Source organism: Pseudomonas sp. GM41(2012) (assembly GCF_000282315.2).
Taxonomy (GTDB): Bacteria; Pseudomonadota; Gammaproteobacteria; order Pseudomonadales; family Pseudomonadaceae; genus Aquipseudomonas.
In genome coordinates, this window is record NZ_AKJN02000007.1 from 1,151,365 (window position 1) to 1,264,906 (window position 113,542).

Below are 113,542 nucleotides of genomic sequence, written 5' to 3' on the forward strand. Positions count from 1 at the left end.
CCAGAAGTGCCCAGTGTTCAGCGAGGGCGCGCAAGACGCGCTTGGGTTCGATCATCGGAATGGCCGGCTGGTTGGCGATTAAAAGTCGCGATTGTACTGCATCACGCCCGTTGCGATTCACTCTCGGGACGGACAGTTGGCTTTCTATCGATCAAGCGTGGGCGATCTTGAGCGAAGGGCGGTAGAATCACCGCACTTTAGTTATCCACAAGTGGCCGACCTTTGCTTATCGAGTCCCGTCGTCGCGCTTATTTGACCGCCATGCAGGTGGTCAACTGGCTGCCGCGCACCGAATTGCCCTTTGCTGCGCCCTCGCGCCCTGAGTTGCTGGAGATGCCCGAGCCGTTGGTCGTCGCGCCGGTTGCTCCGGTTGCGCCCGTGCCTGTGGCTGATTCGCCCGTGGAACCGCTGGTCAAACCGGCCGAACGGGTGAAAATCGAGGTACCACGGCCATCGTTGGCCAGCACGCGCACGAATGCCAAGGTTGAAGAAGAGGCCGCTCCGGTTGTGGCCAGGGCGCCTGTCGTGCCGCCACCGCGTTTCGCCCTGCAATTGCTGCGGGCCGGGCGTTGCCTGCTGCTGGTGGAGTTACCCACAGGCGAATCGTTCCAGACCCGCGACCCTGCCTATCTGTTGCTCAAAGATATGCTGCGCGCCGCCGGTCTGCCGGACAGCCCGCAGATCGTCGGCGAGCCGGTGCGTTGGCCGCTGTTGTCTCGGGGCACCATGGATCAAGGCCCGGAAGCGGCTCGCGACTTCGTGCAAGGTTTTCTCTCGGCCCGGCTGGAAGACGCACCGTGCGTCTGCGTGTGGCTGATCGGCCTGCCGGCGGTGCGTTTCGCCGGTGAGGCGAACGCCGAATCCTTCAACCGTGAACTCCAGGTCGAAGGCCTGGGCTCGGTCTGGGCCCTGCCGGGTCTGGAATTATTAATGGAAGAGCCACAGCGTAAGGCTGATGTCTGGCAAGCCATGCGTCGGCTGATGGCGCGCTGGAAAGAATCGAATGAGTGACGCTGTATCGTTCCGCCCGATGACCGAGGCGGACCTGGACGCTGTACTGAAAATCGAATACGCGGCTTACAGCCATCCCTGGACTCGCGGGATTTTTCTCGATGGGCTGGGTAAATATCAGATATGGCTGATGTTTGAAGGCCAGCAGCAGGTCGGTCACGGGGTGGTGCAGATCATCCTTGATGAAGCGCATCTGCTGAACATCACCGTCAAACCGGAAAACCAGGGCCGTGGCCTGGGTTTGACGTTGCTGGAGCATTTGATGTCCCGGGCGTATGACGCCAAGGCGCGGGAGTGTTTTCTGGAAGTGCGCGACAGCAACCGTGGCGCGTTCAAGTTGTATGAGCGTTATGGGTTTAACGAGATCGGTCGGCGGCGCGATTATTACCCGGCAGTGGGTGGGCGTGAAGATGCCGTTGTAATGGCCTGCACCCTCGTCGACTGAGCCTTAAAAGCATCGCGGGCAAGCCATGCTCCTACAGGTTTGGTGCCAAACACAGAATGTGTGATCGACATGAATCCTGTAGGAGCATGCGGTGCGGCGATCCGACTTGCCCGCGATGGCGTACTGTCAGGCGCCACAGATCAACGATTACCGTCCATCGGATCCCGCCGCGCCAGTTCCTCTTCATCCAGCCCATTCCCCCCGCCAATATCGTCTTCATCGACAATGCTCAAATCCCAATCGGCCTGGCCACCTTCACCCGCTTCGTGAGCGTCCCGTGCGCCGTCTTCACGGATCAGGGTTTCCGGGCTCATGTCGTCGTCGGTGGGCTCATGGTCATCGGTCGAGGCCCCGGTCATGCCGGCTTCACGTACGCGTTCGCGAGGCATCAGGCGTTCACGCTCTGATTGCGTCAGCTCGTCGCCGATTTTGGCACTGGGTTCTTCCTCGTCGAAATCCAGCTCATGCATCGAACCCATGCGGTCTTCGTTGTCATCGATGGGCTCGGGTTGCACCGCATCGTACGGACGTCGTGATTCAGTCATGGTAATTCCTCATACTGTAGGCCTTACTACGGTGGACCCCCTGGGCTGCTGAGAATTCCTCCGGCATGGAAAACCGGGTATCTGCATCTGGTGCGTGACCCCGACAGAGGGTTGTCTGTCATAGAAGCGCATCATTCTCGAGGCTTCATTGCATGAACGAATTACAAGATCTGATTGATAACAACGAGCGCTGGGCTGACGCGATCACCAAAGAAGATCCTGATTTCTTCGCCAAGCTGGCCCGTCAGCAAACCCCGGAATACCTGTGGATCGGTTGCTCCGACGCCCGGGTGCCGGCGAACGAGATCGTCGGCATGCTGCCCGGCGATCTGTTTGTACACCGCAATGTGGCCAACGTAGTGCTGCACACCGACCTCAACTGCCTGTCGGTGATTCAGTACGCGGTCGACGTGCTGAAGGTCAAACACATCCTCGTTACCGGCCACTATGGCTGCGGCGGCGTGCGCGCCTCAATGCAGGACCGTCAGCTGGGCCTGATCGACGGCTGGCTGCGCTCGATTCGCGATCTCTATTATGAAAAACGCGAAGAGCTCGCCAAATTGCCCACTGAAGAAGAGCGGGTCGACCGTCTCTGCGAATACAACGTGATCCAGCAAGTGGCCAACGTCGGGCACACCAGCATTGTGCAAAACGCCTGGCACCGCGGGCAAAGCCTGTCGGTTCACGGCTGCATCTATGGCATCAAGGACGGTCGCTGGAAAAGCCTGAACGCCACCATCAGCGGTTTCGAGCAATTGCCGCCGCAATACCGTCTGCGTCCGGTCGAGGCGTTGTAACGCCCTTCAGCATAGACTTCGCCGGCGCCAGTGTTGCAGAAACAACTGGCCGTCGGCGTTCGGCGGTTCATCGTAGCCGGTGATCCAGCCACGGCAGTCGAACGAGCCACACTGGCAGGCGAACTGACGCATGAGTTTGTCTTCGGTGGTGGCGTAGTCCATCGTCAGTCGATCGCCTTTTTTGATGTCCTTCAGCGCCCACAACCACAGCTCGCTCATGTCGAGAAATACGTTTGGGTCGCAGGAGTGTCGCAGCAGCCCGCAGAAGCGCGGGTCGTAGACATGAATGTCACGGGCCAGTTGCCGGGTATGCCGACAGCGATAAGGCAGCAGGTGCCCCGACGCCCGACAAATTCGGCTGATGCGTGGAAAGTCCCGGAGTACTGCGACGGCTGCCGCGGATCCGTGGCTGTTGTCGATAATCTCGAAGTCGGCCCTGGAGGGGAATCCAAGGCGAACGGGCAGCTCCGCAAATGGATAAATCCCATCGGGAGGTTGTGCAAGCGTCTCGTGCGGGGCGTGGGTTTTCATAACGATCCTTGTTGGCTTGGGTGCTGCGACCTCCATCAGCTAACGATCCTGTCAGCTCTGCAACACATGGGTGCGATTCAAGCCTCTCGCAAATGAAACGGCGGGTCTACTGTCAGTTATGACAGTAGACCCGCCGTTCATCGTTTTACAGGGGCGAGGCAGGGATCGCAGTCGCGGGTAACGGGGCTTTCAGCTGTTTGAGCTGAGATTTGATCGGTGCCGTCGCGCACTTGGCCACGGCGTTTTCGGGTGTCAGGTTGCGAATCGAGGTGTAGAACAGCTCGCAGGTTTTTTCTGCCTGGGCCACTTGCCAGTTTTGGGTGCAACTTCTCAGTTCAATGTCGGGATTAGTGTCCGGTTGGCGGCCCATGGCGGCCTGCCAGCACGCGGCACTCAAATCCTGCCCCATGACTTTAAGGCCAGCCGCGTCGGCCTTGGCCTGGGCATCTTTGCCGGTATAGCTTTCCGGGTCGGCGGCATACCAAATGTAGCTTGGGTGGTTGGAACCCAGCACTGGCACTTTCACCCCGTCGCTCGGACTGATGCTGACCAGGCTCAGTACGTTCACGGTCGGCCCGTATTGCTGCTTGATCCAGTTACGCACCGGCGCGCCAAAGGCGACCATCGGCAACGCCGCACCGCTGGCGTTCTGGCTGAGTTGCTTGACCATCGTGGTCTGGTAGTCCTTGAAGTAGTCGTAGACGCCTTCCAGATCCTTGCCCGCGCTGGACGGCGCGGCAATCGGTGCAATGTCGATGATGGTCTGGTAGCCCGGCGTCTGAGCGGCAGGAATGCCGTTGACAGTCAGCAGCGTAGCCCAGCGATCGGTGGTGGCGGATCGCAGGTAATCCTGAGCCTGGGTCAACGAATAGTCAGGTGGGAAGTGCAGCAGTTCAACGCTTTTGCGGTTTTCCAGAGCCATGCCCAGTGGCAGGAACAGATACCAGCTGTAAGCCCACTTGCCATCGGCATTCAGCTTGCTGGCGCCGGTATAGGCCAGATCACCGGCATCGAGCAACGCCGCCAACGGTTTTTCATAGCCATGGGGCACGCCGCTGATTTCGGCGTAGAGCTGATTGTTATCGGTTTTGACCAGCACTTTCGCGGTGCTGTAACCATCGCGCTGCACGCTTTGAGTCAGGTAATGCTCGACTGTTTGCTCCAGCGTCCAGTTGCGAAAGCAGATCACGTTGCAGTTGTTGGGGTAAGCGAACAGGCGGGTGACGCGTTCTGTACTGCCCAGCTTCAGGTCGACATCGGCATGGGCGGCGGCGCTCAGGGTGAGGGCCGCGAGGGTGAATCCTGCGAGTTTGAACATGCTCAGATCCTTTTCAGCGTGGTCCCGTTAATTGGGGTACGCGCCATACTGGATCAGCGGCGTTACACAGAACAGTGGTTGCGTGTAGTTTTTTTGCGTAGAGCCTGCGGTATGGATGCCAGGAACTCTCGGTTATGGAGCCCGGCCCGGGCTTGATGTCTATGGGCCGGACGGAGGTTGAAGCGTTACAACAGCTTTAGTGCCAGATGAGTACCGGCGCGCAAGTACTCGACCTGTGCAAATACGGCATCCTTGACGATGGCCTCTCCTGTATCGGTCAGTTTGGCTTTTTTGGCATCAATGATGGACGTTTGCGTTAATTGCATGACTACGTCCATCGCTTTTTGAAGGGCGGTCAAATTGTTGTGCTGGCCGAACTCGCGGACGACAGCGTCCATACGACGATCTGCATCATCACGCAGCTTTTTGTATTCAACGACTGAAACCCTACCGTCCTGGTAAATCTCGTTGATCATCTCTTCCAGCGTTTTCGATATTAAAGACATGTGTTTTTTCATCCTTGGTCAGTGCTGTCTTGCTTTGAAAAGTGTGTGAGCCGTCGGAGTTTACTCAGCGATTTATAGGTTGGAGATAAGAACTCTCCGGGTTTTATGTCAGGCGCAATCGAGCCTGTTTGTAGGATAAATCCAGGCCTTTGTTTCATGCTCAAGCAGGGTGAACTGATTGCACCTGCCCGCAGCAGGTGCAATCACTGACGTGTTACGGCATGACCGGTGCCGTATACATCAGCGTCGTCCCTAACGCCCACAGCAGAAACAGCACCAGCGGCGTGTGCACCAGCAGTTGCACGAACGAAAACCCGATCAAGTCCCGCGCCTTCAACCCGAGCACACCCAGCAGCGGCAGCATGTAGAACGGGTTGATCAGGTTCGGCAGGGCTTCGGCGGCGTTGTAGATCTGCACGGCCCAGCCCAGGTGGTAGTTCAGGTCGGTGGCCACTTGCATGACGTACGGCGCTTCGATGATCCATTTGCCCCCGCCGGACGGGATGAAGAAACCGAGGATCGCCGAGTACACGCCCATCAGCAGCGCGTAGGTGTCATGGGACGCGATTTGTACGAAAAAGGTCGAGATGTGGTGAGCCAGCGTCTGAGCGTCAGTCCCTTTGACGGTAGTCATCAGCGCGGCGATCGAGCCGTACAGCGGGAACTGAATCAGTACGCCCGTGGTGGTCGGTACCGCGCGGGACACAGCGTCAAGGAAGCTGCGCGGGCGCCAGTGCAGCAGGGCACCGAGCATGATGAACAGGAAGTTGTAGGTGTTCAGCCCGGAAATCGCACTGATCGCCGGTTTGGTCGAGAACTCGTGGAACAGCCATCCGGCCGCCAGCAGCACCAGCAAAATCGTCAGCAGCGGGCTGTGCTCCAGCCATTCGCCGGGTCGGGTGCGCGGTTGCAACGGCGGCAGGTTAAAGCTCGGATCGATGCCGCAGGCTTTGGCATCACGTGCCGAGTTCGGGCCGGGTGCGGTGGCGTAGGCAATGACCAGCGAGATCACGATCAGCGCCAGCAACATCACCCCGGACTGCCAGAGAAAGATCGTTTGCGTGAAAGGAATCACCCCGGTGATCGACAGAATCGACGGCGGCAGGCTGGCCGGGTTGGCCTGCAATTGCGCAGCGGACGAGGAAAGGCCCAAGGCCCATACCGCGCCGAGACCCAGATAGGCGGCAGCACCGGCAGCGCGGTAATCCATTTTCAGATCGGTACGGCGGGCGAGGGCGCGCACCAGCAAACCGCCAAACACCAGCGACAGCCCCCAGTTCAGCAGCGAAGCGACCATGGAGATCAACGCAACCCAGGCCACGGCCGAGCGGCCGTTTTTCGGGATTCGCGCCAGCCGGTCGATCAGTTTCACCGCCGGCGGAGAGCTGGCAACCACATAACCGCCGATCACCACGAAAGCCATCTGCATGGTGAACGGGATCAGGCTCCAGAAGCCGTCACCGAAGGCCATGGCGGCGTCAGTGGGTTTGGCGCCCATGAACAGGGTGGCCACGGCGACGATAATCACCGCCAGTGCGGCAAACACCCAGGAGTCAGGGAACCAGCGTTCGGCAAAACTTGAGCAGCGCAGGGCAAAGCGGGCGGAGCGGGTATCTTCGATATCAGCGGCCACGGGTGTACCTCGAATTTTTATGTTTGTTGTGGTCTTTGGGGCCACGAAGGCCTGTCTAGACAGGTGCCAACAGTAAAACAATCGGTTCTATTTTGTGACCAAGTTTTACGCGTCTAGGACTTTGGTCTAACGGGTTGTCCGTTGGCGCGTTTGCGTAGACCATGGGCGCCTTGGTTTTTTGCCTATGCCAGAGTTCTTTTCATGACTGCCAACACCCACTCGCCTCCGGCGCCGTTCACCCGCTCGGATTACAAGACCCTCGGCCTTGCGGCCCTTGGCGGCGCGCTGGAAATCTACGATTTCATCATTTTCGTATTTTTCGCCCTGACCCTCAGCCAGCTGTTCTTCCCACCGGAAATGCCTGAGTGGCTGCGACTGCTGCAAAGCTTCGGGATCTTCGCTACCGGTTATCTGGCGCGGCCGTTGGGCGGGATTCTGATGGCGCATTTCGCCGACCGACTGGGCCGCAAGAAGGTCTTCAGCCTCAGCATCCTGATGATGGCGCTGCCGTGCCTGCTGATCGGCATCATGCCGACCTACGCGCAGATCGGGTATTTCGCACCGCTGCTGCTGTTGGCCCTGCGAATTCTCCAGGGCGCGGCGGTGGGCGGCGAAGTGCCGAGTGCCTGGGTGTTCGTCGCCGAGCATGCACCGGTCGGGCATCGCGGTTATGCCCTGGGTTTCCTGCAGGCCGGGCTGACGTTTGGTTACCTGATAGGTGCACTGACGGCGACGTTTCTGGCACAGGCGTTCACTCCGGCAGAAATCCTTGATTACGCCTGGCGTTACCCGTTCCTGCTGGGCGGTGTGTTCGGCGTAATTGGCGTCTGGCTACGCCGCTGGCTCAGCGAAACCCCGGTGTTCATGGCCATGCAGGCCCAACGTGATGCGGCCGTCGAACTGCCGCTGCGCACGGTCTTGCGTGAACACCGTCTGGCCATGCTGCCGGCGATGATCCTCACCTGCGTACTGACCTCGGCGGTGGTGGTGTTCGTGGTGATCACCCCGACCATGATGCAGAAAACCTTCGGTATGACCGCCAGTCACACCTTCGGCCTGAGTGCCTTGGGCATTGTTTTTCTGAATATCGGCTGCGTTCTCGCCGGGCTGCTGGTCGACCGCATTGGCGCCTGGCGCACGGTGATGCTCTATAGCCTGCTGCTGCCATTGGGCATCGGCGTGCTCTATACCTGCCTGATCATCGGTGGCAGCTGGATCGGTCTGGCGTACGCGGTGGCCGGTCTCTGTTGCGGGGTGGTCGGTGCGGTGCCGTCGGTGATGGTCAGCCTGTTCCCGGCGCGGATTCGTGTCTCGGGGATTTCCTTCACCTACAACATTGCCTACGCCGTCTGGGCGAGTATCACACCGTTGTTGCTGATCGGTCTGATGCCGTGGAGCCCATGGGTCTGTGTGATCTTCAGCGCGGTGATGGGGGCAGTGGGTGTGAGTTGTGCCGCGTATTTTGGAGCGCGGCTGCCTAATATCGGGAGCCGCAGCGTGGCTTCAAGCCAGGGCAAATCGTTGAAAGACTGCGTTAATCCGTAACAGGCATCCATATCCCGCGTAGCGGGGGAGCGGAAAAAAGAATGGGCACGCCAACCAGGTTGGGTGCCCATTTTTTTATGGGGTGGCGGATTAGATGACGCGGCTTTGTTGCTTGGCAAAAATCGCCGCTATCTCGGGTTCATCCAGATGATCCAGCATTCGCTCCACCAACAAATGCACCCCGTCAGCCATGCGACTGAGTGCCAAGGCGACAGAGCGGCGGGAACCGTCCACATCGTCGGCGAGGTTGGCGGCGATGGCGCTGATGGACAGCAAATCTTCCGAGGCATTGGCGAGAAGGGTTTCAGGGTTGATACCCGGGCAGACGCTGAAGAGCTGGCCGTTACGTTTTGGTGGTTTCTTTTCGGTGGGTGGGAAGTGATGGTCGAGGGCGCGTTCGGCGGCTTCGTGGAGCTTGTTGGAGTCGAGTGATTCGTAGGGCGATGCCGGATCGGTTTCCGGCGGATTTGGTGTGACCTTGAACATTGGCTCAATCCTCATATGAGTGAGGCCACGACCCGTTCGCGACTAAACGTAGGGGTGGCGGCTGTGCACAGGTTAGTCGACCGATGAGCCAAGAAATCGGCGCGCCGAAGCGCCCTGCGCACAGCCACCATCAAGTACAGGCAAGAGATACCTGAATGATAGAGACACCGTGCGTCTTGACATCGGCGGGCGACTAAACCCGACCACTGATAGGCAGTGGCAGGGAAACGATAGAGGCCAAGGCTAAGGCGCACAAGCCGGCAGATTCTGGCGTAGCCGTAGGCAACGACGCAAGGAGTTGTAGCTTGCAGGAAGTAACCATGCGCCGTTTTAAACAAGCGCCGTCGCGCGGTGTTGTTGGCAGGAAACGATATTTGACAACATTCGGCTTAACGGATGCGTCCTACGCTAAATATCGATTCGTCTGACTGCGCCAATTCGTAGATCCACGCAAAGTCCCGTGTCTTTAAAAGACACAGGGATATGTGGATGCACAGCGCTGCCAACCACGTCATTTTCAGACGCGCCGCTGATTTTTCCTGCGACATTCAGGTACTCAATCAGCCCACGCGCATCACCCCAACGCTCCCTACACCATCGCTGCAATCCCCCGGCGAGCGCATCGCGCTGGCCGCTGACCTGGCCCCGCACTGGGCCAGCCAACGGGGGCGTCCATGACCCACCCTGCGAACCTCGCCGCAGCGGCGGCCTCCAAATCCCCCATCGGCTCTCTGGGTGCCTGCCCTCTGCGGCAAACTCATGTGCAGTTGTTGCCCTTGCGTTACGGGCTGGTGGAAAAGCCCCTCGATCCGAGTGCCGAACTGAAGCTGCCGTATGCCCTGACGACCCGCCCGCTGGGCATTCGCCTGCTGCGCGATGGCTGGTTGTACGTCATCGACAGCGTGACCGGCCACCTGCATGAATACCAAGTGCTCAACGGATTGATCAGCGCCTTGTTGCACAAGGGCGCCAAGCTCGATGGCGATCAGCGCACGCCCATCGAAGAGCGTCCGGCACTGGTGTTTTCAAGACGCAGCACCTTGCATGTGAGCTTCGCCGAAGTGCAGTGGACGGCGGCCAAATGCACGCAAGTGCTCGACAGCCGAGCCGAGCGTGACCACTTCATGCAGGCCGTCGACCTCGGCCCGGTGCATTGCCAAACCGGTGGCGAACACCTGCTGACGGTCGCGCAAGGCAAACAGTGGCTGGCAGAGATTGCGACGGTTCCGGCCCGGCAGGCACAAGTCGCAAAAGACCGCGCCGACCTGGAAGCGGCGTCGCCACTGGACGCCGTTCTGATGCCGACGTTGCACGTCAGCGATGCCCCCGCGCACGAACGTGAACCCTATCTGTGGGAGCAGCCGCGGCGCTTTCGCGAGGCGCACATCGGCGAGTTGCTCGGACGGGTGCGCCCGGCTTATCAGGACGACACGTTGTTCCTCGTGGTGCACGACGACCTCGGCGTGTTGCGCGATCTGGCTGACTATCAAGACACCGTGGTCGGCTGGGTCGACGACTGGAGCAATGCCGATAACAACGAACGTAATTATTTGCTGGCTTGCTATATCGAATCTTTGAGCCTGCTCAGTCCCGCGGATACCGGCAATCTGGCCGACGCCAGCGACGATCCGCGAGTCCAGGCGCTTTTTGGCGATCTGGAACAATTGCCCGAACCGGATCGCGAGCACACCCGCAAAGCCTTGCTGGATTACCTGAACAAGGGCGGCAAGGTCGAGTCGCCGGACGCTCCCGTGCCCCCGGCACTGGAGCAGGCGCGTAAAGAAGCGCATGCCGAAGCGTTCAAATTCGCCAAGTACCAGGGCGCTACCCCCGACTTCACCGCCCACAGCCGCGCCAGTGACGAGGCCGACCGGCGTTACTACACGCGCCAACATTTCAAGGTCGCCCCCGACGATTTCGTCGAACGTCACCTCGATACCTTGATCAAACTCGGCCAAGAGCAAAACCAACGCATCGTCGATGTGCTCGAAGGTTCCTATTTCAGTGGCAAACGCGGGGTCAACGATTTCATCGATCGGCCGGCCATGGACAGCGCACTGTTTCAGCACCGCGACGACCTTGGCCGCTGGAACCGCTTGCTCGAACGCATCACCGCTGACCGCACGATGCTGGTGGGTGCCGGTCGCTTCCATCGCTCGGCCTGGTATTACGACGCGCAGAATCAACAGCAACTCCACCAGGCCTTCACCGCCGAATACGCCTGCCTCAAGGACATCTGCCGCAGTGACCACGCGAGCGAAGTTCTGCTCGGTTATCTGGAAAAACACCCGGAACTGACCCGGCCGCTGTTCTACACCTTGCCCCTGCGTCTGCAGCCAGAACGGGCCGCGCAATACGCCACGTTGTTCAACGCCGGCATGGGGGTGTTCAACAACCTGCCGCACTGGTTGGGCGAGTTACAGAAAATCGAACAGCCGCACCTGCCGGCGCTCGACGATCTGCCCGAGCACACCCGCGCCGTTGCGGACGCGGCCCAGCACAGCCTCAGCCCGGCGCTGAACCTGGGCCTGAGCCGGGCGTTGGAAGGGTTCGACCTGGCGGGAGAGAAAATCCCCGACCTCCACGAACTGTTCCGACGCCTGCCCAAAGCCTTGTCGCCACGGATCCTCGATGCGGCGAAAACCACCGGGGTGACCTTTACTGTTGCCAGCCCGGCGGAACACGCGGCGCTGCAAACCAACCTCAAGGAACTGCTCAAGGAGCGCGATTACCTGAAAACCCTGACTCGTGAACGTAGCCAGATTACCCACAACAAAAACCGGGCAGGGCATAAAACGCCGAGGGCGGTGGAATTGCAGGGCGAGATCGTGCGGGTGCGCGGGCAGTTGACGCAACTGGAAGGCCGGTTGGCCGGGGCGCTGAGCCCGATTGCCGAACTGCCGGATCAGTCGGCGCGCCTGTACGGCGCGACGCCGGCTCGCGCGGGGGTGACGCTGGTGTTTCCACCGGCGCAGCAGTTGGAGGTGCGGAGTTTGTTGAAGGACATTCGGCTGGGGGTTGGCTCGGTGCCGAATGCGAAGTTGATTCGGAGCGAGGGAATGGGGTTGTTGGTGTTTTTGGTGCAGGGGGTGAATTTGGTTTCGGTCATAAGGGAAACGTTTAACCAATCACGAGACAAGCGTAAGTTGGAGCCGTTGATTGGTGCGAGTTTTGCGACGGGGGCGGCAGGATTCACCGCGGCGCAAAGTCTGGCTGATACGGCGTTGAAGGCGCGTAGCGCTGTGCTCGTTGCGGGTCTTCAGCACCATGCTTTGCAAAATGTGCATGTGCAAATGGGCAAGATGCATGTTGGTTTGGGTGGCTTTACCTACGTTTTAGGTTTTGCGTCTTCAATGGTCAGCCTTATCAACCACCACCAGAATTGGCAACAGGCGACGCGGAGCGGGAATGCTGCTGCACAGAATAGTGCAGCGCTCGCGACAGCGGGGGCGGCCGGCATGACGACCGTCAATGCCTATGGCTTTGGTCACACCTTACACGCGGGTTCCACCGTACTGATGGCAAAAAACACTGCCGCAAGAACCGCCGCCTGGGCTGCCGCGGGTACCCGTCTCTCCACCGTGTTCTTCCGCTTCAACCTGGCTGGCGCCCTGTTCACCGTGCTGGAACTGGGTGGCACTTGGCTGTACAACCGCTACAACCTCAGCGCCCACGATAAGTGGCTGAAAACTACGCCCTGGAGCCTGGATGCGGATGAACGCGGTGACCATACCCTGGATGAGTATCAAAGCTATCTGGCCTATTTGCTTCATGCTCCATATGTCCAACTCGGTCCGAACAAGCATGACACCTGGCTGAAAGACCTGCTGTTAAAGGCCAAGCCCAAAGACATCCATCTGGTGCTGCCAGGGCTCAAGCTCAATGATTTTCAGCCGCCCCTGAGCGGTCAACCGGCTCATCGCTTGGGGATCGGCGCCCAGCGTCTTTCCGTGCCGCTCCACAGTCGTGGAGTTCCGCGCGAGCGCAAGGACGTCATCAGTGAGGAAGTCGCGAACAGCCTGCGCATCGTGCAAACAGGACCCGACCGGCTGGTGTTATGCCTGCAATATCCAGTAGATCCCGACGCCGAATTCACCCCAGCGTCCGAAACACTGGAATTGGCGGTCTGTATCCAGACCTTGAACGCCAAGGGCGCGTGGGTTTCTCGCATTCGGGTCATTCGCCTGAACCCTCGGACCGAAAGCCATTTCCCTGCACTACCTTCTAACTCCGTTACCGAGCATCCGCCGCTGTTGCTGGTTGAAACCCATTTGCTGGAGTTGGCCGACCATGCCCACCAACCTTGATATCCCGATGCCCGCGCCGCAGCTTGAGCAATCCCGCAAAGCCGGCGACGTCGAACCATTTGCCAGTGGGAAGATTACCTACCTTGCACCGTTGCCACTGCCGACAGCGCTGCCGCCGCATGGCCCTCACATAGGGGAGTTAAATGAGGTGTACATGGACTTCGGACTGGGATCACCGCAAGTCTTTATGTGGCAAATGACTCTAGGCTTACCATTCAGTGGAGCCTTCATGATCACGTTCCTAATCCCGCCAGCAATTGGCTGCATGGGGCTTATGTTCGGATATGACTTCGCATACACATGGGAATTTGTCGTTGATTTATTCTTCGCCATCTATGGATATGCCTTGGTTACCGGATTTTCCATGCTGGCAATCGGCCTCGGCGTCTGGCACCACAACCACAACAAACGCGCTGCTATCATCCCAACCCGCTTCAACCGCCAACGCCGCGAAGTCTGCTTCATGCCCGAAGACGCCACCGAACCCGTGTTCGTCCCTTGGGAATCCCTCTCCGCCTGGATCATCGAAGCCCAAGGCGCCACCCAATACGGCATCCACCGCCAATACGGCATGGGCATCGGTTTCCAGCACGGCGAGACTCTGACCAGCGTCGAATTTCCCTGCTTCGGCCTGCCCATCGCTATCAGCCATTGGGAAGCGATTCGCGGCTACATGGAATACGAAATCCACGACCTCAAATCCATCCAGGACCCGCAAGATCTGCAAGGCCCGAACGACCCGCCTCACGAAGGCCTGCACACCTTCCACAACGCCCGCGCACGCATGCACCAGCAAATCCGCGACGGCCAACGTGGTCGAGTGTCCGGGTTCTTCTGGTACCTGTACCACGTGATGACCCTGTGGACGATTCCCAATCGCCTGACCGAATGGGAAGTCCGCCGCCTCCAGAAGCTGGCCCCGCAGGCCATGCCTGAAGCGATGCGGCAATGGTCCGAGCCGTTGCCGAAGGAACAATGGGTGAAGCCCAGTGAAGAGCTGCTGCGCCTTAGCGCACAGGTCCGCGCCCTGCACAAACGTCAACCGCGACGCCCGATCACCGAAATTTTTGCCGTGGTACAGCGCGCGAATCCGACCGACAAACGTCGCGCATGAGCTGTTACAGCCGTAAACCCTGCTCGACTATCAGGAAAAACACCCGGAATTGATCCAGAGTGGCAAAGCGACTCATCGCCTGGGGATCGGCGCCCACCGTCTTTCCGTGCCACTCCACAATCGTGGAGTACCGCGCGAGCGCAAGGACGTCATCAGTGAGGAAGTCGCAAACAGCCTGCGCATCGTGCAAACAGGACCTGACCGGCTGGTGATATGCCTGCAATTTCCCGTGGAACCTGATGCCGAATTTACCCCAGCGTCTGAAACGTTGGAGCTGGCAGTCTGTATCCAGAGCTTGAACGCCAAGGGCGCGTGGGTTTCTCGCATTCGGGTCATTCGCCTGAACCCTCGGGGTGACGGCCGCTTTCCGGCGTTAGCCCCTCAATCCGTTACCGAGCATCCACCGTTGTTGCTGGTTGAGGCCCATTTGCTGGAGTTGGCTGACCATGCCCAACAAGATTGATATCCCGATGCCCGCGCCACAACTTGAGCAATCCCGAAGTGCCGGAGACGTTGAACCGTTTCCAAGTGGGAAAATCACTTATCTCGCGCCGTTGCCACTACCGACAGCGCTGCCACCGCACGGTCCGCATATCGGGGATCTGAATGAGGTGTTCATGGACTTTGGCTTGGGTTCACCGCAGGTGTTTTCATGGCAGGTCGTATTAGGATTACCGTTCAGTGGTACCTTCATGATCGCCTTCCTCTTTCCGCTAATTGGCGGCTTCCTTGGACTCGTACTTGGATATAGCTGGGAAGATACTAGAGATTCCATCGAAGGGATCTTCCATGCGTCCTACGGACTAGCCCTGATAACCGGCTTCTCTGCTCTAGCCATCCTCTTCTTCACTTGGCTCCACTATCACAACAAACGCGCCGCTATCATTCCCACCCGCTTCAACCGCCAACGCCGCGAAGTCTGCTTCATGCCCGAAGACACCACCGAACCTGTCTTCGTCCCTTGGGAATCTTTATCCGCCTGGGTCATCGAAGCCCAAGGCGCCACCCAATACGGCATCCACCGCCAATACGGCATGGGCATCGGTTTCCAGCACGGCGAGACTCTGACCAGCGTCGAATTTCCCTGCTTCGGTCTTTCCCTGGCCATCAGCCATTGGGAAGCCATCGCGGCTACATGGAATACGAAATCCACGACCTCAAATCCATCCAAGCCCCGCAAGACCTGCAAGGCCCCGACGATCCGCCCCACGAAGGCCTGCACACCTTCCACAACGCCCGCGCACGCATGCATCAGCAAATCCGCGACGGCCAACGTGGTCGAGTGTCCGGCTTCTTCTGGTACCTCTACCACGTCATGACCCTGTGGACGATTCCCAACCACCTGACCGAATGGGAAGTCCGCCGCCTCCAGAAAATGGCCCCGCAGGCCATGCCTGAAGTGATGCGCCAATGGTCCGCGCCGTTGCCAAAGGAACAATGGGCCAAACCAAGTGAAGAGCTGCTGCGCCTCAGCGCACAGGTTCGCGCCCTGCATAAACGCCAACCTCGCCGACCGATTACCGAGATCTTTGCTGAAGTGCAGCGCTTGAATTCCGGTGGCAAACATTCCGTATGAGTATTTCCCCCATGAACTCAGGGCGTGTTCAGGACCGGACTGGCGACAAGACGCGCATCAACATGCCTAACTATTTTTGTAGGACAACCCTGAAACACTCTTCAGAAAATATCCCCAAGGCCGATGGTTAGGCTGCATACCGCTTTCTATCCCTGTCCATCGGTGTATCCCATGTTCAATAAACGCTTGAAGCAGGAGCTGTCGGCTCTTCGCGAAGAACTCTCCAGCCTCCAGCAAGTGAAGGAAAGTCTGGAAAGCGAGATGCTAGTCCTGACCCTCGATGCCGATGGGCGGATTCAATCGATCAACCAGAACTTCATGGGTGAGATGCTCTACAAAAGCAGCGACCTGATAGAGCGACACATCGAAGACATCGTCCCGACCCATGTGAAGTCGGACGAATTCCACCAGCGCTTCAAGGCCGCACTGACCCGTGGCGAGCACTTTGCCGGCACGGTGCGCTTGTTGCGTGGCAATGGTCAGGAAGCCTGGCTGCGCTCGATCGTGCAGCCGGTTCGGTCTGCGGACGGCCGGATCAAACACTTCTCGATTTACTCCAGTGACCTGACCCGCACCATCGAGGCGTCTCGTGAGCATGAGAACCTGATCGGCGCGCTTGTGCGCTCCACGGCAGTGATCGAGTTCGACCTCAATGGCAATGTTTTGGCAGCCAACGACCGGTTCCTCAGCGGCATGGGTTACAGCCTGGCGCAAATCAAGGGCAAACATCACCGCACCTTCTGCGAACCCGAAGAAGCCAACAGCGCCGGGTATCAGGATTTCTGGCGCCGCTTGAATGCAGGCGAGTTCGTCGCCGGGCGCTTCAAACGCATCGACAGCCACGGTCGTGTGGTCTGGCTGGAGGCTTCCTACAACCCGGTGGTCGATGCCAACAACAAGCTCTACAAAGTGGTGAAGTTCGCCACGGTGATTACCGATCAAGTCAATCAGGAGCAAGCCGTCGCCGAAGCGGCCAACATTGCCTACAGCACCTCGCAGCAAACCGACAGCAGCGCGCAGCGCGGTAACGCGGTGGTGACTCAGGCGGTCAATGTGATGCGTAACCTGGCCACGCACATGCAGACCGCCGGCGAAGGCATCGAAGCGCTGAACGAGCAGTCGCTGGTGATCGGCACGATCGTCAAAACCATCAGCGGGATTGCCGAACAGACCAACCTGCTGGCGCTCAACGCAGCCATCGAAGCGGCTCGGGCCGGGGAACAGGGGCGTGGTTTCGCGGTGGTGGCGGATGAGGTCCGGCAATTGGCTTCGCGCACCAGCCAGGCAACCGATGAGATTGTCGGCGTGGTGCGGCAGAACCAGGACATGGCGCGCAACGCCGTGGCGCTGATGACCGAGGGCAAACTCCAGGCTGAACAGGGGCTGGCGCTGGCGGCAGAGGCGGGGACGGTGATTGTCGAGATTCAGGACGGTGCACAGAAAGTGGTGAACGCAGTCGGGCAGTTTGCCAATCAGTTGGCGACTTGATGCCTGCCATCGCGGCGTAAATCGCTACAATCGGCGTTTTCCCCAGGAGCAGCCATCATGAGCGTTTCTCACCGCCGTCCGGTTCCCTTGGCCAAGGCGTATCGTCTGCTCAATCACGGCCCGACCGTGCTGGTCAGCGCGGCTCATGACGGCCAGCGCAACATCATGGCGGCGGCCTGGGCCATGCCGCTGGATTTCGAGCCGCCGAAAATTGCCGTGGTGCTGGACAAGTCCACCTGGACACGGCAATTGCTGGAGGCTTCGGGCACGTTTGTGTTGAATGTTCCCTGCGCCGCCCAGGCCGATATCGTCCAGACCGTGGGTTCGACGTCCGGCCTGGAATTGACCCGGGACCAAGGCCGGGACAAGTTCCAGGTCTATGGTTTGCCGACGTTCAGCGCTGAATTGATCGATGCGCCGATGCTCGAAGGCTGCGTTGCCTGGCTGGAATGCCGACTGCTGCCGGAGCCAAGCAATCACCAGCAGTACGATCTGTTCCTGGCCGAAGTGATTGCCGCTCAGGCAGACGAGCGGGTGTTCAGTGACGGTCGCTGGCACTTCGAAGGGCAAGACGCGTTGCGCACCTTGCACCATGTGGCGGGCGGACATTTCCTGAAAATCGGCGATCCAGTGGACGGCAAAACCTTGCAGCCGTAAGCCGCCGGCCTTTCACACCCAGACGTCATTCTGTGCAGTACGCTCGCCACCTTCGTTACCCGTGTTCAGCACACCCTTGGGCTCGATCAGCAGGAGTTTCACCTCCTGCTCGGCGAACGGTTTGTGCTCGACACCTTTTGACACCACATACATTTCGCCGGCGTTCACCAGCACGTGGCCATCGCGAAAGTCGATACGCAGTTGTCCTTCAAGGACGATGAAGGTTTCGTCGGTATCAGGGTGATCGTGCCAAATGAAATCCCCCAGCAGCTTCACCACCTTGAACTGGTAGTCGTTCATTTCGGCGATGACCCTGGGCGTCCAGTACGGGCCGATCCTGGCGATTTTTTCAGCGAAATTCAGGCTTTCGTAAGCTTTCATGAAGCAGCTCTCATGGTTGATCGTAGATCCACGATAGCCGGCGCATCGGTGTGCTTCTTGAACGATTGTGCGTGGCTCAACGGCGGTGCATTTTCATCCAGCGGGCCGGCGACAAGCCGTAGGTTTTGCTGAACTGCCGGGTCATGTGGCTTTGATCGGTGAAGCCGGCGATCAGCGCGGCGCTGACCAGTGACTGGCCCTGGATCAGCAGCGAGCGGACCAGGTCGAGGCGGCGCATGGTCAGGTATCGATAAGGGCTGGTGCCGAACAACAGGCGAAAATCCCGCGACAGACTCCAGCGATCGCGACCGCTGTGTTGCGCCAGTTCTTCCAGCGTCACGGTGCGATCCAGCGCGCTGTGGATGAACTCCCGAGCGCGTTCGGCGGCCACGTAGTCGAAGCTCTGGCGGGTGGCAGGTACGCCGGAAACGCTGTTCAAGGCTTGGGCCAGATCGAACAGCGCATCCTGCTCTTCCAGAGGCTCGAGGGGACAATCGAGGCTTCGCAGCAGCACGGCGGTGGTGGCGAACAAACGTGGATCGGCTGACAGGCCGGTCTTGATAAACGGCAACGGCTGCCCGCCGAGCATCTGCTGGATCAGCGCCGGTTCGATGTACATCATTCGGTACTGGAACCCGGTCTCGGTGCCGGCTTCGCCATCGTGAACTTCGTCCGGATGCAGCACCATGGTCCCGCCCGGCAGACTGTGGCGCCAGCCACCGCGGTACTGAAAACTCTGCACACCGGCCAGGGTATGGCCGATGGCGTAGGTGTCGTGGCGGTGAAGGTCGTAGCCGTGGCCTGCAAAAAACGCCTCGAAACGTTGAAGCCCGCCAACGTCGGGCGCGCGGTGGAACCAGTCGATAGCGGGCGTTTGCTTGGCCATGGAGGTGTTGCCTTGAACTCGATGCTGAACACGTTACCCCACTCACGAACCGCCTGTCTGCTGCCGATCGAATCTCCCAGCTGGTAGAAAATCCCCGACTAATGTTGCAAGGTGTTGCATATTTTCTAAGCCAAGAAGGCGCCCCACATCATGGAAATATCCCACCTGAGCTACGTCGCTCCGTTGTTGTCATTGGCGCTGTTGTGGACGGTTGCGGTGGTGACGCCGGGGCCGAACTTCTTCAACACCGCGCAATTGGCTGCCAGTTGCTCCCGGCGCCACGGGGTCGTCGCCGCACTCGGCGTGGCCACGGGCACGGTGCTTTGGGGGTTGGCGGGTGGCCTGGGCATCAAATCGCTGTTCAGCGCTGCGCCGACGCTCTACCTGAGCTTCAAGATTGCCGGCGGTTGTTACCTGATCTATCTGGGTTTGAAGCAGTTCAAGCGCAAACCACCGAGTGTGCCGGGCGATAACGGCTCGCTGAATGTCGCCGGTCGCACGCTGCTATCGGCTTATGGCCGGGGCTTTGTGGGCAACATGACCAACCCCAAGGCCGCGCTGTTCGTCGCAACGATTTTCGCCACGGCCATGCCGGCCTCGCCGCCACCGATGTTGCTGGCGCTGGCCGTGCTGACCATGGCGACCTTGTCATTCAGTTGGTATTGCAGCGTGGCGCTGCTGTTTGCCAGCCGTCGGGTCGCGGGTGCTTATGATCGTTCGCGTAAATGGCTGGATCGCTTCGCCGGCAGTTGCTATCTGTTGTTCGGCGCGCATCTGGTGGCCAATCGTTGAGGAGTTCTGAATGAGCAAGCTGCGGGTAGGCATTATTTTTGGCGGCCGTTCGGCTGAACACGAAGTGTCGCTGCAATCGGCGAAAAACATCGTCGATGCGCTGGATCGTTCGCGCTTTGAGCCGGTGCTGATCGGTATCGATAAACAAGGCCACTGGCATCTGAACGACCCTTCGAACTTCCTGCTCAACCAGGAAAACCCGGCGCTGATCGCCCTTAACCAATCCAACCGCGAACTGGCCGTCGTGCCGGGCAAGGCCAGTCAGCAATTGGTCGAAACCTCCAGTCAGGAAATGCTAGGGCACGTCGATGTGATCTTCCCGATCGTCCACGGCACCCTGGGCGAAGACGGTTGCCTGCAAGGCTTGCTGCGCATGGCCGATCTGCCGTTTGTCGGCTCCGATGTACTCGGTTCGGCCGTTTGCATGGACAAGGACATCAGCAAACGCCTGCTGCGTGACGCCGGGTTGGCGGTCACGCCGTTCGTCACCCTGACCCGCGCCACCGCAGCGCGCACCGGGTTCGCCGAGGTGCAAGGCAAACTCGGCTTGCCGCTGTTCGTCAAACCGGCGAACCAAGGATCTTCCGTGGGCGTCAGCAAGGTGAATGACGAAGCCGAGTACGCGGCAGCAGTGGCGCTGGCCCTGGGTTTCGATGAGAAAGTCCTGGTCGAGTCCGCCGTCCGTGGCCGCGAGATTGAATGCGCGGTGCTCGGCAACGAAGACGCCATCGCCAGCGGTTGCGGCGAGATCGTGGTGCGCAGCGGGTTCTATTCCTACGACAGCAAATACATCGACGCTCAAGCGGCGGAAGTGGTGGTGCCGGCAAACATCAGCCTCGAGGCCAGTGAACGCATCCGTGCCCTGGCCGTCGAGGCATTCCAGGTGTTGGGCTGTTCCGGGCTGGCGCGGGTCGACGTGTTCCTGACCGACAGCGGCGAAGTGCTGATCAATGAGATCAACTCGTTGCCCGGCTTCACCCGCATCAGCATGTACCCCAAGTTATGGCAGGCCGCCGGTATGACGTACAGCGAGTTGGTCAGCCGTTTGATCGACCTGGCGCTGGAGAAGCATCAGGCGCGACAGGCGCTGAAGATCTCTCGCTAGGCTGAATCCGGCGCGCAGTGAACTTTGAAGTCGTCATCCAGTTCGACGGCAACGATCACGGCGTCTCATATCATTTTGGGTATGTCGGCCTGATTCGTCTGCCGACGCAGATCAAGCCTGCTTTATCGGCTTGATCAGGCTCTGTGCGGGTATCCCGAATAAATCGTGAAGTTTCCAGATCATCGGAAGCGTCAACGCACGTTTGCCATTGAGCACTTCATACACCCGGTTTGTGCGGCCAATGGCGGGTGCAAGGTCAGCCGCAGACAGGCCGGACTGCTCCATACGAAACTTGATTGCATCGATCGGATTGGGCAAGTCCACCGGAAACTGCTTCGATTCATAGGCTTCGATCAGCGTGATCATAATGTCGAAGTAATCACCCTCAAGGGTGCCAGGCTCTGGTTCGTTGTCGAACAGCGCTGACACGTTCTTGAGGGCTGCACGACAGTCCTCGTCGGTGTGAATGGCGCGGATGTTCATGGGTTACTCCATCTCGACGGTATCAGCGTCGATTGCGTCGTACTGTTTGTGAGTGCCGACTTTATCCAAAAAACAGTCACTTGCGGGTAGGAAAAGGCTGCGTGAAGTGGCCGATCAGGATTTATCAGGTGTAAAAAAGGGCCTACCTCCCGGTAAGCCCTTGCTCATTCCCGCGTAAGACTCAATCCCCCAACGCTGCCCCCTCGCGCCGCGGATCAGCCCCACCCGCCAACGACGTTTTCCCTTGCGCATCCTTCACCCGAACAATCGCCTGGGTCCCGCTGGTCATGTCGATCTCGCTCACGCTGTGCCCTTTGTCTTTCAGCGCCTGAATCAGCGCCGGGCTGAACTGCCCCTGTTCCAGTTCGGTCGGGCCGTTGCGGCTGCCGAAGTTGGGCAGGCTGATGGCGGTTTGTGGGTCGAGGTTCCAGTCGAGCAGGCCGATGGTGGATTTGGCGACGTATTCGATGATCTGCGAGCCGCCGGGGGAGCCGATGGTGGCGAGGAATTCGCCGCTCTGGCGGTCGAAAATCAGGGTCGGAGCCATGGACGAGCGTGGGCGTTTGCCGGGTTCGACGCGATTGGCAACCTTCTGGCCATTCTCTTCGGGGATGAACGAGAAGTCGGTCATCTGGTTGTTCAGCAGGAAACCCTGAACCATCAGGTGCGAGCCAAACGCGGATTCCACGGTGGTGGTCATGGATACGGCGCCGCCTTCGTCATCCACCGCCACCACTTGCGAGGTGGATATGCGCAGCGGCGAACGGTCCGGTGCGTAGGCGACCTGAATGCCCGGCGGGGTGCCGGGTTTGGCGGTGCCCATGCTGCGATCGCCGATCAGGGCCGCGCGGTCGGCCAGATACGCAGGGTCCACCAGACCTTTGACGGGGACGGGCACGAAGTCTGCGTCGGCCACGTACTGCGCGCGGTCGGCGTAGGCCAGGCGCTCGGCCTCGGAGATCAGGTGCACGGCTTCAGGCGTCGGTTCGATGCCCGCAGGTTTGTTTGTCTTGACCGGTTTGAGCGGCGCCAGGGCAAAACGCGGGTCACGTGTTTCCAACGCCTGCAAGGTGCCGAGAATCTGCGCCACGGCGATCCCGCCTGACGACGGTGGCGGCATGCCGCAGACCTGCCAGCGTTTGTAGTCGGTGCACAGCGGCGCGCGTTCCTTGGCGCTGTAGCCGTTGAGGTCGTTCAGCGACAGGCTGCCAGGGTTGGCGTGGCCCTGAACCTTGGCGACGATCTCCTGTGCGACGGGGCCTTTGTACAACGCATCCGGTCCTTCCTTGGCGATGCGTTTGAACACCGCGGCCAGCGCCGGGTTTTTCAGCGTAGTGCCTGCGGCTTTCGGGCTGCCATCGGCATTCAGGAAGTAGGCGACCATGTCCGGCGAGCGTCGAATGGACGAGTCCGAGGCGATCAACTGGTGAAGGCGTGGCGAGATGGCGAAGCCTTGTTCCGCGAGTTTGATCGCCGGTTCGAACAGCCGCGCCCACGGCAGATGACCGTGTTTCTGATGGGCCAACTCGAGTGCCCGCAACACGCCCGGTGTCCCGACTGAACGACCGCCAATCTGCGCCTGGGGGAACGGCATCGGTTTACCGTCGGCTTGCAGGAATAGCTTCTCGGTGGCGCCGGCCGGAGCGGTTTCGCGACCGTCATAAGTGCGCACAGCCTTGCCATCCCACAGCACGATCAACGCGCCACCGCCAATGCCCGAGGATTGCGGCTCGACCAGGGTCAGCACGGCCTGCATCGCGATCGCGGCATCGATTGCCGAACCACCCTGGCGCAACATCTCCCGCCCGGCCTCGGCCGCCAGCGGATTGGCCGCGGCAGCCATGTGTTTTGAAGCATATTGGGTCTGCAGGTCGGCGCGATAACCTGACGCGACTTCTGGCGCGACAGGCAACGTCGAAGTGGTCGGGGCGCTACAGGCTGCGAGGGTTAAAGCAGCGGCGATCAGCGAAAAGGCTGACAGGCGATAGTGGCTCAAGTGGAAGGTTGAGAACACGTGGGGGCACTCCGTCCGTGGGAAAGATCAGGGGACTTTATCGGCCGAAAGGAAGTGACGCAAACCAGCCCCTACAGCAAAGATGCTTTTGCCCTTCATGAGTCCGCGGATTTTCTGTAGGGTCGAGGGCAACAGACTGGCCAGAAGATCAACAAGAGGCAGACATGCAGACCGAGTTCCCCACCCAGCCAAGTTACCGCACCCAGCGTGATCAATTCCTGGCCGTCGCGACCGCGGCCGGTGCGACGCTGACCGAGTACCCGCATCCACTCAAAGGGCCGTTCGGTGAGCCGTTGAGCACCGATGTGGCCGTGCTGGGTGATCCGCGCGCGAAGCGTTTGCTGATTGCGCTGAGTGGCACTCATGGCGTCGAAGGCTTCTATGGTTCGGGGTGTCAGATCAAGTGGTTGCAGGCGTTGGGCAAGCGTTCGCTGCCGGCCGATGTCGCGGTGGTGATGATCCACCTGATCAATCCGTGGGGCACTGCGTGGCTGCGTCGGGTCAACGAAGACAACATCGACCTGAACCGCAATCACCTGAACTTCGACCATGCATTGCCAGATAATCAGGCCTACGCAGCGCTGCATGAAATCTATGCCTGCACGCAGTTGCAGGGCCCGGAACGTGATCGCGCCGATGCCTTGCTCGATGAACAAATCGCCGAACACGGCTGGCCCGCGGTGATGTCGATTGTCGAGGGTGGCCAGCACCGTCATCCCGATGGTTTGTTCTACGGCGGACTGGCGCCGAGCTGGTCGAACCGCACGTTGCACCAAATCATTCAAAAGCATGTTTCCCATGCCGAAGTGGCCATGTGTTTCGACTTGCACACCGGGGCAGGGGAGTACGGTCATCCGATGTTGCTGACCATTACCGAGTCGGCGTATCCAGCGCTTGCGGATGCGCAGGCGATTTATGGTCCCTGGCTCTATACCTTGCACACAGGCGCCGACACGCTGAGCGAAACCGGCGTTGCTGCCACTGCTACCGGCTACACCTCGCAGGCGTTGATCAATGCGTTGCCGCACGTGCGGTTGATGCCGTTTGTGATCGAGTGCGGGACGTATCCCGGCGCCGACGTTCATCGTCATCTGCGCGATGATCACTGGCTGCATCTGCATGGCAATCCGAGTGATGCAGTGGGGCGCGGGATCAAACTGAATCTGGTGGAGCAGTTCTATCCCGCCGACAGCGACTGGCAGGCGATGGTCTGGCTGCGCACCTGGCAGATTTGGGAGCGGGCGTTGTCAGCATTGCCGGCGATCCGTTCCTGACGTGGTTTGCGGGGACGTGGCCTCTCGTTGCCCGAACTCATGCGGTTCAAATCTTCCTGCAACCGCAGCATGCTTTCTTCGCCGACGCGGATGAAGCCGCTGCGGGGCTGATCCAGGTCGAGGGTGATGGTGAAGACCATGGCAATCAGGATCGCGAAGATGGCCGTCGAGCCGTGCCGTCGACGGTGGCCCAGGCCATAGCTGTAAGCGATGAAACCCAACGCACCGATGGCCACGACGAACAGCAGATTGATGACGGTTGCCGGGACATGATCGTCCTGCTCAGCGCGGCGCTTTTCATTGACGTTGTAGACGTCGGTCAACGACTGGATCACCAGGTTCATGGCGGCTGTCGCTTCGCCCTGAGCCTCGGCGGCTGCAGCCAGATTCCATAACTGGTCCTCGATCATCCGGGACGATTCGCTGGCGGCCTCCAACAGTTTCTCGTCCGTGCCGGCGCGCATGAATTCAATCCGTGCCGAGACATAGTCCTTGAGCATCGTCGACATCTTCCCGCGCAGATCAGACGGCAGCAATTTCGCTCGCAGATAGGTCGAGCCGATCACCGTGACTTCATCTTGAATCAGTGTTTTGCGCGCTTCGAAACGTGAGGTGGCCATGGCGAAGTTGAAACCCAGCAACAACGCGAGAAGGCCGAGGAGGGCGGTCTGCAAAACGGTGAGGTGGGAGCGGGTCGAATCATTGCTGTGGGTTCGGTGATGACGGCCGAGACGAAAAGCGAGTTCCAGCACCACGCAGAAGATGGCGACCACGATGAAAAACAGAATGATCTCGTCCAGGCCCCATTGCATAGGGTGGTCCCTCTGCGTTCAAGCTTTGGCATTAACTGTAGGAGAGAACCGCGAAGAGTGGGCATTAACCGCCCTGTGGGCCGGGAGCACTTTTCTCGAGGCATAAAAAAACGGCCTACCTTTCGGTAAGCCGTTTTTAGTACTTGGTGGCTACACAGGGACTTGAACCCCGGACCCCAGCATTATGAATGCTATGCTCTAACCAACTGAGCTATGTAGCCAAGTGGCGCGCATTATTGGCTTGGAACAGAGATGTGTCAAGCGTAAATCTAAAATATTTCTCTACGCTTTCAACCGCTTATCCGCCTGGCCCGAAAAAACGGGCCAGGGGAGGGCATTAACTGAGCTGAAATCTCCCGGTATTGGCACTCAAGGCCTTACTGCCCTGGCTCAAGGTGTCCGCTGCCAGGTTCACCGCTCGCGCGCCTTCGAGCAAGCGTACCGCGGCCTGATCGACTTGCTGGATATTGCCGCTAACCTCGTCGGCGGTGGTCGCTTGCTCGTCGACCGCTGTGGCGATCTGCGCCAGGGTGTCGGTGACGCTCTGCACGGCACTGGCAATTTCCCCCAGGCGCTCGCCGAGGCCAGTGACGGCCTGGGCGTCGGACTGGGCCTGGCCGCAAGCGGCTTCCATCAGGCTCACCGCTTCGTTTACGGTGCTGCGCAGGCTGTCGACAGTGCCGGCAATCTGCGCGGTGGAGGACTGGGTGCGTTGTGACAGACTACGCACTTCATCGGCCACCACCGCAAAGCCACGGCCTTGCTCACCTGCGCGAGCGGCCTCGATGGCGGCGTTAAGTGCCAACAAGTTCGTCTGCTCGGCAACGCCGCGAATGGTATCCACCACCAACTGAATCTGCTGTCCTTGCTCACTGACCCGGCCCAGTGCCGCAGCGGTGTCGTTCAAGCGCTGATTGAGTTGCTGAATACTCGCCGTCGTGCGCTGGCTGTCACGGCTGCTGTCGGCGGCGATGCGCTGGGTGTGCTGAGCGCTGCCGGAGGCCTGTTCGCAACTCTGGGCGACCCCTTGAGAGGTCGCGGCCAATTGCGTGGCTGCCGCGGCGATCTGGCTGATCTGCAACTGCTGAGCTTCGACTTCCCCAAGGGCACCGCTGGAGTGATGGTTGAGGGTGCGCACCGCGTTGCTCAGCTGCAAGGTTTCATGATCGACCCCCAGCAGGCTGTTGCGCAGTTGCACCACCGCGACGTTGAGGGCGGTGCTGATGGCGGCCAGTTCATCGCGGCCTTCTACCGGTACTTGCAGGCTCAGATTGCCGTCGCGCAACGCTTCGGCCAGCAGGGTAATGCCGCTGGCGCTACGACGGATCGAGGCCTGCAAGCAGATGAACAGGTACAGCGCGGCCAGCAGCAGGCAGCCAAAAATGCTCGCTACCAGGATGAACTGGCGGATGGCAGAACCGTGGTAATAGTCCAGACGCTGATCCAGTGACACCAACGACTGTTGACGCAACGAAGCGAGGTCGGCGAGCAGGGTGTCGAGGCTGCGTTCGAACTCTTCCGGCTTGAGCTTGATGCTGCCGCCGAACACGCCGTCATCGAGGACTTTCAACTCGGCGTCCAGGTGCTTGAGGCTGTCATGGTATTGCCCGGCCCAGGCTTGCAACGCGCTGGGCAGTCGCGCTTCCAGCAGGCTTGCGGTTTTGACCAACTGCTCCCGGGCATCGCCGATGCGGCTGCGCAAGTCGCGCAATTGCAGACGACTTTGCAGGGTGAACTGCCCGGACACCACCGACGCCTGGCCGACGCTGGCGAGACGGCCGACTCGTTCAATCAGGTCTGGCGCGTGTTGCGTGGAGATCTGGGTCAGTAGATAGGTTTCCAGCCACGGCGCCAGCGTCAGGCGATTATCCATGGCGATCTGCTCGCGCAAGGCTTGCAGGGCACTCAAGGCATTGGTGAAACGATCGTAACCGTCCGGCCACCAACCGACGCTGCTCAGGCTTTTCGAGTCCAGGCCGTTGAGGGCGGTTTGCAGGGCTTGATAACGGGCCAGGGTTTCGCCCTCGGCGCCTTCGGTTTGCAGTGCGTTGCCGAGGTCCGTGGTGGCTTGGGCGACGGCTGGCTGAACCGTATCGAAAGCCGCCATCGCCGCGATCGTCGCGGGTGTCGGCTGGCGATTGGTTTCCGTGGCGCGCCAGCGAGCCGCGCGGTCACGCTGAGCGGCGAGCAGGTTATCCAGAGCATCCAGAGCGAGCAGTTGCCGAACCCCGGCACGTTCGCCGGAGATCAGGTTCAGTTTGTCGCGATAGTCCTGACCGATCATCCACAGGCTGCCCGTCAACGGCAGGATAAACAGTAGAAACAACAGCTGAAATTTGCGTGCGAAGCCAAAACGCCCCAGCAACCCGATCCCCGGTGATAAAAAAGCCTGCATGCCCCAAAACTCCTCTGGACACCACGCACCATCGGCGTGCGTCGCAACCGTTGCGGTCGCGACCTGTGCCCTTCTAAAAGGCCTCGAAAGTTCACCCTCGTCAGCTCTGTAGGCCGGCTCTGTAGCGAAACTTCCCATTCTCGGTCCCCTTTGTAAGGGGCCGCGTTGAAGCGGATTACCAAGGCAAGATTCAGACCATGGCGTTGCGCTATCATCTTTTCAGCGATGAAAATCAAGGTCGTTAGCAGGCTAAGGGGATGGCGCTGCTGCACTGAAAAATGGCACATTGACGCACCTGCCCGTGTGCACCCATCCGTTGTACGGAAACTCTTATGGCTATCAGCAATGTCCAGACCGGCGCGCAGCCGGCATCCGCGACTTCACAAAGCAGCCCTTTGGTCATGCGCATCATCGGCGCCGTGGCGCTGGCGCATTTGATCAACGACTTGATCCAGTCGGTGCTGCCGTCGATCTATCCGATGCTCAAGGCCAACTATGGCCTGACGTTCACCCAGGTTGGCCTGATCACTTTGACGTTCCAGCTGACGGCTTCGCTGTTGCAGCCGTGGGTTGGTTACTACACCGATCGGCACCCCAAACCCTGGCTGCTACCGGCCGGGACGGTCTGCACGTTGATCGGTATTTTGATGATGTCGGTGGTCGGCACCTTCCCGTTGATTTTGCTGGCTGCAGGGTTGATCGGTATCGGCTCCTCGACCTTTCACCCGGAAGCTTCTCGCGTGGCGCGACTGGCTTCGGGCGGGCGATTTGGCCTGGCGCAATCGACCTTTCAGGTGGGTGGTAATGCCGGTTCGGCCTTCGGTCCGTTGCTCGCCGCCGCGATCATCATTCCGTTCGGTCAGGGCCATGTGGCCTGGTTCGGACTGTTCGCGGTGTTTGCGCTGTTCGTGCTTTATCGGATCAGCCGCTGGTACGCCAATCACTTGAGCCTGTTCAAACTCAAGCAAGGCCAGGCGGCGACGCATGGCTTGTCGAAGAACCGTGTGATCAGTGCACTGGTGGTACTTGGGTTGCTGGTGTTTTCCAAGTATTTCTACATGTCCAGCCTCACCAGTTACTTCACCTTTTACCTGATCGAGAAATTCGACCTGTCGGTGGCGAGTTCACAGTTGCACCTGTTCCTGTTTCTCGGAGCGGTAGCGGCGGGGACCTTCTTCGGTGGGCCGATCGGCGACAAGATCGGGCGTAAGGCCGTGATCTGGTTCTCGATCCTCGGCGTAGCGCCGTTCACCCTGATCCTGCCTCACGTGGACCTGTTCTGGACCAGCATTCTCAGCGTCGTGATCGGCTTCATCCTGGCGTCAGCATTCTCGGCAATCGTGGTGTATGCGCAAGAACTGGTGCCGGGCAATGTCGGGATGATTGCCGGGGTGTTCTTCGGATTGATGTTCGGCTTTGGCGGGATTGGTGCCGCATTGCTCGGGCATTTGGCCGACATACACGGCATCGAATACGTGTACTTGCTGTGTTCGTTCCTGCCGTTGTTTGGCGTGCTGGCGATCTTCCTGCCAAGAACCAGAAAAGCCTGATAGCTCACCGCCCTGTAGGAGCAAAGCTTGCTCGCGATGGCCATTACGCGATTTACCAGAAGTACCGCGTATCGTTCATCGCGAGCAAGCTTTGCTCCTACAGGCTCAGGCACTGCTGTTGCGGAAGCTGCCAGGTGTGATGCCGACTACTTTTTTGAAGGCTCGGGTCATGTGGCTTTGATCGAAGAAGCCGCAAGTGAATGACGCTTCTGCGAGACTGGACCCGGTGCGCAGCAGTTTTTGGACCTGGGCGATTCTTTTCTGGATTTGAAAGCTGTGGGGGGAGACGCCAACGCTTTTTTTGAACACCCGGATCAGATAAAGAGGGTCAAGGTTCACCAGTTGCGCCAGTTCTTCCAGAGACAGATGTTTGTCGAACTCGTCTTCGAGCTTCCTCTTGATCTTTTGCACTGCGTGCTGCTCAGCCGCATTGACTGGTTCGATGGGCGCTCCGCTACGCTCGAAGAGCTGCGTCACCAGATCCAGCAGGATAGTTTCCCGTTCAAGGCTGGAGGGGGATTTTTCAATGATTTGATGTTGATGCAAAAAGGTCCGGGCGAAGTCGGGGGCCTGGCTCAGAGCTGTTTGAAAAAGATGAATATGATCGTCTGAAAAACGCCCTTGAAACACCATCCGATTGACCCATTCGGGGTCGATATAGAGCATTCGATACATCCAGCCCTCATCATGGCCAGGCAAGCCGTCGTGGATCTCCCCGGGAGTAATGGTGACCACACTGCCAGCGACCCCCATGTAGTAACTGCCGCGATAAAAAAGTTTTTCAACACCGCTACTTATAACGCCGACAGCGTACCGGTCATGTGAATGTCGGCCGAAAGATTGAGTGCTGTAACGCGCAGATAGCAACTCACAGTCGCCTTCGGGTATACGCCAGAATTGAACAAAGTCCTTGTCTTTTTGAGGGGCTTTGTGACGGCGACTCTCGTCCATGAATTGTCCAGTTTTGTGCAATACGTATGAAAAAAAGGTCGCTAAATTTAGCACCTATTTCATAACACAAGCGAGGGGATGCGATGTCTACAAAATTGGTAGTTGGGGATTTTAATAAGTCTTCGTGGTCATTTCGTGCGTGGCTGGTTCTTGTGACAGCGGATGTAGCATTTGAAACCCTTCAGATCAAACTGGAACAAAGCGACACCCGCCAGCGCATTCTGGAGCACTCGCCTTCCGGCAAGGTACCGGCGCTGCTGCTTGAAGATGTCGTCATCAACGACAGCCTGGCCATCAGCGAATACATTGCCGGCACATACCCCGCCGCTAACCTCTGGCCCCTGGATTCACGGATCAAGGCCCTGGCACGAGCTGCTGCGGCAGAGATGCACTCCGGTTTCACTCACCTTCGCACGCAGATGTCGTTTGGCCTGAACACCGGTGACATCCCGGAAAGCCTGACCGCCGAGACCCGAGAGGAAATCAAGCGGGTATTCGCTATCTGGAACCAACTCCGTGAGGTGAGCGGTTCAACACAGTTCCTCTGCGGTGACTTCGGCATTGTTGATGCGATGTTTGTTCCGGTGGTGTTCCGCTTCCGTCGTTATGGTGTTGCCATTCCTGCGCAACTACAGGGCTATGTCGAAAACATCCTGGGTTATGCACCGGTACAACAATGGTTGAAGTTGGCCGCGCAAGAAGTTTAAAGCGTTGTGTTGCTGATAACTATTAAAGCCAATTAAGAGTTAGTTGCTTTTTTGCTTTGTCGAGCCTGGTGAGCCCGCGCAATCCTCGTACTTTGGTCTTTATCAATGAGGTTTCTCATGTCGACTAATAACAATCGGGCAATCATTGAATTGACCATCGGTGGACTGATGCTCAGTCTGTCTGCTCTGGCCGTCGCTTTCGCCCATATCGGCGCGGGTGGCGCGGGGTTCTATCGGATGGTGTTCGCCTCGATCCTGTTCTTCCTGCTGCTCAAGGTGCGCAAAACACCGGTGCTGCTTAAAAGCGCCAAGGCGCAGCTGTACACCGCGTTGGCCGGGGTGTTTTTGGCCATCGACCTGGTGCTCTGGCACCAGAGCATCTATATCGTCGGACCGGGCATCGGGTCGATCCTGACCAACTGTCAGGTGTTCTTCATGACCCTGCTGGGGTTGTACCTGTTGAAGGAAAAACCTTCGGTCTACTTCCTGGTATCCATTACCTTGGCATTTGTTGGGCTCTATCTGTTGTTGCTACCCGAGATGACCAGTGCGGTAGGGATCAAGGGCGTGGTGTATGGCGTGCTGTCGGGGCTGGCATATGCCATCTGTGTGTACTTCCTGAAGATCAATACCCAGTTGCCGGACGGCGGGGGTGACAAGATCGCACAGATGCTCAATTTGAGTCTTTGGGCTGCACTGGTTCTGCTGGCATACGCGCTGGCAACTGGGGAAAGCTTGGCCATCGTGGATGGGCAAACCTTGCTGATGCTGATCATATACGGGGTATTGGTGCAGTTTGTCGGCTGGTTGCTGGTCAATCGTTCGATCGGAGCCATCAGCTTGGGGTTGGCCGGTCTGATCCTGTTACTGGAACCGGTGATCACGTATTTCATTGATGTCACCTTTCTCGGCAAGGTCAGCTCCACGCTGCAGATTTGCGGTGCGCTGGTGACTATCTTTGCGGTTTACATCGGCTCAATCAAACCGCCGGAAAAAGCGCACCCTTTACCGGAAGCGACCTGACAGAAGGTGTATCGCGGCGGTATCACGCACAGGTCCGCAAGGTCTGCGTCCAGTCGAGGAAGATGGTGATCCCAAGATGCAAAAATCCCCGTATCAGCGAGTGATTACGGGGATTTTCAGTCTATCGAGTTCCGTGTAAATCCACGGTCACCGTTACACGTTGAAGCGGAAGTGCATCACGTCGCCGTCTTTAACGATGTAGTCCTTGCCTTCCAGACGCCATTTACCAGCTTCTTTGGTGCCGGCTTCGCCCTTGTACTGGATGAAGTCGTCGTAGGCGATGACTTCGGCGCGGATGAAGCCTTTCTCGAAGTCGGTGTGGATCACGCCAGCGGCTTGCGGTGCGGTGGCACCCACGCGGACGGTCCAGGCGCGGACTTCTTCGACACCGGCGGTGAAGTAGGTCTGCAGGTGCAGCATTTCGTAGCCAGCGCGGATTACGCGGTTCAGGCCAGGTTCTTCGAGGCCCAGGGCTTCGAGGAACATGTCTTTCTCTTCACCGTCTTCCAGCTCGGCGATTTCGGCTTCGATCTTGTTGCAGACCGGAACCACCATGGCACCTTCTTCTTCGGCGATGGCTTTAACGATGTCCAGCAGCGGGTTGTTCTCGAAACCGTCTTCAGCGACGTTGGCGATGTACATGACCGGTTTGGTGGTCAGCAGGTGGAAGCCACGAATCACCGCTTTGTCGTCGGCGCCCATGGTCTTCATCAGCGTACGAGCAGGCTTGCCGAGGGTGAAGTGAGCGATCAATTGCTCCAGCAGGCCTTTCTGGACCACGGCGTCCTTGTCGCCACCCTTGGCGTTGCGGGCGACTTTCTGCAGTTGCTTCTCGCAGCTGTCGAGGTCGGCAAAGATCAGTTCCAGGTCGATGATTTCGATGTCGCGTTTCGGGTCGACGCTGTTGGAGACGTGAATCACGTTCTCGTCTTCGAAGCAGCGGACTACGTGCGCGATGGCATCGGTTTCACGGATGTTGGCGAGGAACTTGTTGCCCAGGCCTTCACCTTTCGAGGCGCCGGCAACCAGGCCTGCGATGTCGACGAATTCCATGGTGGTCGGCAGGATGCGCTTTGGATTGACGATGGCCGCCAGGGCTTCCAGACGTGGATCCGGCATCGGCACGATACCGGTGTTCGGCTCGATGGTGCAGAAGGGGAAGTTCTCGGCCGCGATCCCGGATTTGGTCAGGGCGTTGAATAGGGTGGACTTGCCGACGTTAGGCAGGCCGACGATGCCGCAATTGAATCCCATGGTGTTTTCCCCGAGGAGTGAGTCAGGCCTTCTGGCTGTGCAGGTTTTTCATCGCGCGGTTCCATTCACCGGCGAGGATATCCGGCAGCACGCCGAGGGCAAAGTCGATGCTGGCATCGAGTTTTTCCTGTTCGGCGCGTGGCGCACGACCCAGGACGAAATTTGAAACCATACTGGCAACGCCCGGGTGGCCAATGCCAAGCCGCAAGCGGTGAAAGGTATTCTGATTGCCCAGCTGCGCGATGATGTCGCGCAACCCGTTGTGACCGCCATGGCCGCCGCCCTGTTTGAGCTTGGCAACGCCAGGTGGCAGGTCGAGTTCGTCATGCGCCACCAGGATTTCTTCAGGCGTAATGCGGAAGAAGCCGGCAAGTGCCGCGACGGCCTGGCCGCTGCGGTTCATGTAGGTGGTGGGAATCAGCAGACGAACATCCTGACCTTGATGCGAATAGCGCCCGGTCAGGCCGAAATACTTGCGATCCGCCACAAGGTTTACGCCTTGTGCGTTCGCGATGCGCTCAACAAAAAGGGCCCCTGCGTTATGCCGGGTCTGTTCGTATTCAGCGCCTGGATTTCCCAGGCCAACGATCAGTTTGATGGCAGTCACGATAGGGGCCCTTCCTTGGAGTGGTGGATAACATCGCCGCGACAGGTGTGTGCGGCGAAAGTGGACGACAAGTGCTCATTTACCATTATGTAAACTCCGCGTTCTCGCCCGCTTTCTCGCTACGCTCTAGTCCGCGATGTTTCCGGTCACTCCGGCGAACAGAGTGAAATTACTCTGCTGCGCCTTCTTCAGTAGCTTCTGGAGCAACACGTGGAGCGTGAACGTTGGCAACAGCCTTGTCATCACCGTGTGCCAGAGCAACAAACTCAACGCCTTTAGGGGCTTTGAGGTCGGACAGGTGAATGATCGAGCCAACTTCGGCGTTAGCCAGGTCAACTTCGATGAATTCAGGCAGGTCTTTCGGCAGGCAGGTCACTTCGATTTCCGAAACAACGTGCGAAATTTCGCCGCCTTTCTTGGTCGGAGCTTCTTCACCAACAAAGTGTACAGGCACGATAGCGGTCAGTTTCTGGCCAGCTACAACGCGTACGAAGTCAGCGTGCAACACGTGGCCTTTGGCCGGGTGACGCTGCAGAGCTTTGATGATTACGTTTTGCTTGGTGCCGCCAACGTTCAGCTCGATGATGTGGCTGTAAGCCGCTTCGTTTTCGAGCAGTTTGGCAACTTCTTTAGCCAGCATGCTGATGGATTCAGGGGCTTTTTCGCCACCGTAAACTACAGCTGGTACCAGGCTTGCGAGACGACGCAGGCGGCGGCTCGCACCTTTCCCCAGGTCGGAACGCACTTCAGCATTCAGAGTAAATTCGTTCATGTTGTATCTCCAAAATAACCACATTCGCCCCAGCGTTTGCGACCAGCGCTAAAGGCGATATGGGCAAAAAAGCCCCGCCCCGACAGGAATGCCGGGGCGGGGCGCTTTTCGTCAACGAGATAGTCGAGAAGGGCAGGGCCCTTAACGGAACATCGCGCTGATCGATTCTTCGTTGCTGATGCGGCGAACCGCTTCGGCAACTACCGGCGCGATATCCAGTTGACGGATACGCGAGCAGGCTTGAGCAGCAGCGGACAACGGGATGGTGTTAGTCACCACCAGTTCGTCCAGCATTGAGTTTTCGATGTTTTCGATCGCCCGACCGGACAGCACAGGGTGTGTGCAGTAGGCGAAAACCTTGGCAGCGCCATGCTCTTTCAGGGCCTTGGCCGCGTGGCACAGAGTGCCGGCGGTATCGACCATGTCATCGACCAGAATACAGGTACGCCCTTCGACATCACCGATGATATGCATCACTTCAGAGTGATTGGCTTTCTCACGGCGTTTGTCGATGATCCCGAGATCCACGCCCAGGGATTTGGCAACAGCACGTGCACGCACGACGCCGCCAATGTCCGGGGACACGATCATCAGGTTTTCGAAGCGCTGATCTTCAATGTCATCCACCAATACCGGGGAGCCGTAGATGTTATCTACCGGAATATCGAAGAAACCCTGGATTTGGTCAGCATGCAGATCAACCGTGAGAACACGGTCGATGCCGACTACGGTAAGCATGTCAGCAACGACTTTCGCGCTGATAGCCACACGTGCGGAACGCGGACGGCGATCCTGACGGGCATAACCAAAGTAAGGAATAACAGCAGTGATACGAGTAGCCGAGGAGCGGCGGAAGGCATCAGCCATCACTACCAGTTCCATCAGGTTATCGTTAGTCGGAGCGCAAGTCGGCTGAATAATGAAGACATCTTTACCGCGGACGTTTTCATTGATCTCGGCAGTAATTTCGCCGTCGGAGAACTTACCGACAGAGATGTCACCGAGAGGGATATGCAGCTGACGTACAACACGCCGAGCCAGATCGGGGTTAGCGTTCCCCGTAAAGACCATCATCTTGGACACGCGCAGTACCTAGAGGCTGAGGGTAACCTGGATGAGTATAGAAAATGGCAGGGGCGGCTGGATTCGAACCAACGCATGGCAGGATCAAAACCTGCTGCCTTACCGCTTGGCGACGCCCCTGTATCTGTTGCAACGAGTACCCAGTACTCGATTCCTTTTAGAGCAGACTTTGCAGCTTGCGATGCAACATCGAAACGTTGCTTCCCTTTGCTACAAACCCTGTAAGGGTCTCTGTAAGAAGGGCCGAGACTTTATCAGCTTCAGCTTTGCTTGGGAAGCCCCCAAACACACAACTTCCAGTTCCGGTGAGTTTTGCTTCGGTAAATTTACCTAACAAATCCAATGCGTTACGTACATCTGGGTAACGCCTTGCTACCACCGGTAAGCAGTCATTTCGACTGTTTCCCTTGGGAACGGGGCGCACTTTAATGGGAGAAGAGTTACGTGTCAACAACGGATCTGAAAAAATTTCTGCTGTACTTACAGAGACTTGCGGCACAAGCACGAGATACCACGGTTCTTCGGGGTCTACAGGGGTCAGTTTCTCCCCCACGCCTTCTGCAAAAGCCGCGTGCCCACGCACGAAAACCGGGACGTCGGCGCCAAGCGTCAGGCCTAGAACGGCCAGTCGATCCTCATCCCAACCCAGTTGCCAGAGATGATTGAGGCCGAGCAAAGTCGTCGCAGCATTTGAACTGCCACCACCGATGCCACCGCCCATGGGCAGAATTTTTTCGATCCAGATGTCGATACCGAGCGAACAACCGGATTGCTCCTGAAGTTTTTTTGCTGCTCGAACAATCAGATTGCTGTCGTGAGGAACGCCATCGAATTCGGTGTGCAGTCGAATCACACCGTCATCACGAACGGCGAACGTGATTTCATCGCCGTAATCGAGAAACTGAAAAATAGTCTGCAACTCGTGATAACCGTCTTCACGGCGACCGAGGATGTGCAGCATCAGATTGAGTTTGGCCGGAGAGGGCAGCGTCAAGCGCGGAGCGGTCATGTTCACTGCCCCAATTTGCGAGGTTGCCATTCCTTGATCACCAGCGTGACGTCAAGGTCGGTGCCGTGCAGTTTGATCCGCTCGGGCAGCCAAAAGCCGTTTTGCTCGGCATAGCTGAGGTATTCGACCTGCCAGCCATCCTGCTCAAGATTGGCCAGGCGGCTGTCGGCATCCAGCGTCAGACGGCTTTTGCTGTTCGGAGCCGGGAGCCCGCGAACCCACCAGGCCAGATTGGACACCGGTAACTTCCAGCCCAGTTGTTCTTCGACCAATACTTCAGGCGTCGGCGCTTCATAGCGGCCCTGGTTGGCGACTTCCAGCGAGACTTTGCCCGGGCGGCCGGTCAGGCGTGCTGCCCCGCGACCCAGGGGGCCGGAGAGGCGAATGTCGTAGTAATCCTGTCGCTGCAGCCAGAACAACGTGCCGCTGCCCGAGTCTTTCGGGGCGCGAATGCCGATCTTGCCGTTGATCTGCCAGCCGTCGAGGCTGGTCAGTTGCTGTTTGTACTCGCGCCATTGGGCCGGGTTGCCTTTGCCCTGGACCGATTCGCGGGCGCCGAAGCCCGCACAACCGGCGAGCAGGGCGATGAAACTGAAAACAATGAGGTGGCGCAAAAACATAATCTTAAAGAGTCTCTGATCCGGTCAGGCGCTTGATGGTGCCGCGCAGGATGGGGCTGTCGGGCTGTTCCTTGAGGAACTTGCTCCAGATTTGTCTGGCTTCCCGTTGCTTGCCATTGGCCCACAGGACTTCGCCCAGGTGCGCGGCGACTTCTTGATCGGGGAAGCGCTCCAGCGCCTGACGCAGCAGGCGTTCGGCTTCGTCGAAATTGCCCATGCGGAAGTTCACCCAGCCGAGGCTGTCGAGTACCGCCGGGTCTTCCGGATTGATCTTGTGTGCCTGTTCGATCAAGGCCTTGGCTTCGGCGTAGCGCGTCGTACGGTCGGACAGGGTGTAACCGAGGGCGTTCAACGCCATCGCGTTGTCCGGGTCGCGCTTGATGATCAGGCGCAGGTCTTTTTCCATCTGCGCCAGGTCATTGCGTTTTTCCGCTTGCATGGCGCGGGTGTACAGCAGATTCAGATCGTCCGGGTATTGCTGCAAGGCTTGCTTCAATACATTCCAGGCCTTGTCGGGCTGTTTATTGGCGGACAAGGTTTCGGCTTCGATCAAATACAACTGAATCGCGTAATCGGGCTGCTCATCGCGCTCCGCAGCCAGGCGGCTTTGGGCTTCGGCGGTCTTGCCGTTATTCATCAGGATATCGGCCTGACGCAATTGCGCCGGCAGGTAATCGTTGCCCGGGCCGACCTGGGCGTACTCGATCAGCGCTCCTTGAGGGTCATTGCGCTCTTCAGCGATACGACCGAGGTTCAAGTGCGCCGAATCGACATGGCTTTCCCGGGCAATCAGGTCTTCCAGATAGCCCTTGGCCTCATTCCAGGCCTTGGCTTCCAGGCAGACCAACGCCAGGGAGTAACGCAGTTCGTCGTCTTCAGGGTACTGCTGAACCAGGCTCGAGAACTCGGCTTTGGCGTCGTCCATGCGGTCCTGTTCAACCAGCATGCGCGCATAAGTCAGGCGCAGGCGTTTGTCGTCCGGGTATTTCTTGATGCTTTTTTGCAGCAGCGGCAAGGCTTCATCGCCACGACTGAGGGTCTGCAGCAGGCGTGCGCGCAGCAGAATCGGTGCTATTTCGCCTTCGTCCGGAGGATTGTCTTCCAGCAGGCCCAGCGCACCCTTGGCGTCACCGTCCTGTTGCAGAAGCAACGCTTTGCCGAAAATCAGCTGACTGTTGTTCGGATGGCGCTGCAATAAACGGTCAAAACTTTTCATCAAGCCGTTGCGCGTGTCCTGGTCGGTATCGGCCGCAGACAGGGCGAGGAAGTCGAAATGCGTGTCGCCCTTGCCCTGCAGGACTTTCTCCATATAGGCCATGGAGTCGTCATAACGCCCGGCACGAGCCAGTTGCACGGCAGCGGCCCGTTGCGCCTCGAGGTCTTGCGGCGCGTTTTTCGCCCAGATCAACGCGGTGTCCAGGGCAGCCTGATCGGCGCCCAGGTACTCGGCGATACGGAATGCACGCTCGGAGACGCCCGGATCCTGAGTGTTGATCGCCTGGGTCACGTAGTTGTCCAGGGCAATGTCGAAACGATTGCGCTGGCCAGCCAGTTCGGCGCTCAACAGACTGAAGATGGTTTCTTCACTGAATGAGCTGTAAACCTTGGGCTTTTCAGGGGCCGGAGTGCTGTCTTCGACCGGCGGCGTACCGTCCGACGAAACGGGTGCCAAGGCCTGGCAGCCGCTGAGGAAGACAAAAGCGAGGAGCAACGCGGAAGATCTATTCATATAGGAAGAGGACGACTAACCTGCGGTCGGATCATCATGACACAAGCCTTCGGCCAAACATAACCGAGTCTCAATTGGCGCCTTTATAGAGGCAGGTCATTGGGACAATCGTAGGAGCTGCCGCAGGCTGCGATCTTTTGATCTTGCCTGTGCGGCACCTTTGAAACCTGAAAAGATCGCAGCCTTCGGCGGCTCCTACAGGGGCGATAGATATCGAATAGTTGTTCTGGCTCTGTCGAAGTAGGACAATTGCCGGCTTCACGTCACCATCAGCGACCTTGAATGGCCTTCCTTGCACTCGGTATTAACCACAAGACTGCTTCAGTAGACGTCCGCGAGCGCGTGGCCTTTACCCCTGAGCAGCTGGTGGAGGCTTTGCAGCAGCTCTGCCGACTCACCGACAGCCGCGAAGCTGCGATCCTCTCCACCTGCAATCGCAGTGAACTCTATATAGAACAGGATCACCTTTCGGCGGACGTCATCCTGCGCTGGCTGGCCGATTATCACCATTTGAGCCTCGAAGAGCTGCGCGCGAGCGCTTATGTGCACGAAGATGATGCGGCAGTTCGTCACATGATGCGGGTGGCATCCGGGCTCGATTCGCTGGTGTTGGGCGAACCGCAGATTCTCGGCCAGATGAAATCGGCCTACGCCGTGGCCCGCGAGGCCGGCACCATCGGTCCGTTGCTCGGGCGGCTGTTCCAGGCCACGTTCAATGCGGCCAAACAGGTGCGCACCGACACCGCTATCGGCGAGAACCCGGTATCCGTGGCGTTTGCCGCGGTCAGTCTGGCAAAACAGATTTTCAGCGACTTGCAACGCAGCCAGGCCTTGCTGATCGGTGCCGGCGAGACCATCACCCTGGTCGCCCGCCACCTGCACGAATTGGGTGTGAAACGCATCGTCGTCGCCAACCGCACCCTGGAGCGCGCGAGCATTCTGGCCGAGCAGTTCGGCGCCCACGCGGTGTTGCTCTCGGACATCCCGGCGGAACTGGTGCGCAGCGACATCGTTATCAGCTCCACCGCCAGCCAGTTGCCGATCCTGGGCAAGGGCGCGGTGGAAAGCGCCTTGAAACTGCGCAAGCACAAGCCGATCTTCATGGTAGACATCGCCGTCCCCCGGGATATCGAGCCGGAAGTCGGCGAACTGGACGACGTTTACCTGTATAGCGTCGACGATCTCCACGAAGTGGTCGCCGAGAACCTCAAGAGTCGCCAGGGCGCAGCCCAGGCGGCGGAAGAGATGGTCTCGGTGGGTGCCGAAGATTTCATGGTTCGCCTGCGTGAACTGGCGGCGGTGGATGTGCTCAAGGCCTATCGCCAACAAAGCGAGCGCCTGCGCGACGAAGAATTACAGAAGGCTCAGCGCATGCTGGCCAACGGCAGCAGCGCCGAAGACGTGCTGGTGCAGCTGGCGCGGGGCCTGACCAACAAACTCTTGCACGCACCGAGCGTGCAGTTGAAAAAGCTCTCTGCCGAAGGCCGCCTCGATGCGCTGGCCATGGCCCAGGAACTCTTTGCCCTGAATGAGGGCTCATCGGATAGCTTTTCGGATAAAAAACCGCAATGAAAGCGTCACTGCTCAATAAGCTGGACATCCTCCAGGACCGTTTCGAGGAATTGACCGCCTTGCTTGGCGACGGCGAAGTCATTTCCGATCAGGCCAAATTCCGCACCTATTCCAAGGAATACGCGGAAGTCGAACCGATTGTCGAAACCTATAAACAGTTGCTCAAGGTACAAAGCGATCTCGAGGGCGCTCAGGCGCTGCTCAAGGACAGCGACCCGGACATGCGTGAAATGGCCGTGGAAGAAGTCCGCGAAGCCAAAGAGCAACTGATCGACATCGAAGCCAGCCTGCAACGCATGCTGCTGCCCAAGGATCCGAACGATGGGCGCAACGTGTTCCTCGAAATCCGCGCTGGCACCGGCGGTGACGAGGCGGCGATTTTCTCCGGCGACCTGTTCCGCATGTATTCGCGTTACGCCGAGCGTCGCGGCTGGCGGGTGGAAATCCTCTCGGAGAACATCGGTGAACACGGCGGCTTTAAAGAAGTCATCGCTCGCGTCGAAGGCGACAACGTCTACGGCAAGCTGAAATTCGAATCCGGTGCCCACCGCGTACAACGGGTTCCCGCTACCGAATCCCAGGGTCGCATCCACACCTCGGCCTGCACCGTAGCCGTGTTGCCCGAGCCGGACGAGCAGGAAGCAATCGAGATCAACCCCTCGGATTTGCGCATCGATACCTACAAATCCTCCGGTGCCGGTGGTCAGCACGTTAACAAAACGGACTCGGCGATCCGCATCACGCACTTACCGTCCGGTATTGTCGTCGAGTGCCAGGAAGAGCGTTCCCAGCACAAGAACCGCGCCCGGGCGATGTCCTGGCTGTCGGCCAAGCTCAATGATCAGCAGACCAGCGCCGCCGCGAACGCTATCGCCAGCGAGCGTAAGTTGCTGGTCGGTTCGGGCGATCGCTCGGAGCGGATCCGCACGTACAACTTTGCCCAGGGGCGGGTCACCGACCACCGGGTCAACCTGACGCTGTATTCCCTCGACGAAATCCTCGCGGGTGGCGTCGATGCGGTGATCGAGCCGTTGCTGGCCGAATACCAGGCCGACCAATTGGCAGCGATAGGTGAGTAAATGACGATCATTGCCAGTTTGTTGCGCGCCGCCGACCTGCCAGATTCGCCCTCCGCGCGCCTGGATGCGGAATTGTTGCTGGCCGCTGCGTTGGGCAAGTCCCGCAGTTTTTTGCACACCTGGCCCGAGCGTATCGTTCCAAGCGAAGCGGCGCTTAAATTTGCCGAGTATTTGCAGCGCCGTCGTGGCGGTGAGCCAGTGGCTTACATCCTCGGTCAGCAAGGTTTCTGGAAGCTTGATCTGGAAGTGGCGCCGCACACGCTGATCCCGCGCCCGGACACCGAGCTGTTAGTGGAAGCGGCGCTTGAACTCCTGCCAGCCACACCTGCCAAGGTCCTCGACCTCGGCACCGGCAGCGGCGCCATTGCATTGGCCCTGGCCAGCGAGCGTCCAGCCTGGAAGGTGACCGCCGTGGATCGCGTGCTCGAAGCCGTGGCCCTGGCCGAGCGCAATCGCCAGCGCTTGCATCTGAACAACGCCACCGTGCTGAGCAGTCATTGGTTCAGTGCGCTGGAAGGTCAGCGTTTTCAGCTGATCATCAGCAACCCGCCTTACATTGCCTCCGCCGATCCGCATCTGGTGGAAGGCGATGTGCGCTTCGAACCGGCCAGTGCCCTGGTGGCCGGCGTCGATGGGCTCGACGATCTGCGTCTGATCGTCGCCCAGGCGCCGGATTATCTGGAAGCGGGCGGTTGGCTGATGCTTGAACACGGTTACGATCAAGCTACTGCGGTACGCGATTTGCTGCTGACCCGCGGCTTTGAAGAAGTCCACAGCCGCACCGATCTGGGCGGTCACGAACGTATCAGCCTGGGGCGCCTGCCGTGCTGAATGATCAGGAATTATTGCGCTACAGTCGACAGATTCTGTTGCAACACGTCGACATCGACGGCCAGTTGCGACTGAAAGAAAGCCGCGTGTTGATCGTCGGCCTCGGCGGCCTCGGCTCGCCGGTTGCGCTGTATCTGGCTGCCGCCGGCGTTGGCGAGTTGCATTTGGCGGACTTCGACACTGTCGACCTGACCAACCTGCAACGCCAGATCGTTCACGACACCGACAGCGTCGGCCTGAGTAAAGTCGATTCGGCGATTCGCCGACTGACTGCAATCAACCCCGAAATTCAGTTGATCGCCCATCGCACCGCGCTGGACGAAGATTCCCTGGCCGCCGCCGTGGCTGCTGTGGATCTGGTGTTGGACTGTTCCGACAATTTCTCCACCCGCGAAGCGGTCAACGCTGCGTGTGTCGCCGCCGGCAAACCTCTGGTGAGCGGCGCAGCGATTCGGCTGGAAGGGCAGTTGTCGGTGTTTGACCCGCGTCGTCCTGAAAGCCCGTGCTACCACTGTTTATATGGTCACGGCAGCGAAGCCGAACTGACCTGCAGCGAAGCTGGCGTCGTAGGGCCATTGGTTGGCCTGGTGGGCAGCCTCCAGGCGCTGGAAGCCATGAAGTTGCTGGTGGGTTTCGGCGAGCCGCTGGTGGGGCGCCTGTTGTTGATCGATGCCTTGGGCTCGCGCTTTCGCGAATTGCGGGTCAAGCGAGATCCGGGCTGCAGCGTTTGTGGTTCGAAGCATGCGTGAAGCGCCGATTGGCGTGTTCGACTCCGGCGTCGGTGGGCTTTCGGTGCTGGCCGAGATCCAGCGTTTGCTGCCCAACGAATCACTGTTGTATGTCGCCGATTGCGGGAATATTCCCTACGGCGAGAAAACCCCGGAATTCATCCGTCATCGCTGCAGCGTGATGGCCGGTTTTTTTCAGCAGCAGGGCGCCAAGGCCTTGGTGCTGGCCTGCAACACGGCGACGGTCGCTGGCGTTGCCGACTTGCGACGCGATTATCCCGAGTGGCCCATCGTCGGCATGGAGCCGGCGGTCAAACCGGCCGCTGCCGCCACCCGCAGCGGTGTGGTCGGTGTGCTCGCCACCACCGGCACCTTGCAGAGTGCCAAGTTCGCCGCGTTGCTCGACCGTTTCGCCACCGATGTGCGAGTCATCACCCAGCCGTGCCCCGGCCTGGTGGAGCTGATTGAAAACGGCGATCTGCACAGCGAGGCATTGCGCCAGTTGCTGGCCAGGTATGTCGAACCGCTGCTCGGTGCCGGGTGCGACACGATAATTCTTGGCTGCACGCATTATCCCTTCCTAAAGCCGTTGCTTAAGCAGATGATCCCCGATGACATCAGCTTGATTGATACCGGTGCCGCTGTAGCACGGCAACTTCAGCGATTGTTGGCCGAGCGGGAATTGCTCGCCGAGGAGCCTGCACGTGCTGCGCAGTTCTGGACGAGTGCCGATCCGGAGCATTTCAGAAATATCTTGCCAATACTGTGGAATACCGCTGGTGTTGTGCGAAGCTTCAAGGAGTAAACAAAACTCGGGGCAAACGAGTAATTGGGGTGAGCTTCTAATTAATCGTCGACTTCTATAGCGTCAAGCAACAAAAAAACCATACGAAATCGTTCGGAAAAGGATGTTTCTAATGAAGCGACTATCCTGCTTGGCCGCGATTGCGGCCGCACTGATGGGGCACAGTTTTACCGCACAGGCGGCAGGCGTGGAGTTCGCGGTCGGCCAGACTAGCGACTCGACCATGACCTATCGACTGGGCATGCAATTCGATTGGGACAAGAGCTGGTTGCAGAGTGATATCGGTCGTGTGACCGGTTACTGGAGCGGTGCCTACACCTATTGGGAAGGCGACACGACCTCCAGCAACCACAGCCTGTCGTTCTCGCCTGTGTTTGTTTACGAGTTTGCCGGTCAAAACGTCAAGCCGTACCTGGAGGCCGGGATTGGCGTGGCGTTGTTCTCTCATAGCGAACTTGAAAACAACAACCTCGGTGGTGCTTTTCAGTTCGAAGACCGATTCGGCTTTGGTCTGCGCTTTGCGGGCGGACATGAAGTCGGGATTCGTGCGACGCACTACTCCAATGCCGGTCTTAACAGTTACAACGACGGCGTAGAAAGCTACTCGCTGCACTACACGATGCCGCTCTAAGCCTTGGCGCTTTTAATGTGGGAGCGATCCATGTGGCGAGGGGATTTATCCCCGTTCGACTGCGAAGCAGTCGTAAACGCGGTTTAACTTTGAAATGCCGGGGCTGCTCTGCAGCCCAACGGGGATAAATCCCCTCGCCACACAGGCTCGCTCCCACATTTGATTTTGGTGCCTGCTTGTTCACCGATACGCCGTGGTAATCCCTTGGCGTTCGTCGATGCATTCTGGTGCGCCCATCTCGAACTCCCGGCAGATCAACGGGCGTTTTTCATAGATGGTGCACATCATCGTGTTGCGATCCAGCGCGGCGCACCAGCCGTCATCCAGACGCAGCATGACCTCCCCACCCCAGTCATCGGTATCGATAAAACGTTCGGGCACGCCCGTGTCCGTGATCAGCATGACTTCGAGCTGACAGCAGCAAGCTGCGCAGGTCGAGCAGGTGACCGCAGGCTCGGCGATTTGCGTATGGGGAATGGTTTTCATGGCGCCCAGTGTAAGGCAGTGAGCCGGTGCTGTGTGAAAGGCCTGACGGACGCTTGGTTGCCGGGTTCGAACAGGGTGATCTTATGGCTGCGATTCAGCAGCCAGGTGCGATCAGCCTTGAGATGCGGGTGATTTCACGGCTGGTCCTTGATCGGCGGATTGCTGCGCACCATGCGTTTGCCGATTGCCAGTTTTCCTCGGTTGGGTATTGTCGACAATGGCCAGAGGTCGGCCATGAACAACGCCGGAAAGGCTATCTCCAGCGGACGATTCTTGAGTTCAGCGAAGATGTAGCGTGCAGACTTGTCCGGCGGCCAGTTGAGTGGCATGGGGACGTTTTGCGCCGTCAGCGGCGTCTCGACAAACCCCGGGCTGACCACGGTGACTTCGATGCCTTCCGGCGCAAGATCAATTCGCGACGATTCAAACAGGTAACGCAGCCCGGGCTTTGAGGCACCATGCGCCTCGGACCGTGGCAGCGGCAGGTAGGTAACCGAGCTGGCGACGCCCACCAGATACGGCGCGGTGCCTGCGCGCAAAAGCGGCAGGGCAGCCTGGATGCAATAGCTGCTGGCAAGCAGGTTGGTGCGCACTACGTGCTCGACGATCGACGAATCGAACTGCTGAACGTCGACGTATTCGCAAGTGCCGGCGTTGAGAATAACTGTGTCCAGAGCTCCCCACGCCTCGGCGATCTGTTCGCCGATTTCTCGCACGGTCTGGCTGTTGGTCAGGTCACCGGCCACCACCAGCACTTGCCCCGGATAACGCTGGGACAAGACTTTGAGTGGCGCCACCAAGCGAGCGCTCACCGCGAGGTGAGCACCGGTTTTCAGTATTTCTTCGGCTAGCGAGGCGCCAATGCCGTTGCTGGCACCTGTCAGCCAGTAGCGCCGTGGAGGTGTAAAACTCATCCCATTCTCCTTTTCAGTCAGGCAATCGCCCGGCGTGTTCTTTTGATGGCAGATTCTTGAACGCGGCCAGCGCCCGTTGGCGAGAGCTGCTCAGATTGACGATCGGCGACGGATAATCCGCCACGCCGAACAGGCCGCTAAGGTTCGCCGGGTTGTGCACATCCTTCTTGTTCAGCCCGGCCAGTTCTGGCAGCCAGTGCTTGATGAACAGCCCCTCGCTGTCGAATTTCTCCGACTGGCTCAGCGGGTTGAAAATCCGGAAGTAGGGCGCTGAATCGGTGCCCGTGGACGAACTCCACTGCCAGCCACCGTTGTTCGCCGCCAGGTCGCCATCGATCAGATGACGCATGAAAAAACGCTCGCCTTCACGCCAGTCAATCAGCAGGTTCTTGGTCAGGAACATCGCCACCACCATGCGCAGACGGTTGTGCATCCAGCCGGTTTCAAGCAATTGGCGCATGGCCGCGTCGATAATCGGCAGGCCGGTACGGGCCTCTTGCCAGGCCAGGAGTTCATCCGGGGCATCGCGCCAGGCGAGGGTTTCGGTTTCCGGTCGGAAGGCGCGATGACGCGAGACTCGTGGGTAGCCCACCAGAATGTGTTTGTAGAATTCACGCCACAGCAATTCGTTGATCCAGGTGACGGTACCGACCTTGCCACTTTCGAACTCGCCCTGATTGCTTTGCAGCGCGGCGTGCAGACACTGACGGGGGGAAATCACCCCGGCGGCGAGATAGGCCGACAGCTGACTGGTGCCGGGTTTTGCCGGGAAATCGCGTTCGCTTTTGTAGTCGTCAATCTGGGCGTCGGCAAAGGTGTCGAGGCGACGGTGGGCTTCGGCTTCACCGGCAGGCCATAGACGGCGCAAACTGTCGCTCGGCGTTGCGAAGCCTTCAACATTTGATGGGATCTTGTCGCTGCTGATCGCCAGCGGCGCCTGCGCGGCGGGTGCTGCGACCCGCTTCGGTAACGACCCGCGCAGGCGGTCGTAACACACCTTGCGGAACTGGCTGAAAACCTGAAAGTAAGTGCCCGTTTTGGTCAGTACGGTGCCCGGTTTTAACAGCAGTTGATCAAGGTAGCTAAAAAAGTCGATGCAATTGGCTTTCAGTGTTTCGGCCACGGCTGCGTCACGACGGCTTTCATGAATGCCGTACTCCTCGTTGACGTGCACCACGCCAATCTTCAACTGTTGGCAAAGATCGAGCAGCACCCTGGGTGCCTCATCCCAGCGAGATGCCTTGCGGATCAACAAGGGAATGTTCAGCTCATCCAGCGCGCCGCGTAACTCGCTCAGGTTGCGCAGCCAGAAATCCACTTTGCACGGCGCGTCATCGTGCTCCAGCCATTGCTCCGGGCTCAGCAGATACACCGCCACAGTCGGGCCGCGGGCTGCGGCGGCCGAGAGGGCGGTGTTGTCCTGTAGGCGCAAGTCGCTGCGCAGCCAGATCAATTGCACAGAGGAGTCCGCACGATTCATTAAAAATTCGCCATTAAATGAGCCCACGCTGAACCAGGCCCTGATGAGCGGCTAACGGATCTTCAGCCAGGAACAAATCAGTAATCTTGAACGTTCGTGCGGACAACTCGGTGTGGTGGATGCATACCGTTGGTCCGGCAATCATTTTTGGGCAACTGACACCATTCAAAAGTTTCGGCAGCTGCGAAAGATTCATCGCCTTGCTGGAATACAGCAGTACGCCGCGGGCTTGCAGATGATCGACCGCCAGCGCGAGTTCGCCAGCGGGGAGCGGCCAGTCAAACACTTCCACCGGGCAATCGGCGCTGCTGATCAACCAGGCGGTCAGCCACAGGTGAGGTTCCAGTGGCAGGTCCGAGTGATTGATCAACAACAGTGGCGCGGTGCGTAACTGACGGTTGTTATGGTAGATGCGTGCGCCAAATTTGCTGCGTAACCAGGAATAAAAAAACACTTGCTCCATCTGCGCGCCGAACTGGCCTTGCCAGCGTTGCTCCAGTTCAGCCAGCAATGGCATCAGCAGTTGTGCGCACAAGGTCCGTGGTGGATACAGCGCCATGGCCTGATTGACAGTGTCATCAACGGTGCGTTCGTTCAGTTGAGTGACCGCTTGCAGCAGCGTATGGCGCAGCACTTGCCAATCGCTTTCGACGGATTCGGTAAAGGCCTGCGGGGTGTCGAGCAGTGGCTTGACCTGGCTGACGGCCACGCCACGGTTGAGCCAGGTGAGGATCGTCAGGATGCGTTGAACGTGTTCGGCAGAGAACAGTCGATGACCCTTTGGCGTGCGTTGCGGCATGATCAGGCCATAACGCCGTTCCCAGGCTCGCAGGGTGACGGCGTTGACACCGGTCTGCCGCGCGACCTCACGGATCGGCAGCCAGCCGTCGTCGAGGGCTTTCTTGAAGTCGGCGCCGAGGTCTTCGCTGGCGCTGGTGTCGAGTGGGCTTTTCATTGGATTGGCATTAGATCGCGTTTCGCAGGCTGAGATTTTCCGGATGCGGTTGCAGGTAAACCTGTTGTGCAATGTAGGGATCCGGGTGTTGACGGAAGTAGTGTTTGAGCAGCGTCAACGGCACCACCAACGGCACGATGCCGTGGCGGTACTGACCGATGACGTGTTGCACTTCCTGTTTGTCTTCAGGGCTGATGGCCTGTTTGAGATAGCCACTGATGTGTTGCAGGACGTTGGTGTGGGTGCGGCGGGTGGCGCATTTCTTCAAGGCTGCCATCAGCTCGCTGAAGTAGCGTGGGCCGAGTTCGTTCGGGTCGGTCTGGCCCATGTTGCCCAGCAGGTTACCCAGGGTTTTGTAGTGCACCGGGTTGTGGGCCATCAGCAGGTATTTGTAGCGCGAGTGAAAGTCCGTGAGGCCACGGCGAGTCAGGCCGTCGCGCAGCAACTGCTGCCAGGCACTGTAGGCGAACACGCGGGTGAGGAAGTTTTCTCGCAGCACCGGGTCGTTGAGTCGGCCGTCTTCTTCCACCGGCAAATCCGGATGCCGCGCGCAGAACGCCTGGGCGTAGATACCACGGCCACCACCGTCCACCGGCACACTGTTGGCGTGGTAGACCTTGACCCGATCCAGGCCGCATGACGGGGATTTCTGCATGAAGATGTAGCCGCAGATGTCGCCCAGTTCCGCGGCCATTTTCTGACCGTACTCGGCGAGCGGCCGGGTGACATTGAGTGTTGTGTTAACGGTACCGATAGCTTCTGGATGTTGTGGATCGCCCACCAGACGGATTGGTTCACGGGGAATGCCGAGACCGATGGCGACTTCCGGACAGACCGGGACAAAATCGAAATAGTCCGTGAGGGTGCGACTGCACAGCCGCGACGCCTTGTGCCCACCGTTGAAACGCACTTCTGCGCCCATCAGGCAGGCGCTGATGGCGATCTTCGGTTTCACGGTGACGTGGGGCATCGGAGCACCTCGAATCTAAACCTGTACAGACTGTTCGGTCTGTACAACATAACTTCATCATAGATTCAAAGGTGTACAAGTCAAATTCTTTGTATAGGTTTTACCGTCGGCCTCCTACCAGATCGATGCGGTTCACTGCAGATGCGCGTGCAAGCGGCGGGCGGCTTCCTGGCCGCTGAGCCAGGCGCCTTCGACACGACCGGACAAGCACCAGTCGCCACACACATAAAGGCCCAGATCGGCATCGGCCAGGGCTCCCCATTCATGGCTGCTGGCGGGTCGAGCGTAGAGCCAGCGGTGGGCGAGGCTGAAGGTCGGGGCGGGCATGGCGTCGTGCAGCAATTCGGCAAATGCGCCGTGCAATTGCTCGATCACCGCTTCCTTGGACAGGTCGATATGTTGCCGGCTCCAGGCACTGGTTGCATGCAGCACCCATGTATCGAGGGTGTTATCGCGCCCGGGTTTGCTGCGGTTGCGAGCCAGCCAGTCGAGTGGACTGTCCTGTACGAAACAGCCTTCCATGGGCGTATCCAGCGGTGTCTCGAACGCCAGCGCGACAGCCCAGGTCGGGTCCATTTTCACCCCGGCGGCGGCACCGGCGAGTTTCGGTGCGGTGGCCAGCAGTGCAGTCGCCTGAGGCGCCGGCGTGGCGATGATCACATGACTGAACGGGCCGTGGGTGAAGCCTTCGGCGTCCTGCAGATGCCAGTGCTCCTCGCCGCGATAGACCTCGGTAATGCGGCAGGCGAAATGCACTTCCAGGTCGCCGAGCAGGCCGCGGGTGATGGCGCTCATGCGCGGCGTGCCGACCCAGCGAGTCTGTTCGTCCGGCGACAGGCTGAGCTGGCCGCCATGGTAGGTGTAGAGCTGCGGCATCCATTCAGCGACCCAGCCGTTGCCTTGCCAGCGCTGGACTTCCGTGACGAAGCGGCGATCGCGGGCGGTGAAATATTGCGCGCCCATGTCCAGAGCCCCCGCATCGCTGCGCTTGCTTGACATGCGTCCGCCACTGCCGCGGCTTTTATCGAAAAGTTGAACGACGTGCCCGACCTCTGTCAGGGCCTGGGCGGCGGAGAGCCCGGCGATGCCGGTGCCGATGATTGCGATAGGTACAGTCATAGGGGCCTCGTTTACCTTTCTGTACAGACTACGCCGTGGTTGAAACCTGTACAATATTGTTTTTTGGTATAACTTTTAGCGTTCTCGTTCTGACAGCTTGGCCTATTGTTAAACACAGAGCCTGCCCGATACCAAAGATCCCTGCTTATAAAAATAGACTAGTGATCAAGGTAAAACGCCACGCGAGGAAGAAGTCATGCACATATTGCTGACCGGCGGTACTGGTTTGATAGGACGTCAGCTCTGCCGACACTGGTTGAGTCAGGGACATCGTTTGACTGTCTTGAGCCGCACACCTGAAAAGGTCGCGAAAATTTGCGGTGCGCAGGTGCGGGGAATCGCACTGTTCGAGGACCTTAGACAAGAAACGGTTGATGCCATTATCAATCTGGCGGGCGCACCGATTGCCGACCGGCCATGGACGTCCAAGCGCAAGGCGCTGCTCTGGAGTAGCCGGATCACGCTGACCGAAACGATGCTGGCCTGGCTCGAAAGCCGCGCGCAGAAACCGCAGGTATTGATTTCGGGCTCTGCTATTGGCTGGTATGGCGACGGCGGGGAACGCGAATTGACCGAGAAATCTCCACCGGTCATCGATGATTTCGCCAGCCAGTTGTGCATTGCCTGGGAAGAAACAGCCCAGCGCGCCGAGGCGTTGGGCATTCGCGTGATTCTCATCCGCACCGGGCTGGTGTTGTCGGCCGAGGGCGGCTTTTTGTCGCGGCTGTTGCTGCCGTTCAAAGTGGGACTGGGCGGGCCTATCGGCAGTGGCCGGCAGTGGATGCCGTGGATCCATATCAACGATCAAATCGCCCTGATTGATTTTCTTCTGCATCAGGAAGACACCAGTGGTCCTTATAATGCCTGCGCGCCCAAGCCGGTGCGCAACCGCGAGTTCGCCAATACGTTAGGCAGCGTGCTGCACCGCCCGACGTTCATGCCCATGCCGGCCCTGGCGTTGAAGGTGTGTCTGGGCGAGTTGTCATTGCTGTTGCTGGGTGGCCAGAAGGCCGTACCGGCTCGCTTGCTGGAAGCGGGTTTCACTTTCCAGTTCACTGATTTGCGCGCGGCTCTGGACGACCTTTCCAACCGCCTTTGAAATAGGACGTTGCATGACCGATCACGCATTGCTTCTGGTCAATCTGGGCTCACCGGCTTCCACCTCGGTGGCGGATGTGCGCAGTTACCTCAATCAATTTCTGATGGACCCGTATGTGATCGACCTGCCATGGCCGGTGCGACGCTTGCTGGTGTCGCTGATCCTGTTCAAGCGCCCGGAACAGTCGGCCCACGCCTACGCCTCGATCTGGTGGGAGGAGGGCTCGCCGTTGGTGGTGCTCAGCCGTCGCCTGCAACAGGCCATGACTGCCCAGTGGCGTCACGGGCCGGTGGAACTGGCGATGCGTTACGGTGAGCCGTCGATTGAGTCGGCGCTGGTGCGACTGGCGGCCCAGGGTCACAAGCGGGTCACACTCGCACCGCTCTATCCACAGTTCGCCGACAGCACCGTGACCACGGTGATCGAGGAGGCCAAGCGGGTGGTGCGCGAAAAGCAGCTGGATGTGCAGTTTTCGATTCTCCAGCCGTTCTACGATCAACCGGAATACCTTGATGCACTGGTGGCCAGCGCCAAGCCGCATTTGCAGCAGGATTACGATCACCTGCTGTTAAGCTTTCACGGATTGCCGGAGCGGCATCTGAAGAAGCTCAATCCCGGCCACAGTTTTGAGGGGGGCGGCGATTGCTGCGCGGGTGCCCCCCCGGAAGTGGTCGCGACCTGTTATCGCGGGCAATGCCTGCGTACGGCGGCAGAGTTTGCCAAACGCGTGGGATTGCCGGACGGCAAGTGGTCGGTGTCGTTTCAGTCGCGTCTGGGGCGGGCCAAATGGATCGAACCCTACACCGAAGCGCGCCTTGATGAGTTGGCGGGAATGGGCGTGAAGAAAGTGCTGGTGATGTGCCCGGCGTTCGTTGCCGATTGCATCGAGACGCTGGAAGAGATCGGGGATCGCGGCAAGGAGTTGTTCCGCGAGGCGGGGGGAGAGGAGTTGGTGCTGGTGCCGTGTCTTAACGACGATCCGCAGTGGGCGCGGGCGTTGAGCACCTTGTGTGAACGAGCGCCGTTGGCGTTGTAAGCCCAAAAGCTTCGCGGGCAAGCCTCGCTCCTACAGGATGTCATCGTTCCATAGATCGACACAAAACCTGTAGGAGCGAGGCTTGCCCGCGATAGCAATCTCAAGATCGGCTTACAGCAGTGACTCATTCGCCTTCTTGTGCTTCCAGCTGTCATTACCCGGCAGCAACAGGTTCAGCGCAATCGCCGTCACCGCGCACAGCGCGATGCCTTTGAGGCCGAAGTCGTCCGGCCCTGTGCCGGTGCCGACCAGTACGCCGCCAATCCCGAACACCAGGGTCACCGAGACAATCACCAGATTGCGTGCTTCGCCCAGATCGATCTTGTGGCGAATCAGGGTGTTCATGCCCACCGCCGCAATCGAACCGAACAACAGGCACAGAATCCCGCCCATCACCGGCACCGGAATGCTTTGCAGCAGCGCGCCGAACTTGCCGATGAACGCCAGGCTGATGGCGAATATCGCCGCCCAGGTCATGATCTTCGGGTTGTAGTTCTTGGTCAGCATCACCGCGCCAGTCACTTCGGCATAGGTGGTGTTGGGTGGACCGCCAAACAGGCCGGCTGCGGTGGTGGCAATGCCATCGCCGAGCAGGGTGCGGTGCAGGCCGGGTTTCTTCAGGTAATCGCGACCGGTCACGCTACCGACAGCGATCACGCCGCCGATGTGCTCGATGGCCGGAGCCAGGGCCACCGGAACGATGAACAGAATCGCCTGCCAGTTGAATTCCGGCGCGGTGAAGTGCGGGATTGCAAACCACGGTGCAGCAGCAATTTTCGCGGTATCAACGACGCCGAAATAAAACGCCATCGCAAAACCCACCAACACGCCCGAGATGATCGGCACCAGGCGGAAGATGCCTTTACCGAACACCGCGACGATCAGGGTGGTCAGCAGCGCGGGCATCGAGATCAGCATTGCGGTCTGATAATGAATCAGTTCGGTGCCGTCGCCAGCCTTGCCCATTGCCATGTTGGCGGCGATCGGCGCCATGGCCAGGCCGATGGAGATGATCACCGGGCCAATCACCACGGGTGGCAGCAGGCGGTCAATGAAACCGGTGCCTTTGATCTTCACCGCAAGGCCAAGGAAGGTGTAGACGAAACCGGCCGCCATCACGCCGCCCATGGTCGCCGCGAGACCGAATTGGCCCTTGGCGAGAATGATCGGGGTGATGAAGGCAAAGCTCGACGCCAGGAACACCGGCACCTGACGCCCGGTGACGATCTGGAACAGAATCGTCCCCAGGCCTGCGGTGAACAGCGCCACGTTCGGGTCGAGGCCGGTAATCAACGGCATTAACACCAGAGCGCCGAAGGCCACGAACAGCATCTGCGCACCCGACAGCACCGTGCGCCAGAGCGGATCGTTGAACTCTTGCTGCATGCTCAAGCGTCCTTCTGCTTGGTGCCGAAGATCTTGTCACCGGCATCGCCCAGGCCTGGGATGATGTAACCGTGTTCGTTCAGTTTTTCGTCAATGGACGCGGTGTAGATGGTCACGTCCGGGTGAGCCTTCTCTACGGCGGCAATGCCTTCAGGGGCCGCCACCAGCACCATTGCGCGGATATCCCGGCAACCGGCCTTTTTCAGCAGGTCGATGGTCGCGACCATGGAACTGCCGGTGGCGAGCATCGGGTCGATGATCATCGCCAGGCGTTCGTTGATTTCCGGGACCAGTTTTTCCAGGTAGGTATGAGCCTGCAACGTTTGTTCATTGCGGGCCACGCCCACGGCGCTGACTTTGGCGCCCGGGATCAGGCTCAGCACGCCTTCGAGCATGCCGATGCCGGCGCGCAGGATCGGTACTACAGTAATTTTCTTGCCGGCGATTTTCTCGACCGACACCGTGCCGCACCAGCCTTCGATGTCGTAGCTTTCCAGCGGCAGATCTTTGGTGGCTTCATAGGTCAGCAGGGCACCGACTTCCTGAGCGAGCTCACGGAAATTCTTCGTGCTGATGTCGGCGCGGCGCATAAGACCGAGTTTATGGCGGATCAGCGGATGGCGGATCTCGAGGATGGGCATGGGAAAGGCTCCGGCGGCGGGCAAAAAAACCGGCCTAGATTAATCTATCCGAGGGTGTTGTCCTATAGACATTCAGAACGTTAGTCCACAAACGCTTGATCTGGCCTCGCTTGATGCGTACCTTTGCCCGCTTTTCCTGAACCGCCACCCCCTGGAGAACGCCATGTCCGCTGATCTCGAGCATATCCGTCAAATCATGCGAGAGGCTGACTGCCTGTACACCGAAGCTGAAGTCGAGGCGGCCATCGCCCGCGTCGGTGCACAAATCAACGACCAGCTGGCTGAAAGCAATCCGGTGGTGTTCTGCGTGATGAACGGCGGGCTGATTTTCTCCGGCAAGCTGCTGACCCATCTGAACTTCCCGCTGGAAGCGTCCTACCTGCACGCCACTCGTTATCGCAACGAAACCAGCGGCGGCGACCTGTTCTGGAAAGCCAAGCCGGAAGTGTCGTTCCTCGACCGCGACGTGCTGATCATCGACGACATCCTCGATGAAGGTCACACCCTGGGCGCGATCATCGACTACTGCAAACACGCCGGCGCCCGCGCTGTGCACACCGCCGTGCTGATCGACAAGGACCACGACCGCAAGGCTCGCCCGGACCTGAAAGCCGATTTCGTCGGCCTGCCATGCATCGACCGTTACATCTTCGGTTACGGCATGGACTACAAAGGCTACTGGCGTAACGCCAACGGGATTTTTGCTGTTAAAGGCATGTAAGAAAATGACCGCTCCGAGCTTTCTCGATCAAACCCTGTTCGCTGAATTGGCCGAGAAAGCCGCAGCCAATCCTCGCGGGCGTCAGCATCACAACTTCCATCAGATGGAAGACGCCTGTCATCGCATGGTGGTTGGCTTGCAGCCTGACACCTATATCCCGCCTCACCGGCACTTGGGGGAAAACAAGGCTGAAACCTTGTTGGTCCTCAAAGGGCGACTGGGTGTGTTGATCTTCGATGAGTCAGGCGCGGTGGTGAACAAACAAATCCTGCAGGCCGGTGGCGACTGTCTCGGCGTGGACCTGCCAGCCGGTGTGTTCCATAGCCTGGTGGTACTGGAAACGGACAGCCTGATGTTCGAGTGCAAGGCGGGCCCGTATCGCCCGGTCGGTGAAGGTGAGCTTGCTCACTGGGCGCCGCGCGAAGGCGAGCCTGGTGTGGCTGAGTATCAGGCGTGGATGCGCGCGCAGTTCGATTGAACACATACCCTGTGGGAGCGAGCCTGCTCGCGATAGCGGTCTGAGTGACACACTTATGCTGGATGTGCCGACGTAATCGCGAGCAGGCTCGCTCCCACAGTGGATCGCGTCCACAGAAGTAATTTCAAATACCCATGCTAGAGTGCTCGGCCTCGCCCTCCGGAGTCTGTCATGAGCCTTTTGATCCGTAGCTGCGCCGCCCTGTTGCTGACCGTCAGCCTGCCGCTGGCGGCCGCCCCGGCGCCGATGCACGCGCAGTTCCTGCCCCCGGATGACCTGACCCTGCGTGACGCGGAGCCCGAGCAGCAACAGCTGTTGCAGGTTACCGAGTACTCGGTGGTGGTCGGCAGTCAACGTCAGTCCAACCAACAGCCGATTCCGGTGACCTCACCATTGCTGATCCGTCTCAAGGGCAAATCCTTGAACAAGGGCGCGACCATCAACCAGGTGCTGGTCAATTTCGATGGCGAAAGCAAAAGCCTGAAAAAGCCGATCTACGACGACAAGAGCAAAACCCTGACGCTGTTTTACCCGATGGCCCAGTACCGGGTGGTGATCGACTTGTTGCGCAATGACACGGTGTATTGCCAGTTCCTCAGCTACGCCAACGGTCATGTCTGGGCCGATCTGCACACGGGCGCTGTTCGTCCGCGTTGAGCCCGGTGGCAAGGGAGGGGTAAACTGCCCGCCCCGTGAAATGTCTGCGAGCTGGAGTCGGCAATGCGTAAAGATAAGAAGCAAGTGATTGGTGACGAGATCGGCGATGAGCAGATCAAGCTGTTCCTCGATTTCGAACCGGTCGACGCCACGTCGCCGTCGCTGCACAAGCTGATCAAGGCCTACCGCGGCCTGCGCATCGATGACTTCGGGCGTTTTCTGACGTTCTTCGTCGAAGCCGGTCTGGATCTGGACGGCAAGGATGAGCACGGCAATGACTTCGTCGCCCTGATCAAGGATCAGCGCAACGCGGCCGAGTACATCGAACTGATCGAAAAGGCTCGCGGCTAACATGCATTTGTAGGAGCACGGCTTGCCGGCGATGGCGTCCTTGAAATCGCCATCGCCGGCAAGCCGTGCTCCTACAGAAAGGCATAAAAAAACGCCCCGCTCTCAATGAGGACGGGGCGTTTTTTATGCGGCCGAATCAAGCGTAGCTTTCGGTCTCGTTGCTGGCTTCAACCAGTTCCAGCGCGACGTTGTTCTGCACATTGATCTTGCGATACAGCGCAGCGTCGGTTTCCAGGACTTTTTCCCGCGCCGGGAAGATTTCCGCCAGTTTGGCCGCCCATTCGCCTTTGGCTTTGTTCGGGAAGCATTTTTCGATCAGTTCCAGCATGATCGAAACGGTCACCGACGCACCTGGCGAAGCGCCGAGCAGGGCAGCAAGGGTACCGTCCTTGGCCGCGACCAGTTCGGTACCGAACTGCAGAACGCCACCCTTTTTCGGGTCTTTCTTGATGATCTGCACCCGTTGGCCGGCCACTTCCAGGCGCCAGTCTTCGGCTTTCGCTTCAGGGTAGAAGCGACGCAGCGAGTCCAGACGCTGCTCCATCGACTGCATCACTTCGCTGACCAGGTACTTGGTCAGGTCCATGTTGTTTTTGGCCACGGCCAGCATCGGGCCGATGTTGCCAGCGCGAACCGACATCGGCAGGTCCATGAAGGAGCCGTGCTTGAGGAACTTGGTGGTGAAACCGGCGTAAGGTCCGAACAGCAGGGACTTCTTGCCATCGACTACGCGGGTGTCCAGGTGCGGCACCGACATCGGAGGCGAACCCACCGCCGCCTGGCTGTAGACCTTGGCCTGGTGGTGTTTGACCACTTCCGGGTTGTCGCAACGCAGCCACTGGCCGCTGATCGGGAAGCCGCCGAAGCCTTTGCTTTCTTCGATGCCCGAAGCTTGCAGCAGCGGCAGTGCCGCGCCGCCAGCGCCGAGGAACACGAATTTCGCGTCGACGTCACGGGAATTGCCGCTGTTGACGTCCTTGATGCTGACGGTCCAGCCGCTGCCGTTACGCTTGAGGCCGGTCACGCGCTTGCAGTACTTGACCTGGGCATCGGGTGCGCTGGTCAGGTGCTTGAGCAGTTGATTGGTCAGGGCGCCGAAGTTGACGTCGGTGCCGTTCATGACGCGGGTGGCGGCGACGACTTCGTCAGCCGGCCGGCCAGGCATCATCAGCGGCATCCACTCCGCCATGGTGGCCTTGTCTTCGGTGTATTCCATGTCCGAGAAGGCGTGGTGCTTGCTCAGCGTCTTGAAGCGTTCCTTGAGGAAGGAAACGCCATCGTCGCCCTGCACGAAGCTCAGGTGCGGCACCGGGCTGATGAACGTCTTGCACGAGCCGAACGTATTTTTCTTGGTCAGGTAGGACCAGAACTGCTTCGACACCTCGAACTGGGTATTGATGTGCACGGCTTTCTTGATGTCGACGGTGCCGTCGGCGGCCTGCGGCGTGTAGTTGAGCTCACACAGCCCGGCGTGACCGGTACCGGCGTTGTTCCACGGGTTCGAACTCTCCGCGGCACCGGAATCCATCAGCTCGACGACTTCCAGCTTGATCGCGGGGTCGAGCTCTTTGAGCAGTACAGCGAGGGTGGCACTCATGATGCCGGCCCCAACCAGTACTACGTCGACTGCTTCGTTATGCGCCATTTAACGCGTCTCCAAAATCTGCAGCACCAAATTGTCGGCATGGCTGCCAGGTGTTCAGGGGCGTGTCAGTGATGCCCCAGGTACTCATGGCAGTATCGCCATGTCCGAATCTTCGCAATTTTTTGCAACTTCGACGGACGCTACCGGCCGGGTCTAAAAGAGTTACATGAACTCACTTCAACGCGCGGCTGGCAATTCGACTTATGGTCGATACATCCGTTTGTGCAACCAAATCCGTAGAGGACAGGCTTCAGGATCCGGTGTTCGAGGCGTACTCGGTCCTGTGTCGTTGGGCTGTTTCAGACGCTAATGGTGCATATTCAGACGCAAAACTATTCATTTGCTCGCCACACTCTTGTGAAGTTGTGAAAACCCGTTTTTTTCACGCTCTTTTGAAGACGTGAACCTCAAAAAAGGGCTGCCCCAGCCTGGCACCGTGCCCGGATGGATTGCCGCCATGGGATACATGACAGGCAAAACGGGCAAACAGCTCAGTGACCGAGCGTAATGACAGCTCTGCAGATTCGCGAAAAGTGGGGGTTTTGCTCAAGGAACAGCAAGCGCGCCAGCTTCACTCGATCTGTGTGGGCGGCTCTCTGTAGGGCGGTGCGGGGTGTCAATACAAGCGCATTGACGATGCTGCGAGGCCCGATCAGGAGACGTCCTTATAATCGGGGGGAGATTGTAGCGAAGAAACGCAGGGAAATGGTCGTGTTTAATGACTTTTATTAGGTGTTCGGTCAGGTGGTCAACAGTTGCTGAGCCCGCGCACGTGGCTGGCGCTGGCTGACACGGGCGCTAGGGGGCAAGGGGTGGTGTAACCAATTCAGACGGATTTCTTCGATTTCGACCCAGTCATCGCCCATGGGCTGAAGGCTGCACTGTTTGAACGCCTGGCAGTGGCCGTTGCGGTCGAGCAGGGCGAAGCAGCGATGCAGAGGGCGAGGATTGAACAGCGAGATGAGATAGCGCATGGCGAAGTACCTTGTAGGTGACTGCTATGAAGATAGCCAGCAAACCGTGACGAGCAAGTGTATGGGCGGTGACATCTCTGTGACAGGAACCCGATTCCCAAGGGTTTGTCAGACATTTCAGTAATCACTGAAGGGCTCTAGTTAGCCGCAGTGGCGCACCGCTATACTGCGGGCCTTAGTGCCTGATTCTGGAGAGAAGCGCATGTTGCAACGCCTGTTGTTCGGTTTGATCACTGTGACCAGTTTGACCCTGGTCGGCTGCGCCCACAGCCCGCAACAACTGAATCCGGAGCCCAAGCTGACGGCTCAGCTGGCACCGGTCGGCCATGGTCAGCCGGTGGTGGTGCGTGTGGTGGACGGTCGTCCGTCGCCGACTCTGGGCACCCGTGGTGGCCTGTACCCTGAGACCAGCGCGATCACCGTGCAGGGCGCGCAGATTCTGCCGAAGTTGCAGGCTCAGGCCGAAGCGGCCGTGCGGTTGTTGGGTTTTACGCCAACCAACAATGCACCGAATGCACCGCAAATCACCGTGACCCTGGCCGAGCTGAAGTATCAGTCGCCTAAAGAAGGCATGTATGTGACTGAAGCCACCATTGGCGCGACGTTCCGCTCCGATGTGCAGAATGCCAACCGTCGTTACAGCGGTCGTTATGGTGCGTCCCTGGATCAGCGTTTTGGTATGGCGCCGAATCAGGAAACCAACACCAAGCTGGTCAGCGATGTGTTGAGCGATGCGTTGACGCGTCTGTTCAAGGATCCGACGATTGGTCAGATTCTCGGCGAGTAAACGTTCGCTGGATTCAAAAAAGCCCGGTGCCAGCAATGGCCCCGGGCTTTTTCGTGCCGACCGATTTTCTCGAGTTCACCCGACCCCCTGTAGGAGCCGAGCTTGCTCGCGATGGCGTAGTGTCAGACGACATCAATGTTGAAGGTTAAACCGCTATCGCGAGCAAGCTCGGCTCCTACAGGGGATCTGCGGAATGACGGCGTCGTGACACAGGACAGGAATGGGTCAAATGGTTCGTTATTTGTCGGAAAGCAAGGGCAGGAGGTGAGGCTTTCGGTAGAATTCGCGCCGCGGTCGTCGGTTCGGCGTCTGCCACCTGTTTTGCTGAGGTCCGTGATGTCGTTGCATTTGATTTCGCTGTTTACCAACCATCCTGCCAAGTTGATCAACCTGTTGGCCTTGTTGCTTGCCTTTCCGGGCGGCTGGTTGCTGCATGCCACTCGTCGCCGCGAACAGCGCGCGCTGGCCATTCTCGAAACGCAAAGCCAGAGCCGTCGTATCGATGAACCGACGTTGATGCTGGATGGGGCGACCTTGCGCATGAACCGGTTTTTCTATCGATTCGGTTTTGCCTGCCTGGGGTTGGCGCTGCTGGTGTCGTGGATCAGTACGCGCTTCTGACTCTCTAAAAGCAAAAGATCGCAGCCTCGTTTCACTCGACAGCTCCTACAGAGGATAGCGTTCGCCCTGTAGGAGCTGTCGAGTGAAACGAGGCTGCGATCTTTTGATCTTGCTTCAAAAAAACCTTACAGCGGCAAACCTGCTTTCACACGGTACTGATTGCGCACTGGCGTCGCGTATTGCAGGACCATGAACGGACGATGCTCCTCAGGGCACGCGTCCAGACGCTGTTGCCATTGCTCCTGAGCCTTGGCCAGTTCGTCGGCCGCGAACACTTCAGAGGCTTTCGGCACCGGCAATTGCGGGTCGGCGTCTTTCCACTGGGCGTAGGCCAGGTAGTGCACCGGGAACAGGCGATAGCCGCCGAGGATTTGCCGGTCCATCTCGATCGCCAATTGCTTGGTGTCATCGAACAGCTCGGTGATCGGCGAGGCGAAGTTCACATGCACCCGGCCCTTGTAGCCGGTGATGCCCTTGGCGATGCTCACATCGTCCTCGCCCGGTACTTTTGTGTAGCTGCCGGTGGTGGCGCGGATGAACAGCTCGCGAGCCTTGGCTTGATCGCACGGGTCATATTCGTAGCTGATCGACACCGGGGTGAGGTTCAACGACTGAATGACTTCGCCGAACGGCTCGTCCTTGCGGCTCATGTGGAACATCTTGAGGATGGCCGACTCGGTACGGTCGTCGCCGTCCTTGGCCCGTCCTTCGGCCTGGGCGATCCAGATCGAGGCGCAATCGTTGCGGATCGAGTGGTTGATGTAGGCCGACAGCAGCTGATACGCCGCCATCTTCTCGCGTCGACCGGCGATCGAACGGTGCACGATAAAGCTCTTGTTCAGGCGCATCAGATCGCTGACGAAGGGCTTTTGCAGCAGGTTGTCGCCGATCGCGATGCGCGGTGTCGGCAGGCCGGCGTGGTACACGGCGTAGTTGACGAAGGCCGGGTCCATTACGATGTCGCGGTGGTTGGCGATGAACAGGTAGGCGCTGCCGGACTTGAACTGCTCGACGCCGGTGTACGTCACACCGTCCGTGGCTCGCTCGATGGTATGGTCGACGTACATCTCGACTTTATCCTGCAACGTGGCCACCGACGTCACGTCGGCGAACTCACGGCGCAGCCGATGAGCTATAAGAGGTTTGAGCATCCAGCCGAAAGCACCGGCAAAACGCGGGAAGCGGAAGTGGATGAGGATATCTAGAAACGCCTTGTCGCCGAGCAGCCGGTCCAGCACCGCAGGGACTTCGCTGTCATTGTAAGGTCGGATGGCATCGAATTCGCCCATCATGCTCTCTTGTTAGAAACGGCTAGGGTAAGTAAAGGTTTTGATCGAAATACAACGGGGTACGGTCTGAAAAGTTAGCCAGACAAAAATAGCCCTGCAAATAGACCGGCGATTATACGCACAAGTCACCTGGGAGACCGCGATGCTGGAAACCGAGCGCTACGAATGTCCGTATTGTGGTGAAGAGGCTGAGGCCGTTCTGGACTTGTCCGGTGGCGATCAGACCTATATCGAAGACTGTCCGGTGTGTTGTCGCCCCATCACGTTTGTCCTGCAGACTGACGGTCAGGAATGGTTGCTCGAAGTTCATAGCGAAAACGAATGAAAGGGGCACCCCATGCAGCGAATCTACGAGCCGGAAAACCTCATGGAAGGTGAGTTGCTGCAAAGCATGTTGGCCAGCGAGGGCATTGAAGCGCATCTGGTGGGGCGCGATTTGCTCGGTGGCAGCGGCGAATTGCCGATCTTCGGCCTGCTGGGCCTGTCGGTCGATAACGACGAGGCCGAGTACGCCCGTGAGCTGATCACCGCGTACAATGCCGCGCTGCCACTGCCCGGCGATGAACCGGAAAGTTTTCCCGGCACGCTGGTCTGTTAGGCTGACGTTCGTTTTATCAAGAGTCGTGTTGCCCCATGTGTGGACGTTATGCCCTGTTTCGCTGGAACCCCGCCTTCGCGGCCCTGCCTGGCTTCCCCGCCGGTCAGCAGGCCCAGTGGAATATTTCTCCCAACGATTCGGTGTTGATGCTGCGCGCTGGCGTTGAGGGTCAGCGCGAGTTGGCCCGCGCGCGTTGGGGGCTGACGCCGCCATGGCTGACCGATTTGTCCCGTACGCCAGCCCATGCCCGGGCTGAAACCGTTGCCGAACAACCGATGTTTCGCCAGGCCCTGCGCGAACGCCGTTGCCTGCTGCCGGCCAATGGTTTTTACGAATGGCGCGGGACCACACGCAAGCGTCCGTATTGGCTGACACCGGGGGAGGGCTCGACGCTGTTCTTTGCGGCGATCTGGGAAGCGTATCCGGTGCAGGAGCAGGTGTGGCTGAGTACAGCGGTGATCACGCAACCGGCGGCGAGTCAGCGCCGGCCGTTGATTCTCGATGCGGCGGGGCAGGAGGCGTGGCTCAATCCCGAAACGCCGTTGCATGCCTTGCAAGCGTTACTCGCCAGTGAACCCGCGGCGTTGCGCGAGCGGGTGTTGGCGAATCTGGTGAATGATCCGAAGCTCAATGGGCCGGAGTGTCTAACGCCGGGTTGATGAACCGTGAGTGTCTTCAAATATTTGTCAGGTTCAAAATCGACCCCTCACCCCAGCCCTCTCCCCACGGGGGAGAGGGGAAAGGGAGACGATCTCGGTTGCTTTCAGAACCTGAGATCGGCTCGGTAATTCAGGTCGATGTAGCTCCAAGAACACCTCGGTCAGTCCCCTCTCCCTCCGGGAGGGAGAGGGGAAAGGGAGACGATCTCGGTTGCTTTCAGAACCTGAATTCGGCTCGGTAATTCAGGTCGATGTAGCTCTAAGAACACCTCGGTCAGTCCCCTCTCCCTCCGGGAGGGAGAGGGGAAAGGGAGACGATCTCGGTTGCTTTCAGAACCTGAGATCGGCTCGGTAATTCAGGTCGATGTAGCTCCAAGAACACCTCGGTCAGTCCCCTCGCCCTCCGGGAGGTAGAGGGGAAAGGGAGACGATCTCGGTTGCTTTCAGAACCTGAGTTCGGCTCGGTAATTCAGGTCGATGTAGCTCCAAGAACACCTCGGTCAGTCCCCTCTCCCTCCGGGAGGGAGAGGGGAAAGGGGGACGATCTCGGTTGCTTTCAGAACCTGAGTTCGGCTCGGTAATTCAGGTCGATGTAGCTCCAAGAACACCTCGGTCAGTCCCCTCTCCCTCCGGGAGGGAGAGGGGAAAGGGAGACGATCTCGGTTGCTTTCAGAACCTGAGATCGGCTCGGTAATTCAGGTCGATGTAGCTCTAAGAACACCTCGGTCAGTCCCCTCGCCCCTTGGGGAGAGGGTTAGGGTGAGGGGGCTCTTCAGACCTTGAACTGATTGATCAACCGCCGCTGCTGCTCAGCCAGCTTGGTCAGGTCCGCACTCGCCGCACTCGACTCATCCGCTCCGCCCGCCACTTCATTGGCCACTTGCCCGATGTTGATCACGTTACGGTTGATGTCGTCAGCCACCGCACTCTGTTCCTCGGCCGCACTGGCAATCTGGGTGTTCATGTCGTTGATCACCGACACCGCCTGAGTAATCGTCTCCAGCGCCTCGGCCGCTTTCGCCGCGTGCTGCACGCTTTCGTCGGTACGGTTCTGACTGTCCTCCATCACCCGCACCACATCGCGCGTGCCTTGTTGCAGTTGCTGAATCATGGTCTGAATTTCTTCAGTGGCTTTCTGAGTCTTCTGCGCCAGGTTGCGCACTTCATCGGCCACCACCGCAAAACCGCGTCCCTGTTCGCCAGCTCGTGCCGCTTCGATGGCCGCGTTCAAGGCCAGCAGGTTGGTCTGTTCGGCGATCCCGCGAATCGCTGTCAGGATCGCATTGATATTCTCGCTGTCCTTGGCCAAGGTTTGCACCACGCCGACGGCCTTACCGATTTCTATCGCCAGCACGCCAATCGAGTTCGACGTATCGCGCACGATTTGCATGCCCTGCGCTGCTGCCTGATCCGCGTGACTGGCGGCTTGCGCAGCCTGAGTCGCGTTGCGCGCCACGTCCTGAGCGGTCGCTGTCATTTCATGCACCGCAGTGGCCACCTGATCAATCTCGGCCATTTGCTTGTGCACGCCGATGTTGGTGCGGATGGCGATGTCGGCGGTGTGTTCCGACGAATCACTGACGCTCTGCACCGAAGTCACCACCTGGGTGATCATCACCTGCAACTTGGCCAGGAAGGTGTTGAAGCCTTTGGCGATCGAGCCCAGTTCATCGGCACGGTCACTGCTCAGGCGTCGAGTCAGGTCACCTTCGCCCTGAGCGATGTCGTCGAGCATGGCAACCATCTGCTTCAGCGGTCGGGCAATGCCGTGGCCCACCAGCCAGATCACTAGCAAGCCGATACCGGCAATCAACAAGCCGACCATGGCCATGCCGAAGGTGTCGGACTTGCGCTGGGCGTCCAGATCACCCTGAAGTTTTTGCAGATCGGCCATCACCGCGTTCAGCGGCAGTTGCAGCATGAGGGTCCAGCGAGCGTCGGTCTGGCCGATGCCGAACGGCAGGTACAACTCGATACGGCCCTGGGCCTTGTCGACGGTGTAGGTGACTTCGCCGCGCTTGAGATTGGCCATGTTGGCGATCTGCTGGCTGTCGAGGATGTCGCTGACCTTCTCGCCGAATTTGCTTGGGTCCTTGGTGTAGGCAACGATCCGGCTGTTGCCGCCAATCAGGGCCATTTCACCGGCGCCGCTGTACAACTTCTGATTCGCGCCGAGGAGCATTTCCTGAATGAAGTTCACCGACAGGTCGGCGCCGACGATGCCCTGGAAGGCTCCGTTGAGCATGATCGGTTCTATAAAGGAGGCGAGCATGACGATCTTGTCGCCGACCTTGTAGGGCGCCGGATCGATCACGCAGGGTTTTTTGGTTTCTTTCGAGCACAGGTAGTACTCGCTGGCGCGTACGCCGGTGGACAGGGTTTTCTGGTCGTCGACGTCCACCAGTTTGTCCAGGCCCAGACTGCCGTCTTCGTTGCGGAACCACCACGGCAGGAAGCGGCCGTTGCTGGCATCGATGCCGACCACCGGGGTGCCGACGTAGGCTGCATCGTTGTGATCGAGGGCGTTTTTTTCCCAGCCGATGTAGGTGCCGAGAATTTTCGGGTTCTTGGTGACGTTTTCCTTGATCAGGCTGATCAATTGCTCACGGCTCAGGTTCAACTGCGGCTGGCCATCGGCGCCCGGGGTGCCGATCAATGCGTTGACTCGCACCAGTCCGCCGGCAATCAGCAGTGGCGCTTCTAGCTCGCGCTGGATCTGGCTGACCTGGGTTTGCGCCAGTGAGGTCAGGCGTTGTTCGATGACTTGCTCGAATTGTGCCTGGGTCCGCTGCTGGACCATGTCTTGTGTCCGTGCGCCGGAAAACAGCGCGTACAGCACCAGGGCTGCCACGACACTAAGAACGATGGCGCCGGCGAGGGCCGCCACGGAAAACTGGATGGACTTGAATTTCATGGGTGCTCCGCACGCAAGAGGACGTCTGCGGTGCTGTATCGGCAGGGGGGGCGATGGCCATGAGCGGAGGTTGGCGAATTGGCTGTTTTGGAGGGATTGATGTCGCAAACGAATCATTGCGGGCCGCTATCGACCGTGGTGGGCACCGTTAAGTGAATTTTTTCCTACGGCCATGAGAGCTTTGTCTTAAATGTGCGTCTACATCTCTGTGGTATCTGGCGTCGATACAATTCCACGCCTAGGATACGCGGCATGTTTTCAGGGAGTTTTTTGATGAACAAGACATTGGTTGTGTGTGCACTGAGCGCAGGTTTGCTGCTCGCCGGTTGTCAGTCGGTCAACACCACCAGCGGTGGCGCGGTGGGCGTTGAGCGCAAGCAGTACATGTTCAGCATGCTGTCGACCGACGAGGTCAACCAGATGTACGCCCAGTCTTATCAAAAGACTGTCGGAGAGGCGAGCACCAAAGGCGTGCTGGACAAGACCAGTAACGAGGCCAAACGTGTCCAGGCGATTGCCGACCGGCTGATTGCCCAGGCGCCGATTTTCCGTCCGGATTCGGCCCAATGGAAATGGGAAGTCAACCTGATCAAGAGCGACGAACTCAACGCCAACTGCGGGCCTGGCGGCAAGATCATTTTCTACACGGGGCTGATCGACAAGCTGCAACTGACCGACGATGAGATCGCCGCGATCATGGGCCACGAAATCGCCCACGCCCTGCGCGAGCATGGTCGTGAAGCGATGTCCAAGGCTTACGGCATCGAAATGGCCAAGCAGGGCGCCGGTGCCTTGTTCGGTCTGGGTCAGGACAGTCTGGCGCTGGCGGATACCGTGGCCAACTACGGCATGACCTTGCCCAACAGTCGCGCCAATGAAAACGAGGCGGACCTGATCGGCCTGGAACTGGCCGCTCGCGCCGGTTACAACCCGAACGCCGCGATCACCTTGTGGAACAAGATGACCAAAGCCTCGGAAGGTTCGCCGCCGGAGTTCATGAGTACTCACCCGGCGTCGTCGAGTCGTATTGCTTCTTTGCAGGCGGCGATCCCGAAAGTCATGCCGCTGTACGAGAAAGCCAAAAAGTCCTGACGGTCATGTATTGAGGCTTCCGGCCTCATCGCGAGCAGGCTCGCTCCCACAGGGTTATCGGTTGAGCACAAAATTTGTGTACGACATAAATCATTGTGGGAGCGAGCCTGCTCGCGATGAACGATAACGCGGTCTATCGACCTAAACCGTCAAACCCAACCGCTGCTCTGCATCGCCTTGTACACCGCGACAATGGCGAGGATGAAGAATGCCGACGCCGCCAGGCGACGAATTAGCGTCAACGGCAATTTATCCGCGGCAAAGTTACCCGCCAAAACCACTGGCACGTTGGCAATCAACATGCCGGCGGTAGTGCCGATGATCACCAGCCACAGTTCCGGGTATTGCGCCGCGAGCATTACCGTGGCGACTTGAGTCTTGTCGCCCATCTCCGCAAGGAAAAACGCGATCAGCGTGGTCAGGAACGGTCCGAACTTGCGGGCGGTGCTGGCTTCGTCGTCATCCATCTTGTCCGGCACCAGGGTCCACAATGCGGTCGCGGTGAAGCTCGCGGCGAGGATCCAGTGCAGCGTCGCATTCGAGAAGAAACTACCGACCCAGGCGCCTACCGCGCCAGCTGCTGCGTGGTTGGCCAGGGTTGCAGCGACGATACCGGCGATGATCGGCCAGGGTTTGCGAAAGCGAGCGGCAAGAATGAGCGCGAGCAGTTGCGTCTTGTCGCCGATTTCGGCCAAGGCAACGATTGCGGTGGGAACGAGAAGTGAATCCAGCATCAGGGTTTTCCTAAGGGGCGGGTCGACACGGCTATGACACGTACAACCTTCCCGCCCCGGGTAAGGTGTTCGTGTCATAGGTCTTGTCAAACCCTGCGATCCGTCTGATGCGGACGCTTGGGTCGCATACGCCATGGTCTGTTGACCAAGTATGTTGACGTATGCCGGACGAGCATGGCGCTCGTGGGAGACTACTCCCCTAGGACGGAGCGGATTCTGCCTAGGCAAAATCCGTTAGGCAAGCACTTATTTATCAGCCGCGTTTGGCCCGATAGATTCTGAAACCCTGCCCCTCGGCCTTGATTGCGCACACGCCGAGGTGCTCTTCGATCAGCGGCTGGTACTTCAGGAAGCTGTTGGCTACCAAGCGCAGTTCGCCGCCGTTTTTCAGATGTTTGGCCGCTTTTCGCAGCAAGTTCTCGGTAGCGAAGTAGTCGGTGTGGACGCCGACATGGAACGGCGGGTTGCTCAAAATCGCGCTCAAGCCCATCGGTGCTGCGTCGATACCGTCACCGGTAATCACGTCAGCTTCCAGACCGTTGGCAGCCAATGTCAGGCGACTACTGGCAGCCGCAAACGCATCCACATCAAGCAACGTGACCTGGTTGTGTGGGTAACGACGTTTCACGGCTGCTCCCAACACACCGGCGCCGCAACCGAAGTCCAGCAAATGGCCGCTCGGCAATTTGTCCAGATGTTCCAGCAACAGCGCGCTGCCGCGATCCAGTCGACCGTGGCTGAACACGCCCGGCAGGCTGATGACTTTTAGCGGACCTTCGGCCAGCGGCAACTCATAAGTCTGGGCCAGGCTTTCCAGCGACTTGGCTTGCGGCGCCGTGGCCACAGTAACCAGCCACAGCTGGCAATGCCGCGCGCTATCGAGCTTGCGCGGTTTGCCGAACGGGTTCAGTTGTTTGGCGGCGCCTTCGATCCCGCTGCGTTTTTCCCCCACCAGGTACAACTCGCGACCGGCCAGGCGCGAGGCGAGGGCGTTGAGGATGTAATCGGTCAGGTCCTTGGACTTGGGCAAAAAAACCACGGCGGTTTCAAACTCACGCTCGGGGGCGTTCACACCAAAATGGCTGCGCTCGGCGAAACGTGCGTCCAGTGCGGCCTGGTCGCCGGCATGCCAGCACCAACCGTGGGCATCGGGCAGTCGGCCCAGCAGGTCATCGGCGGGCAAACCGGCCAGCAGCACCGAACCCTGGAATAACTCGGCCTGACGAAGCAGTACTTCACTGCGCGGATCCATACTCTGCTCCTGTGAAAAAAGTGCCGCAGTCTATCAACTGACGACCCGCAGTGCTTTACCGCTGAAGTATCCCTGCGCGTTTTCGGTCAACTGACCCACGATCCGCTGGCGTGCCTCGCGGCTGCCCCAGGCGTTGTGCGGGGTGACAATCAACCGTGGAATGTCGTGGGCCAGCAGCGGATTGCCGGCGGTCGGTGGTTCGACGCTCAACACGTCGGTGGCCGCACCACCCAGGTGACCGTTGCGCAAGGCATCGGCCAGGGCCTGTTCGTCGATCAGGCCGCCGCGTGCGGTGTTGACCACGAACGCACCGGGTTTCATCGAGGCCAGCTCACGGGCTCCGATGAAGTGGCGGGTGTGTTCGTTGAGCGGGCAGTGCAGGGTCAGCGCGTCGATCTGCGGCAGCAGCTCTTCCAGTGGCAAACGATCCGGTCGGGCAGGGCGCCCGGGAATCTGCCCGAGCAGTACACGCATGCCAAAGGCTTCGGCCAGTCGTGCGACCGCGCCGCCCAGTTCGCCGTGACCGAGCAGGCCGAGGGTTTTGCCTTCCAGTTCGACAATCGGGTAATCCAGCAGGCAGAACTGTTTCGCCTGCTGCCAGCGACCTTCGCCGACAGCCTTTTGATAATCGGCCAGGCGCGTGGCCAGATTGAGCAGCAACATGATCGTGTGCTGCGCCACCGACGGCGTGCCGTAACCCTGGCAGTTGCAGACGGTAATGCCATGGGCGCGGGCGGCGGCGAGGTCAACGTTGTTGGTGCCGGTGGCGGTGATCAGGATCAGTTTCAGCTCGGGGCTGGCAGCGATGGCGGCGGCGTCGATCAGGATTTTGTTGCTGATGGCAACGGTGGCGCCCTTGAGGCGTTCGATCACCTGGTCCGGCGTGGTCTGGGCGAAAAGCTGTAAGTCGCTGAAACACTCTTGCAGCGGGCTGAGGTCGAGGTCGCCCAGGTCCAGGGACGGGTGGTCGAGGAAAACGGCGCGGTGAGTGTTCGTCATCAACTGTACCTTTTGTGCAATGAACTGAAGGCGTAATCTGCCGAGCCTACCAGATGAAACAAACAGTTACGCTTGGCCAAAAGGATCCCCCATGTACTGGACAGAGTTTTTGACCGTTGCCCTGATTCACTTGCTGGCCGTGGCCAGCCCCGGCCCGGACTTTGCCGTGGTGGTGCGTGAGAGCGTGACCCATGGTCGTCGCGCTGGCACTTGGACGGCGTTGGGTGTCGGCACGGCCATTTTCCTGCACGTCGGCTATTCGTTGCTCGGCATTGGCCTGATCGTGTCCCAGTCGATCGTGTTGTTTAATGCCCTGAAATGGGCGGCCGCCGCGTACCTGCTGTACATCGGCTTCAAGGCCCTGCGAGCACAGCCGGCCCAACCGGCGGCTGACGATCTGCACAAGGAAGCGGGCGAGCGCACTGCTCGCGGCGCTTTCACTTCGGGTTTCGTGACCAACGGTCTGAACCCAAAAGCGACGCTGTTCTTCCTCTCGCTGTTCACCGTGGTGATCAATCCGCACACGCCGCTGACGGTACAGGCGGGCTACGGCCTCTACCTCGCGGCGGCCACCGCTGTGTGGTTCTGCCTGGTGGCGATGCTGTTCAGCCAGCAGAGCGTGCGCGCAGGTTTTGCCCGGATGGGCCATTGGTTCGATCGGACCATGGGCGCGGTACTGATCGCCATCGGTGTGAAACTCGCGTTTACCGAGATGCACTGAGGCCCGGTGAGGTGGCTAGCGATGTAGTACCAGCCGCGTGAAGCGTTTGAAGCTGGTTCTATTGAGGTGCCGCCAGGGAATCGAGCGCAACAGTTGCCAGGCTTCTGTCTTGTCTTCGACCACGGCATATTTGAGGGCCTTGTTTACCAGTCTGGTGCGGGCACTCTGATAGCCGGGATGGTTCACGTACGGCGCGATTGCCTCAAGGTCCGCCTGGAGCAGCATCCGGTATTTTCTCGACAGGTTGTTGGCATGGCGGCGATAGCGGGTCATGCAGATCGGCAATTCATGGATCTCATAACCCAGCCGGGCAATCCGTAACGTCATCTGAAAGTCCTGAACCTGCAGCTTCGGCGCGTAGAAGTCGGCACCTCGCATCGCTTTCATGCGATAGAGCGCAACAGGGGCGCCGACCACGACAGCACCTCTGAGGACCTGATCGAAGTTGTAGGTGTGTATCCGGTCGCGTTGTTGCTGCTTGATGGTGTTGCCATCGCTGTCCATGTAGCTGATCAGCGCACCTACGCAGCCGACATTCGGGTGCTTGCCCAGGTATTCGGCGCGAATACGCACGGACTCCGGCAGCATGATGTCATCCAGGTCCGGCGTCGACACATAGACGCCTTTGGCGTATCGCAAGCCGTGGTTGAGCGCCGCGCTCACGCCCCGGTTCGGTTGCGAATACAGCCGGAAGTCGTAGGTTTGTTGCAATCGCTTGAGTTTGGCGAGGCTGTCGTCGCTGGACCCGTCATCCACGATGATGACTTCGAAGTTCGGGTAGTCCTGGGCAAAGATGCTCTTGATGGCGTCTTCCAGAAATCTTTGCATGTTGAAGCAGGGCGCCACGATGGAAACCAGGGGCGCTTGTGTCGATCGGGAGTTCTCGGGGGCGGTCAGTTCAATACTCATTGTTGTATGCGATACCGATGGAGTGTGACCAGACAGGTCTAGTGACAAGATCCTTCTCTTGAAGATGAGGTGGAGGGTTGGGCGGTTTGGCTGCCAACCGATCGGCTCATCGTGTCCGCATCGTACGTAGGGTCACAGACAACTGTTGCGCGCATGCGTTTCAACGTTTTACAGCGCTGATCCCGAATTCCCGACGAAACACGCCAGAAGTGGTGGCGCAAAGCTAGCATTTGTCCGGTTCTGCAAATCATTCCTTTGGCTGATTTGGCTGGCGTCCAAGGGCACTAAAGTGCTTACTTTCAAGCCACGACCGTGCAGTCAGAAAAGGGACTCTTATGTTGCAGACTCGCGTTATCCCCCCAGCCGAAGGCGCTTACCAGTATCCGCTGCTGATTAAACGGCTGCTGATGTCCGGCGCCCGTTATGAGAAAACCCGCGAGATCATTTACCGCGACCAGTTGCGCTACAGCTATCCGACCCTGATCGAACGGGTCGCCAGGCTGGCCAACGTGCTGACGGCGGCCGGCGTCAAGGCCGGGGATACCGTGGCGGTGATGGACTGGGACAGCCATCGTTATCTGGAATGCATGTTCGCCATCCCGATGATTGGCGCGGTGATCCACACCATTAACGTGCGCCTGTCGCCGGAACAGATCCTCTACACCATGAACCACGCCGAGGACCGCTTTGTGCTGGTCAACAGCGAGTTCGTCGGGTTGTACCAGGCCATTGCCGGGCACCTGACCACGGTGGAGAAAACCCTGTTGCTGACTGACCTGCCGGAAAAAACCGCCGACCTGCCGAACCTCATCGGCGAGTATGAGCAGTTGCTGGCAGCGGCGAGCACGCAGTACGACTTCCAGGACTTCGACGAAAACTCGGTCGCGACCACGTTCTACACCACCGGCACCACCGGTAATCCCAAAGGTGTGTACTTCACCCATCGGCAACTGGTGCTGCACACCATGGGTGTGTCGACCATCATGGGCGCCATCGACAGCGTGCGGTTGCTGGGCACCAACGACGTGTACATGCCGATCACCCCGATGTTCCATGTGCACGCCTGGGGCTTGCCGTATGTGGCGACCATGCTCGGGCTCAAGCAGGTCTATCCCGGTCGCTATGACCCTGAATACCTGGTTGAGCTGTGGCGCAAGGAGAAGGTCACCTTTTCCCATTGCGTGCCGACCATCCTGCAAATGGTCCTCAATTCCAAAGCGGCGCAAGGCACGGATTTCGGTGGCTGGAAAATCGTCATCGGTGGCAGTGCGCTGAACCGTGCGCTATACGACGCGGCCAAGGCCAAGGGCATCCAACTGACCGCTGCTTACGGCATGTCGGAAACCGGGCCGTTGGTGTCGTGTGCACACCTCAACGATGAGCTGATGGCCGGCACCGAAGACGAACGCACCACGTACCGGATCAAGGCCGGTGTACCGGGGCCATTGGTGGAGGCGGCGATCGTCGACACCGACGGCAACTTCCTGCCCGCCGATGGCGAGACCCAAGGCGAACTGGTGCTGCGTGCGCCATGGCTCACCGAAGGCTATTTCAACGAACCGCAAAAGGGCACCGAGCTCTGGGCCGGGGGCTGGCTGCACACTGGCGACGTAGCGACCCTGGATAGCATGGGTGTGATCGACATTCGCGACCGGATCAAAGACGTGATCAAGACCGGCGGCGAGTGGATCTCCTCCCTGGACCTTGAAGACTTGATCAGCCGCCACCCTGCGGTACGCGAAGTAGCAGTGGTGGGCATCGCTGATCCGCAGTGGGGTGAACGTCCGTTCGCACTGCTGGTGGTCCGCGAAGGCCATGAGATCGGGGCCAAAGAACTGAAGGAACACCTCAAGCCGTTCGTGGAACTGGGGCACTTGAGCAAGTGGGCCATCCCGAGTCAGATTGCCCTTGTTACTGAAATTCCCAAGACCAGCGTCGGTAAACTCGACAAGAAGCGTATTCGCGTCGACATCACCGAATGGCAAGCCAACAACAGTACCTTCCTCTCGACGCTTTAAGCGTCACTTGGCGTGCCCAAAAGGGCACGCCAGCCCCACCAAGCAAGCGCTTGGCTTGTCAAATCTGAAATTTCAGCCATTCTTGCCGTGCCGACGGGTGTCGGCTTGGCAAAGGACTGTTCCAGAGTGGCTGGCAGCTGCAAATCACACTTTAGAGGGATCAAGCAGTACTACCTGCTGGCTATAGTCCGCTCAAGGATTTTTAAGAACGGAGCAAACGCACAAACCGGGGCGATGCAACTTTGGAATGACTTAGGGACACCTTGGCTCCCAGTCATCCACAGCGTTTTTAGAAGTGCTCACTGCCATAACAATAATGCACATGGAGTAGCGTCGATGACATCAGTAAACCAGTTCTGGCGCCGGGCAAAACTGCCCCTGGCTGTCAGTCTTGCCTCTACGCTCGCCGGGCCAGCATTCGGCGTCAGTTTCAACGTTGGTGAAATCGAAGGTCAGTTCGACTCGTCCCTGTCGATCGGTGCCAGTTGGTCGACTGAAAATGCCAACAAGAACCTCATCGGCGTCAACAACGGCGGCCGCGGCCTGTCCCAGACTTCCGACGACGGTCACCTGAACTTCAAGAGCGGCGAAACATTCTCCAAAATCTTCAAGGGCATCCATGACCTTGAATTGAAATATGGCGATACCGGCGTTTTCGTCCGTGGCAAATACTGGTACGACTTTGAACTCAAGGACGAAAGCCGTCCGTTCAAGGACATCAGCGACAGCAACCGCAAGGAAGGCGCAAAGTCCTCCGGCGGCCAGATCCTCGACGCCTTCGTCTACCACAACTACTCCGTTGCCGATCAGCCGGGCTCCGTGCGTCTGGGCAAGCAAGTAGTGAGTTGGGGTGAAAGTACCTTCATCGGCGGCGGCATCAACTCGATCAACCCGATCGACGTGTCCGCGTTCCGTCGCCCCGGTGCCGAGATCAAGGAAGGCCTGATCCCGGTCAACATGTTCTACGTGTCCCAGAGCCTCACCGAGAACCTCTCGACCGAAGCCTTCTACCAGCTCGAATGGGACCAGACCGTTGTCGACAACTGCGGCACCTTCTTCTCGCAACCGGACGTGATTGCGGATGGCTGCGACAACAACCTGGCCGTACTGCGCACCCGTAACGGGCTCAACAGTGCACTGGCGGCTGCAGGGCTGCCGGCTTCGTTGCGTAATGCCAGCATCAACACCCTGGCTGCCAGGGGCGTGACCTGGGGTGACCCGGATGAAGGTGTAATCGTTCGTCGCGGTCCGGATCGCGATGCCCGTGACAGCGGTCAATTCGGCGTGTCCTTCAAATACATGTTCGATCCGCTGGACACCGAGTTCGGCGCCTACTTCATGAACTACCACAGCCGTGCGCCGATTTTCAGCGGCAAAGGTGCTCCGGCAAGCGCTTATAGCGCGACGGGCCTGGTGGGTTCGCTGGTGGCCAGGGGTGTTCCTCTCGCTGTCGCGCGTAACCTGGCACCGACCTTGTTGCCATTGAATGTGGCCGGTAACTCCAGCTACTACGTCGAGTACCCTGAAGATATTCGCCTGTATGGCTTGAGCTTCTCTACCACGTTACCGACAGGTACTGCGTGGAGTGGTGAAGTCAGCTACCGGCCGAATGCTCCGGTTCAGCTCAACACTACCGACATTCTCTTTTCCGGTCTGACGCCTCTGAACCCTAACGTTTCCGTACTCCAAGGTACGCCAGGGGAGGATCAAAAAGGCTATCGCCGCAAGGAAGTGACCCAGCTCCAGACGACTCTTACTCACTTCTTCGACCAGGTGATGGGCGCTGAGCGACTGACCTTAGTGGGCGAGGTCGGCTTTACTCACGTTGGTGGTCTGGAAAGCACTAACAAAGCGCGTTACGGTCGTGACCCGAGCTACGGCCCTGGTCCATTGCCAGGTGGTCAGTGCGTAGCATTGAACACCTCTACCCTGGCAGGCGGACCGCAAAACAACGTCAGTCGCTATTGCGAAAATGACGGGTTCACCACCGCAAACTCCTGGGGCTACCGTGGTCGTGCCATCTGGGAGTACAACGACGTATTCGCCGGTGTGAACCTCAAGCCGAACGTGGCCTGGTCTCATGACGTGGAAGGCTACTCGCCTGGCCCTGGCGGTAACTTCGAGGAAGGTCGCAAAGCGGTGAGCCTGGGCGTCGATGCCGAGTACCAGAACACCTACACCGCGAGCCTGGCTTACACCAACTTCTTTGATGGCAAGTACACCACCGTCGATGACCGCGATTTCGTTGCGCTCAGCTTCGGCGTGAACTTCTAAGCACTGCATTATCAGGACGAACACACCTATGAAAATAACAAAGAGTCTGTTCCACGTCGGTGTTCTGGGGCTTTCGCTGCTGGCGACCGGCGTCATGGCAGCGGTCCCTGCGGCCGAAGCGGACAAACTGGGCAAGAGCCTGACCCCGATGGGCGCCGAGATGGCGGGTAACGCTGACGGGTCGATCCCGGCCTGGAAGCCGATGGCGAAAAATGCCGGCACCGCCGACAGCAAAGGTTTCCTGTCCGACCCGTTTGCCAGTGAAAAACCACTGTTCACCATCACCGCGCAGAATGTCGACCAGTACAAGGACAAACTCGCACCGGGCCAGTACGCGATGTTCAAGCGCTACCCGGAAACCTTCAAAATGCCGGTCTACCCGTCCCATCGCGGCGCGACCGTGCCGGATGCCGTGTTTGCCTCCATCAAGAAAAACGCCACCGCCACTAACCTGGTGTCCGGCGGCAACGGTCTGGAGAACTTCGAAACTGCCGTTCCATTCCCGATTCCGAAGACCGGCGTCGAAGTCATCTGGAACCACATCACCCGCTATCGCGGTGGCAGCGTGACCCGTCTGGTGACCCAGGCCACGCCGCAGCCGAACGGCTCGTACAGCCTGGTGTACTTCCAGGACCAGTTCGTGTTCCGCGACAAGATGAAGGATTACGATCCGGCGAACCCGGGCAACATCCTGTTCTACTTCAAGCAGAAAGTGACCGCGCCGGCACGTCTGGCCGGTGGTGTGCTGCTGGTGCACGAAACCCTCGACCAGGTGAAGGAACCGCGTTCGGCGTGGGTCTACAACGCCGGTCAGCGCCGTGTGCGTCGCGCACCACAAGTGTCCTATGACGGGCCGGGTACCGCAGCCGATGGACTGCGTACCTCCGACAACCTGGACATGTACAACGGTGCACCGGATCGTTACGACTGGAAGCTCGAAGGCAAGAAAGAGATGTACATCGCCTCCGACAGCTACAAGCTCGACTCGCCGCAACTCAAGTACGACGACATCATCAAGGCCGGTCACATCAACCAGGACCTGGCACGTTACGAGCTGCGCCGGGTCTGGCATGTGGTGGCTACCTTGAAGGAAGGTCAGCGTCACATCTATGCCAAGCGTGACTTCTACATCGACGAAGACACCTGGCAAGCGGCCGTGATCGATCACTACGACGGTCGTAATCAACTGTGGCGTGTGGCGGAAGCTCACTCCCAGAACTACTACAACGTTCAAGTGCCGTGGTACACCCTGGAAACTTTGTACGACCTGCAATCGGGCCGCTACCTGGCACTGGGCATGAAGAACGAAGAGAAATCGGCGTATGACTTCGGCTTCACCGCCACCACCAGCGACTTCACTCCGGCCGCTCTGCGCCAGGATGGTGTTCGCTAAGCTGCCCTGAACAGAGGCCGCATCCTCGAGAAACGCCCCGACTGGTTCGGGGCGTTTTTTTTTGCAATTCACATCGATGTAGCCGCTATGGTCTGTAGGAGCCGAGCTTGCTCGCGATGGCGTCCGTATCACCTCCGCATGATTATCGATACACCGCGTCGCCCCAATCGCGGGCAAGCCATGCTCCTACGGTCTTTTTGTAGCCATTTGTAGCAACAACCTTCAATCCCTCTTCGTTTACCGCTAGGCTGCGGACATCTGCAACGCCGCCAACCGCCATTCAAACAAGAGCCGGCCATGACTGATCTGTCCCCACACCTGGGCCCTGCAAGCGTTGCCGTCGTCGCACTGGACGGGCGTTTTTTTCGGCCTCCGTTGCCCGACGGCCATGTGCTGCGGCCTCGTCTGTGCGAGCGCCTGAGTGCGGGCCTCGGTGGCAGGTTGTTGCTGGTCAGCGCACCGGCGGGGTTTGGCAAGAGTTCGTTGGCCGTGGAGTTCTGTCAGGGCTTGCCGGCCCACTGGCAAAGTCTGTGGCTGGGGTTGAGTCCGCGAGACAGCGATCCCGGACGTTTTCTTGAGCGGTTGCTCGAAGGCCTCCAGGACTTTTTTCCGCAACTGGGCAGCCAGTCCCTGGGCCTGTTGAAAATGCGCCAGCGGCACCAGCCGTTTGCCTTTGAAGAATGGCTGGACGGTTTGCTCGATGAGTTGGCCGTGCACCTGTCTGCGAGTACGCCCCTGCTGTTGGTGCTGGATGACTACCATTTGGCGCAGGGCCCGGTTCTCGATCGCTGCCTGCAATTTTTCCTCAATCACCTGCCTGACGGCTTGCTGGTCATGGTCACCAGTCGGCAGCGGCCGGACTGGCATCTGGCGCGCCTGCGGCTGTCGCGGCAACTGCTCGAGTTGAATGAACAAGACTTGCGCCTGACTCACGATGAAGCCCTGACCCTGCTTGATCGGCACAGCAGTTCCTTGCGCGGCGAAGCGCTGGAGAGCCTGATCCAGCGCAGCGAAGGTTGGGTTGCCGGGTTGCGTTTCTGGCTGTTGGCGGCGTCTGAAGCGGGCTCCCAGGGTGCTTTGCCGCAGGCCTTGCATGGCGGGGAAGGGCTGATCCGCGATTATCTGCTGGAAGAAGTCATCGATTGTCTGCCCGCCGAAGTGCAGTCCTTCCTTTACGACACAGCCCCTCAGGAACGCTTTTGCAGCGAGCTGTGCGATGCCGTTCGCGAAGCCCATGACAGTGCCGAGATCCTGCGTTTTCTGCTGGCCCATCAGGTGTTCCTGGTGCCACTGGATGAAAACGGTCACTGGTATCGCTACCACCATTTGTTTTCCGACCTGTTGCGCACCCGGCCTACCGCGCAAACGATGGTGCCGGCGGCCAGCCTGCACCTGCGCGCCTGTCGCTGGTTCAATGCCCAGGGGCTGCTCGATGAAGCGGTGGAGCAGGCATTGCGCGCCGGGCACCTGGACGTCGCGGCGAACCTGGTGCAGAACCTGTCCGAAGAGCAACTGCTGGCCGAACAGAACGTCGGCATGTTGCTGCGCTGGAAAATGGACTTGCCCGACAGCCTGCTGATCAGCACACCACGGCTGATCGTGCTGTACAGCTGGGCGTTGGGGCTGGCCTGTCAACTGGACGCCGCCGAGGAGCTGGCCAGTCATTTGTGCCGCTTCCTGCCGGCCCCGTCCGCCACTGCGCAGAAATCCATGCTGGCGCAATGGCTGGCCCTGAGCGGGATCATCGCTCGCGGGCGTGGCAATCGTGAGCTGACGCTGCTTTATTGCACCGAAGCGCAGGAGAGTCTGCCGGCCAAACGCTACGGGCAGCGCCTGATGTGCCTCTCGACCCTGTCCAACCTGGCCATTGCCGACGGCGACTTGTGGCGTGCCCGCGGGTTGAACCGTGAATCTCTGGAGTTGGCGCAACGGGTCGGCAACCCGCTGTTCGAAGCGCTGGCCCATTACGATCGCGCTCGCGTGCTGCAAGCGCGAGGGGAAATCCTGCGTTCGCTGGATGAAGTGCGCCAGGGGCTGCAACGCCTGCAACCGTTATCCCCGCAACGGCTCTATGCCGTACGCGCCCGACTGACTTTGTATGAAGGCTTTTTGTTAGCCCTGCGCTTGCAGCCCCAAGCCGCACGGGCACGCTTGCAAGCCGGTTTGAATGAAGCACGCGCCTGTCGTGATATCAGCGTATTGATCGGTCACTGCGTGATTGCCAGGCTTGAAGGCAGCAGCGGCGAATTCGGCAAAGCCTTCGCCGAACTCGCCGAAGCCGAACGCCTGATGCACATCTGGGACGTGCCACCGATCTACTACCTGGCGATGATCACCCTGGTCAAATGCGAACTCTGGCTGGCTCAGGGGCGTACCGATCTGGCCGAAGCCTGGCTCGCTCGCTTGGGCCAGACCTACAACGGCGAACACGCGGCAGCCCCTCCGGAGTTCCATCCACAACTGCCGCTGCATATCGAGTTGCAGCAGGCCTTGCTGGAGGTCATTCAGGGGCAGCCGATGCTGTCCGAAGGACGATTGAACGCGTTGCTTGAGGATGGACAGCAAACCGGCAGGCAACTGCTCAGCGTGATGGCACTGACTCAAAAAGTGACGTTGATGCTGGGGAGCGGACGCGAACCCGAGGCCCGCAAGGCCCTGAGTCAGGCGCTTGAAGCGGCAGCCGGTGGCGTGCTGCAACCGTTTGACAGGTTGTTGGTGGAACATCCGGACTGGCTGCGTAACCAACTTCAACTCGGTGTGCCGACGGCTGTTTCACAGAGCCTTTCAGAACAACTTCCGACAGTGGCAGCCCGTCCCGCGGAGTCATCCGCCGCAGCGGAACAACTCAGTACGCGGGAAATGGCCGTCCTGCGACTGATCGCCCAGGGTTGTTCAAATCAGGAGATCAGCGATCAGTTGTTTATTTCGCTGCACACGGTGAAAACCCATGCCAGCCATATCAACAGCAAGCTTGGTGTTGAACGGCGCACGCAGGCGGTGGCGCGGGCGAAGGAGTTGGGGGTGTTGGGGTAGCTGAAACTCGAGTGCATTCACCACAGCAAAACGCCCCGAACCAGTCGGGGCGTTTTTCATTGTGTTGCCGTTGTCACGCGACCAAATCGCTGGTGTTGAAGCTATTGACGCCCACCAACTGGATTTCGAAGTCCGCGCCCAAGTCGCCATTGACGTTGCCATAGAGCACATGGTCGACGAAGCGCAATTGGCCTGCCGTCGTGAAGTCGTTCGAGTCGATGAAGCTGAACTTGTTAATCCCGGCACTCAAGAGATTGGCATCGAATTTCGAGAAGTCGATTTTATCTCCGTCCAGGGTGCTGAAGTCGGTGATGATATCGCGCAAACCGCCTTTACCCAGTTCGTTCAGAGCATTGAACACGAACAGATCGGCGCCCGCACCACCCGTCAGGGTGTCGGTCCCCAACCCGCCGATCAGCGTGTCATTACCAGCCCCGCCGTCCAGTAAATCGCCCCCGGCACCACCGTTAAGCAGGTTGTTGCCGTCGTTACCGGTCAGCGCGTTGTTCAGGGCATTACCGGTGCCAATGAGATTGCCGCTTCCGGTGAGGGTCAGATTTTCCAGATTCGCACCCAAGGTGTAGCTGAGCGAGGACACCACGGTGTCGATTTCGCTGGACAGGGTGCTGGTCTCGGTGACGACGTCTTTCACGTTGTCGACGATGTAAGTGTCGTTACCGCTGCCACCGATCAGGGTGTCCGCCCCGATGCCACCGTCGAGAATGTTGTCGCCGGTGTTGCCGACGAGGCGGTTGTTCAGGGCGTTCCCGGTGCCGTTGATGTCAGCCGTCCCGGTCAGGCTCAGGTACTCAAGGTTGGTGCCCAGGCTGTAGTCGATGGACGACATCACAGTGTCGATCTCGGTGGCCAGGGCACTGGTTTCTGTGACCAGGTCATTGACGTTATCGACGACGTAAATATCATTGCCTGCACCGCCAATCATGACGTCCGCACCCGTGCCGCCATTCAGGGTATTGGCCGCTGCGTTACCGGTCAGGGTGTTGTCCAGCTCGTTACCGGTCAGGCTCAATGCCGCAACACCCAACAACTGCGCGTCTTCGACATGGCTCGACAAGGTGTAGCTGACCGACGTCTTGATCAAGTCGCGGCCTTCATCGGCCCGTTCGATGATGGTGTCAGCAACGTTATCGACGAAATAAACATCATCGCCGATACCACCGCTCAATGTGTCCGCGCCGACGCCGCCATCCAGCAAGTTGTTGCCATCGTTGCCGATCAGTACGTTGCGCAGGGCATTACCGATGCCAATGAGATTGCCGCTGCCGGTGAGGGTCAGATTTTCCAGATTCACACCGAGGGTGTAATTGAGCGAGGCGACCACGGTGTCAATTTCGCTGGCCAGAATGCTGGTCTCGGTGACGACGTCTTTGATGTTGTCGACGATGTAGGTGTCGTTGCCGGTGCCGCCGATCATTACGTCAGCGCCGAGGCCGCCGTCGAGGATGTTGTTGCCGGCGTTGCCGACGAGGCGGTTGTTCAGGGCGTTACCGGTGCCGTTAATGCCGGCCGTCCCCGTGAGGGTCAGGTACTCGACGTTGTTGCCCAGGGTGTAGTTGATCGAGGCCATGACGGTATCGATCTCGCTCAGCGATGTGCCGCTTTCGGTCACCGTATCGCCGATATTGTCGACGACATAGGTGTCGTTGCCGGCGCCGCCGTCCAGCGTGTCTGCCCCGGTGCCACCATTGAGCACGTTTACGCCGGCATTGCCGGTGAGCACATTGTCCAGCTCGTTGCCGGTGATATTGAGCGCTGCGATACCGGTCAGTCGAGCATCCTCGACGTTGGCACCAAGGACGTAGCTGATGGACGTATTGACCAGGTCGTGGCCTTCGCTGGCTTGTTCGATGACTTTGTCGCCGATGTTGTCGACGAAATAGGTGTCGTCTCCGGTGTTACCGGTGAGGGTGTCTGCGCCGACGCCGCCATCCAGAATGTCGTTGCCGGCCCCGCCTTGCAGGTTGTTGGCGAAGGCATTGCCGATGAGGCTGTTGTCCAGATCGTTGCCGATCACGGTGAAGGTGCCGGCACCGGTGAGGGTGACGTTTTCCACGTTGGCCAGATTAGTCAGCCTCAGATCGACCACGCCGGTCAGCGCAGTGGCGGCGTAGGTGATGTTGAGCAAGTCGGTGCCCTTGTCGGCGTCTTCTTGCAGCAGGGCCAGTTCCCCAGCCTGGTCGAGGATGTAAGTGTCATTGCCGGCACCACCGATCAGAGTGTCGGTCCCGACGCCGCCGTTCAGCACGTCATTGCCGGCGCCGCCTTGCAGGGTGTTGGCGACGGCGTTGCCGATCAGGGTGTTGTCCAGATCGTTGCCGATCACGCTAAAGGTGCCGGCACCGATGAGGGTGACGTTTTCCACGTTGGCCAGATTGGCCTGGCTCAGATCGACCACGTTGTTCAACACTGTGGCGGCGTAGGTGATGTTGAGCAGGTCGGTGCCCTCGTCGGCGTCTTCTTGTAGTAGGGCCAGCTCTGCGAGTTGATCGAGGATGTACGTGTCATTGCCAGCACCACCGATCAGCGTATCGACCCCGGCACCGCCGTTGAGCAGGTTGTTGCCGTCGTTACCGGTCAGCACGTTGTTCAGGGCGTTACCGGTGGCACTGAGGTGGGTCGCGCCGGTGAGGGTCAGGTTTTCCAGATTCGCGCCGAGGGTGTAATTGAGCGAGGACACCACGGTGTCGACTTCGTCGGCCAGGGTGCTGGTCTCGGTGACGACGTCTTTCACGTTGTCGACGATGTAAGTGTCGTTGCCGGTGCCGCCGATCAGGGTGTCGCCGCCGCCACCACCGTTGAGGATGTTGTCGCCGGTGTTGCCGACGAGGCGGTTGTTCAGGGCATTGCCGGTGCCGTTGAGATTAGCGGTGCCGGTCAGGGTCAGGTACTCGAGGTTGTTGCCCAGGGTGTAGTCGATCGAAGCCATGACGGTGTCGATCTCGGTCAGCGATGTGCCGCTTTCGATGACGCTATCGCCGATATTGTCGACAACATAAGTGTCGTTACCGGCACCACCGTTCAGGGTGTCCGCGCCGGCCATGCCGTTCAGTACGTTGGCGGCAGCGTTACCGGTCAAGGTGTTGTCGAGGCTATTACCAGTCAGGTTCAATGCCGCCATACCCAGCAACAGCGCATCTTCGACGTTGTCCGACAGGGTATGGCTGACCGAGGTCTTGATCAGGTCGCGGCCTTCGTCAACCCCTTCGATAACGTTGTCGAAGAGGCTGTCGATGATGTAAATGTCGTTACCCAAGCCACCGCTCAAGGTGTCTGCGCCGATGCCCCCGTCCAGCTGGTTGTTGCCATTGTTGCCGGTCAGCACGTTGTTCAGGGTGTTGCCGGTCCCGTTGAGGTGGGCAGTGCCGGAGAGGATCAGTTTCTCGACGTTGGCACTCAGGGTGTAGTTGATCGAGGACACCACGGTGTCGACTTCGCCGGCCAGGGTGCTGGTTTCGCTGACGATGTCTTTGATGTTATCGACGAGGTAGGTGTCGTTGCCGGTGCCGCCGTTCATCACGTCGGCGCCGAGATCGCCGTCGAGGATGTTGTCGCCGGTGTTGCCGACGAGGCGGTTGTTCAGGGCATTGCCGGTGCCGTTGAGGTTGGCCGTGCCGGCCAGGGTCAGGTACTCGACGTTGTTGCCCAGGGTGTAGTCGATGGACGACACGACGGTATCGATCTCGGTCAGCGATGTGCTGCTTTCGATGACGCTATCGCCGATATTGTCGACGACATAAGTGTCGTTACCGGCGCCGCCGTTCAGGGTGTCGGCGCCGTCCATGCCGTTCAGTACGTTGGCGGCGGCGTTACCGGTCAAGGTGTTGTTGAGGCTATTGCCAGTCAGGTTCAGTGCCGCCACACCCAGCAACAGCGCATCTTCGACGTTGTCGGCCAGGGCATAGCTGACCGAGGTCTTGATCAGGTCGAGGCCTTCATCGGCCGCTTCGATCACTTTGTCGGCCACGTTGTCGACGATGTAAACGTCGTCGCCGGTGCCACCGTTCAAGGTGTCGGCGCCGACGCCGCCGTCCAGCACGTCTTTGCCGGCGCCACCGTTCAGGGTGTTGGCGAAGGCGTTGCCGATCAGGCTGTTGTCCAGTTCGTTGCCGATCACGGTGAAGGTGCCGGACCCGGTGAGGGTGACGTTTTCCACGTTGGCCAGATTGGCCTGGCTCAGATCGACCACGTTGGTCAGCACTGTGGCTGCGTAGGTGATGTTGAGCAGATCGGTGCCTTTGTCGGCGTCTTCCTGCAGCAGGGCCAGTTCTGCGGCTTGATCAAGGTAATAGAAGTCATTGCCACCCCCACCGATCAGGGTGTCGACGCCCGCGCCCCCGTTGAGGGTGTTGCTGGCGTCGTTACCGGTCAGTACGTTACGCAGCGCATTGCCGGTGCCGCTGAGGCTGTCGGTACCGGTGAGCGTCAGGTTTTCCAGATTGGCACCGAGGATATAGCTGCGTGAGGACATCACGGTATCGATCTCGGTGACCAGGGTGCTGGTCTCGGTGATGACGTCGCTGAAGTTCTCGACGATGTAGGTGTCGTTCCCGGTGCCACCGATCATCACGTCGGCACCAAGACCACCGTTAAGGACGTTGTCGCCGGCGTTGCCGACGAGACGGTTGTTCAGGGCGTTCCCGGTGCCGTTGAGATTGGCCGTACCGGTCAGGGTCAGGTACTCAAAGTTTGCGCCCAAGGTGTAATCAATGGACGACACGACGGTGTCAATCTCGCTCGGCGACGTACCGAGTTCGATGACGAGATCGCCGACGTTGTCTACCACATAGACATCGTTGCCTGCACCAGCAGCCATTGTGTCAGCGCCGCCCATGCCGTTAAGCACATTGTTCAGCGCGTTGCCGATCAGCACATCGTCAAAGGCCGAGCCTTTTGCGTTCTCGATTTTTGCGCCATAGGCAATCGCCAGTCCGTTATTGATGAGCGTCTGATTGGCCCCATCGATGAATTCCTTGCCGATATTGCTGAACGCGCCTTCGTTGAGGTCCAGCAGGACCGATGCCAGCTGGTTGCTGGCATCGATCGTATCGTTGCCGCCAGCATCCCAGATGGTCTCGAATATAGATTTGTCAGATGCCCAGCTATAGACGTTGTTGCCGGTTTGCCAGAGCGTGTTGGCTCCGTAGAGCTGTTGCATGGCGAGAATATCCAGCAGCATCGGCGTCGTCGGCTGGTAGGAATACGAATTGTTGTAACTCATGATCGTGTAATGCGAATCGTCGAACTCGGGAGCGATCACCTGGGTGTTGGAATGGCTTGCCTCGAATGGATGCTTGAGACCCAGGGCATGGCCGATTTCATGCACAAACGTCATGAAGTCGTAGGTGCCTTTGACGGGTGTCGGGTTATTCGTCGTCGGCGAGATCCAGACATCTCCGCCCAACGGCGTTGTGTCTGGGGAGTACGCCCAGGCAGCGGCACCGGCATCCATGTCCCAATAGCCGCCGAAACGCAAGTCGCCCGCGCTGCTGCTATTGTCACTGACCTGGGTGAATTTGATATTGGCCACGGCGCTCCACGCACCCAGTGCGCTGGTTACGGCGTTTTGTTGGGCCGATGTCAGGGCGAAACTGTTCAGATACTCTTTTTCGGCGCTGTACTCGATGGCGAAGTACGACTGGCCGGGATTGACGAAACTATAGGTCAACCGTGTCGCGAAGATGTCATTGCCCCAGTCAGGACTCGACCAGGAGGTGCCGTCGATCAGACTGTCGATCGTTTGGTTACCGGTAAAAAAGGAAGGCTTTGTTAACACGTAACCAAGAGGAGACGACATCTGGATATCCTGAGTGGGATGCGACCGTCCTGAATGTGGCCGCTACAAAAAGGCGATTTTGCACTAGAAGTAGCGCCAATTGATATCATAGGGCCACTGTTTTTGTGCGATTGACGTCAAATAACCGGCATGCAGAGGCGTATCGGCTCGCCGCGTTGAACCTGAAGAAAAGGCGGCTGGTATCCTGTTCAAAATCGACTCGTCAGGACCTCCCATGAATGCCCCAAGCCCAGCGCTGATCCGCGAAACCTTCCCCGTAGGCCCGTTGCAGTGCAACTGCACGATAATCGGCGATCCGATCACCAAAAAGGCCATCGTGGTCGATCCGGGGGGCAATCACGAACTGATCCTTGCGCGGCTCGACGCACTGGGCCTGAAAGTGGTCAGCATCATTCATACCCACGCGCACCTCGATCACTTCCTGGCTTCCGGTCAGTTGAAGGAGAAAACCGGCGCAACCCTGCACCTGCATAAAGAAGATCAATTTCTGTGGGACAACCTGGAAATGCAGTGCCAGATGTTCGGTGTGCCCTACACGCCAGTGCCGCCGCCGGATCGCTGGTTGGCCGATGATGAAGAACTGGCCTGCGGCTGCGGCGTGGCGTTGCACACACCGGGTCATACGCCGGGTTCCATGAGCTTTTGGTTTTCAGAGGCTAAGCTGCTGATTGCCGGTGACACGTTGTTTCGTCGCGGGGTAGGGCGCACGGATTTGTGGGGTGGCGATCAGGCGACCATCGTGCGGTCGATCAAGCAGCGGCTGTACACCCTCGATGAAGAGGCGACGGTGGTGACCGGGCATGGTCCGGACACACGTCTGGGCGATGAAATGCGCGAGAACCCTTTTGTGCGGGCTTAATTGCTACAGACGGAATTTTTGTCCGCCGAAACGATCCAACGCCCGCAAAGGCTGATGCCTTGTCCGTTGCACCACAGAATGCAAAAAGTAGGAGCTCTTCATGTTCACCAAGCAGCGTTTGATTATTGTCGCTACGGCTGTGGCCTTGTTGTCTGGCTGCGCCTCGCCCAACCCTTACGACAACCAGGGCCAGGCCGACGGTGGTTCCACGGGCATGAGCAAAACCGCTAAATACGGTGGCCTCGGCGCTCTGGCCGGTGCTTTGGCCGGTGCCGCCATCAGCCACGATAACCGTGGCAAGGGCGCGCTGATTGGCGCTGCGGTAGTGGGTGCTTCCGCTGCCGGTTACGGTTATTACGCCGACCAGCAAGAGAAAAAGCTGCGCGCCAGCATGGCCAACACCGGGGTGGAAGTGCAGCGCCAGGGTGATGAGATCAAACTGATCATGCCGGGTAACATCACCTTCGCTACCGATTCGGCGAACATCGCGTCGAGCTTCTATCAGCCGCTGAACAATCTGGCGGGCTCGCTCAAAGAGTTCAGCCAGAACCAGATCGAAATCGTCGGCTACACCGACAGCACCGGCAGCCGTCAGCACAACATGGACCTGTCCCAGCGTCGGGCCCAGAGCGTGGCGACTTACCTGACGTCCCAGGGCGTGAGCGGTGCCAACCTGTCGGCTCGCGGTGCCGGGCCGGATAACCCGATTGCCAGCAACGGTGACGTCAATGGCCGGGCGCAGAACCGCCGGGTCGAGGTCAACCTGAAGGCGATTCCGGGCCAGCAGTATGGTGGTCAGCAACAGTAAGGTACGGTTCAGCAAAAAAATGCCCGCCCGATCCTCAACAGATCGGGCGGGCTTTTTTGTATCGACTGCTCTGGCCCCATCGCGAGCAGGCTCGCTCCCACAGGGGGGGACGCATTTCAACTGTGGGAGTGAGCCTGCTCGCGATGGGGCCCGAATGGGCGCCAGAGATATTGGATCAGCAACAAATAAGCCCCCGGACAATCACTCATCCGGGGGCTTTTTCATGTCGCGCGAAACCTGATTACTTCTTCAGGCCGTAATGCTCATCGAGCATGCCCGGCGCGTTCGGGGCTTTGGGGGCGTAGTCGCGAGGCGGCTCCTGATTGCGCGGCGGCGTCAGGCGTTCCCGTGGGGCGGCTGCCGCATCGGCGTGCAGCGAGGCCAGCAGGCGTTGGCGGGTTTGCTCGTCCAGGGCCAGGCGGTTGGCACCCTCGGCGAGATGATCCTGCACTTCCTGATAGCTCTGAGTCAGCTTCTTGACCAGTGTTGCAGTGCTGTTGAAGTGGGTAACCACCTCGTTCTGATAACTGTCGAAACGTTCCTGAATGTCATCCAGCTGACGTTGCGTGCTGCTAGGCGCGGCATTCGGCACCAGGCGAGCGATCAGGAAACCAATGGCGACACCCACAACCAGGGCAAGAGTCGGTAACAACCAAACTAAGAGCGAGTGTTCCACGAGTCCTTCCTCTATAAACGGCTTTGCTTTACGTTAACGGCTCGAACCTGCGCTGTATACCGCGATTCACTCGCAATAGATTGGCACAGACAATTTGCTAGACGAGTCGACCCGATTCGAGGTCACGGAGTTCCTTCCTTGCTTATGCGCGAAACCCCTGTAGTGATTGATGGCCCGGTCGGCCAACTGGAAGCCCTTTACCTGGATAACGAGCAGCCACGCGGCATTGCGCTGATCTGCCATCCGAACCCGGTGCAGGGCGGCACCATGCTCAACAAAGTGGTCTCGACCCTGCAGCGCACTGCGCGCGACGCCGGTTTGATTACTTTGCGTTTCAACTACCGTGGCGTCGGTGCCAGCGAAGGCACCCACGATATGGGCACCGGCGAAGTCGACGACGCCCAGGCCGTCGCCGAATGGCTACGAGCCAAACACCCCGAGTTGCCGCTGACGCTGTTCGGATTCTCCTTCGGCGGTTTTGTGGCAGCAAGTCTCGGCGGACGTCTGGAAGCCAAGGGTGAGCAGCTCAAGCACCTGTTCATGGTCGCGCCGGCGGTGATGCGTCTGGGCGATCAGGATCAACTGCCGCAGCAAGGCGAGCTGACCCTGATCCAGCCGGAAACCGACGAAGTCATCGATCCGCAAGCTGTCTACGACTGGTCCTCGAAACTCGAGCGCCCCCATGAGCTGCTGAAAGTGGCAGAATGCGGACACTTTTTTCATGGCAAGCTGACCGATCTCAAGGATCTGATCCTGCCGCGTCTTTCGAATTGATTGCAGTCTGACAAGCGATTACCCATGACGACTCGTACCCGTATTCTCACCGGCATCACCACCACCGGCACGCCGCACCTGGGCAACTACGCCGGCGCCATCCGCCCGGCGATCATCGCCAGCCGTGACAGCAATGCCGATTCGTTCTACTTCCTGGCCGACTACCACGCCCTGATCAAATGCGATGACCCGCTGCGCATCCAGCGCTCGCGTCTGGAAATCGCTGCGACCTGGCTGGCCGGTGGGCTGGATGTGGACCGCGTAACCTTCTATCGCCAGTCCGACATCCCGGAAATCCCCGAGCTGACCTGGCTGCTGACCTGCGTTGCCGCCAAGGGCCTGCTCAACCGCGCCCACGCCTACAAGGCCTCAGTGGACAAGAACGTCGAAACCGGCGAAGACCCGGACGCCGGCATCACCATGGGCTTGTACAGCTACCCGGTGCTGATGGCCGCGGACATTCTGATGTTCAACGCCCACAAGGTGCCGGTCGGTCGTGACCAGATCCAGCACGTGGAAATGGCCCGTGACATCGGCCAGCGCTTCAACCACCTGTTCGGCCAGGGCAAAGAATTCTTCACCATGCCCGAGGCGCTGATCGAAGAAAGCGTCGCCACGCTGCCAGGCCTCGACGGTCGCAAGATGTCGAAGAGCTACGACAACACCATTCCGTTGTTCAGCAGCGCCAAGGAAATGAAGGACGCGATTTCGCGGATCGTCACCGACTCCCGTGCGCCGGGCGAGGCGAAAGATCCGGATAACTCGCACCTGTTCACCTTGTTCCAGGCCTTCGCTACCCCGGCGCAGTCCGACGAATTCCGCAGCGAATTGTTGCAGGGCCTTGGTTGGGGCGAGGCGAAGAATCGTCTGTTCCAGTTGCTCGACAGCGAGCTGGGTGAGTCCCGCGAGCGTTATCACCAGTTGATTGAGCGCCCGGCGGACCTGGAAGACATGCTGCAGCTCGGCGCCCAAAAGGCCCGCTCGGTAGCGACGCCATTCCTTCATGAATTGCGCGAAGCGGTCGGCCTGCGTTCCTTTGTTGCCCAGGCGCAAGTCGCGACCACCACCAAGAAGAAAGCCGCGAAAGCCGCGCGTTTCGTCAGTTTCCGTGAAGACGACGGCAGTTTCCGCTTCCGTCTGCTGGCGGCCGACGGCGAGCAACTGCTGCTGTCGCGCAACTTCGCCGACGGTAAAACCGCGGGCCAGGTGACCAAGCAACTGCAATCGGGTCAGCCATTGGACGTGCGCAACGAAGACCTGAGCTTCAGCGTCTGGCTGGAAGGCGAGTGCGTCGGCGACAGCCCTGCCTTTGCTGACAGCGCCGCTCGCGATGCCGCCATCGAGACCTTGCGAGTTGCTCTGACGCCGGTTCAGGAATAAATCAGCGGCTCGGCCCGACCAAGGGCTGATTGCCATTCCCACGGGCCGTCGCTACAGTGACGGCCCGTTTTTGTTGCCTTGCTAACGAATTATGACGCCCCTAGAACGATATCAAGCTGATCTGAAACGCCCGGAATTCTTCCATGACGCCGCGCAGGAAACTGCGGTGCGCCACTTGCAGCGCCTGTACGACGATCTGGTCGCGGCCTCGCACAGCAAACCGGGTCTGTTCGGCAAACTGTTTGGCAAGAAAGACGCGGCACCGGTCAAGGGTCTGTACTTCTGGGGTGGCGTCGGTCGCGGCAAGACCTATCTGGTCGACACCTTCTTCGAAGCGCTGCCGTTCAAGGAAAAGGTCCGCACTCACTTTCACCGCTTCATGAAGCGCGTGCATGAAGAGATGAAGACCCTCGGCGGCGAGAAAAACCCGCTGACCATCATCGCCAAGCGCTTCTCTGACGAAGCCCGGGTGATTTGTTTCGATGAGTTCTTCGTGTCCGATATCACCGACGCGATGATCCTCGGCACGCTGATGGAAGAGCTGTTCAAGAACGGCGTGACCCTGGTCGCGACTTCGAACATCGTGCCGGACGGTCTGTACAAGGACGGCCTGCAACGTGCCCGCTTCCTGCCAGCGATTGCGCTGATCAAGCAGAACACCGAGATCGTCAACGTCGACAGCGGCGTCGATTATCGTCTGCGTCACCTTGAGCAAGCGGAGCTGTTCCACTTTCCGCTGGATGATGCGTCCCACGAAAGCCTGCGCAAGAGCTTCCGCGCCCTGACGCCGGAATGCACGGCAGCCATCGAGAACGATGTGCTGATGATCGAGAACCGCGAAATCCGCGCCTTGCGTACGTGCGATGACGTGGCCTGGTTCGACTTCCGCGAACTCTGCGACGGCCCGCGCAGCCAGAACGATTACATCGAACTGGGCAAGATCTTCCACGCCGTGTTGCTCAGCGGTGTCGAGCAAATGAGCGTCACCACCGACGACATCGCCCGACGCTTTATCAACATGGTCGACGAGTTCTACGACCGCAACGTGAAGCTGATCATTTCTGCTGAAGTCGAGCTCAAAGACCTCTACACCGGCGGTCGCCTGAACTTCGAGTTCCAGCGCACCCTGAGTCGCCTGCTGGAAATGCAGTCCCACGAATTCCTGTCCCGGGCACATAAGCCGTAGGACGTTTCGGAAAATAAAAAAAGGCCTGCATTGCAGGCCTTTTTTTGTGCGCTGTAGAAACTCTCTTGCACATCAAGATCCCTGTGGGAGCGAGCCTGCTCGCGATTGCGGTGTGTCAGTCACATCAATGTTTAATGTGATACCGCTATCGTCGGAGCGCCGCCCGGAGCCGGCTCGCTCCCACATTGGATTTGTGTTCAGTCTTTAAGCGGCTTGTTGGAACTGCTGCCGATACTGGTTCGGCGACAACTCCGTGTGCTGACGGAACAGCCGAGCGAAGAAGCTCGCATCGTCATAGCCGACTTCATAGCTGATGGTCTTGATGCTCTTGCGGCTGCCGGACAGCAGGCCCTTGGCGGTTTCGATGCGCAGTCGTTGCAGGTAATGCAGCGGCTTGTCGCCGGTGGCGGTCTGGAAGCGCCGCATGAAGTTACGGATGCTCATGCCGTGTTCGCGAGCCACGTCTTCGAAGCGGAATTTGTCGGCGAAGTGTTCTTCGAGCCAGTGCTGGATCTGCAGGATGATCACATCCTGGTGCAGCTTCTGACCGCCGAAACCGATTCGTCCTGGCGAGTAGCTGCGCTGCACTTCATAAAGGATGTCGCGGGCCACGGCCTGGGACACGTTGGCGCCGCAGAAGCGTTCGATCAGGTAAATGTAAAGGTCGCAGGCCGAGGTGGTGCCGCCAGCGCAATACAAGTTGTCGGCGTCGGTCAGGTGTTTGTCCTGATTGAGCTGAACCCGTGGGAAGCGTTCGGCAAACGCGTTGAAGAAGCGCCAGTAAGTGGTCGCTTCCTTGCCGTCGAGCAGCCCGGCCTCGGCCAGCCAGAACACCCCGGTGGCTTCGCCGCAGAGGACTGCACCGCGAGCATGTTGCTGGCGCAGCCAGGGCAGGACTTGTGGGTAACGTTGGCAAAGCGTGTCGAAATCGTCCCAGAAGGCTGGAAGGACAATGATATCGGCGTTTTCCAGGCCGCCATCCACCGGCATGATCACATCGCTGAAGCTGTTCACCGGTTTGCCGTCGGGGCTGACCAGGCGGGTTTCGAACGCGGGAGTCAGGCCTTGGCCCAGTTGTTTGCCGTAACGCAGGCTGGCCAGGTGGAAGAAATCCTTGGCTTGCATGAGGGTGGAAGCGAAAACCCGGTCGATAGCCAGGATGCTGACGCGCCGCAAGGGCGTGGAGACTTGGTTAGACATAATTCAACTTTATTCTTATAGGGGAAAGTGGTCACCAGACGGCTGGATCGTCTTATTTTTTGTCGGATGTGTCCAGTGTCCTGTATCGGATGCGAGGCATAGTCTCTGAAGGTCAATTCCGGCTAACAATAACGACAGGTGCCGCATGATCCCCAGAACCTTGTTCAGCTCCGAGCACGAACTTTTTCGCGACAGCGTGCGAACGTTCCTCGAAAAAGAGGCCGTGCCGTTCCATGGGCAATGGGAAAAACAAGGCTATATCGACCGCAATCTCTGGAACAAGGCAGGGGAGGCGGGGATGCTGTGTTCGCATCTGCCGGAAGAGTACGGCGGTCTGGGGGCAGACTTTCTCTACAGCGCGGTGGTGATCGAAGAGATCGGTCGTCTCGGCCTGACCGGTATCGGTTTTTCCCTGCATTCGGACATTGTCGCGCCGTACATCCTGCATTACGGCAGTGAAGCGCTGAAACACAAATACCTGCCGAAGCTGGTGTCTGGCGAGATGGTCACGGCGATTGCCATGACCGAGCCGGGTGCCGGTTCCGACCTGCAAGGGGTGAAAACCACCGCGGTGCTCGATGGCGACGAGTACGTGATCAACGGTTCGAAGACGTTCATCACCAACGGCTATCTGGCGGACCTGGTGATTGTCGTGGCCAAGACCGATCCGAAGGCTGGCGCGAAAGGCACCAGCCTGTTTCTGGTGGAAGCCAACACCCCGGGCTTCGCCAAGGGCAAGCGTCTGGAAAAAGTCGGCATGAAGGCTCAGGACACCTCGGAACTGTTCTTCCAGGACGTTCGGGTGCCCAAGGAAAACCTGTTGGGGCAGGCCGGGATGGGCTTCGCGTACCTGATGCAGGAATTGCCGCAGGAGCGTCTTACCGTTGCCGTCGGCGGGCTTGCTTCGGCTGAAGCTGCGTTGCAATGGACGCTGGATTACACCCGCGAGCGCAAGGCATTCGGCAAGGCGATCGCCGACTTCCAGAACACCCGCTTCAAACTGGCGGAGATGGCGACCGAGATTCAGATCGGTCGGGTCTTCGTCGATCGCTGTCTGGAACTGCACCTGCAAGGCAAACTCGACGTTCCGACCGCAGCGATGGCCAAGTACTGGGGCACCGACCTGCAATGCAAAGTGCTCGACGAGTGCGTGCAGTTGCATGGTGGTTACGGTTTCATGTGGGAATACCCGATCGCCCGGGCGTGGGCGGATGCGCGGGTGCAGCGGATCTATGCGGGGACCAACGAGATCATGAAGGAGATCATTGCGCGGTCGCTCTGACCTTGCAGTGACTGTTATACCGCCATCGCGAGCAGGCTCGCTCCCACAGGGATTGCGCAAAACCTGTGGGAGCGAGCCTGCTCGCGATTGGGTCTATGCATCAATCAAGGTGCAGGATTGGGCTGATCCTGGTGAATCGCCTCGATCCCTGCCAACACTTCATCGGAAAGTTTCAGATCGAAGCTGGCAATGTTGCTGTCCAGCTGCTCCATCGTCGTCGCGCCAATGATGTTGCTGGTCACAAATGGCTGCTGAGTGACAAATGCCAACGCCATTTGCGCCGGGTCCAGGCCGTGTTCACGCGCCAGTGCCACATAACGACTGCACGCGGCTTCCGACTGCGGGTTGAAATAGCGGCTGAAGCGGCTGTAGAGGCTCAGGCGACCTTTAGGCGGGCGCGCGCCACCTTCGTACTTACCCGACAGGAAACCGAACGCCAGCGGCGAATAGGCGAGCAGGCCGCACTGTTCGCGGATAGCGATTTCCGCCAGGCCGACTTCGAAGCTGCGGTTGAGCAGGTTGTACGGGTTCTGGATCGACACGGCGCGCGGCCAGCCACGGGCTTCGGCCAGGGCGAGAAAGCGCATGGTGCCCCATGGCGTTTCATTGGACAGGCCGATGTGGCGGATCTTGCCGGCCTTGACCTGCTCGTCCAGTGCTTCGAGGGTGTCCTCCAGCGGCGTGAGGTTGGCTTCGGTCTGGTGTTTGTAACCGAGCTGGCCGAAGAAATTGGTGCTGCGCTCCGGCCAATGCAGCTGGTAGAGGTCGATGTAGTCGGTCTGCAAGCGCTTGAGGCTGGCGTCCACGGCTTCGGTGATGTGCTGGCGGTTGTGCCGCAGGTTTTTGTCGCGGATGTAGTCGATGGTGTTACCGGGGCCGGCGATCTTGCTGGCCAGGATCCAGTCGGCGCGATCACCACGGCTTTTGAAGTAATTGCCGATGTAGCGCTCGGTGGTGGCGTAGGTTTCGGCCTTGGGCGGCACCGGGTACATCTCGGCAGTATCGATGAAATTGATCCCGGCGCTCTTGGCCCGTTCAATCTGGGCGAAGGCTTCAGCCTCGCTGTTTTGCTCGCCCCAGGTCATGGTGCCGAGGCAGATGGCGCTCACGTTCAGATTGGTTCGGCCTAGCTGTCGATAATCCATCGGGTGCTCCTTGGGCAAAACAATCATAAAAGCAGGTTGAATTATTTTTCGCAATCTGCATAATTGCGCACCTCTTTCTGCAGTGGAAGTGATGCGCCGCCGCCGAAGAATCTTGCCGTTGAACGGACGCGCCGACCCGAGCCCCCGAAAGCGTCTGTATCCGGCTGCCTTTGACTTGTCAAAGTACGCACTATTCAGTAAGATCCGCCGTCTAATTTACAGGGCGGCCCCTGAGGCTATAAAGAATGAAAACTTTTACTGCTAAACCGGAAACAGTACAGCGCGACTGGTTTGTCGTCGACGCTGCAGGTCAGACCCTGGGTCGTCTGGCCACCGAAATCGCGAGCCGTCTGCGTGGCAAGCATAAAGCTGAGTACACTCCTCACGTTGACACCGGCGATTACATCGTCGTTATCAATGCCGAGCAGATTCGTGTAACCGGTGCTAAAACCACCGACAAAATCTACTACTCCCACTCCGGTTTCCCGGGCGGCATCAAGTCGATCAACTTCGAAAAGCTGATTGCTAAAGCCCCTGAGCGCGTGATCGAGACCGCGGTCAAAGGCATGCTGCCTAAGAACCCGCTGGGTCGCGACATGTATCGTAAGCTGAAAGTCTATGCGGGCGCTGTACACCCTCATACTGCTCAGCAGCCCCAAGAACTGAAGTTTTAACGGAATAGTTCATTATGTCGGCGACTCAAAATTACGGCACTGGCCGTCGCAAGACCGCAACCGCACGCGTTTTCCTGCGTCCGGGTACTGGTAACATCTCCATCAACAACCGCACCCTGGAAAATTTCTTCGGCCGCGAAACTGCCCGCATGGTAGTTCGTCAGCCGCTGGAACTGACTGAGACTGTCGAGAAATTCGACATCTACGTCACCGTGATCGGTGGTGGTGTAAGTGGTCAAGCTGGCGCAATCCGCCACGGTATCACTCGCGCACTGATGCAGTACGACGAAACCCTGCGTGGCGCTCTGCGCAAAGCTGGCTTCGTTACTCGCGATGCACGTGAAGTTGAACGTAAGAAAGTTGGTCTGCGTAAAGCGCGTAAGCGTCCGCAGTACTCGAAGCGTTAATTCGCTTTTACGTTCAAAAAGAACGCCCAGTTTCCTCGCGAAGCTGGGCGTTTTTTTATGGGCGCGATTTATCAAAGAATTGCTCTGTGACAACTTGCCACAGCCGTAGAAGCCCTATACTGCAAGGCTTGGCAGTTAAGCCCCTCGGTAATTACCTTGTCAGAATTGGGGCTTTTCATTACCATTCGGCAAAATTTTTATAAGTTCAGATTTTTACTTAGTAGACGCCTGATTTAACAGGCCACAAAGCTGATGGGAGAGGACTGAATGAGCAATGACGGCGTGAATGCAGGCCGGCGTCGCTTCTTGGTAGCAGCCACATCCGTGGTGGGTGCTGCAGGAGCGGTGGGGGCTGCGGTCCCGTTCGTGGGGTCATGGTTTCCCAGTGCCAAGGCGAAAGCCGCAGGTGCACCGGTGAAGGTGAATGTCAGCAAAATCGAGCCAGGCCAGCAGATGATTGCTGAGTGGCGCGGTCAGCCGGTGTTCATTGTCCGCCGTACCGGGGAAATCCTGGGGAATCTGAAAAAGATCGAGGGCCAGCTGTCTGACCCGACCTCCAAGAACTCGACACAACCGACCTATGTCGACCCGGAAACGCGTTCGATCAAGCCAGAGGTTCTGCTGCTGATCGGTATCTGTACGCACCTGGGTTGCTCGCCGACCTTCCGTCCAGAAGTGGCACCTGCGGATCTGGGCAAGGACTGGGTAGGTGGTTATTTCTGCCCTTGCCACGGTTCCCACTACGATCTGGCTGGCCGCGTCTACAAGTCGCAACCTGCGCCTTTGAACCTGCCAGTTCCCCCGCATTCCTATGAGACCGATGACATCATTGTCATTGGCGTCGATACGGAGAAAGCGTGATGAGCAAGTTCATGGATTGGGTTGATGCGCGCTTTCCCGCGACCAAAATGTGGGAAGACCATCTCAGCAAGTACTACGCCCCGAAGAACTTCAACTTCTTCTATTTCTTTGGTTCCCTCGCACTGCTCGTTCTGGTCAACCAGATCGTTACCGGTGTATGGCTGACCATGAGCTACACCCCGTCGGCGGAAGAGGCGTTTGCATCCGTCGAATACATCATGCGCGACGTCGAGTACGGCTCGATCCTGCGTCTGCTGCACTCCACCGGCGCCTCGGCGTTCTTCATCGTGGTCTATCTGCACATGTTCCGTGGCTTGCTCTACGGTTCGTACCAGAAACCGCGTGAGCTGGTGTGGGTCTTCGGCATGCTGATCTACCTGGCGCTGATGGCTGAAGCCTTCATGGGTTACCTGCTGCCGTGGGGGCAGATGTCCTACTGGGGTGCCCAGGTGATCATCTCGCTGTTCGGTGCGATCCCGGTCATCGGCAACGACCTGACTCAGTGGATCCGTGGTGACTACCTGATTTCCGGTATCACCCTGAACCGCTTCTTCGCCCTGCACGTTGTTGCCTTGCCGATCGTGATCCTCGGTCTGGTGGTGCTGCACGTTCTGGCGCTGCACGAAGTCGGTTCGAACAACCCGGACGGCGTGGACATCAAGAAATTCAAAGACGAAAACGGCGTACCGCTGGATGGCATTGCCTTCCACCCGTACTACACCGTGAAAGATATCGTCGGCGTGGTGGTGTTCCTGTTCATCTTCTGCTCGATCGTGTTCTTCTTCCCGGAAATGGGTGGTTATTTCCTCGAGAAGCCGAACTTTGAAGTGGCGAACGCCTTCAAGACCCCAGAGCACATCGCTCCGGTCTGGTACTTCACACCGTTCTACGCGATTCTGCGGGCGATTCCGGACAAGCTCCTGGGCGTTATCGCCATGGGCGCGGCCATTGCTGTGCTGTTCGTCCTGCCATGGCTCGATCGTAGCCCGGTCAAGTCGATGCGTTACAAGGGTTGGCTGAGCAAGATCTGGCTCTGGGTGTTCTGCATCTCGTTCGTGATCCTGGGCGTGCTGGGCGTATTGGCCCCAACCCCTGAGCGGACGTTGCTGTCGCAGGTATGTACCTTCCTGTACTTCGCCTACTTCATTCTGATGCCGTTCTACACCAGGCTCGAGAAGACCAAACCGGTTCCGGAAAGGGTGACTGGCTGATGAAAAAGCTATTTGCTGTACTGATTCTTGCTGCTTTGCCTGTGCTGTCCTTCGCGGCCGAACACGGTGGTCCTGAGCTCGAAAAGGTCGATATCGACGTTTCCGACAAGGCTGCCATGCAGGATGGTGCGCGTACATTCGCCAACTACTGCATGGGCTGTCACAGCGCCAAGTTCCAGCGTTACGAGCGTGTCGCCGATGACTTGGGCATTCCACACGACCTGATGCTCTCGAAGCTGGTGTTCACCGGCGCCAAGATCGGCGACCACATGAGCATCGGCATGCAGCCGGCTGACGCCAAGGCCTGGTTCGGTGCGGCGCCGCCCGACCTGACCCTGGTCGCCCGCGTTCGTGGCACTGACTGGCTCTACGGTTACCTGAAATCTTTCTACGAAGACCCATCGCGTCCTTGGGGCGTGAACAACAAGGTATTCCCGAACGTCGGGATGCCTAACGTTCTGGTCGGCCTGCAGGGTCGTCAGGTGGTAGGCTGTAAACAAGTTCAAATCGTCGATGACGGCAAGAAGCAATACGATCCGCTGACCGGCACGGCTTTGACTCATGAAGCCTGCGACCAGCTGACCATACTGCCGAAAACCGGCACGCTGAACGAAGAGCAGTTCGACGAGAAGGTCAAGAATCTGGTGACCTTCCTGGCCTACTCGGCCAACCCGGTGAAGCTGCAGCATCAGCGCATCGGTACCTATGTGTTGCTGTACCTGGCGTTCTTCTTCGTATTCGCATACTTGCTCAAGCGTGAATACTGGAAAGACGTCCATTGATATTGCTGTAAAATTGCTGTCAATCGCGCGCGCCCAAGGGCGTCTCTGAAGGTGTAACGAGCCTGGTGATCCAGGCGTTACGAGAGGCGCCCTCTGGGCGCGCGCGTTTTTCCGTTTCCGATAATTTCAACAAGCGAGGAGGACCGCCATGGGCGTGACCAATCGGTTGGCCTGTTACTCCGACCCCGCCGACCACTATTCCCACCGAGTGCGTATCGTACTTGCAGAGAAGGGTGTCAGCGCCGAGATCATTTACGTGGAAGCTGGTCGCCAGCCGCCTAAACTGATTGAAGTGAACCCTTACGGCAGCTTGCCCACCCTGGTCGATCGTGACCTGGCGTTGTGGGAGTCGACCGTGGTGATGGAATATCTGGATGAGCGTTATCCGCACCCGCCTTTACTGCCGGTTTATCCAGTGGCGCGTGCCAACAGCCGTCTGCTGATTCATCGTATTCAGCGTGACTGGTGTGGTCTGGTGGATCTGATCCTGGATTCCCGGTCCAAGGAAGCAGCCCGTGTCGTGGCTCGTAAAGAGCTGCGCGAAAGCCTGACTGGCGTGTCGCCGTTGTTCGCCGACAAGCCGTTTTTCCTCAGTGAGGAACAAAGTCTGGTGGATTGCTGCCTATTGCCAATACTCTGGCGATTGCCGATTCTGGGTATTGAACTGCCGCGGCCTGCCAAGCCGCTGCTTGATTATATGGAGCGCTCGTTTGCGCGTGAGGCTTTCCAGGCGAGTCTGTCTGGTGTCGAACGCGATATGCGCTAAGGCTTAAGGAGCCGCTATGAACTCCAGTCGACCTTATCTGGTCCGCGCGCTCTACGAGTGGATTGTGGACAACGATTGCACCCCGCACATGCTGGTCAATTCCGAGTATCCGTCGGTGCAGGTGCCTCAGGGTTTTGCCAGTGACGGACAGATTGTCCTGAACGTATCGCCGGCAGCCGTGCGTCATCTGCACATGGACAACGAAGCGGTCAGCTTCGAAGGGCGTTTCGGTGGCGTGCCACACACCCTGTACGTGCCTATCGCATCGATCCTGGGCATTTACGCCCGGGAGAACGGTCAGGGCATGGTGTTCGATCTGGAATCGCCTATGGAAGACGAGGAAGAGATCGAGCCGGATGACGATATTCCGCCACCCGACAGTGAGCCGCCGCGTCCCAGCGGTCGACCCAGTTTGAAAGTGGTGAAGTAATAAAAAAGGCGATCCGAAAGGATCGCCTTTTTTATTACTTCACCACTTTCAAACCGTAGGAGCTGTCGAGTGAAACGAGGCTGCGATCTTTTGATCTCGATTTTGATTTTTGATTTTTCAAGATCAAAAGATCGCAGCCTCGTTTCTCTCGACAGCTCCTACACAGCTCCTGCAGATCGATATCAGTCGATGTACTCAAACAGCTTCACGATTTTCTGCACTCCGGAAACGCCCTGCACCAAATTGGTGGCTTGGGCAGCTTCCTGTTTGGTCAGCAGACCCAGCAGGTAGACGATGCCGTTCTCGGTGACGACCTTGATGCGCGAGCCCGGAATGTTCGGATCGGTGAGCATCTGCGTCTTGATCTTGGAGGTCAGCCAGGTGTCGTTCTGGCGGGCAAGGAAGCCGGAAGGTGGCAGGACTTGCAGTTCGTTGTGGACTGTCTTCACGCGCTGAACAGCGGCAGCGGCCTGTTCGGCCTTGGCCTTGAGGTCGGCACGCGGGGTTTGCCCGGCAAGCAGCACGACGCCATTGAAGCTGGTGACGACGATGTGCGAGTCGTTATCCAGGGCTGGATCGGCCTTGGCAATGTTCACGCCGACCTTGGTGTCGATCAGAGAGTCGTCGATCTTGCTGCCGAAGGTGCGGGTGCCGCGGTCATCTTCAATCGGTGCTTCACGGCTGGCGTTAACCACCGAGGTGCAGCCGCTGATGCCGAGGCACAGTGTCAAGGCCAGAAGGCCTAGGCGATTAGGGGTCATTCTTCACTCCCGAACAGTTGGCTGTCGATCAAATCGCAAAGGCAATGGATCGCCAGCAGGTGGACTTCCTGAATACGTGCGGTGACGTTGGCCGGTACGCGAATCTCGACGTCCTCGGGCAATAGCAGCGACGCCATGCCGCCGCCATCGCGACCGGTCAATGCTACGACAACCATTTCGCGATCATGTGCGGCCTGGATCGCTTGAATAATGTTTGCCGAGTTGCCGCTGGTGGAAATCGCCAGCAATACGTCACCCGGCTGGCCGAGGGCGCGGATCTGTTTGGAGAAGATTTCGTTGTAGCTGTAGTCGTTGGCGATCGAGGTAATCGTCGAGCTGTCGGTGGTCAGCGCAATCGCTGGCAGGCTCGGACGCTCACGCTCGAAACGGTTGAGCAGCTCGGACGAGAAGTGCTGGGCATCACCGGCAGAGCCGCCGTTGCCGCAGGACAGCATTTTGCCTTCGTTGAGCAGGGCGTTGACCATCACTTGGCTGGCTTGCTCGATGTGCGGTGCAAGTACGTCCATCGCCATTTGCTTGGTATCGATACTGGCCTGAAAAAGCTGGCGAATTCGGGATTGCATGTCCATCTGTGTGACCTTAATTAGCGCGGCTACTCGGCACATGAATGTGCAGCCCGCAAAGCAAAGAGCAAAAGTGTTGGGTGAAAGTGTCCGGTTCGGGGTGCACGCGATCAGCTGTCGAAGGCATTCTGCAACCAGTTCAACTGATCGAGGTTGCTGTCGATGGCAACCACGTCGAAACGGCAAGGGGAATTGGCCCAACGCGACTCGCGCTGAAGAAAATACTGCGCGGCAATTATCAGTTTCTGCCGTTTGCGCTCATCGATGCTACCGAGCGCGCCACCCCATTGAGTGTTTTTTCTGTAGCGGACTTCAACGAATACTACTGTATCGCCATCAAGCATGACCAGATCAAGCTCGCCGCGTTTACACAACCAGTTCTGCGCCAGCAGGCGCAGACCTTGTTGTTGAAGATGCTCGAGCGCATGGCGCTCGGCATCTTTACCGCTTTGCTGGCGTGATCGGTCGGGCATCAGTGCGGGGTGTCCGGCAGGCGTTGAACCTGGCCGCTGACAAACTGTGCCCACGGCAACTGGCGGACCACACGTTGGTTCTGAGTCATGCCCAGGCTGCCCGATTGACCTTCGATGCGGCTGTCCGGCAGAGCCTTGAGTTGCCCCAGGCGTGGTGCCAGGCGATAGGCATCAACACCCATCGCGTACAGACGGCCCAGGCTGCCAGCAGCTTGCGGCCACTGAGCGGTCACTTGCTTGCGCAGTGGATCGTTAGCCTCCAGCAACCATGGGGTTTCGCAGAAGCGAATGCCGTTCATGTCGTTGTACTGGTTCACATCGCCGCTGGCACTGAACACGTGGGAGGTGGCATAAACCGGCACGTCGCCGGCGTACTGGAAGTTCAGGGTCGGCTTGATCTGCTGGGCTTGCTGAGGCGTTGCAGCCAGGAAGATGAACTCGATGTCCTGGCGACGCGAAGGCTGGGCGGCTACCTGTCCGCCAACGGTGCTTTGCAGGCTCTTGGCACGACCTTCGCTCTGACGCAGCTGGAACATGTCGGCGATCTGCTGGGCCAGTTGAACCGGTTGGTCGACGCGTTCGGTGGCGACGATGCTGCCACCGTTAGCCTGCCAATCCTGGCTGAACGCTTTCAAGACGCGATCGCCCCATTCGCCTTTCGGCACCATGATAGCTGCGCGATGCAGGCCATCGGCGCGAGCGCGGCGGGACACTTCGCGGGCTTCGTCTTCAGCCGCAAGACCGAACTGGAACAGTTGGGCCGGACCTTGGGCGCCTTCGCTGTAATTCAGCGCCAGGGTGGTGATCGGCAGTTGCGGGCGAGCGCTGAGCTGTTTGACCAGCGGTTTCTCCAGCGGGCCGACGACCAGTTGCACGCCATCGGCCTGAGCCTTGCGATAGAACTCGTCGAGGGACGTCAGGCGCGAGCTGTCATAGAACTCGATCGCTGGTGGCTTCTGCCCGGCTTGTTGGGCCTGGTAGTGAGCAGCCATGAAGCCTTCACGCAGTGCTTTGCCAACCGACGCCAGCGGGCCGTCTTGTGGCAGCAGCAGGGCGATTTTGCTCAGGGGCTGGCTGGCCAGTTCCTTGAGCTTGGTCAGTGGCAGCGGCAATTGAATGGCGGCCGGGTGCTTTGGATTCTGTGCGCGCCAGTTGTCGATCGCGGCTTGCTGCTGTTCCAGGGTGCCGGCAGTTTTCACCGCCAGTGCCAGACCCATCCAGCCGCCGAGGTCGTCGGTGGTGCTCGGCTGCAATTGATCAGTCGGTAGCGAGGCGATCAGGGTCCAGATCGCTTCGTGGTTTTTGCTGGCGGCTTCACCTTCAAGCATTGGCGCGATGAAGATGCGCTCCCGTGCGGCGGCCAGCGTCTGGCCATCGGCTTCAAGGGCGCGGGCACGAACAGTGCCGGTGCGAACCTGTTGCTCAACCGGTAGTTCACTCAGGCGTTGCAGGCTCGGATGACTCAAGGCTGTCAGCGCCGCTTTGGGCTGATTGCGAACCATGGCCAGTTCAGCCGCCAGGGTGCTGGCGAACACCTGTTGGCCAGGCTTGAGGGTTTCGACCGGGACTTGTTGCAGGATTTGCGCGGACTGGCCGGCATTCCCCTGACGATAGGCCAGGTCTGCCGCGCTCAGGCGCAACAGGGAGGCTTTTTCCGGGTCTTTGCTTTGAGCGGCCTGTGCGAGCAGTTGCTCGATACTGGCATCCGGGGTCCGTGGAAGTTCGCCAAGGCTGGAGGAGGGCGAGCTGGCGCAAGCCGCCAGCAAGGCAGCAAGGCAGAGGGCAGTGAACAGCCGCAGGCAAGCGATCATGTAGTGTTCCTGATACTCGATCAAATTAGCGTGGAATTGTACCCAAGCACTGGCCGGGGCGCGATGTTACTGGTGTGAATCGATCAATTTAGCTCGTGCAAATGTTGCGGTACTGCACAAAAGGCTGCAAAACCGAGGGTTGCTTGCGCGTATCGCGAACGTCGCGACGCGCTACAATGGCGGCTTTTACCGATCATGAGGTGTGCGCTTTGACTGCTCCAGGTGCTTTGAATTCCGCTGCTGGCTCGCTTTATGTGGTGGCGACGCCCATCGGCAACCTGGACGACATCAGTGCGCGTGCGCTGAAGATCCTGCGCGAGGTCGCCCTGATCGCCGCCGAAGATACCCGTCACTCCCAGCGATTGATGCAGCATTTCGGCATTCCTACGCCGCTGGCGGCCTGCCATGAACACAATGAGCGGGATGAAGGTAGCCGCTTTATCACGCGTTTGCTTGCCGGCGACGATGTGGCGCTGATTTCAGATGCCGGCACGCCGCTGATTTCCGATCCGGGTTATCACCTGGTGCGTCAGGCCCGTGCTGCGGGGATCAATGTGGTGCCGGTTCCGGGCGCCTGCGCGTTGATCGCGGCGTTGTCGGCGGCGGGTCTGCCGTCGGACCGTTTCATCTTCGAAGGCTTCCTGCCGGCCAAGGCAGTCGGTCGGCGCGCCCGTCTTGAGTTGGTAAAGGAAGAGCCGCGCACGCTGATTTTTTATGAGGCCCCGCACCGGATCCTTGAGTGCCTTCAAGACATGGAGTTGGTGTTTGGTGGTGAGCGTCCAGCATTGCTGGCGCGCGAGCTGACCAAGACGTTCGAAACCCTTAAAGGCTTGCCTCTGGCTGAGTTGCGCGAGTTCGTCGAGTCAGACAGCAATCAGCAGCGCGGTGAGTGCGTGGTGTTGGTGGCGGGTTGGTCTGCCCCCGAGACCGAGGACGCCGTGAGCAGTGAAGCGATGCGCATTCTGAATCTGTTGCTTGAAGAAATGCCGCTCAAGCGAGCCGCAGCGTTGGCGGCGCAAATTACCGGCGAGCGCAAGAATGTGCTCTATCAGGTCGCGCTGGATAAACAGAAGGGCGAGTGAAAACCGACGTGCAGGCGCAGCCCAAGGTGTTTAGCGCTTGTCCTTCGGTCGCTCTGCCGTTAATCTTCGCGGCGGAGAGTCGATCGGACAGTCGCTGCCCTCTATGAAAATTAGGGGGGGGAGGAAAGTCCGGGCTCCATAGGGCGAAGTGCCAGGTAATGCCTGGGAGGCGTGAGCCTACGGAAAGTGCCACAGAAAATAACCGCCTAAGCGCTTCGGCGCCGGTAAGGGTGAAAAGGTGCGGTAAGAGCGCACCGCACGTCTGGCAACAGTTCGTGGCTAGGTAAACCCCACTTGGAGCAAGACCAAATAGGGTCCCAAGGCGTGGCCCGCGCTGGGACCGGGTAGGTTGCTAAAGATGTCCAGTGATGGCCATCGTAGACGAATGACTGTTCAAGACAGAACCCGGCTTACAGATCGACTCTCCACCTTTTTTCCCCTCCCTGCTTTAATCATTGAGCAGGGCACCTGTAGTAGCAATTTCCCTCCTTACAGAATCAACAGCAGAAGCACTTTCCTAATACCGAAAAAATCTTACTCTTAACAAATCACTTTAACTTTCGAACGCAGCCTTCTGTGCTGATTCAAGTTATTGAGCAGGACGACACGTCAGATTCTCGCTGCCCCTCCTTTTGCGCTCCTAAATCTCAGTTCTGTAAGGGTTTTCCTTTAATCCGCGCCTTGACGGTGCGGTGGCCGCATTCCTATAGTGTGCGCAAGTGGCGGAAAGTGGCATGAAGTGGGTTTTTTGAGCTCAAAACGCTAATATTTGGAGAAACGCTGACGTGTTTCGCGGAGCTAACGCTATTAGTCTCGACGCAAAGGGCCGTCTCGCTATGCCGAGCCGGTACCGTGACGAGCTCGTTTCGCGTAGTTCCGGTCAGTTAATCGTCACAATTGATGCCGTTGATCCGTGTTTGTGTGTTTACCCCCTCGATGAGTGGGAAATTATTGAAACCAAACTGCGCGCACTTCCTTCGCTTCGCGAAGAGAACCGCCGCCTGCAACGTTTACTGATTGGTAATGCCGTCGACCTCGAGCTCGATGGCAGTGGTCGTTTTCTGGTTCCACCGCGTCTTCGTGAATATGCCAAGTTGGATAAGCGCGCGATGTTGGTAGGCCAACTGAACAAGTTCCAATTGTGGGACGAGGATGCCTGGGATGCGGTTTCTGCCGCTGACCTGGCTGCCATTCAACAACCGGGCGCCATGCCTGATGAACTGCGTGATTTGATCCTGTGACTATTGATAGCGGCTTTAACCACATCACCGTACTGCTTGACGAAGCCGTGGAGGCTCTCGCCGTACGTCCTGATGGCTGCTATCTGGACGGTACGTTCGGGCGCGGCGGACACAGCCGGTTGATCCTCAGCCAGCTCGGCCCCGATGGTCGGGTACTCGGGTTCGACAAAGATCCACAAGCGATTGCCACCGGGCAAACGCTAGCGGCCGAAGACGGCCGCTTTGTCGTTGTGCAGCGCAGCTTTGCCGAGCTCGGCTCGGAAGTCGCCGAACGTGGTCTAGCCGGCAAGGTCAGCGGCGTTTTGCTTGATCTCGGCGTATCTTCGCCGCAGCTCGACGACCCTGAACGCGGCTTCAGTTTCCTCAACGATGGCCCGCTGGACATGCGCATGGACCCGTCCCGCGGGATCAGCGCTGCCGAATTCGTCAACACCGCCCCGGTGGAAGAAATCGCCCGGGTGTTCAAGCAATACGGCGAAGAACGTTTCTCCGGCCGGATGGCCCGTGCCGTGGCCGAGCGTCGCGACATCAAACCGTTCGAGCGCACTGCCGATCTGGCTGAAGTCCTGAAAGTCGCCAACCCTGCATGGGAAAAGGGCAAAAACCCGGCGACCCGTGCGTTCCAGGGCTTGCGAATTCACGTCAACAACGAACTGGGTGATCTGGAAGCAGGCCTCGAAGCCGCACTGGAATGCCTGGAAGTCGGTGGCCGCCTGGTGGTCATCAGCTTCCACTCGCTGGAAGACCGCATCGTCAAACTGTTCATGCGCAAACTGGTGAAAGGCGAAGCCGACAACTTGCCGCGCAACCTGCCGGTACGTCACGTCGCCTTCGAACCAATAATCAAAATCCATGGCAAAGCGCAGTCCGCCTCCGAGGCCGAACTCAAAGCCAACCCACGTTCCCGTAGCGCCGTCATGCGCGTCGCGGAGAAGCTGCGGTGAGCAAGCTTTTCGCCAAGCCACTTCCCGGCGGAAGCTTTTTCATGTTTCTGCTGTTTATTGGCGTGCTCGTGTCGGCCATCGGCGTTTCCTATAGCGCCCACTGGAACCGTCAACTGTTGAACTCCCTGTACAACGAGTTGAGCGTGCGCGACAAGGCGCAAGCGGAGTGGGGCCGTTTGATTCTCGAACAGAGCACCTGGACCGCCCACAGCCGTATCGAAGTCCTGGCGACCGAGCAACTGAAGATGCGCATTCCTGGCGCAGCTGAAGTGCAGATGGTGGCGCCATGATGAAACTCGAGGGTGCACTCTTTCCATGGCGGTTCCGCCTGGTGCTGGGTTTGCTCGGCGTCATGGTCGTGGCTATTTGCTGGCGCATCATCGACCTGCAAGTCGTCGACCGGGCCTTTCTTAAAGGTCAGGGCGATGCGCGCAGCGTTCGTCATATCCCGATTCCGGCTCACCGTGGTCTGATCACCGACCGTAACGGCGAGCCTTTGGCCGTGAGTACCCCGGTCACCACCCTTTGGGCCAATGCCAAGGAAATGCAAACGGCCAAAGAGAAGTGGCCTGCACTGGCGGCTGCCTTGGGGCAGGACCCGAAAGCCCTGGCCGAACGTCTCGAGGCCCAGGCCAACAAAGAATTCATCTACCTGGTTCGCGGGCTGACCCCCGAGCAAGGCCAGTCCGTGCTCGATCTGAAAGTGCCGGGCGTTTATGGCATCGAAGAATTCCGTCGTTTCTACCCGGCCGGTGAAGTCACTGCCCATATGGTCGGTTTTACCGACATCGATGACCACGGTCGTGAAGGCGTCGAGCTGGCCTACGACGAATGGCTGGCCGGGGTCCCCGGCAAGCGGCAGGTGATCAAGGATCGGCGTGGCCGACTTATCAAGGATGTTCAGGTCACCAAAAACGCCAAGGCCGGAAAGCCCTTGGCGTTGTCCATTGACCTGCGTCTGCAATACCTGGCCAACCGTGAACTGCGTAACGCGATCATCGAGAACGGCGCCAAGGCTGGCAGCCTGGTGATCATGGACGTGAAGAGCGGCGAGATCCTCGCCATGGTCAACCAGCCGACCTACAACCCGAACAACCGTCGCAACCTGCAACCGGCGATGATGCGTAACCGCGCGATGATCGACGTGTTCGAACCGGGTTCGACCATGAAAGCGATTTCCATGAGCGCCGCGATTGAAACCGGGCGCTGGAAGCCGACCGATACCGTTGAGGTTTATCCGGGCACCTTGCAGATTGGTAAATACACCATCAAGGACGTCTCCAAATCCGAAGGCCCGGTGCTCGACCTGACTGGCATCCTGATCAACTCCAGTAACGTCGGCATGAGTAAGGTCGCCTTCGATATCGGCGGCGAAACGATTTTCCGTCTGGCGCAAAAAGTCGGCCTCGGCCAGGACACCGGCCTGGGCTTCCCGGGCGAGCGCGTCGGCAACCTCCCGAACTATCGCGAATGGCGCAAGGCTGAAACCGCCACGCTGTCTTACGGCTACGGTATTTCCGTGACCGCGATCCAGTTGGTCCACGCCTTCTCGGCCCTGGCCAACAACGGTCGCCTCGCGCCGCTGACCCTGATCAAAACGGACAAGGCGCCGCAAACCACGCAGGTATTGCCGGAAGCTGTCGCGAAAACCATGCAAACCATGCTGCAACAAGTGATCGAAGCTCCGCGCGGTGTATTCCGTGCGCAAGTGCCGGCGTATCACGTGGGCGGCAAGTCGGGTACCGCGCGTAAAACGTCGGTCGGCACCAAAGGCTACGCCGAGAATTCCTACCGCTCGCTGTTCGCCGGCTTCGGCCCGATGAACGACCCGCGCTACGCCATCGTGGTGGTGATCGATGAGCCGACCAAGGCCGGTTACTTCGGTGGTCTGGTATCGGCCCCGGTGTTCAGCAAAGTGATGTCCGGGACCTTGCGCCTGATGAACATCACCCCGGACAACCTGCCACCTACTCAACAAGCGAACGCAGCACCGGTCGTTCCGCTGAAAGCCAATGGAGGGCGAGGCTGATGTCTCTGAGTCTGAACAAGATTTTCGCCCACGCCGGCCGCGATCTGTTGATCCGCGAACTGACCCTGGACAGCCGCAACGTGCGGGCTGGTGATCTGTTTCTCGCCGTCCCTGGCGGCAAGTTCGACGGCCGCGCGCACATCGCCGACGCCCTGCAACGCGGCGCTGCCGCTGTGGCGTATGAAGTCGTAGGCGCGACCGTATTGCCGATTACCGATGTTCCACTGATTCCGGTCAAAGGCCTGGCGGCGCAGCTGTCGGACATCGCCGGGCGTTTTTACGGTGACCCTAGTCGTCACCTGAACCTGATCGGCGTGACCGGCACCAACGGCAAAACCAGCGTGACGCAGTTGGTTGCGCAAGCCTTGGATTTGCTCGGCCAGCACTGCGGCATCGTCGGCACGTTGGGCACCGGTTTTTACGGCGCGCTCGAAAGCGGCTTGCACACCACGCCGAACCCGATCGCCGTGCAGGCAACCCTCGCCGACCTGAAAAAGGCCGGTGCCAAAGCCGTCGCCATGGAAGTTTCTTCCCACGGTCTGGATCAGGGCCGCGTGACCGCACTGGCGTTCGATGTGGCGGTGATGACCAACCTGTCCCGCGATCACCTGGATTACCACGGCACGATGCAAGCCTACGGTGAAGCCAAGGCCAAGCTGTTTGCCTGGAACGATTTGAAGTGCAGGGTGGTTAACCTCGACGACGAATTCGGCCGCCAACTGGCTGCGGACAAACTCGAGTCGCGCCTGATCACCTACAGCCTGGAAAACTCCAGTGCCTACCTTTATTGCCGCGAAGCGCAGTTCGATGACGAAGGCGTACGCGCCATATTGGTCACGCCACAAGGTGAGCATCACTTGCGCAGCACCTTGCTCGGTCGTTTCAACCTGAGCAACGTGCTGGCCGCGGTCGGCGCCTTGCTGGGCCTGGACTACGCGCTGGACGAAATCCTCAACGTGCTGCCGAAGCTCGAAGGCCCGGCCGGACGCATGCAGCGCCTCGGCGGCGGTACTCAGCCGCTGGTCGTGGTCGATTACGCCCACACACCGGATGCGCTGGAAAAAGTCTTGATGGCCCTGCGTCCTCATGCCAAAGGCCGTTTGCTGTGCCTGTTCGGTTGCGGTGGTGATCGCGATCGCGGCAAACGTCCGCTCATGGCTGAAGTGGTCGAACGTCTGGCTGACGGCGTGCTGGTGACCGATGACAACCCGCGCACCGAAGACCCGGCAGTGATCTTCGACGACATCCGCGCCGGTTTTACCGCTGTGGATAAAGTCACCTTCGTCGCTGGCCGTGGCCAGGCGATTGCCCAATTGATCGCCAGCGCTTCGGCGGATGACGTGATTGTCCTGGCCGGTAAAGGTCACGAGGACTATCAGGAAATCAACGGCCAGCGTCACGCGTTCTCCGATCTGGTCGAGGCCGATCACGCCTTGACCACGTGGGAGGTGGCCCATGCTTAAAGCCCTGAAACTGAGCGAACTGACCGGCGCGCTGAATGCCCGCCTGGTCACTGCCGATGCCAGCTTCGACGGCGTCAGCATCGACAGCCGCGCGATCAAACCAAGCCAACTCTTTATTGCCCTGACCGGCCCGCGCTTCGATGGTCATGACTATCTCAATGACGTCGCCGCCAAAGGCGCCGTAGCGGCGTTGGTCGAGCGCGAAGTCGCCGGCAGCGCACTGCCGCAATTGCTGGTCAAAGATACGCGTCAGGCACTGGGGCAACTCGGTGCGTTGAACCGTGCGGCTTACACCCATCCTGTTGCGGCCATCACCGGTTCCAGCGGCAAGACCACGGTCAAGGAAATGCTCGCCAGCATCCTGCGCACACGCGGTCCGGTGTTGGCGACCCGCGGCAACCTGAACAATGACCTCGGCGTTCCGCTGACCCTGCTCGAACTCGCACCGGAACATACCGCTGCGGTGATCGAACTGGGTGCTTCGCGTCTCGGCGAAATTGCCTACACCGTCGGCATGACCAAGCCGCACGTGGCCGTGCTCAACAACGCCGGGACCGCCCACGTCGGCGAGTTCGGCGGGCCGGAAAAAATCGTTGAAGCCAAGGGCGAGATTATTGAAGGGCTGGATGCCGATGGCGTCGCCGTTCTCAATCTTGACGACAAGGCGTTCGACATCTGGAAGACCCGCGCTGCCGGTCGCAAAGTGCTGACCTTCGCCCTGAGCAATGTCAGTGCCGATTTCTACGCCAGCGATCTGGACCGCGACGCTCGCGGTTGCCCGGCGTTCAACCTGCACAGTCCTGAAGGTATGGCGCGCGTTCAACTGAACCTGCTCGGCACCCATAACGTTGCCAATGCCTTGGCCGCCGCCGCCGCTGCCCATGCGCTGGGCGTGTCGCTGTTCGGTATCGCCACCGGTCTGGGCGCGGTGCAACCGGTCAAGGGCCGCACCGTCGCGCAACTGGCCAGCAATGGCATGCGCGTGATCGATGACACATACAACGCGAACCCCACCTCCATGTGCGCCGCCGTTGATATACTCGCCGGCTTTTCCGGCCGCACCGTTCTGGTGCTCGGGGATATCGGCGAGTTGGGCGATTGGGCGGAGCAGGGGCACCGCGATGTGGGCGCGTACGCCCGCGGCAAGGTTTCCGCGCTTTACGCTGTCGGGCCAATGATGGCTCACGCCGTGAACGCTTTCGGTCCACAGGCCTTTCACTTCAGCACTCAGGCTGAACTGATCAAGGCCCTGGGCGCCGAGCAAGACACAAACACCACCATTTTGATCAAGGGCTCGCGCAGCGCTGCGATGGAAAACATCGTCGCCGCTTTGTGCGGGACCAGCCTGGAGAAACATTAATGCTGCTGCTGCTAGCGGAGTATCTGCAACAGTTCTACAAAGGCTTCGCGGTCTTTCAGTACCTGACCCTGCGCGGGATTCTCGGTGTGCTGACCGCGTTGGTTTTGTCGCTGTGCTACGGCCCGTGGATGATCCGCACATTACAGAACCGTCAGATCGGTCAATCCGTTCGCAACGACGGTCCACAATCGCACCTGTCCAAGTCCGGCACCCCGACCATGGGCGGCGCGCTGATTCTGTCGTCCATCGGCGTCAGCACTTTGCTTTGGGCTGACCTGAGC

The 113,542-nt window shown here is 59.0% G+C and carries 106 protein-coding genes, 2 tRNA genes, 1 other RNA gene, 3 pseudogenes and 1 riboswitch (2 of these 113 running past the window's edge); of the genes and pseudogenes, 64 read left to right on the top strand and 48 right to left on the bottom strand.

Annotation, left to right across the window (positions count from 1 at the left end; all coding sequences use genetic code 11):
- Positions 1–55, bottom strand: partial view of an Mks condensin complex protein MksB gene (gene mksB / locus PMI27_RS09335; RefSeq protein WP_008145536.1) — the beginning only. The gene continues 1,223 nt to the left of window position 1, outside the view; the window shows 55 of its 1,278 coding nt (coding positions 1–55); its start codon is at positions 53–55; its stop codon lies off the left edge, out of view.
- 206 nt (positions 56–261) lie between these two features.
- On the opposite strand from mksB, the gene PMI27_RS09330 reads away from it, so the two are divergent.
- On the top strand, positions 262–1,011 hold the full coding sequence (locus PMI27_RS09330) for a hypothetical protein (protein ID WP_008145535.1): 750 nt from the start codon (positions 262–264) through the stop codon (positions 1,009–1,011).
- Positions 1,004–1,456, top strand: a complete 453-nt coding sequence (gene rimI / locus PMI27_RS09325) for a ribosomal protein S18-alanine N-acetyltransferase (protein ID WP_008145534.1) — start codon at positions 1,004–1,006, stop codon at positions 1,454–1,456. The genes PMI27_RS09330 and rimI overlap by 8 nt, the downstream gene beginning before the upstream one ends.
- A 140-nt stretch (positions 1,457–1,596) precedes the next feature.
- Here rimI and PMI27_RS09320 read toward each other — a convergent pair whose 3' ends face one another.
- A complete protein-coding gene (locus PMI27_RS09320) occupies positions 1,597–2,001 on the bottom strand; it encodes a hypothetical protein (RefSeq protein WP_008145532.1) in 405 nt (134 codons plus the stop codon).
- 152 nt (positions 2,002–2,153) lie between these two features.
- Here PMI27_RS09320 and can point away from each other — a divergent pair, with 152 nt between their 5' ends.
- Entirely contained in the window at positions 2,154–2,798 is a 645-nt protein-coding gene (gene can, locus PMI27_RS09315) for a carbonate dehydratase (protein WP_008145531.1), read from the top strand.
- Positions 2,799–2,804: 6 nt separating this feature from the next.
- Here the strand turns inward: can and PMI27_RS09310 are convergent, their stop codons facing one another.
- The 4 genes from PMI27_RS09310 to PMI27_RS09295 form a co-directional block, all read right to left on the bottom strand.
- Entirely contained in the window at positions 2,805–3,329 is a 525-nt protein-coding gene (locus PMI27_RS09310) for an SET domain-containing protein-lysine N-methyltransferase (RefSeq protein ID WP_024164585.1), read from the bottom strand.
- 145 nt (positions 3,330–3,474) lie between these two features.
- Positions 3,475–4,647: a hypothetical protein gene (locus tag PMI27_RS09305; protein WP_008153467.1), complete on the bottom strand. Its 1,173-nt coding sequence runs from the start codon at positions 4,645–4,647 to the stop codon at positions 3,475–3,477.
- Positions 4,648–4,832: 185 nt separating this feature from the next.
- Positions 4,833–5,153: a hypothetical protein gene (locus PMI27_RS09300; RefSeq protein WP_008153466.1), complete on the bottom strand. Its 321-nt coding sequence runs from the start codon at positions 5,151–5,153 to the stop codon at positions 4,833–4,835.
- 214 nt (positions 5,154–5,367) lie between these two features.
- Positions 5,368–6,786, bottom strand: a complete 1,419-nt coding sequence (locus tag PMI27_RS09295) for a short-chain fatty acid transporter (protein ID WP_008153464.1) — start codon at positions 6,784–6,786, stop codon at positions 5,368–5,370.
- A gap of 201 nt (positions 6,787–6,987) precedes the next feature.
- Here PMI27_RS09295 and PMI27_RS09290 point away from each other — a divergent pair, with 201 nt between their 5' ends.
- The gene (locus tag PMI27_RS09290; protein WP_008153463.1) at positions 6,988–8,331 is read left to right on the top strand and encodes an MFS transporter; all 1,344 of its coding nucleotides are present in this window, start codon (positions 6,988–6,990) and stop codon (positions 8,329–8,331) included.
- A 90-nt stretch (positions 8,332–8,421) separates the two neighbouring features.
- On the opposite strand, the gene PMI27_RS09285 is transcribed toward PMI27_RS09290, so the two are convergent.
- On the bottom strand, positions 8,422–8,817 hold the full coding sequence (locus PMI27_RS09285) for a DUF6124 family protein (RefSeq protein ID WP_008153462.1): 396 nt from the start codon (positions 8,815–8,817) through the stop codon (positions 8,422–8,424).
- A 489-nt stretch (positions 8,818–9,306) separates the two neighbouring features.
- Between PMI27_RS09285 and PMI27_RS32135 the strand changes: the two genes are divergently transcribed.
- The 9 genes and pseudogenes from PMI27_RS32135 to PMI27_RS09260 all read left to right on the top strand — a co-directional run bounded on the left by PMI27_RS32135 (position 9,307) and on the right by PMI27_RS09260 (position 17,959).
- Positions 9,307–9,495: a hypothetical protein gene (locus tag PMI27_RS32135; RefSeq protein WP_008153460.1), complete on the top strand. Its 189-nt coding sequence runs from the start codon at positions 9,307–9,309 to the stop codon at positions 9,493–9,495.
- Entirely contained in the window at positions 9,492–13,124 is a 3,633-nt protein-coding gene (locus tag PMI27_RS09275; RefSeq protein ID WP_008153455.1) for a toxin VasX, read from the top strand. Before PMI27_RS32135 ends, PMI27_RS09275 begins: the two co-directional genes overlap by 4 nt.
- Before the next feature lie 364 nt (positions 13,125–13,488).
- Entirely contained in the window at positions 13,489–14,238 is a 750-nt protein-coding gene (locus PMI27_RS09270) for a hypothetical protein (protein ID WP_238545909.1), read from the top strand.
- Between the two features lie 49 nt (positions 14,239–14,287).
- Positions 14,288–14,701 carry a hypothetical protein gene (locus tag PMI27_RS0229645; protein ID WP_033053416.1) on the top strand — a complete coding sequence of 138 codons (414 nt, stop codon included), beginning with the start codon at positions 14,288–14,290 and terminating at the stop codon, positions 14,699–14,701.
- Positions 14,685–15,557 (top strand): SoxR reducing system RseC family protein, encoded by an 873-nt coding sequence (locus tag PMI27_RS0229650; protein ID WP_008153453.1) that lies wholly within the window; start codon positions 14,685–14,687, stop codon positions 15,555–15,557. The genes PMI27_RS0229645 and PMI27_RS0229650 overlap by 17 nt, the downstream gene beginning before the upstream one ends.
- Entirely contained in the window at positions 15,521–15,814 is a 294-nt protein-coding gene (locus PMI27_RS32140; RefSeq protein WP_238545910.1) for a hypothetical protein, read from the top strand. Before PMI27_RS0229650 ends, PMI27_RS32140 begins: the two co-directional genes overlap by 37 nt.
- A 261-nt stretch (positions 15,815–16,075) precedes the next feature.
- Positions 16,076–16,762 (top strand): annotated as a pseudogene (locus tag PMI27_RS32520) (PAS domain-containing protein); the annotation flags it as partial.
- A 102-nt stretch (positions 16,763–16,864) separates the two neighbouring features.
- A pseudogene (locus tag PMI27_RS32525) lies at positions 16,865–17,302 on the top strand (methyl-accepting chemotaxis protein); the annotation flags it as partial.
- A gap of 57 nt (positions 17,303–17,359) precedes the next feature.
- Positions 17,360–17,959 (top strand): flavin reductase family protein, encoded by a 600-nt coding sequence (locus PMI27_RS09260; RefSeq protein WP_008153450.1) that lies wholly within the window; start codon positions 17,360–17,362, stop codon positions 17,957–17,959.
- A 12-nt stretch (positions 17,960–17,971) separates the two neighbouring features.
- On the opposite strand, the gene PMI27_RS09255 is transcribed toward PMI27_RS09260, so the two are convergent.
- Both PMI27_RS09255 and PMI27_RS09250 read right to left on the bottom strand, forming a co-directional pair.
- Positions 17,972–18,340, bottom strand: coding sequence for a cupin domain-containing protein (locus tag PMI27_RS09255; RefSeq protein ID WP_008153448.1), 369 nt, complete (start codon positions 18,338–18,340; stop codon positions 17,972–17,974).
- A gap of 76 nt (positions 18,341–18,416) precedes the next feature.
- Positions 18,417–19,226 (bottom strand): AraC family transcriptional regulator, encoded by an 810-nt coding sequence (locus PMI27_RS09250; protein WP_008153447.1) that lies wholly within the window; start codon positions 19,224–19,226, stop codon positions 18,417–18,419.
- A gap of 150 nt (positions 19,227–19,376) precedes the next feature.
- Here PMI27_RS09250 and PMI27_RS09245 point away from each other — a divergent pair, with 150 nt between their 5' ends.
- Both PMI27_RS09245 and ddlA read left to right on the top strand, forming a co-directional pair.
- The gene (locus PMI27_RS09245; protein WP_008153445.1) at positions 19,377–20,018 is read left to right on the top strand and encodes a LysE family translocator; all 642 of its coding nucleotides are present in this window, start codon (positions 19,377–19,379) and stop codon (positions 20,016–20,018) included.
- A 10-nt stretch (positions 20,019–20,028) separates the two neighbouring features.
- Positions 20,029–21,123 (top strand): D-alanine--D-alanine ligase, encoded by a 1,095-nt coding sequence (gene ddlA / locus PMI27_RS09240; protein WP_008153443.1) that lies wholly within the window; start codon positions 20,029–20,031, stop codon positions 21,121–21,123.
- Positions 21,124–21,234: 111 nt separating this feature from the next.
- Here the strand turns inward: ddlA and PMI27_RS09235 are convergent, their stop codons facing one another.
- Positions 21,235–21,606: a helix-turn-helix domain-containing protein gene (locus PMI27_RS09235; RefSeq protein ID WP_008153442.1), complete on the bottom strand. Its 372-nt coding sequence runs from the start codon at positions 21,604–21,606 to the stop codon at positions 21,235–21,237.
- Positions 21,607–21,787: 181 nt separating this feature from the next.
- Positions 21,788–23,620, bottom strand: coding sequence for a gamma-glutamyltransferase (gene ggt / locus PMI27_RS09230; protein ID WP_008153441.1), 1,833 nt, complete (start codon positions 23,618–23,620; stop codon positions 21,788–21,790).
- A gap of 164 nt (positions 23,621–23,784) precedes the next feature.
- Here ggt and PMI27_RS09225 point away from each other — a divergent pair, with 164 nt between their 5' ends.
- Positions 23,785–24,894: a DUF2817 domain-containing protein gene (locus tag PMI27_RS09225; RefSeq protein ID WP_008153440.1), complete on the top strand. Its 1,110-nt coding sequence runs from the start codon at positions 23,785–23,787 to the stop codon at positions 24,892–24,894.
- Here PMI27_RS09225 and PMI27_RS09220 read toward each other — a convergent pair.
- From PMI27_RS09220 to PMI27_RS09215, 3 genes are all read right to left on the bottom strand, one after another.
- Positions 24,798–25,706: a bestrophin-like domain gene (locus PMI27_RS09220; RefSeq protein ID WP_008153438.1), complete on the bottom strand. Its 909-nt coding sequence runs from the start codon at positions 25,704–25,706 to the stop codon at positions 24,798–24,800. The genes PMI27_RS09225 and PMI27_RS09220 overlap by 97 nt on opposite strands.
- Positions 25,707–25,850: 144 nt before the next feature.
- Positions 25,851–25,927: transfer RNA gene (locus PMI27_RS0229655), tRNA-Met, on the bottom strand.
- 116 nt (positions 25,928–26,043) lie between these two features.
- Entirely contained in the window at positions 26,044–28,101 is a 2,058-nt protein-coding gene (locus tag PMI27_RS09215; RefSeq protein WP_008153437.1) for a methyl-accepting chemotaxis protein, read from the bottom strand.
- 332 nt (positions 28,102–28,433) lie between these two features.
- Here PMI27_RS09215 and PMI27_RS09210 point away from each other — a divergent pair, with 332 nt between their 5' ends.
- Positions 28,434–29,651, top strand: a complete 1,218-nt coding sequence (locus PMI27_RS09210) for an MFS transporter (protein ID WP_008153436.1) — start codon at positions 28,434–28,436, stop codon at positions 29,649–29,651.
- Between the two features lie 105 nt (positions 29,652–29,756).
- Here PMI27_RS09210 and PMI27_RS09205 read toward each other — a convergent pair whose 3' ends face one another.
- On the bottom strand, positions 29,757–30,602 hold the full coding sequence (locus PMI27_RS09205; RefSeq protein WP_008153435.1) for a helix-turn-helix domain-containing protein: 846 nt from the start codon (positions 30,600–30,602) through the stop codon (positions 29,757–29,759).
- A gap of 83 nt (positions 30,603–30,685) precedes the next feature.
- Here PMI27_RS09205 and PMI27_RS09200 point away from each other — a divergent pair, with 83 nt between their 5' ends.
- Both PMI27_RS09200 and PMI27_RS09195 read left to right on the top strand, forming a co-directional pair.
- Positions 30,686–31,309, top strand: a complete 624-nt coding sequence (locus PMI27_RS09200; protein ID WP_008153434.1) for a glutathione S-transferase family protein — start codon at positions 30,686–30,688, stop codon at positions 31,307–31,309.
- 117 nt (positions 31,310–31,426) lie between these two features.
- Entirely contained in the window at positions 31,427–32,332 is a 906-nt protein-coding gene (locus tag PMI27_RS09195) for a DMT family transporter (RefSeq protein WP_008153433.1), read from the top strand.
- 153 nt (positions 32,333–32,485) lie between these two features.
- On the opposite strand, the gene ychF is transcribed toward PMI27_RS09195, so the two are convergent.
- The 8 genes from ychF to PMI27_RS09160 all read right to left on the bottom strand — a co-directional run bounded on the left by ychF (position 32,486) and on the right by PMI27_RS09160 (position 39,406).
- Entirely contained in the window at positions 32,486–33,586 is a 1,101-nt protein-coding gene (gene ychF / locus PMI27_RS09190) for a redox-regulated ATPase YchF (RefSeq protein WP_008153431.1), read from the bottom strand.
- Positions 33,587–33,608: 22 nt separating this feature from the next.
- Positions 33,609–34,193 carry an aminoacyl-tRNA hydrolase gene (gene pth, locus PMI27_RS09185; RefSeq protein WP_008153430.1) on the bottom strand — a complete coding sequence of 195 codons (585 nt, stop codon included), beginning with the start codon at positions 34,191–34,193 and terminating at the stop codon, positions 33,609–33,611.
- A 169-nt stretch (positions 34,194–34,362) separates the two neighbouring features.
- A complete protein-coding gene (locus PMI27_RS09180) occupies positions 34,363–34,965 on the bottom strand; it encodes a 50S ribosomal protein L25/general stress protein Ctc (protein WP_008153429.1) in 603 nt (200 codons plus the stop codon).
- A gap of 141 nt (positions 34,966–35,106) precedes the next feature.
- Positions 35,107–36,048: a ribose-phosphate pyrophosphokinase gene (locus tag PMI27_RS09175; RefSeq protein ID WP_003208392.1), complete on the bottom strand. Its 942-nt coding sequence runs from the start codon at positions 36,046–36,048 to the stop codon at positions 35,107–35,109.
- A 45-nt stretch (positions 36,049–36,093) separates the two neighbouring features.
- Positions 36,094–36,168, bottom strand: a tRNA-Gln gene (locus PMI27_RS0229660).
- A gap of 37 nt (positions 36,169–36,205) precedes the next feature.
- Complete coding sequence (gene ispE / locus PMI27_RS09170; RefSeq protein ID WP_008153428.1) at positions 36,206–37,057, bottom strand: 4-(cytidine 5'-diphospho)-2-C-methyl-D-erythritol kinase; 852 nt, start codon at positions 37,055–37,057, stop codon at positions 36,206–36,208.
- Positions 37,058–37,059: 2 nt separating this feature from the next.
- Positions 37,060–37,677 (bottom strand): lipoprotein insertase outer membrane protein LolB, encoded by a 618-nt coding sequence (gene lolB, locus PMI27_RS09165; protein WP_008153427.1) that lies wholly within the window; start codon positions 37,675–37,677, stop codon positions 37,060–37,062.
- Between the two features lie 4 nt (positions 37,678–37,681).
- Positions 37,682–39,406 (bottom strand): tetratricopeptide repeat protein, encoded by a 1,725-nt coding sequence (locus PMI27_RS09160; RefSeq protein WP_008153423.1) that lies wholly within the window; start codon positions 39,404–39,406, stop codon positions 37,682–37,684.
- Positions 39,407–39,688: 282 nt separating this feature from the next.
- Here PMI27_RS09160 and hemA point away from each other — a divergent pair, with 282 nt between their 5' ends.
- From hemA to PMI27_RS09130, 6 genes are all read left to right on the top strand, one after another.
- Entirely contained in the window at positions 39,689–40,978 is a 1,290-nt protein-coding gene (gene hemA, locus PMI27_RS09155) for a glutamyl-tRNA reductase (RefSeq protein WP_008153422.1), read from the top strand.
- Entirely contained in the window at positions 40,975–42,057 is a 1,083-nt protein-coding gene (gene prfA, locus PMI27_RS09150) for a peptide chain release factor 1 (protein WP_008153421.1), read from the top strand. Before hemA ends, prfA begins: the two co-directional genes overlap by 4 nt.
- Complete coding sequence (prmC, locus tag PMI27_RS09145) at positions 42,058–42,888, top strand: peptide chain release factor N(5)-glutamine methyltransferase (protein ID WP_008153419.1); 831 nt, start codon at positions 42,058–42,060, stop codon at positions 42,886–42,888. It abuts the gene before it with no gap.
- The gene (locus tag PMI27_RS09140) at positions 42,882–43,637 is read left to right on the top strand and encodes a molybdopterin-synthase adenylyltransferase MoeB (RefSeq protein WP_008153418.1); all 756 of its coding nucleotides are present in this window, start codon (positions 42,882–42,884) and stop codon (positions 43,635–43,637) included. Before prmC ends, PMI27_RS09140 begins: the two co-directional genes overlap by 7 nt.
- Positions 43,630–44,421, top strand: coding sequence for a glutamate racemase (gene murI, locus PMI27_RS09135; RefSeq protein WP_008153416.1), 792 nt, complete (start codon positions 43,630–43,632; stop codon positions 44,419–44,421). Before PMI27_RS09140 ends, murI begins: the two co-directional genes overlap by 8 nt.
- A 112-nt stretch (positions 44,422–44,533) precedes the next feature.
- Entirely contained in the window at positions 44,534–45,052 is a 519-nt protein-coding gene (locus PMI27_RS09130; RefSeq protein WP_008153415.1) for an acyloxyacyl hydrolase, read from the top strand.
- A gap of 180 nt (positions 45,053–45,232) precedes the next feature.
- Here the strand turns inward: PMI27_RS09130 and PMI27_RS09125 are convergent, their stop codons facing one another.
- From PMI27_RS09125 to PMI27_RS09100, 6 genes are all read right to left on the bottom strand, one after another.
- The gene (locus PMI27_RS09125) at positions 45,233–45,538 is read right to left on the bottom strand and encodes a YkgJ family cysteine cluster protein (RefSeq protein WP_008153413.1); all 306 of its coding nucleotides are present in this window, start codon (positions 45,536–45,538) and stop codon (positions 45,233–45,235) included.
- Between the two features lie 134 nt (positions 45,539–45,672).
- Positions 45,673–46,452, bottom strand: a complete 780-nt coding sequence (locus PMI27_RS09120; protein WP_008153412.1) for an SDR family NAD(P)-dependent oxidoreductase — start codon at positions 46,450–46,452, stop codon at positions 45,673–45,675.
- 13 nt (positions 46,453–46,465) lie between these two features.
- Positions 46,466–47,911 (bottom strand): deoxyribodipyrimidine photo-lyase, encoded by a 1,446-nt coding sequence (phrB, locus tag PMI27_RS09115; RefSeq protein ID WP_150113562.1) that lies wholly within the window; start codon positions 47,909–47,911, stop codon positions 46,466–46,468.
- Positions 47,912–47,945: 34 nt separating this feature from the next.
- Positions 47,946–48,887, bottom strand: a complete 942-nt coding sequence (locus PMI27_RS09110; RefSeq protein ID WP_008153408.1) for a MerR family transcriptional regulator — start codon at positions 48,885–48,887, stop codon at positions 47,946–47,948.
- Between the two features lie 10 nt (positions 48,888–48,897).
- Positions 48,898–49,857, bottom strand: a complete 960-nt coding sequence (locus PMI27_RS09105; RefSeq protein ID WP_008153407.1) for a 2-thiouracil desulfurase family protein — start codon at positions 49,855–49,857, stop codon at positions 48,898–48,900.
- Positions 49,858–49,989: 132 nt separating this feature from the next.
- The gene (locus tag PMI27_RS09100; protein WP_008153406.1) at positions 49,990–50,976 is read right to left on the bottom strand and encodes an NAD(P)/FAD-dependent oxidoreductase; all 987 of its coding nucleotides are present in this window, start codon (positions 50,974–50,976) and stop codon (positions 49,990–49,992) included.
- A gap of 196 nt (positions 50,977–51,172) precedes the next feature.
- Between PMI27_RS09100 and PMI27_RS09095 the strand changes: the two genes are divergently transcribed.
- Entirely contained in the window at positions 51,173–52,075 is a 903-nt protein-coding gene (locus tag PMI27_RS09095) for a TIGR01777 family oxidoreductase (RefSeq protein ID WP_008153405.1), read from the top strand.
- Between the two features lie 13 nt (positions 52,076–52,088).
- Entirely contained in the window at positions 52,089–53,111 is a 1,023-nt protein-coding gene (gene hemH, locus PMI27_RS09090) for a ferrochelatase (protein ID WP_008153404.1), read from the top strand.
- 111 nt (positions 53,112–53,222) lie between these two features.
- Here the strand turns inward: hemH and PMI27_RS09085 are convergent, their stop codons facing one another.
- A complete protein-coding gene (locus PMI27_RS09085; RefSeq protein WP_008153403.1) occupies positions 53,223–54,497 on the bottom strand; it encodes a uracil-xanthine permease family protein in 1,275 nt (424 codons plus the stop codon).
- A 2-nt stretch (positions 54,498–54,499) separates the two neighbouring features.
- Positions 54,500–55,138 carry a uracil phosphoribosyltransferase gene (upp, locus tag PMI27_RS09080; RefSeq protein ID WP_008025893.1) on the bottom strand — a complete coding sequence of 213 codons (639 nt, stop codon included), beginning with the start codon at positions 55,136–55,138 and terminating at the stop codon, positions 54,500–54,502.
- A 163-nt stretch (positions 55,139–55,301) separates the two neighbouring features.
- Here upp and PMI27_RS09075 point away from each other — a divergent pair, with 163 nt between their 5' ends.
- The 4 genes from PMI27_RS09075 (at position 55,302) to PMI27_RS09060 (ending at position 57,345) form a co-directional block, all read left to right on the top strand.
- Positions 55,302–55,859 carry a hypoxanthine-guanine phosphoribosyltransferase gene (locus PMI27_RS09075; RefSeq protein WP_008153401.1) on the top strand — a complete coding sequence of 186 codons (558 nt, stop codon included), beginning with the start codon at positions 55,302–55,304 and terminating at the stop codon, positions 55,857–55,859.
- Between the two features lie 4 nt (positions 55,860–55,863).
- The gene (locus PMI27_RS09070) at positions 55,864–56,337 is read left to right on the top strand and encodes a WbuC family cupin fold metalloprotein (RefSeq protein ID WP_008153399.1); all 474 of its coding nucleotides are present in this window, start codon (positions 55,864–55,866) and stop codon (positions 56,335–56,337) included.
- 171 nt (positions 56,338–56,508) lie between these two features.
- Positions 56,509–56,994, top strand: coding sequence for a hypothetical protein (locus PMI27_RS09065; RefSeq protein WP_008153398.1), 486 nt, complete (start codon positions 56,509–56,511; stop codon positions 56,992–56,994).
- A 63-nt stretch (positions 56,995–57,057) separates the two neighbouring features.
- Entirely contained in the window at positions 57,058–57,345 is a 288-nt protein-coding gene (locus PMI27_RS09060) for a PA4642 family protein (RefSeq protein ID WP_008153397.1), read from the top strand.
- 136 nt (positions 57,346–57,481) lie between these two features.
- Here the strand turns inward: PMI27_RS09060 and mqo are convergent, their stop codons facing one another.
- A complete protein-coding gene (gene mqo, locus PMI27_RS09055; protein ID WP_008153396.1) occupies positions 57,482–58,990 on the bottom strand; it encodes a malate dehydrogenase (quinone) in 1,509 nt (502 codons plus the stop codon).
- Positions 58,991–59,730: 740 nt separating this feature from the next.
- The gene (locus tag PMI27_RS09050; protein WP_008153395.1) at positions 59,731–59,964 is read right to left on the bottom strand and encodes a hypothetical protein; all 234 of its coding nucleotides are present in this window, start codon (positions 59,962–59,964) and stop codon (positions 59,731–59,733) included.
- Positions 59,965–60,166: 202 nt separating this feature from the next.
- Here PMI27_RS09050 and PMI27_RS09045 point away from each other — a divergent pair, with 202 nt between their 5' ends.
- Together PMI27_RS09045 and PMI27_RS09040 are read left to right on the top strand one after the other, a co-directional pair.
- Positions 60,167–60,751 (top strand): YajG family lipoprotein, encoded by a 585-nt coding sequence (locus PMI27_RS09045; RefSeq protein WP_008153392.1) that lies wholly within the window; start codon positions 60,167–60,169, stop codon positions 60,749–60,751.
- Between the two features lie 336 nt (positions 60,752–61,087).
- The gene (locus PMI27_RS09040) at positions 61,088–61,372 is read left to right on the top strand and encodes a hypothetical protein (protein ID WP_008153391.1); all 285 of its coding nucleotides are present in this window, start codon (positions 61,088–61,090) and stop codon (positions 61,370–61,372) included.
- 125 nt (positions 61,373–61,497) lie between these two features.
- Here the strand turns inward: PMI27_RS09040 and PMI27_RS09035 are convergent, their stop codons facing one another.
- Positions 61,498–62,661: a 1-acyl-sn-glycerol-3-phosphate acyltransferase gene (locus PMI27_RS09035; protein ID WP_008153389.1), complete on the bottom strand. Its 1,164-nt coding sequence runs from the start codon at positions 62,659–62,661 to the stop codon at positions 61,498–61,500.
- Between the two features lie 142 nt (positions 62,662–62,803).
- Between PMI27_RS09035 and PMI27_RS09030 the strand changes: the two genes are divergently transcribed.
- The 3 genes from PMI27_RS09030 to PMI27_RS09020 are packed head-to-tail and all read left to right on the top strand — an operon-like array spanning position 62,804 to position 63,918.
- Positions 62,804–62,986: a CPXCG motif-containing cysteine-rich protein gene (locus PMI27_RS09030; RefSeq protein WP_008153387.1), complete on the top strand. Its 183-nt coding sequence runs from the start codon at positions 62,804–62,806 to the stop codon at positions 62,984–62,986.
- 12 nt (positions 62,987–62,998) lie between these two features.
- The gene (locus PMI27_RS09025) at positions 62,999–63,259 is read left to right on the top strand and encodes a putative signal transducing protein (protein WP_008153386.1); all 261 of its coding nucleotides are present in this window, start codon (positions 62,999–63,001) and stop codon (positions 63,257–63,259) included.
- Between the two features lie 35 nt (positions 63,260–63,294).
- A complete protein-coding gene (locus tag PMI27_RS09020; protein ID WP_008153385.1) occupies positions 63,295–63,918 on the top strand; it encodes an SOS response-associated peptidase in 624 nt (207 codons plus the stop codon).
- 772 nt (positions 63,919–64,690) lie between these two features.
- Here PMI27_RS09020 and PMI27_RS32530 read toward each other — a convergent pair.
- Both PMI27_RS32530 and PMI27_RS32535 read right to left on the bottom strand, forming a co-directional pair.
- The gene (locus tag PMI27_RS32530) at positions 64,691–65,533 is read right to left on the bottom strand and encodes a methyl-accepting chemotaxis protein (protein WP_370695251.1); all 843 of its coding nucleotides are present in this window, start codon (positions 65,531–65,533) and stop codon (positions 64,691–64,693) included.
- 15 nt (positions 65,534–65,548) lie between these two features.
- Positions 65,549–66,949: pseudogene (locus PMI27_RS32535) on the bottom strand (HAMP domain-containing protein); the annotation flags it as partial.
- A 156-nt stretch (positions 66,950–67,105) separates the two neighbouring features.
- On the opposite strand from PMI27_RS32535, the gene PMI27_RS09010 reads away from it, so the two are divergent.
- A complete protein-coding gene (locus tag PMI27_RS09010) occupies positions 67,106–67,924 on the top strand; it encodes a M48 family metallopeptidase (RefSeq protein WP_008155930.1) in 819 nt (272 codons plus the stop codon).
- 149 nt (positions 67,925–68,073) lie between these two features.
- Here the strand turns inward: PMI27_RS09010 and PMI27_RS09005 are convergent, their stop codons facing one another.
- The 3 genes from PMI27_RS09005 to PMI27_RS08995 all read right to left on the bottom strand — a co-directional run bounded on the left by PMI27_RS09005 (position 68,074) and on the right by PMI27_RS08995 (position 70,909).
- Positions 68,074–68,658 carry a TMEM165/GDT1 family protein gene (locus PMI27_RS09005; protein WP_008155932.1) on the bottom strand — a complete coding sequence of 195 codons (585 nt, stop codon included), beginning with the start codon at positions 68,656–68,658 and terminating at the stop codon, positions 68,074–68,076.
- Positions 68,659–68,746: 88 nt separating this feature from the next.
- Positions 68,747–68,871, bottom strand: a riboswitch (yybP-ykoY riboswitch).
- 40 nt (positions 68,872–68,911) lie between these two features.
- A complete protein-coding gene (locus tag PMI27_RS09000) occupies positions 68,912–69,910 on the bottom strand; it encodes a class I SAM-dependent methyltransferase (RefSeq protein WP_008155935.1) in 999 nt (332 codons plus the stop codon).
- A gap of 33 nt (positions 69,911–69,943) precedes the next feature.
- On the bottom strand, positions 69,944–70,909 hold the full coding sequence (locus PMI27_RS08995; RefSeq protein ID WP_008155937.1) for a 2-hydroxyacid dehydrogenase: 966 nt from the start codon (positions 70,907–70,909) through the stop codon (positions 69,944–69,946).
- Between the two features lie 91 nt (positions 70,910–71,000).
- Here PMI27_RS08995 and PMI27_RS08990 point away from each other — a divergent pair, with 91 nt between their 5' ends.
- Positions 71,001–71,630 carry a LysE family translocator gene (locus tag PMI27_RS08990; RefSeq protein ID WP_008155939.1) on the top strand — a complete coding sequence of 210 codons (630 nt, stop codon included), beginning with the start codon at positions 71,001–71,003 and terminating at the stop codon, positions 71,628–71,630.
- 15 nt (positions 71,631–71,645) lie between these two features.
- Here the strand turns inward: PMI27_RS08990 and PMI27_RS08985 are convergent, their stop codons facing one another.
- Positions 71,646–72,539 carry a glycosyltransferase family 2 protein gene (locus tag PMI27_RS08985; protein ID WP_008155941.1) on the bottom strand — a complete coding sequence of 298 codons (894 nt, stop codon included), beginning with the start codon at positions 72,537–72,539 and terminating at the stop codon, positions 71,646–71,648.
- 335 nt (positions 72,540–72,874) lie between these two features.
- Between PMI27_RS08985 and PMI27_RS08980 the strand changes: the two genes are divergently transcribed.
- From PMI27_RS08980 to PMI27_RS08965, 4 genes are all read left to right on the top strand, one after another.
- Positions 72,875–74,557: a fatty acid--CoA ligase gene (locus PMI27_RS08980; RefSeq protein ID WP_008155943.1), complete on the top strand. Its 1,683-nt coding sequence runs from the start codon at positions 72,875–72,877 to the stop codon at positions 74,555–74,557.
- 336 nt (positions 74,558–74,893) lie between these two features.
- On the top strand, positions 74,894–76,831 hold the full coding sequence (locus tag PMI27_RS08975) for a DUF1302 domain-containing protein (protein WP_008155945.1): 1,938 nt from the start codon (positions 74,894–74,896) through the stop codon (positions 76,829–76,831).
- 28 nt (positions 76,832–76,859) lie between these two features.
- Positions 76,860–78,224: a DUF1329 domain-containing protein gene (locus tag PMI27_RS08970; protein ID WP_008155947.1), complete on the top strand. Its 1,365-nt coding sequence runs from the start codon at positions 76,860–76,862 to the stop codon at positions 78,222–78,224.
- Between the two features lie 297 nt (positions 78,225–78,521).
- On the top strand, positions 78,522–81,257 hold the full coding sequence (locus tag PMI27_RS08965) for a LuxR C-terminal-related transcriptional regulator (protein ID WP_008155948.1): 2,736 nt from the start codon (positions 78,522–78,524) through the stop codon (positions 81,255–81,257).
- A gap of 73 nt (positions 81,258–81,330) precedes the next feature.
- On the opposite strand, the gene PMI27_RS32270 is transcribed toward PMI27_RS08965, so the two are convergent.
- Entirely contained in the window at positions 81,331–87,072 is a 5,742-nt protein-coding gene (locus tag PMI27_RS32270; RefSeq protein WP_008155950.1) for a M10 family metallopeptidase C-terminal domain-containing protein, read from the bottom strand.
- 214 nt (positions 87,073–87,286) lie between these two features.
- On the opposite strand from PMI27_RS32270, the gene PMI27_RS08960 reads away from it, so the two are divergent.
- Both PMI27_RS08960 and PMI27_RS08955 read left to right on the top strand, forming a co-directional pair.
- Positions 87,287–87,931, top strand: coding sequence for an MBL fold metallo-hydrolase (locus PMI27_RS08960; RefSeq protein ID WP_008155953.1), 645 nt, complete (start codon positions 87,287–87,289; stop codon positions 87,929–87,931).
- A 100-nt stretch (positions 87,932–88,031) separates the two neighbouring features.
- A complete protein-coding gene (locus PMI27_RS08955) occupies positions 88,032–88,739 on the top strand; it encodes an OmpA family protein (RefSeq protein WP_008155954.1) in 708 nt (235 codons plus the stop codon).
- 241 nt (positions 88,740–88,980) lie between these two features.
- On the opposite strand, the gene PMI27_RS08950 is transcribed toward PMI27_RS08955, so the two are convergent.
- A complete protein-coding gene (locus PMI27_RS08950) occupies positions 88,981–89,415 on the bottom strand; it encodes a YhcB family protein (protein ID WP_008155956.1) in 435 nt (144 codons plus the stop codon).
- A 144-nt stretch (positions 89,416–89,559) separates the two neighbouring features.
- Here PMI27_RS08950 and PMI27_RS08945 point away from each other — a divergent pair, with 144 nt between their 5' ends.
- From PMI27_RS08945 to zapE, 3 genes are all read left to right on the top strand, one after another.
- On the top strand, positions 89,560–90,189 hold the full coding sequence (locus PMI27_RS08945) for an alpha/beta hydrolase (RefSeq protein ID WP_033053421.1): 630 nt from the start codon (positions 89,560–89,562) through the stop codon (positions 90,187–90,189).
- 24 nt (positions 90,190–90,213) lie between these two features.
- A complete protein-coding gene (locus PMI27_RS08940; RefSeq protein ID WP_008155960.1) occupies positions 90,214–91,569 on the top strand; it encodes a tryptophan--tRNA ligase in 1,356 nt (451 codons plus the stop codon).
- A 91-nt stretch (positions 91,570–91,660) separates the two neighbouring features.
- Positions 91,661–92,755 (top strand): cell division protein ZapE, encoded by a 1,095-nt coding sequence (zapE, locus tag PMI27_RS08935; protein ID WP_008155962.1) that lies wholly within the window; start codon positions 91,661–91,663, stop codon positions 92,753–92,755.
- 204 nt (positions 92,756–92,959) lie between these two features.
- Here the strand turns inward: zapE and PMI27_RS08930 are convergent, their stop codons facing one another.
- Complete coding sequence (locus PMI27_RS08930; protein WP_173860460.1) at positions 92,960–93,856, bottom strand: GlxA family transcriptional regulator; 897 nt, start codon at positions 93,854–93,856, stop codon at positions 92,960–92,962.
- 244 nt (positions 93,857–94,100) lie between these two features.
- On the opposite strand from PMI27_RS08930, the gene PMI27_RS08925 reads away from it, so the two are divergent.
- Positions 94,101–95,237 carry an acyl-CoA dehydrogenase family protein gene (locus PMI27_RS08925; protein ID WP_008155966.1) on the top strand — a complete coding sequence of 379 codons (1,137 nt, stop codon included), beginning with the start codon at positions 94,101–94,103 and terminating at the stop codon, positions 95,235–95,237.
- A gap of 104 nt (positions 95,238–95,341) precedes the next feature.
- Here the strand turns inward: PMI27_RS08925 and PMI27_RS08920 are convergent, their stop codons facing one another.
- Positions 95,342–96,382, bottom strand: a complete 1,041-nt coding sequence (locus tag PMI27_RS08920) for an NADP(H)-dependent aldo-keto reductase (RefSeq protein WP_008155968.1) — start codon at positions 96,380–96,382, stop codon at positions 95,342–95,344.
- A 245-nt stretch (positions 96,383–96,627) separates the two neighbouring features.
- Here PMI27_RS08920 and rplM point away from each other — a divergent pair, with 245 nt between their 5' ends.
- From rplM to PMI27_RS08885, 7 genes are all read left to right on the top strand, one after another.
- Positions 96,628–97,056, top strand: coding sequence for a 50S ribosomal protein L13 (gene rplM, locus PMI27_RS08915; protein WP_007905295.1), 429 nt, complete (start codon positions 96,628–96,630; stop codon positions 97,054–97,056).
- Between the two features lie 14 nt (positions 97,057–97,070).
- Entirely contained in the window at positions 97,071–97,463 is a 393-nt protein-coding gene (gene rpsI, locus PMI27_RS08910) for a 30S ribosomal protein S9 (protein WP_003216038.1), read from the top strand.
- Between the two features lie 267 nt (positions 97,464–97,730).
- The gene (gene petA, locus PMI27_RS08905; RefSeq protein ID WP_008155973.1) at positions 97,731–98,324 is read left to right on the top strand and encodes a ubiquinol-cytochrome c reductase iron-sulfur subunit; all 594 of its coding nucleotides are present in this window, start codon (positions 97,731–97,733) and stop codon (positions 98,322–98,324) included.
- Positions 98,324–99,535 carry a cytochrome b gene (locus tag PMI27_RS08900; RefSeq protein WP_008155974.1) on the top strand — a complete coding sequence of 404 codons (1,212 nt, stop codon included), beginning with the start codon at positions 98,324–98,326 and terminating at the stop codon, positions 99,533–99,535. The genes petA and PMI27_RS08900 overlap by 1 nt, the downstream gene beginning before the upstream one ends.
- Entirely contained in the window at positions 99,535–100,317 is a 783-nt protein-coding gene (locus PMI27_RS08895; RefSeq protein ID WP_008155976.1) for a cytochrome c1, read from the top strand. The genes PMI27_RS08900 and PMI27_RS08895 overlap by 1 nt, the downstream gene beginning before the upstream one ends.
- A gap of 148 nt (positions 100,318–100,465) precedes the next feature.
- Positions 100,466–101,083 carry a glutathione S-transferase N-terminal domain-containing protein gene (locus PMI27_RS08890; RefSeq protein WP_008155978.1) on the top strand — a complete coding sequence of 206 codons (618 nt, stop codon included), beginning with the start codon at positions 100,466–100,468 and terminating at the stop codon, positions 101,081–101,083.
- 16 nt (positions 101,084–101,099) lie between these two features.
- Positions 101,100–101,513, top strand: a complete 414-nt coding sequence (locus PMI27_RS08885; protein WP_008155980.1) for a ClpXP protease specificity-enhancing factor — start codon at positions 101,100–101,102, stop codon at positions 101,511–101,513.
- A 182-nt stretch (positions 101,514–101,695) separates the two neighbouring features.
- Here PMI27_RS08885 and PMI27_RS08880 read toward each other — a convergent pair whose 3' ends face one another.
- The 4 genes from PMI27_RS08880 to PMI27_RS08865 all read right to left on the bottom strand — a co-directional run bounded on the left by PMI27_RS08880 (position 101,696) and on the right by PMI27_RS08865 (position 105,142).
- Positions 101,696–102,274, bottom strand: coding sequence for a BON domain-containing protein (locus PMI27_RS08880; protein ID WP_008147477.1), 579 nt, complete (start codon positions 102,272–102,274; stop codon positions 101,696–101,698).
- Positions 102,271–102,864, bottom strand: coding sequence for a phosphoheptose isomerase (locus PMI27_RS08875; protein ID WP_007943727.1), 594 nt, complete (start codon positions 102,862–102,864; stop codon positions 102,271–102,273). Before PMI27_RS08875 ends, PMI27_RS08880 begins: the two co-directional genes overlap by 4 nt.
- Before the next feature lie 104 nt (positions 102,865–102,968).
- Positions 102,969–103,331, bottom strand: coding sequence for a YraN family protein (locus tag PMI27_RS08870; protein WP_008147480.1), 363 nt, complete (start codon positions 103,329–103,331; stop codon positions 102,969–102,971).
- Entirely contained in the window at positions 103,331–105,142 is a 1,812-nt protein-coding gene (locus PMI27_RS08865) for a penicillin-binding protein activator (protein ID WP_008147482.1), read from the bottom strand. The genes PMI27_RS08870 and PMI27_RS08865 overlap by 1 nt, the downstream gene beginning before the upstream one ends.
- Before the next feature lie 176 nt (positions 105,143–105,318).
- On the opposite strand from PMI27_RS08865, the gene rsmI reads away from it, so the two are divergent.
- The 9 genes from rsmI to mraY all read left to right on the top strand — a co-directional run.
- On the top strand, positions 105,319–106,224 hold the full coding sequence (gene rsmI, locus PMI27_RS08860; protein WP_161990822.1) for a 16S rRNA (cytidine(1402)-2'-O)-methyltransferase: 906 nt from the start codon (positions 105,319–105,321) through the stop codon (positions 106,222–106,224).
- 75 nt (positions 106,225–106,299) lie between these two features.
- Positions 106,300–106,653, top strand: an RNA gene (rnpB, locus tag PMI27_RS30050) — RNase P RNA component class A.
- 356 nt (positions 106,654–107,009) lie between these two features.
- The gene (gene mraZ, locus PMI27_RS08855; RefSeq protein WP_008147486.1) at positions 107,010–107,465 is read left to right on the top strand and encodes a division/cell wall cluster transcriptional repressor MraZ; all 456 of its coding nucleotides are present in this window, start codon (positions 107,010–107,012) and stop codon (positions 107,463–107,465) included.
- On the top strand, positions 107,462–108,409 hold the full coding sequence (rsmH, locus tag PMI27_RS08850; protein ID WP_008147489.1) for a 16S rRNA (cytosine(1402)-N(4))-methyltransferase RsmH: 948 nt from the start codon (positions 107,462–107,464) through the stop codon (positions 108,407–108,409). The genes mraZ and rsmH overlap by 4 nt, the downstream gene beginning before the upstream one ends.
- Positions 108,406–108,699: a cell division protein FtsL gene (gene ftsL / locus PMI27_RS08845; protein ID WP_033053422.1), complete on the top strand. Its 294-nt coding sequence runs from the start codon at positions 108,406–108,408 to the stop codon at positions 108,697–108,699. Before rsmH ends, ftsL begins: the two co-directional genes overlap by 4 nt.
- Positions 108,699–110,438 carry a peptidoglycan D,D-transpeptidase FtsI family protein gene (locus tag PMI27_RS08840; protein WP_177327875.1) on the top strand — a complete coding sequence of 580 codons (1,740 nt, stop codon included), beginning with the start codon at positions 108,699–108,701 and terminating at the stop codon, positions 110,436–110,438. The genes ftsL and PMI27_RS08840 overlap by 1 nt, the downstream gene beginning before the upstream one ends.
- Positions 110,438–111,901: a UDP-N-acetylmuramoyl-L-alanyl-D-glutamate--2,6-diaminopimelate ligase gene (locus PMI27_RS08835; RefSeq protein ID WP_008147496.1), complete on the top strand. Its 1,464-nt coding sequence runs from the start codon at positions 110,438–110,440 to the stop codon at positions 111,899–111,901. Before PMI27_RS08840 ends, PMI27_RS08835 begins: the two co-directional genes overlap by 1 nt.
- Positions 111,894–113,261 carry a UDP-N-acetylmuramoyl-tripeptide--D-alanyl-D-alanine ligase gene (locus tag PMI27_RS08830; protein ID WP_008147499.1) on the top strand — a complete coding sequence of 456 codons (1,368 nt, stop codon included), beginning with the start codon at positions 111,894–111,896 and terminating at the stop codon, positions 113,259–113,261. Before PMI27_RS08835 ends, PMI27_RS08830 begins: the two co-directional genes overlap by 8 nt.
- Positions 113,261–113,542 carry the 5' end (the start) of a phospho-N-acetylmuramoyl-pentapeptide-transferase gene (gene mraY, locus PMI27_RS08825; RefSeq protein WP_008147501.1) on the top strand. The gene runs 801 nt beyond the window's last position, so the window shows 282 of its 1,083 coding nt (coding positions 1–282); the start codon lies at positions 113,261–113,263; the stop codon falls past the right edge of the window. The genes PMI27_RS08830 and mraY overlap by 1 nt, the downstream gene beginning before the upstream one ends.

Bases quoted from the DNA above. Each gene is read 5' to 3' on its own strand.
- PMI27_RS09330 (WP_008145535.1), top strand. From the start codon at position 262: ATGCAGGTGGTCAACTGGCTGCCGCGCACCGAATTGCCCTTTGCTGCG.
- rimI (WP_008145534.1), top strand. From the start codon at position 1,004: ATGAGTGACGCTGTATCGTTCCGCCCGATGACCGAGGCGGACCTGGAC.
- PMI27_RS09320 (WP_008145532.1), bottom strand. From the start codon at position 2,001: ATGACTGAATCACGACGTCCGTACGATGCGGTGCAACCCGAGCCCATC.
- can (WP_008145531.1), top strand. From the start codon at position 2,154: ATGAACGAATTACAAGATCTGATTGATAACAACGAGCGCTGGGCTGAC.
- PMI27_RS09310 (WP_024164585.1), bottom strand. From the start codon at position 3,329: ATGAAAACCCACGCCCCGCACGAGACGCTTGCACAACCTCCCGATGGG.
- PMI27_RS09305 (WP_008153467.1), bottom strand. From the start codon at position 4,647: ATGTTCAAACTCGCAGGATTCACCCTCGCGGCCCTCACCCTGAGCGCC.
- PMI27_RS09300 (WP_008153466.1), bottom strand. From the start codon at position 5,153: ATGTCTTTAATATCGAAAACGCTGGAAGAGATGATCAACGAGATTTAC.
- PMI27_RS09290 (WP_008153463.1), top strand. From the start codon at position 6,988: ATGACTGCCAACACCCACTCGCCTCCGGCGCCGTTCACCCGCTCGGAT.
- PMI27_RS09285 (WP_008153462.1), bottom strand. From the start codon at position 8,817: ATGTTCAAGGTCACACCAAATCCGCCGGAAACCGATCCGGCATCGCCC.
- PMI27_RS32135 (WP_008153460.1), top strand. From the start codon at position 9,307: ATGCACAGCGCTGCCAACCACGTCATTTTCAGACGCGCCGCTGATTTT.
- PMI27_RS09275 (WP_008153455.1), top strand. From the start codon at position 9,492: ATGACCCACCCTGCGAACCTCGCCGCAGCGGCGGCCTCCAAATCCCCC.
- PMI27_RS09270 (WP_238545909.1), top strand. From the start codon at position 13,489: ATGCTGGCAATCGGCCTCGGCGTCTGGCACCACAACCACAACAAACGC.
- PMI27_RS0229650 (WP_008153453.1), top strand. From the start codon at position 14,685: ATGCCCAACAAGATTGATATCCCGATGCCCGCGCCACAACTTGAGCAA.
- PMI27_RS09260 (WP_008153450.1), top strand. From the start codon at position 17,360: ATGAGCGTTTCTCACCGCCGTCCGGTTCCCTTGGCCAAGGCGTATCGT.
- PMI27_RS09255 (WP_008153448.1), bottom strand. From the start codon at position 18,340: ATGAAAGCTTACGAAAGCCTGAATTTCGCTGAAAAAATCGCCAGGATC.
- PMI27_RS09250 (WP_008153447.1), bottom strand. From the start codon at position 19,226: ATGGCCAAGCAAACGCCCGCTATCGACTGGTTCCACCGCGCGCCCGAC.
- PMI27_RS09245 (WP_008153445.1), top strand. From the start codon at position 19,377: ATGGAAATATCCCACCTGAGCTACGTCGCTCCGTTGTTGTCATTGGCG.
- ddlA (WP_008153443.1), top strand. From the start codon at position 20,029: ATGAGCAAGCTGCGGGTAGGCATTATTTTTGGCGGCCGTTCGGCTGAA.
- PMI27_RS09235 (WP_008153442.1), bottom strand. From the start codon at position 21,606: ATGAACATCCGCGCCATTCACACCGACGAGGACTGTCGTGCAGCCCTC.
- PMI27_RS09225 (WP_008153440.1), top strand. From the start codon at position 23,785: ATGCAGACCGAGTTCCCCACCCAGCCAAGTTACCGCACCCAGCGTGAT.
- PMI27_RS09220 (WP_008153438.1), bottom strand. From the start codon at position 25,706: ATGCAATGGGGCCTGGACGAGATCATTCTGTTTTTCATCGTGGTCGCC.
- PMI27_RS09215 (WP_008153437.1), bottom strand. From the start codon at position 28,101: ATGCAGGCTTTTTTATCACCGGGGATCGGGTTGCTGGGGCGTTTTGGC.
- PMI27_RS09210 (WP_008153436.1), top strand. From the start codon at position 28,434: ATGGCTATCAGCAATGTCCAGACCGGCGCGCAGCCGGCATCCGCGACT.
- PMI27_RS09205 (WP_008153435.1), bottom strand. From the start codon at position 30,602: ATGGACGAGAGTCGCCGTCACAAAGCCCCTCAAAAAGACAAGGACTTT.
- PMI27_RS09200 (WP_008153434.1), top strand. From the start codon at position 30,686: ATGTCTACAAAATTGGTAGTTGGGGATTTTAATAAGTCTTCGTGGTCA.
- PMI27_RS09195 (WP_008153433.1), top strand. From the start codon at position 31,427: ATGTCGACTAATAACAATCGGGCAATCATTGAATTGACCATCGGTGGA.
- ychF (WP_008153431.1), bottom strand. From the start codon at position 33,586: ATGGGATTCAATTGCGGCATCGTCGGCCTGCCTAACGTCGGCAAGTCC.
- PMI27_RS09180 (WP_008153429.1), bottom strand. From the start codon at position 34,965: ATGAACGAATTTACTCTGAATGCTGAAGTGCGTTCCGACCTGGGGAAA.
- ispE (WP_008153428.1), bottom strand. From the start codon at position 37,057: ATGACCGCTCCGCGCTTGACGCTGCCCTCTCCGGCCAAACTCAATCTG.
- lolB (WP_008153427.1), bottom strand. From the start codon at position 37,677: ATGTTTTTGCGCCACCTCATTGTTTTCAGTTTCATCGCCCTGCTCGCC.
- PMI27_RS09160 (WP_008153423.1), bottom strand. From the start codon at position 39,406: ATGAATAGATCTTCCGCGTTGCTCCTCGCTTTTGTCTTCCTCAGCGGC.
- hemA (WP_008153422.1), top strand. From the start codon at position 39,689: ATGGCCTTCCTTGCACTCGGTATTAACCACAAGACTGCTTCAGTAGAC.
- prfA (WP_008153421.1), top strand. From the start codon at position 40,975: ATGAAAGCGTCACTGCTCAATAAGCTGGACATCCTCCAGGACCGTTTC.
- prmC (WP_008153419.1), top strand. From the start codon at position 42,058: ATGACGATCATTGCCAGTTTGTTGCGCGCCGCCGACCTGCCAGATTCG.
- murI (WP_008153416.1), top strand. From the start codon at position 43,630: ATGCGTGAAGCGCCGATTGGCGTGTTCGACTCCGGCGTCGGTGGGCTT.
- PMI27_RS09130 (WP_008153415.1), top strand. From the start codon at position 44,534: ATGAAGCGACTATCCTGCTTGGCCGCGATTGCGGCCGCACTGATGGGG.
- PMI27_RS09125 (WP_008153413.1), bottom strand. From the start codon at position 45,538: ATGAAAACCATTCCCCATACGCAAATCGCCGAGCCTGCGGTCACCTGC.
- PMI27_RS09120 (WP_008153412.1), bottom strand. From the start codon at position 46,452: ATGAGTTTTACACCTCCACGGCGCTACTGGCTGACAGGTGCCAGCAAC.
- PMI27_RS09110 (WP_008153408.1), bottom strand. From the start codon at position 48,887: ATGAAAAGCCCACTCGACACCAGCGCCAGCGAAGACCTCGGCGCCGAC.
- PMI27_RS09105 (WP_008153407.1), bottom strand. From the start codon at position 49,857: ATGCCCCACGTCACCGTGAAACCGAAGATCGCCATCAGCGCCTGCCTG.
- PMI27_RS09100 (WP_008153406.1), bottom strand. From the start codon at position 50,976: ATGACTGTACCTATCGCAATCATCGGCACCGGCATCGCCGGGCTCTCC.
- PMI27_RS09095 (WP_008153405.1), top strand. From the start codon at position 51,173: ATGCACATATTGCTGACCGGCGGTACTGGTTTGATAGGACGTCAGCTC.
- hemH (WP_008153404.1), top strand. From the start codon at position 52,089: ATGACCGATCACGCATTGCTTCTGGTCAATCTGGGCTCACCGGCTTCC.
- PMI27_RS09085 (WP_008153403.1), bottom strand. From the start codon at position 54,497: ATGCAGCAAGAGTTCAACGATCCGCTCTGGCGCACGGTGCTGTCGGGT.
- upp (WP_008025893.1), bottom strand. From the start codon at position 55,138: ATGCCCATCCTCGAGATCCGCCATCCGCTGATCCGCCATAAACTCGGT.
- PMI27_RS09075 (WP_008153401.1), top strand. From the start codon at position 55,302: ATGTCCGCTGATCTCGAGCATATCCGTCAAATCATGCGAGAGGCTGAC.
- PMI27_RS09070 (WP_008153399.1), top strand. From the start codon at position 55,864: ATGACCGCTCCGAGCTTTCTCGATCAAACCCTGTTCGCTGAATTGGCC.
- PMI27_RS09065 (WP_008153398.1), top strand. From the start codon at position 56,509: ATGAGCCTTTTGATCCGTAGCTGCGCCGCCCTGTTGCTGACCGTCAGC.
- PMI27_RS09060 (WP_008153397.1), top strand. From the start codon at position 57,058: ATGCGTAAAGATAAGAAGCAAGTGATTGGTGACGAGATCGGCGATGAG.
- mqo (WP_008153396.1), bottom strand. From the start codon at position 58,990: ATGGCGCATAACGAAGCAGTCGACGTAGTACTGGTTGGGGCCGGCATC.
- PMI27_RS09050 (WP_008153395.1), bottom strand. From the start codon at position 59,964: ATGCGCTATCTCATCTCGCTGTTCAATCCTCGCCCTCTGCATCGCTGC.
- PMI27_RS09045 (WP_008153392.1), top strand. From the start codon at position 60,167: ATGTTGCAACGCCTGTTGTTCGGTTTGATCACTGTGACCAGTTTGACC.
- PMI27_RS09040 (WP_008153391.1), top strand. From the start codon at position 61,088: ATGTCGTTGCATTTGATTTCGCTGTTTACCAACCATCCTGCCAAGTTG.
- PMI27_RS09035 (WP_008153389.1), bottom strand. From the start codon at position 62,661: ATGGGCGAATTCGATGCCATCCGACCTTACAATGACAGCGAAGTCCCT.
- PMI27_RS09030 (WP_008153387.1), top strand. From the start codon at position 62,804: ATGCTGGAAACCGAGCGCTACGAATGTCCGTATTGTGGTGAAGAGGCT.
- PMI27_RS09025 (WP_008153386.1), top strand. From the start codon at position 62,999: ATGCAGCGAATCTACGAGCCGGAAAACCTCATGGAAGGTGAGTTGCTG.
- PMI27_RS09020 (WP_008153385.1), top strand. From the start codon at position 63,295: ATGTGTGGACGTTATGCCCTGTTTCGCTGGAACCCCGCCTTCGCGGCC.
- PMI27_RS32530 (WP_370695251.1), bottom strand. From the start codon at position 65,533: ATGATCACCCAGGTGGTGACTTCGGTGCAGAGCGTCAGTGATTCGTCG.
- PMI27_RS09010 (WP_008155930.1), top strand. From the start codon at position 67,106: ATGAACAAGACATTGGTTGTGTGTGCACTGAGCGCAGGTTTGCTGCTC.
- PMI27_RS09005 (WP_008155932.1), bottom strand. From the start codon at position 68,658: ATGCTGGATTCACTTCTCGTTCCCACCGCAATCGTTGCCTTGGCCGAA.
- PMI27_RS09000 (WP_008155935.1), bottom strand. From the start codon at position 69,910: ATGGATCCGCGCAGTGAAGTACTGCTTCGTCAGGCCGAGTTATTCCAG.
- PMI27_RS08995 (WP_008155937.1), bottom strand. From the start codon at position 70,909: ATGACGAACACTCACCGCGCCGTTTTCCTCGACCACCCGTCCCTGGAC.
- PMI27_RS08990 (WP_008155939.1), top strand. From the start codon at position 71,001: ATGTACTGGACAGAGTTTTTGACCGTTGCCCTGATTCACTTGCTGGCC.
- PMI27_RS08985 (WP_008155941.1), bottom strand. From the start codon at position 72,539: ATGAGTATTGAACTGACCGCCCCCGAGAACTCCCGATCGACACAAGCG.
- PMI27_RS08980 (WP_008155943.1), top strand. From the start codon at position 72,875: ATGTTGCAGACTCGCGTTATCCCCCCAGCCGAAGGCGCTTACCAGTAT.
- PMI27_RS08975 (WP_008155945.1), top strand. From the start codon at position 74,894: ATGACATCAGTAAACCAGTTCTGGCGCCGGGCAAAACTGCCCCTGGCT.
- PMI27_RS08970 (WP_008155947.1), top strand. From the start codon at position 76,860: ATGAAAATAACAAAGAGTCTGTTCCACGTCGGTGTTCTGGGGCTTTCG.
- PMI27_RS08965 (WP_008155948.1), top strand. From the start codon at position 78,522: ATGACTGATCTGTCCCCACACCTGGGCCCTGCAAGCGTTGCCGTCGTC.
- PMI27_RS32270 (WP_008155950.1), bottom strand. From the start codon at position 87,072: ATGTCGTCTCCTCTTGGTTACGTGTTAACAAAGCCTTCCTTTTTTACC.
- PMI27_RS08960 (WP_008155953.1), top strand. From the start codon at position 87,287: ATGAATGCCCCAAGCCCAGCGCTGATCCGCGAAACCTTCCCCGTAGGC.
- PMI27_RS08955 (WP_008155954.1), top strand. From the start codon at position 88,032: ATGTTCACCAAGCAGCGTTTGATTATTGTCGCTACGGCTGTGGCCTTG.
- PMI27_RS08945 (WP_033053421.1), top strand. From the start codon at position 89,560: ATGCGCGAAACCCCTGTAGTGATTGATGGCCCGGTCGGCCAACTGGAA.
- PMI27_RS08940 (WP_008155960.1), top strand. From the start codon at position 90,214: ATGACGACTCGTACCCGTATTCTCACCGGCATCACCACCACCGGCACG.
- zapE (WP_008155962.1), top strand. From the start codon at position 91,661: ATGACGCCCCTAGAACGATATCAAGCTGATCTGAAACGCCCGGAATTC.
- PMI27_RS08925 (WP_008155966.1), top strand. From the start codon at position 94,101: ATGATCCCCAGAACCTTGTTCAGCTCCGAGCACGAACTTTTTCGCGAC.
- PMI27_RS08920 (WP_008155968.1), bottom strand. From the start codon at position 96,382: ATGGATTATCGACAGCTAGGCCGAACCAATCTGAACGTGAGCGCCATC.
- rplM (WP_007905295.1), top strand. From the start codon at position 96,628: ATGAAAACTTTTACTGCTAAACCGGAAACAGTACAGCGCGACTGGTTT.
- rpsI (WP_003216038.1), top strand. From the start codon at position 97,071: ATGTCGGCGACTCAAAATTACGGCACTGGCCGTCGCAAGACCGCAACC.
- petA (WP_008155973.1), top strand. From the start codon at position 97,731: ATGAGCAATGACGGCGTGAATGCAGGCCGGCGTCGCTTCTTGGTAGCA.
- PMI27_RS08900 (WP_008155974.1), top strand. From the start codon at position 98,324: ATGAGCAAGTTCATGGATTGGGTTGATGCGCGCTTTCCCGCGACCAAA.
- PMI27_RS08895 (WP_008155976.1), top strand. From the start codon at position 99,535: ATGAAAAAGCTATTTGCTGTACTGATTCTTGCTGCTTTGCCTGTGCTG.
- PMI27_RS08890 (WP_008155978.1), top strand. From the start codon at position 100,466: ATGGGCGTGACCAATCGGTTGGCCTGTTACTCCGACCCCGCCGACCAC.
- PMI27_RS08885 (WP_008155980.1), top strand. From the start codon at position 101,100: ATGAACTCCAGTCGACCTTATCTGGTCCGCGCGCTCTACGAGTGGATT.
- PMI27_RS08880 (WP_008147477.1), bottom strand. From the start codon at position 102,274: ATGACCCCTAATCGCCTAGGCCTTCTGGCCTTGACACTGTGCCTCGGC.
- PMI27_RS08875 (WP_007943727.1), bottom strand. From the start codon at position 102,864: ATGGACATGCAATCCCGAATTCGCCAGCTTTTTCAGGCCAGTATCGAT.
- PMI27_RS08870 (WP_008147480.1), bottom strand. From the start codon at position 103,331: ATGCCCGACCGATCACGCCAGCAAAGCGGTAAAGATGCCGAGCGCCAT.
- PMI27_RS08865 (WP_008147482.1), bottom strand. From the start codon at position 105,142: ATGATCGCTTGCCTGCGGCTGTTCACTGCCCTCTGCCTTGCTGCCTTG.
- rsmI (WP_161990822.1), top strand. From the start codon at position 105,319: ATGGCGGCTTTTACCGATCATGAGGTGTGCGCTTTGACTGCTCCAGGT.
- PMI27_RS08840 (WP_177327875.1), top strand. From the start codon at position 108,699: ATGAAACTCGAGGGTGCACTCTTTCCATGGCGGTTCCGCCTGGTGCTG.
- PMI27_RS08835 (WP_008147496.1), top strand. From the start codon at position 110,438: ATGTCTCTGAGTCTGAACAAGATTTTCGCCCACGCCGGCCGCGATCTG.
- PMI27_RS08830 (WP_008147499.1), top strand. From the start codon at position 111,894: ATGCTTAAAGCCCTGAAACTGAGCGAACTGACCGGCGCGCTGAATGCC.